This window comes from Aeromonas sp. R5-3 (genome assembly GCF_040908225.1).
Lineage (GTDB): Bacteria > Pseudomonadota > Gammaproteobacteria > Enterobacterales > Aeromonadaceae > Aeromonas > Aeromonas dhakensis.
Window position 1 is genome coordinate 55,911 of record NZ_JBFODH010000015.1, and the last position, 111,317, is coordinate 167,227.

Annotated in this window: 119 protein-coding genes, 1 other RNA gene and 1 riboswitch (1 of these 121 only partly in view); of the genes, 37 read left to right on the top strand and 83 right to left on the bottom strand. The window is 59.8% G+C overall.

Annotated elements, in window-relative coordinates; all coding sequences use genetic code 11:
- Positions 1-18 precede the first annotated feature (18 nt).
- The 4 genes from aceF to ampD form a co-directional block, all read right to left on the bottom strand.
- The gene (aceF, locus tag AB5Y95_RS06785) at positions 19-1,905 is read right to left on the bottom strand and encodes a pyruvate dehydrogenase complex dihydrolipoyllysine-residue acetyltransferase (protein WP_005305624.1); all 1,887 of its coding nucleotides are present in this window, start codon (positions 1,903-1,905) and stop codon (positions 19-21) included.
- A gap of 113 nt (positions 1,906-2,018) precedes the next feature.
- On the bottom strand, positions 2,019-4,679 hold the full coding sequence (aceE, locus tag AB5Y95_RS06790) for a pyruvate dehydrogenase (acetyl-transferring), homodimeric type (protein ID WP_017766424.1): 2,661 nt from the start codon (positions 4,677-4,679) through the stop codon (positions 2,019-2,021).
- Positions 4,680-4,758: 79 nt separating this feature from the next.
- Positions 4,759-5,523, bottom strand: coding sequence for a pyruvate dehydrogenase complex transcriptional repressor PdhR (gene pdhR / locus AB5Y95_RS06795; protein WP_005305630.1), 765 nt, complete (start codon positions 5,521-5,523; stop codon positions 4,759-4,761).
- A 275-nt stretch (positions 5,524-5,798) separates the two neighbouring features.
- Positions 5,799-6,371 carry a 1,6-anhydro-N-acetylmuramyl-L-alanine amidase AmpD gene (gene ampD, locus AB5Y95_RS06800; RefSeq protein ID WP_017784976.1) on the bottom strand — a complete coding sequence of 191 codons (573 nt, stop codon included), beginning with the start codon at positions 6,369-6,371 and terminating at the stop codon, positions 5,799-5,801.
- A gap of 123 nt (positions 6,372-6,494) precedes the next feature.
- Between ampD and AB5Y95_RS06805 the strand changes: the two genes are divergently transcribed.
- The 9 genes from AB5Y95_RS06805 (at position 6,495) to yacG (ending at position 14,143) form a co-directional block, all read left to right on the top strand.
- Positions 6,495-6,965: a TIGR02281 family clan AA aspartic protease gene (locus tag AB5Y95_RS06805; protein ID WP_010635963.1), complete on the top strand. Its 471-nt coding sequence runs from the start codon at positions 6,495-6,497 to the stop codon at positions 6,963-6,965.
- A gap of 4 nt (positions 6,966-6,969) precedes the next feature.
- On the top strand, positions 6,970-7,827 hold the full coding sequence (gene nadC, locus AB5Y95_RS06810; protein WP_274181719.1) for a carboxylating nicotinate-nucleotide diphosphorylase: 858 nt from the start codon (positions 6,970-6,972) through the stop codon (positions 7,825-7,827).
- Positions 7,828-8,148: 321 nt separating this feature from the next.
- Positions 8,149-8,583: a prepilin-type N-terminal cleavage/methylation domain-containing protein gene (locus AB5Y95_RS06815; protein WP_041203005.1), complete on the top strand. Its 435-nt coding sequence runs from the start codon at positions 8,149-8,151 to the stop codon at positions 8,581-8,583.
- A 3-nt stretch (positions 8,584-8,586) separates the two neighbouring features.
- Entirely contained in the window at positions 8,587-10,293 is a 1,707-nt protein-coding gene (gene tapB / locus AB5Y95_RS06820) for a PilB family type IVa pilus assembly ATPase TapB (protein ID WP_017766420.1), read from the top strand.
- 115 nt (positions 10,294-10,408) lie between these two features.
- On the top strand, positions 10,409-11,650 hold the full coding sequence (locus tag AB5Y95_RS06825; RefSeq protein ID WP_005305649.1) for a type II secretion system F family protein: 1,242 nt from the start codon (positions 10,409-10,411) through the stop codon (positions 11,648-11,650).
- 22 nt (positions 11,651-11,672) lie between these two features.
- Positions 11,673-12,545 carry an A24 family peptidase gene (locus AB5Y95_RS06830; protein WP_368160213.1) on the top strand — a complete coding sequence of 291 codons (873 nt, stop codon included), beginning with the start codon at positions 11,673-11,675 and terminating at the stop codon, positions 12,543-12,545.
- A 19-nt stretch (positions 12,546-12,564) separates the two neighbouring features.
- The gene (gene coaE / locus AB5Y95_RS06835; RefSeq protein WP_252603446.1) at positions 12,565-13,179 is read left to right on the top strand and encodes a dephospho-CoA kinase; all 615 of its coding nucleotides are present in this window, start codon (positions 12,565-12,567) and stop codon (positions 13,177-13,179) included.
- A 37-nt stretch (positions 13,180-13,216) separates the two neighbouring features.
- Complete coding sequence (gene zapD / locus AB5Y95_RS06840; protein ID WP_025202564.1) at positions 13,217-13,939, top strand: cell division protein ZapD; 723 nt, start codon at positions 13,217-13,219, stop codon at positions 13,937-13,939.
- Between the two features lie 9 nt (positions 13,940-13,948).
- Positions 13,949-14,143, top strand: a complete 195-nt coding sequence (yacG, locus tag AB5Y95_RS06845) for a DNA gyrase inhibitor YacG (RefSeq protein ID WP_005305661.1) — start codon at positions 13,949-13,951, stop codon at positions 14,141-14,143.
- Positions 14,144-14,203: 60 nt separating this feature from the next.
- Here yacG and mutT read toward each other — a convergent pair whose 3' ends face one another.
- The 20 genes from mutT to AB5Y95_RS06945 form a co-directional block, all read right to left on the bottom strand.
- Positions 14,204-14,617 (bottom strand): 8-oxo-dGTP diphosphatase MutT, encoded by a 414-nt coding sequence (mutT, locus tag AB5Y95_RS06850; protein WP_005305665.1) that lies wholly within the window; start codon positions 14,615-14,617, stop codon positions 14,204-14,206.
- 8 nt (positions 14,618-14,625) lie between these two features.
- Complete coding sequence (locus tag AB5Y95_RS06855; protein ID WP_368160217.1) at positions 14,626-15,804, bottom strand: tetratricopeptide repeat protein; 1,179 nt, start codon at positions 15,802-15,804, stop codon at positions 14,626-14,628.
- 69 nt (positions 15,805-15,873) lie between these two features.
- Positions 15,874-18,591, bottom strand: coding sequence for a preprotein translocase subunit SecA (gene secA, locus AB5Y95_RS06860; protein ID WP_010635954.1), 2,718 nt, complete (start codon positions 18,589-18,591; stop codon positions 15,874-15,876).
- A 59-nt stretch (positions 18,592-18,650) separates the two neighbouring features.
- Positions 18,651-19,556, bottom strand: coding sequence for a M23 family metallopeptidase (locus tag AB5Y95_RS06865; protein ID WP_005305673.1), 906 nt, complete (start codon positions 19,554-19,556; stop codon positions 18,651-18,653).
- A gap of 140 nt (positions 19,557-19,696) precedes the next feature.
- A complete protein-coding gene (gene lpxC, locus AB5Y95_RS06870) occupies positions 19,697-20,620 on the bottom strand; it encodes a UDP-3-O-acyl-N-acetylglucosamine deacetylase (RefSeq protein ID WP_011707578.1) in 924 nt (307 codons plus the stop codon).
- Between the two features lie 101 nt (positions 20,621-20,721).
- Positions 20,722-21,873 (bottom strand): cell division protein FtsZ, encoded by a 1,152-nt coding sequence (gene ftsZ / locus AB5Y95_RS06875; protein ID WP_005305686.1) that lies wholly within the window; start codon positions 21,871-21,873, stop codon positions 20,722-20,724.
- Between the two features lie 40 nt (positions 21,874-21,913).
- On the bottom strand, positions 21,914-23,173 hold the full coding sequence (gene ftsA, locus AB5Y95_RS06880; protein ID WP_005305690.1) for a cell division protein FtsA: 1,260 nt from the start codon (positions 23,171-23,173) through the stop codon (positions 21,914-21,916).
- Positions 23,154-23,906, bottom strand: a complete 753-nt coding sequence (locus AB5Y95_RS06885) for a cell division protein FtsQ/DivIB (RefSeq protein ID WP_244364977.1) — start codon at positions 23,904-23,906, stop codon at positions 23,154-23,156. Before AB5Y95_RS06885 ends, ftsA begins: the two co-directional genes overlap by 20 nt.
- 97 nt (positions 23,907-24,003) lie before the next feature.
- Positions 24,004-25,458, bottom strand: coding sequence for a UDP-N-acetylmuramate--L-alanine ligase (gene murC, locus AB5Y95_RS06890; RefSeq protein ID WP_368160220.1), 1,455 nt, complete (start codon positions 25,456-25,458; stop codon positions 24,004-24,006).
- 2 nt (positions 25,459-25,460) lie between these two features.
- Positions 25,461-26,540: an undecaprenyldiphospho-muramoylpentapeptide beta-N-acetylglucosaminyltransferase gene (gene murG / locus AB5Y95_RS06895; protein WP_010635949.1), complete on the bottom strand. Its 1,080-nt coding sequence runs from the start codon at positions 26,538-26,540 to the stop codon at positions 25,461-25,463.
- A complete protein-coding gene (ftsW, locus tag AB5Y95_RS06900) occupies positions 26,540-27,721 on the bottom strand; it encodes a cell division protein FtsW (protein ID WP_005305703.1) in 1,182 nt (393 codons plus the stop codon). The genes murG and ftsW overlap by 1 nt, the downstream gene beginning before the upstream one ends.
- Positions 27,718-29,001, bottom strand: coding sequence for a UDP-N-acetylmuramoyl-L-alanine--D-glutamate ligase (gene murD, locus AB5Y95_RS06905; protein ID WP_368160223.1), 1,284 nt, complete (start codon positions 28,999-29,001; stop codon positions 27,718-27,720). Before murD ends, ftsW begins: the two co-directional genes overlap by 4 nt.
- A 3-nt stretch (positions 29,002-29,004) precedes the next feature.
- Positions 29,005-30,087 (bottom strand): phospho-N-acetylmuramoyl-pentapeptide-transferase, encoded by a 1,083-nt coding sequence (gene mraY, locus AB5Y95_RS06910; RefSeq protein WP_005305710.1) that lies wholly within the window; start codon positions 30,085-30,087, stop codon positions 29,005-29,007.
- Entirely contained in the window at positions 30,081-31,436 is a 1,356-nt protein-coding gene (gene murF, locus AB5Y95_RS06915; protein WP_368160225.1) for a UDP-N-acetylmuramoyl-tripeptide--D-alanyl-D-alanine ligase, read from the bottom strand. The genes mraY and murF overlap by 7 nt, the downstream gene beginning before the upstream one ends.
- Positions 31,433-32,917 (bottom strand): UDP-N-acetylmuramoyl-L-alanyl-D-glutamate--2,6-diaminopimelate ligase, encoded by a 1,485-nt coding sequence (gene murE / locus AB5Y95_RS06920; RefSeq protein ID WP_054543582.1) that lies wholly within the window; start codon positions 32,915-32,917, stop codon positions 31,433-31,435. The genes murF and murE overlap by 4 nt, the downstream gene beginning before the upstream one ends.
- Positions 32,898-34,652, bottom strand: a complete 1,755-nt coding sequence (locus AB5Y95_RS06925; protein ID WP_005305719.1) for a peptidoglycan glycosyltransferase FtsI — start codon at positions 34,650-34,652, stop codon at positions 32,898-32,900. The genes murE and AB5Y95_RS06925 overlap by 20 nt, the downstream gene beginning before the upstream one ends.
- Positions 34,649-34,963 carry a cell division protein FtsL gene (gene ftsL / locus AB5Y95_RS06930; RefSeq protein WP_005305726.1) on the bottom strand — a complete coding sequence of 105 codons (315 nt, stop codon included), beginning with the start codon at positions 34,961-34,963 and terminating at the stop codon, positions 34,649-34,651. The genes AB5Y95_RS06925 and ftsL overlap by 4 nt, the downstream gene beginning before the upstream one ends.
- A 3-nt stretch (positions 34,964-34,966) precedes the next feature.
- Positions 34,967-35,905 carry a 16S rRNA (cytosine(1402)-N(4))-methyltransferase RsmH gene (gene rsmH, locus AB5Y95_RS06935; protein WP_019839161.1) on the bottom strand — a complete coding sequence of 313 codons (939 nt, stop codon included), beginning with the start codon at positions 35,903-35,905 and terminating at the stop codon, positions 34,967-34,969.
- Positions 35,906-36,364: a division/cell wall cluster transcriptional repressor MraZ gene (mraZ, locus tag AB5Y95_RS06940; RefSeq protein WP_005305730.1), complete on the bottom strand. Its 459-nt coding sequence runs from the start codon at positions 36,362-36,364 to the stop codon at positions 35,906-35,908.
- Between the two features lie 239 nt (positions 36,365-36,603).
- The gene (locus AB5Y95_RS06945; RefSeq protein ID WP_005305733.1) at positions 36,604-36,900 is read right to left on the bottom strand and encodes a hypothetical protein; all 297 of its coding nucleotides are present in this window, start codon (positions 36,898-36,900) and stop codon (positions 36,604-36,606) included.
- Positions 36,901-37,157: 257 nt separating this feature from the next.
- Here AB5Y95_RS06945 and AB5Y95_RS06950 point away from each other — a divergent pair, with 257 nt between their 5' ends.
- A complete protein-coding gene (locus AB5Y95_RS06950; protein WP_368160229.1) occupies positions 37,158-38,012 on the top strand; it encodes a lytic transglycosylase domain-containing protein in 855 nt (284 codons plus the stop codon).
- Positions 38,013-38,392: 380 nt separating this feature from the next.
- On the opposite strand, the gene lafU is transcribed toward AB5Y95_RS06950, so the two are convergent.
- The 23 genes from lafU to lfgB all read right to left on the bottom strand — a co-directional run bounded on the left by lafU (position 38,393) and on the right by lfgB (position 57,275).
- Positions 38,393-39,340: a lateral flagellar motor protein LafU gene (lafU, locus tag AB5Y95_RS06955; protein WP_017784960.1), complete on the bottom strand. Its 948-nt coding sequence runs from the start codon at positions 39,338-39,340 to the stop codon at positions 38,393-38,395.
- Positions 39,340-40,197, bottom strand: a complete 858-nt coding sequence (lafT, locus tag AB5Y95_RS06960) for a lateral flagellar motor stator protein LafT (RefSeq protein ID WP_005305741.1) — start codon at positions 40,195-40,197, stop codon at positions 39,340-39,342. The genes lafU and lafT overlap by 1 nt, the downstream gene beginning before the upstream one ends.
- Before the next feature lie 47 nt (positions 40,198-40,244).
- On the bottom strand, positions 40,245-40,958 hold the full coding sequence (gene lafS, locus AB5Y95_RS06965) for a lateral flagellar system RNA polymerase sigma factor LafS (RefSeq protein ID WP_244364964.1): 714 nt from the start codon (positions 40,956-40,958) through the stop codon (positions 40,245-40,247).
- 7 nt (positions 40,959-40,965) lie between these two features.
- Positions 40,966-41,424 carry a lateral flagellar basal body-associated protein LafF gene (lafF, locus tag AB5Y95_RS06970; protein WP_368160233.1) on the bottom strand — a complete coding sequence of 153 codons (459 nt, stop codon included), beginning with the start codon at positions 41,422-41,424 and terminating at the stop codon, positions 40,966-40,968.
- Positions 41,425-41,460: 36 nt separating this feature from the next.
- Positions 41,461-42,543: a lateral flagellar hook-length control protein LafE gene (lafE, locus tag AB5Y95_RS06975; protein WP_368160236.1), complete on the bottom strand. Its 1,083-nt coding sequence runs from the start codon at positions 42,541-42,543 to the stop codon at positions 41,461-41,463.
- Positions 42,540-42,893: a LafX gene (locus tag AB5Y95_RS06980; protein WP_244364957.1), complete on the bottom strand. Its 354-nt coding sequence runs from the start codon at positions 42,891-42,893 to the stop codon at positions 42,540-42,542. Before AB5Y95_RS06980 ends, lafE begins: the two co-directional genes overlap by 4 nt.
- Before the next feature lie 108 nt (positions 42,894-43,001).
- Entirely contained in the window at positions 43,002-43,394 is a 393-nt protein-coding gene (lafC, locus tag AB5Y95_RS06985; protein WP_244364956.1) for a lateral flagellar export chaperone LafC, read from the bottom strand.
- A gap of 54 nt (positions 43,395-43,448) precedes the next feature.
- Positions 43,449-44,732 carry a lateral flagellar capping protein LafB gene (gene lafB, locus AB5Y95_RS06990; RefSeq protein WP_368160239.1) on the bottom strand — a complete coding sequence of 428 codons (1,284 nt, stop codon included), beginning with the start codon at positions 44,730-44,732 and terminating at the stop codon, positions 43,449-43,451.
- Between the two features lie 119 nt (positions 44,733-44,851).
- Positions 44,852-45,691 (bottom strand): lateral flagellin LafA, encoded by an 840-nt coding sequence (gene lafA, locus AB5Y95_RS06995; RefSeq protein ID WP_244364951.1) that lies wholly within the window; start codon positions 45,689-45,691, stop codon positions 44,852-44,854.
- Between the two features lie 188 nt (positions 45,692-45,879).
- On the bottom strand, positions 45,880-46,155 hold the full coding sequence (locus AB5Y95_RS07000) for a hypothetical protein (protein ID WP_244364949.1): 276 nt from the start codon (positions 46,153-46,155) through the stop codon (positions 45,880-45,882).
- Positions 46,152-47,438, bottom strand: a complete 1,287-nt coding sequence (locus AB5Y95_RS07005; RefSeq protein WP_244364947.1) for a motility associated factor glycosyltransferase family protein — start codon at positions 47,436-47,438, stop codon at positions 46,152-46,154. The genes AB5Y95_RS07000 and AB5Y95_RS07005 overlap by 4 nt, the downstream gene beginning before the upstream one ends.
- Before the next feature lie 49 nt (positions 47,439-47,487).
- Complete coding sequence (locus AB5Y95_RS07010) at positions 47,488-48,489, bottom strand: hypothetical protein (protein WP_244364945.1); 1,002 nt, start codon at positions 48,487-48,489, stop codon at positions 47,488-47,490.
- 21 nt (positions 48,490-48,510) lie between these two features.
- Positions 48,511-49,410: a lateral flagellar hook-associated protein LfgL gene (gene lfgL / locus AB5Y95_RS07015; RefSeq protein WP_039213947.1), complete on the bottom strand. Its 900-nt coding sequence runs from the start codon at positions 49,408-49,410 to the stop codon at positions 48,511-48,513.
- A gap of 10 nt (positions 49,411-49,420) precedes the next feature.
- Entirely contained in the window at positions 49,421-50,740 is a 1,320-nt protein-coding gene (gene lfgK / locus AB5Y95_RS07020; protein WP_244364943.1) for a lateral flagellar hook-associated protein LfgK, read from the bottom strand.
- Positions 50,740-51,138, bottom strand: a complete 399-nt coding sequence (locus AB5Y95_RS07025; RefSeq protein ID WP_244364942.1) for a rod-binding protein — start codon at positions 51,136-51,138, stop codon at positions 50,740-50,742. Before AB5Y95_RS07025 ends, lfgK begins: the two co-directional genes overlap by 1 nt.
- Positions 51,139-51,146: 8 nt before the next feature.
- On the bottom strand, positions 51,147-52,253 hold the full coding sequence (fgIL, locus tag AB5Y95_RS07030; protein WP_244364983.1) for a lateral flagellar basal body P-ring FlgIL: 1,107 nt from the start codon (positions 52,251-52,253) through the stop codon (positions 51,147-51,149).
- 8 nt (positions 52,254-52,261) lie between these two features.
- Positions 52,262-52,933 carry a flagellar basal body L-ring protein FlgH gene (flgH, locus tag AB5Y95_RS07035; RefSeq protein WP_005305787.1) on the bottom strand — a complete coding sequence of 224 codons (672 nt, stop codon included), beginning with the start codon at positions 52,931-52,933 and terminating at the stop codon, positions 52,262-52,264.
- Entirely contained in the window at positions 52,933-53,718 is a 786-nt protein-coding gene (gene lfgG / locus AB5Y95_RS07040; RefSeq protein ID WP_005305789.1) for a lateral flagellar basal-body rod protein LfgG, read from the bottom strand. The genes flgH and lfgG overlap by 1 nt, the downstream gene beginning before the upstream one ends.
- An 83-nt stretch (positions 53,719-53,801) precedes the next feature.
- Complete coding sequence (lfgF, locus tag AB5Y95_RS07045) at positions 53,802-54,536, bottom strand: lateral flagellar basal-body rod protein LfgF (RefSeq protein ID WP_005305793.1); 735 nt, start codon at positions 54,534-54,536, stop codon at positions 53,802-53,804.
- Positions 54,537-54,546: 10 nt separating this feature from the next.
- Positions 54,547-55,740 carry a lateral flagellar hook protein FlgEL gene (flgEL, locus tag AB5Y95_RS07050; protein WP_005305795.1) on the bottom strand — a complete coding sequence of 398 codons (1,194 nt, stop codon included), beginning with the start codon at positions 55,738-55,740 and terminating at the stop codon, positions 54,547-54,549.
- Between the two features lie 18 nt (positions 55,741-55,758).
- On the bottom strand, positions 55,759-56,454 hold the full coding sequence (locus AB5Y95_RS07055) for a flagellar hook assembly protein FlgD (protein WP_244364940.1): 696 nt from the start codon (positions 56,452-56,454) through the stop codon (positions 55,759-55,761).
- A 3-nt stretch (positions 56,455-56,457) separates the two neighbouring features.
- Positions 56,458-56,883, bottom strand: a complete 426-nt coding sequence (gene flgCL / locus AB5Y95_RS07060; protein ID WP_099359790.1) for a lateral flagellar basal body rod protein FlgCL — start codon at positions 56,881-56,883, stop codon at positions 56,458-56,460.
- Between the two features lie 2 nt (positions 56,884-56,885).
- On the bottom strand, positions 56,886-57,275 hold the full coding sequence (lfgB, locus tag AB5Y95_RS07065) for a lateral flagellar basal body rod protein LfgB (protein ID WP_244364939.1): 390 nt from the start codon (positions 57,273-57,275) through the stop codon (positions 56,886-56,888).
- A gap of 51 nt (positions 57,276-57,326) precedes the next feature.
- On the opposite strand from lfgB, the gene lfgA reads away from it, so the two are divergent.
- From lfgA to lfgN, 3 genes are all read left to right on the top strand, one after another.
- Complete coding sequence (lfgA, locus tag AB5Y95_RS07070) at positions 57,327-58,127, top strand: lateral flagellar basal body P-ring formation protein LfgA (protein WP_244364938.1); 801 nt, start codon at positions 57,327-57,329, stop codon at positions 58,125-58,127.
- 76 nt (positions 58,128-58,203) lie between these two features.
- The gene (flgM, locus tag AB5Y95_RS07075; protein ID WP_017788254.1) at positions 58,204-58,479 is read left to right on the top strand and encodes a flagellar biosynthesis anti-sigma factor FlgM; all 276 of its coding nucleotides are present in this window, start codon (positions 58,204-58,206) and stop codon (positions 58,477-58,479) included.
- Complete coding sequence (lfgN, locus tag AB5Y95_RS07080) at positions 58,476-58,919, top strand: lateral flagellar protein LfgN (protein ID WP_244364937.1); 444 nt, start codon at positions 58,476-58,478, stop codon at positions 58,917-58,919. Before flgM ends, lfgN begins: the two co-directional genes overlap by 4 nt.
- Before the next feature lie 3 nt (positions 58,920-58,922).
- Here lfgN and lfiJ read toward each other — a convergent pair whose 3' ends face one another.
- The 16 genes from lfiJ to rsmI all read right to left on the bottom strand — a co-directional run bounded on the left by lfiJ (position 58,923) and on the right by rsmI (position 74,056).
- Positions 58,923-59,339 carry a lateral flagellar protein LfiJ gene (gene lfiJ, locus AB5Y95_RS07085; protein ID WP_029304689.1) on the bottom strand — a complete coding sequence of 139 codons (417 nt, stop codon included), beginning with the start codon at positions 59,337-59,339 and terminating at the stop codon, positions 58,923-58,925.
- Between the two features lie 9 nt (positions 59,340-59,348).
- Complete coding sequence (lfiI, locus tag AB5Y95_RS07090) at positions 59,349-60,680, bottom strand: lateral flagellar FliI-like assembly ATPase LfiI (protein WP_368160251.1); 1,332 nt, start codon at positions 60,678-60,680, stop codon at positions 59,349-59,351.
- The gene (gene lfiH, locus AB5Y95_RS07095) at positions 60,673-61,365 is read right to left on the bottom strand and encodes a lateral flagellar assembly protein FliH (RefSeq protein ID WP_017788256.1); all 693 of its coding nucleotides are present in this window, start codon (positions 61,363-61,365) and stop codon (positions 60,673-60,675) included. The genes lfiI and lfiH overlap by 8 nt, the downstream gene beginning before the upstream one ends.
- A 12-nt stretch (positions 61,366-61,377) precedes the next feature.
- Positions 61,378-62,406, bottom strand: a complete 1,029-nt coding sequence (fliGL, locus tag AB5Y95_RS07100) for a lateral flagellar motor switch protein FliGL (protein WP_139430595.1) — start codon at positions 62,404-62,406, stop codon at positions 61,378-61,380.
- Positions 62,393-64,135, bottom strand: a complete 1,743-nt coding sequence (gene fliFL / locus AB5Y95_RS07105; protein ID WP_368160288.1) for a lateral flagellar M-ring protein FliFL — start codon at positions 64,133-64,135, stop codon at positions 62,393-62,395. Before fliFL ends, fliGL begins: the two co-directional genes overlap by 14 nt.
- A gap of 17 nt (positions 64,136-64,152) precedes the next feature.
- On the bottom strand, positions 64,153-64,479 hold the full coding sequence (gene lfiE, locus AB5Y95_RS07110) for a lateral flagellar hook-basal body complex protein LfiE (protein ID WP_017409393.1): 327 nt from the start codon (positions 64,477-64,479) through the stop codon (positions 64,153-64,155).
- Between the two features lie 12 nt (positions 64,480-64,491).
- Positions 64,492-65,868 (bottom strand): lateral flagellar response regulator transcription factor LafK, encoded by a 1,377-nt coding sequence (gene lafK, locus AB5Y95_RS07115; protein WP_123247307.1) that lies wholly within the window; start codon positions 65,866-65,868, stop codon positions 64,492-64,494.
- A gap of 137 nt (positions 65,869-66,005) precedes the next feature.
- Positions 66,006-66,093, bottom strand: a riboswitch (cyclic di-GMP riboswitch).
- A gap of 195 nt (positions 66,094-66,288) precedes the next feature.
- Positions 66,289-68,364 carry a lateral flagellar biosynthesis protein LfhA gene (lfhA, locus tag AB5Y95_RS07120; RefSeq protein WP_005305840.1) on the bottom strand — a complete coding sequence of 692 codons (2,076 nt, stop codon included), beginning with the start codon at positions 68,362-68,364 and terminating at the stop codon, positions 66,289-66,291.
- A 3-nt stretch (positions 68,365-68,367) separates the two neighbouring features.
- Positions 68,368-69,504: a flagellar biosynthesis protein FlhB gene (flhB, locus tag AB5Y95_RS07125; protein ID WP_005305844.1), complete on the bottom strand. Its 1,137-nt coding sequence runs from the start codon at positions 69,502-69,504 to the stop codon at positions 68,368-68,370.
- Positions 69,501-70,283 (bottom strand): lateral flagellar biosynthetic protein LfiR, encoded by a 783-nt coding sequence (lfiR, locus tag AB5Y95_RS07130; RefSeq protein WP_005305847.1) that lies wholly within the window; start codon positions 70,281-70,283, stop codon positions 69,501-69,503. Before lfiR ends, flhB begins: the two co-directional genes overlap by 4 nt.
- Positions 70,280-70,549, bottom strand: coding sequence for a lateral flagellar biosynthetic protein LfiQ (lfiQ, locus tag AB5Y95_RS07135; RefSeq protein WP_005305849.1), 270 nt, complete (start codon positions 70,547-70,549; stop codon positions 70,280-70,282). Before lfiQ ends, lfiR begins: the two co-directional genes overlap by 4 nt.
- 1 nt (position 70,550) lies before the next feature.
- The gene (gene fliP / locus AB5Y95_RS07140; RefSeq protein ID WP_005305852.1) at positions 70,551-71,285 is read right to left on the bottom strand and encodes a flagellar type III secretion system pore protein FliP; all 735 of its coding nucleotides are present in this window, start codon (positions 71,283-71,285) and stop codon (positions 70,551-70,553) included.
- On the bottom strand, positions 71,285-71,662 hold the full coding sequence (lfiN, locus tag AB5Y95_RS07145) for a lateral flagellar motor switch protein LfiN (protein ID WP_244364933.1): 378 nt from the start codon (positions 71,660-71,662) through the stop codon (positions 71,285-71,287). Before lfiN ends, fliP begins: the two co-directional genes overlap by 1 nt.
- Positions 71,663-71,669: 7 nt before the next feature.
- The gene (lfiM, locus tag AB5Y95_RS07150) at positions 71,670-72,545 is read right to left on the bottom strand and encodes a lateral flagellar motor switch protein LfiM (protein WP_192897008.1); all 876 of its coding nucleotides are present in this window, start codon (positions 72,543-72,545) and stop codon (positions 71,670-71,672) included.
- Positions 72,546-72,773: 228 nt separating this feature from the next.
- Positions 72,774-73,160: RNase P RNA component class A (gene rnpB, locus AB5Y95_RS07155), an RNA gene on the bottom strand.
- A 62-nt stretch (positions 73,161-73,222) separates the two neighbouring features.
- Positions 73,223-74,056 (bottom strand): 16S rRNA (cytidine(1402)-2'-O)-methyltransferase, encoded by an 834-nt coding sequence (rsmI, locus tag AB5Y95_RS07160; RefSeq protein WP_368160259.1) that lies wholly within the window; start codon positions 74,054-74,056, stop codon positions 73,223-73,225.
- A 79-nt stretch (positions 74,057-74,135) separates the two neighbouring features.
- Between rsmI and AB5Y95_RS07165 the strand changes: the two genes are divergently transcribed.
- From AB5Y95_RS07165 to dolP, 4 genes are read left to right on the top strand one after another with little or no spacing between them, the layout of a single operon-like run.
- Positions 74,136-76,043: a penicillin-binding protein activator gene (locus tag AB5Y95_RS07165; RefSeq protein WP_368160262.1), complete on the top strand. Its 1,908-nt coding sequence runs from the start codon at positions 74,136-74,138 to the stop codon at positions 76,041-76,043.
- On the top strand, positions 75,964-76,356 hold the full coding sequence (locus tag AB5Y95_RS07170) for a YraN family protein (protein WP_080629143.1): 393 nt from the start codon (positions 75,964-75,966) through the stop codon (positions 76,354-76,356). The genes AB5Y95_RS07165 and AB5Y95_RS07170 overlap by 80 nt, the downstream gene beginning before the upstream one ends.
- Before the next feature lie 9 nt (positions 76,357-76,365).
- Complete coding sequence (locus AB5Y95_RS07175; protein ID WP_005305871.1) at positions 76,366-76,956, top strand: SIS domain-containing protein; 591 nt, start codon at positions 76,366-76,368, stop codon at positions 76,954-76,956.
- Positions 76,957-76,960: 4 nt separating this feature from the next.
- Positions 76,961-77,539, top strand: coding sequence for a division/outer membrane stress-associated lipid-binding lipoprotein (dolP, locus tag AB5Y95_RS07180; protein ID WP_005305875.1), 579 nt, complete (start codon positions 76,961-76,963; stop codon positions 77,537-77,539).
- A 45-nt stretch (positions 77,540-77,584) separates the two neighbouring features.
- On the opposite strand, the gene AB5Y95_RS07185 is transcribed toward dolP, so the two are convergent.
- The 8 genes from AB5Y95_RS07185 to zapE form a co-directional block, all read right to left on the bottom strand.
- Positions 77,585-78,010 carry a ClpXP protease specificity-enhancing factor gene (locus AB5Y95_RS07185; protein WP_005305878.1) on the bottom strand — a complete coding sequence of 142 codons (426 nt, stop codon included), beginning with the start codon at positions 78,008-78,010 and terminating at the stop codon, positions 77,585-77,587.
- On the bottom strand, positions 78,007-78,636 hold the full coding sequence (sspA, locus tag AB5Y95_RS07190) for a stringent starvation protein SspA (RefSeq protein ID WP_010635939.1): 630 nt from the start codon (positions 78,634-78,636) through the stop codon (positions 78,007-78,009). The genes AB5Y95_RS07185 and sspA overlap by 4 nt, the downstream gene beginning before the upstream one ends.
- Positions 78,637-78,723: 87 nt before the next feature.
- Positions 78,724-79,458 (bottom strand): cytochrome c1, encoded by a 735-nt coding sequence (locus AB5Y95_RS07195; protein ID WP_010635938.1) that lies wholly within the window; start codon positions 79,456-79,458, stop codon positions 78,724-78,726.
- Entirely contained in the window at positions 79,455-80,672 is a 1,218-nt protein-coding gene (locus tag AB5Y95_RS07200) for a cytochrome bc complex cytochrome b subunit (protein WP_005305888.1), read from the bottom strand. Before AB5Y95_RS07200 ends, AB5Y95_RS07195 begins: the two co-directional genes overlap by 4 nt.
- A 2-nt stretch (positions 80,673-80,674) precedes the next feature.
- Positions 80,675-81,265: a ubiquinol-cytochrome c reductase iron-sulfur subunit gene (gene petA, locus AB5Y95_RS07205; protein WP_005305890.1), complete on the bottom strand. Its 591-nt coding sequence runs from the start codon at positions 81,263-81,265 to the stop codon at positions 80,675-80,677.
- A gap of 295 nt (positions 81,266-81,560) precedes the next feature.
- Positions 81,561-81,953, bottom strand: coding sequence for a 30S ribosomal protein S9 (rpsI, locus tag AB5Y95_RS07210; protein ID WP_005305893.1), 393 nt, complete (start codon positions 81,951-81,953; stop codon positions 81,561-81,563).
- Between the two features lie 15 nt (positions 81,954-81,968).
- Positions 81,969-82,397, bottom strand: a complete 429-nt coding sequence (rplM, locus tag AB5Y95_RS07215; RefSeq protein ID WP_005305895.1) for a 50S ribosomal protein L13 — start codon at positions 82,395-82,397, stop codon at positions 81,969-81,971.
- A 266-nt stretch (positions 82,398-82,663) separates the two neighbouring features.
- On the bottom strand, positions 82,664-83,758 hold the full coding sequence (gene zapE / locus AB5Y95_RS07220) for a cell division protein ZapE (RefSeq protein ID WP_017766407.1): 1,095 nt from the start codon (positions 83,756-83,758) through the stop codon (positions 82,664-82,666).
- A 140-nt stretch (positions 83,759-83,898) separates the two neighbouring features.
- On the opposite strand from zapE, the gene AB5Y95_RS07225 reads away from it, so the two are divergent.
- The 12 genes from AB5Y95_RS07225 to AB5Y95_RS07280 all read left to right on the top strand — a co-directional run bounded on the left by AB5Y95_RS07225 (position 83,899) and on the right by AB5Y95_RS07280 (position 94,766).
- The gene (locus AB5Y95_RS07225; RefSeq protein ID WP_005305902.1) at positions 83,899-84,279 is read left to right on the top strand and encodes a YhcB family protein; all 381 of its coding nucleotides are present in this window, start codon (positions 83,899-83,901) and stop codon (positions 84,277-84,279) included.
- A gap of 81 nt (positions 84,280-84,360) precedes the next feature.
- Positions 84,361-85,722 carry a Do family serine endopeptidase gene (locus AB5Y95_RS07230; protein WP_005305907.1) on the top strand — a complete coding sequence of 454 codons (1,362 nt, stop codon included), beginning with the start codon at positions 84,361-84,363 and terminating at the stop codon, positions 85,720-85,722.
- A gap of 89 nt (positions 85,723-85,811) precedes the next feature.
- Complete coding sequence (gene degS, locus AB5Y95_RS07235) at positions 85,812-86,933, top strand: outer membrane-stress sensor serine endopeptidase DegS (protein WP_017779755.1); 1,122 nt, start codon at positions 85,812-85,814, stop codon at positions 86,931-86,933.
- A gap of 299 nt (positions 86,934-87,232) precedes the next feature.
- Positions 87,233-87,595, top strand: a complete 363-nt coding sequence (locus tag AB5Y95_RS07240) for a PRD domain-containing protein (RefSeq protein WP_021466144.1) — start codon at positions 87,233-87,235, stop codon at positions 87,593-87,595.
- Complete coding sequence (locus AB5Y95_RS07245; protein ID WP_010635935.1) at positions 87,596-87,961, top strand: SFCGS family glycine-rich protein; 366 nt, start codon at positions 87,596-87,598, stop codon at positions 87,959-87,961.
- Positions 87,961-88,257: a DUF4312 family protein gene (locus tag AB5Y95_RS07250; RefSeq protein WP_005305919.1), complete on the top strand. Its 297-nt coding sequence runs from the start codon at positions 87,961-87,963 to the stop codon at positions 88,255-88,257. Before AB5Y95_RS07245 ends, AB5Y95_RS07250 begins: the two co-directional genes overlap by 1 nt.
- Positions 88,258-88,297: 40 nt before the next feature.
- Positions 88,298-89,074, top strand: coding sequence for a DUF4311 domain-containing protein (locus tag AB5Y95_RS07255; protein WP_005305923.1), 777 nt, complete (start codon positions 88,298-88,300; stop codon positions 89,072-89,074).
- Between the two features lie 11 nt (positions 89,075-89,085).
- A complete protein-coding gene (locus AB5Y95_RS07260; RefSeq protein WP_017766404.1) occupies positions 89,086-89,736 on the top strand; it encodes a DUF4310 family protein in 651 nt (216 codons plus the stop codon).
- A gap of 42 nt (positions 89,737-89,778) precedes the next feature.
- Positions 89,779-90,918 carry an amidohydrolase/deacetylase family metallohydrolase gene (locus AB5Y95_RS07265; protein WP_368160272.1) on the top strand — a complete coding sequence of 380 codons (1,140 nt, stop codon included), beginning with the start codon at positions 89,779-89,781 and terminating at the stop codon, positions 90,916-90,918.
- Positions 90,902-92,017: a DgaE family pyridoxal phosphate-dependent ammonia lyase gene (locus tag AB5Y95_RS07270; protein ID WP_323992664.1), complete on the top strand. Its 1,116-nt coding sequence runs from the start codon at positions 90,902-90,904 to the stop codon at positions 92,015-92,017. Before AB5Y95_RS07265 ends, AB5Y95_RS07270 begins: the two co-directional genes overlap by 17 nt.
- Positions 92,017-92,757, top strand: a complete 741-nt coding sequence (locus AB5Y95_RS07275) for a KDGP aldolase family protein (protein ID WP_323992662.1) — start codon at positions 92,017-92,019, stop codon at positions 92,755-92,757. The genes AB5Y95_RS07270 and AB5Y95_RS07275 overlap by 1 nt, the downstream gene beginning before the upstream one ends.
- A 104-nt stretch (positions 92,758-92,861) precedes the next feature.
- The gene (locus AB5Y95_RS07280; RefSeq protein WP_017766400.1) at positions 92,862-94,766 is read left to right on the top strand and encodes a transcription antiterminator; all 1,905 of its coding nucleotides are present in this window, start codon (positions 92,862-92,864) and stop codon (positions 94,764-94,766) included.
- Positions 94,767-94,781: 15 nt separating this feature from the next.
- On the opposite strand, the gene npr is transcribed toward AB5Y95_RS07280, so the two are convergent.
- From npr to AB5Y95_RS07330, 10 genes are all read right to left on the bottom strand, one after another.
- Entirely contained in the window at positions 94,782-95,054 is a 273-nt protein-coding gene (gene npr, locus AB5Y95_RS07285; protein WP_005305943.1) for a PTS phosphocarrier protein NPr, read from the bottom strand.
- Positions 95,055-95,074: 20 nt separating this feature from the next.
- Positions 95,075-95,941, bottom strand: a complete 867-nt coding sequence (gene rapZ / locus AB5Y95_RS07290) for an RNase adapter RapZ (RefSeq protein ID WP_005305946.1) — start codon at positions 95,939-95,941, stop codon at positions 95,075-95,077.
- Between the two features lie 42 nt (positions 95,942-95,983).
- Entirely contained in the window at positions 95,984-96,430 is a 447-nt protein-coding gene (gene ptsN, locus AB5Y95_RS07295; protein ID WP_005305951.1) for a PTS IIA-like nitrogen regulatory protein PtsN, read from the bottom strand.
- A 2-nt stretch (positions 96,431-96,432) separates the two neighbouring features.
- Positions 96,433-96,720, bottom strand: coding sequence for a ribosome hibernation promoting factor (hpf, locus tag AB5Y95_RS07300; protein ID WP_005305957.1), 288 nt, complete (start codon positions 96,718-96,720; stop codon positions 96,433-96,435).
- Positions 96,721-96,741: 21 nt separating this feature from the next.
- Positions 96,742-98,181 (bottom strand): RNA polymerase factor sigma-54, encoded by a 1,440-nt coding sequence (locus AB5Y95_RS07305; RefSeq protein ID WP_010635929.1) that lies wholly within the window; start codon positions 98,179-98,181, stop codon positions 96,742-96,744.
- 65 nt (positions 98,182-98,246) lie between these two features.
- Positions 98,247-98,972: an LPS export ABC transporter ATP-binding protein gene (gene lptB, locus AB5Y95_RS07310; RefSeq protein WP_368160277.1), complete on the bottom strand. Its 726-nt coding sequence runs from the start codon at positions 98,970-98,972 to the stop codon at positions 98,247-98,249.
- 3 nt (positions 98,973-98,975) lie between these two features.
- The gene (gene lptA, locus AB5Y95_RS07315) at positions 98,976-99,503 is read right to left on the bottom strand and encodes a lipopolysaccharide transport periplasmic protein LptA (RefSeq protein ID WP_010635928.1); all 528 of its coding nucleotides are present in this window, start codon (positions 99,501-99,503) and stop codon (positions 98,976-98,978) included.
- Positions 99,490-100,050, bottom strand: coding sequence for an LPS export ABC transporter periplasmic protein LptC (lptC, locus tag AB5Y95_RS07320; RefSeq protein ID WP_268009775.1), 561 nt, complete (start codon positions 100,048-100,050; stop codon positions 99,490-99,492). The genes lptA and lptC overlap by 14 nt, the downstream gene beginning before the upstream one ends.
- The gene (gene kdsC / locus AB5Y95_RS07325; protein ID WP_017766397.1) at positions 100,047-100,601 is read right to left on the bottom strand and encodes a 3-deoxy-manno-octulosonate-8-phosphatase KdsC; all 555 of its coding nucleotides are present in this window, start codon (positions 100,599-100,601) and stop codon (positions 100,047-100,049) included. The genes lptC and kdsC overlap by 4 nt, the downstream gene beginning before the upstream one ends.
- Positions 100,601-101,596 carry a KpsF/GutQ family sugar-phosphate isomerase gene (locus AB5Y95_RS07330; protein WP_024943091.1) on the bottom strand — a complete coding sequence of 332 codons (996 nt, stop codon included), beginning with the start codon at positions 101,594-101,596 and terminating at the stop codon, positions 100,601-100,603. Before AB5Y95_RS07330 ends, kdsC begins: the two co-directional genes overlap by 1 nt.
- Before the next feature lie 207 nt (positions 101,597-101,803).
- Here AB5Y95_RS07330 and mlaF point away from each other — a divergent pair, with 207 nt between their 5' ends.
- From mlaF to murA, 7 genes are read left to right on the top strand one after another with little or no spacing between them, the layout of a single operon-like run.
- Complete coding sequence (mlaF, locus tag AB5Y95_RS07335) at positions 101,804-102,604, top strand: phospholipid ABC transporter ATP-binding protein MlaF (RefSeq protein ID WP_005305979.1); 801 nt, start codon at positions 101,804-101,806, stop codon at positions 102,602-102,604.
- On the top strand, positions 102,604-103,383 hold the full coding sequence (gene mlaE / locus AB5Y95_RS07340; RefSeq protein WP_005305981.1) for a lipid asymmetry maintenance ABC transporter permease subunit MlaE: 780 nt from the start codon (positions 102,604-102,606) through the stop codon (positions 103,381-103,383). The genes mlaF and mlaE overlap by 1 nt, the downstream gene beginning before the upstream one ends.
- 7 nt (positions 103,384-103,390) lie before the next feature.
- Positions 103,391-103,882 carry an outer membrane lipid asymmetry maintenance protein MlaD gene (gene mlaD, locus AB5Y95_RS07345; RefSeq protein ID WP_368160281.1) on the top strand — a complete coding sequence of 164 codons (492 nt, stop codon included), beginning with the start codon at positions 103,391-103,393 and terminating at the stop codon, positions 103,880-103,882.
- Positions 103,883-103,891: 9 nt separating this feature from the next.
- Positions 103,892-104,524: a phospholipid-binding protein MlaC gene (gene mlaC / locus AB5Y95_RS07350; protein WP_017409367.1), complete on the top strand. Its 633-nt coding sequence runs from the start codon at positions 103,892-103,894 to the stop codon at positions 104,522-104,524.
- Positions 104,521-104,793, top strand: a complete 273-nt coding sequence (locus AB5Y95_RS07355) for a lipid asymmetry maintenance protein MlaB (RefSeq protein WP_005305991.1) — start codon at positions 104,521-104,523, stop codon at positions 104,791-104,793. The genes mlaC and AB5Y95_RS07355 overlap by 4 nt, the downstream gene beginning before the upstream one ends.
- Complete coding sequence (ibaG, locus tag AB5Y95_RS07360; RefSeq protein WP_005306001.1) at positions 104,793-105,050, top strand: BolA family iron metabolism protein IbaG; 258 nt, start codon at positions 104,793-104,795, stop codon at positions 105,048-105,050. The genes AB5Y95_RS07355 and ibaG overlap by 1 nt, the downstream gene beginning before the upstream one ends.
- Positions 105,051-105,067: 17 nt before the next feature.
- On the top strand, positions 105,068-106,324 hold the full coding sequence (gene murA, locus AB5Y95_RS07365) for a UDP-N-acetylglucosamine 1-carboxyvinyltransferase (protein WP_010635923.1): 1,257 nt from the start codon (positions 105,068-105,070) through the stop codon (positions 106,322-106,324).
- Positions 106,325-106,410: 86 nt separating this feature from the next.
- Here the strand turns inward: murA and pmbA are convergent, their stop codons facing one another.
- Positions 106,411-107,754, bottom strand: coding sequence for a metalloprotease PmbA (gene pmbA / locus AB5Y95_RS07370; protein WP_139725712.1), 1,344 nt, complete (start codon positions 107,752-107,754; stop codon positions 106,411-106,413).
- Between the two features lie 113 nt (positions 107,755-107,867).
- Here pmbA and yjgA point away from each other — a divergent pair, with 113 nt between their 5' ends.
- Positions 107,868-108,392, top strand: a complete 525-nt coding sequence (gene yjgA, locus AB5Y95_RS07375; protein WP_010635921.1) for a ribosome biogenesis factor YjgA — start codon at positions 107,868-107,870, stop codon at positions 108,390-108,392.
- A gap of 85 nt (positions 108,393-108,477) precedes the next feature.
- Here yjgA and AB5Y95_RS07380 read toward each other — a convergent pair whose 3' ends face one another.
- Positions 108,478-111,317 carry the 3' portion of a transglycosylase domain-containing protein gene (locus AB5Y95_RS07380; protein ID WP_368160284.1) on the bottom strand. It continues 244 nt past the right edge of the window, so only the last 2,840 of its 3,084 coding nucleotides appear in the window; its start codon lies off the right edge, out of view; its stop codon occupies positions 108,478-108,480.

The following is a 111,317-nucleotide window of genomic DNA, read 5'->3' on the forward strand; positions in this document are numbered from 1 at the left end:
CTGGGCCCGCCCTCTCACTTACAGGACCAGTCGACGGATGTCGGACAGCACGCCGTTCATGGTGGTGATGAAGCGGGCTCCATCGGCACCATCGATGACGCGGTGGTCGTAGCTCAGGGCCAGCGGCAGCATCAGGCGTGGCGCGAACTCTTTGCCGTTCCACTTCGGCTTCATCTCGGACTTGGAGACGCCCAGGATGGCCACTTCCGGCGCGTTGACGATCGGGGTAAAGCTGGTACCACCGATGCCACCCAGGCTGGAGATGGTGAAGCAACCGCCCTGCATGTCGGCAGCGGTCAGCTTGCCGGCACGGGCCTTCTTGGAGATCTCGGCCAGATCGCGAGACAGTTCCATGATGCCCTTCTTGTTGACATCGCGCACCACAGGCACAACCAGACCGTTGGGGGTATCCACCGCCACACCGATGTGGATGTACTTCTTCATGATCAGCTTGCTGCCATCTTCGGACAGGGAGCTGCAGAAGCGCGGGTGAGCTTCCAGCGCCTTGGCGGCGGCTTTCAGGATGAACACCAGCGGGGTGATCTTCACGTCTGCCTTCTGCTTCTCGAGCATCGCGTTCTGCTCTTTGCGGAACGCTTCCAGCTCGGTGGTATCGGCTTCGTCGAACTGGGTGACATGGGGGATCATGACCCAGTTGCGGTGCAGGTTCGGACCGGAGATCTTCTGGATGCGGGTCAGATCAACCTCTTCCACATCACCGAACTTGCTGAAATCGACCTTCGGCCACGCCAGCACACTCATGCCGTTACCGTTGCCAGTGCCTTGACCTGCAGCCGGAGCGGACTCGGCGCGCTTGACCGCATCCTTCACGTAGGCCTGCACGTCTTCTTTGACGATGCGACCCTTGCGACCGGAGGCTTTCACCTTGGCCAGGTTGACACCAAACTCGCGAGCCAGACGGCGTACCGCCGGAGAGGCGTGTACGTAGGCATCGTTGGCAACGAAGTCGGAGGCGGCAGCAGCCTGGGCAACCGGAGCAGGAGCAGCGGCAGCAACAGGTGCAGCGGCAGGAGCCGGAGCCGCCACGGCAGCCGGAGCGGCACCAGCCACTTCGAATACCATGATCAGGGAACCGGTGGAGACCTTGTCACCCGCCTTCACCTTGATCTCCTTGACCACACCGGCGAACGGCGCAGGCACTTCCATGGAGGCCTTGTCACCTTCCACGGCGATCAGGGACTGGTCGGCTTCAACCTTGTCACCCACGGCGACCATGATCTCGGTAACTTCGACTTCGTCGCCACCGATATCCGGTACATTGACCTCTTTGGCAGCAGCGGCAACCGGGGCAGCAGCCACGGGAGCGGCAGCCTGGGCTGGTGCAGCAGCAACGGCAGGAGCGGCGCCAGCCACTTCGAACACCATCACCAGAGAACCGGTAGAGACCTTGGCGCCAGCGGCAACCTTGATCTCGACCACGCGGCCCGCGAACGGTGCCGGCACTTCCATGGAGGCCTTGTCACCCTCCACGGCGATGATGGACTGGTCGGCTTCAACCATGTCGCCCACGGCAACCATGATCTCGGTCACGTCCACTTCGTCGTCACCGATGTCCGGCACGTGCACGTCTTTGCGAGCGGCAGCAGCAGGAGCAGCGGCCGGTGCGGCTGCAACCGGTGCAGCGGCCTGGGCCGGCGCCGGTGCGGCAGCACCCTCGGCTTCGAAGATCATGATCTGGGAACCGGTGGCAACCTTGTCGCCCACCTTGATCAGGATCTCTTTGACGATACCGGCCGACGGGGCCGGGACTTCCATGGAGGCCTTGTCGCCTTCTACCGCGATGATGGACTGATCGAGTTCGACCTTGTCACCCACGGCCACCATGATCTCGGTGACTTCAACTTCATCGGCGCCGATATCCGGCACCATAATCTGTTTGGACATTGTGCTTTATCCTCTTGCGTGCATCCGCGTGACCGACTGCTGTCACGCGTCTCTCGCGTTAACCTTTGCAAGGTCGTGCCGGGCAGCGAGTCCCGGCACGACACTTGATCCTCTTACGCGTACAGCGGGTTGACCTTGTCGGCATCGATGCCGTACTTGGCGATGGCCTCGGCCACAACCTGCTTGTCTACCTCGCCGCGCTTGGCCAGTTCGGTCAGGGCAGCAACCACTACGTAGAACTCGTTCACTTCGAAGTGACGACGCAGGTTGGCACGGCTGTCGGAACGGCCGTAACCGTCGGTACCCAGCACGCGGTAGTTTTCGGTCGGCACGAAGGCACGCACCTGATCGGCGAAGGACTTCATGTAGTCGGTCGCGGCGATAGTGGCTTCGCTGCCCAGTACCTGAGCGATGTAGGGAACACGAGCCTCGGCAGTCGGGTGCAGCATGTTCCAGCGATCCGCGTCCTGACCGTCACGAGCCAGCTCGTTGAAGGAGGTGACGCTGAACACGTCGGAACCGATGCCGTATTCGTTGGCCAGGATCTGGGCGGCGGTGCGCACGTGACCCAGGATGGAGCCACAACCCAGCAGCTGTACCTTGGCCTTGGTGCCGGCCACGGTTTCCAGCTTGTAGATACCCTTGCGGATGCCTTCCTCGGCGCCTTCCGGCATGGCCGGCATGGCGTAGTTCTCGTTCAGAGTGGTGATGTAGTAGAACACGTTCTCCGGGTTCTCACCGTACATGCGACGCAGACCGTCCTGTACGATCACCGCTACTTCATAGGCGTAGGACGGGTCGTAGGAGACGCAGTTCGGGATGGTGTTGGCCAGGATGTGGCTGTGACCATCTTCGTGCTGCAGACCTTCGCCGTTCAGGGTAGTACGACCGGAGGTCGCACCCAGCAGGAAGCCACGGGCTTGCTGGTCACCGGCTGCCCACGCCATGTCGCCGATCCGCTGGAAGCCGAACATGGAGTAGTAGATGTAGAACGGGATCATCGGGCAGTCGTTGGTGCTGTAAGAGGTCGCAGCAGCCAGCCAGGAGGACATGGCGCCCAGCTCGTTGATACCGTCTTGCAGAACCTGACCCTGCTTGTCTTCCTTGTAGTAGGAGACGATGTCGCGGTCTTGCGGGGTGTACTGCTGACCGTGCGGGCTGTAGATACCGATCTGGCGGAACAGGCCTTCCATACCGAAGGTACGGGCTTCGTCAGCCAGGATCGGCACGATGCGCTTGCCGATGGACTTGTCTTTCAGCATCACGTTCAGGGAACGCACGAACGCCATGGTGGTGGAGATTTCACGCGCCTGTTCACCCAGCAGCGGACCGAAGGCATCCAGCGCCGGGATTTCCAGCTTGGTGGTGCTCTCGCGCAGACGGGTCGGAACATAACCCTTCAGCGCGGCACGACGGGCGTGCAGGTACTTGTGCTCTTCGGTACCCTCTTCGATCTTCAGGTACGGCAGGTTTTCCAGTTGCTCGTCGGTCACCGGCAGGTTGAAACGATCGCGCAGGTGACGCACTGAGCCCAGATCCATCTTCTTGACCTGGTGAGCGATGTTCTTGCCTTCGGCCGCTTCGCCCATGCCATAGCCCTTGATGGTCTTGGCCAGGATCACGGTCGGCTTGCCCTTGGTCTGTGCAGCCTTGGAGAAGGCGGCAAACAGTTTGCGAGGATCGTGACCACCGCGGTTCAGGGCGAAGATCTCCTCGTCAGTCATGTCTTTGACCAGCGCGGCGGTTTCCGGGTAACGGTTGAAGAAGTGCTCACGCACGTAGCCGCCATCGCGGGACTTCATGGTCTGGTAGTCACCATCCACGGTCTCGTTCATCAGCTGGATCAGCTTGCCGGAAGTGTCTTTCTTCAGCAGCTCATCCCACTTGCGACCCCAGATAACCTTGGTGACGTCCCAGCCGGCGCCGGCGAACAGGCCTTCCAGCTCGTTGATGACCTTGCCGTTGCCGACAACCGGGCCATCCAGACGCTGCAGGTTGCAGTTGACCACGAACACCAGGTTGTCGAGCTTTTCACGCACGGCAACGGTCAGGGCGCCCTTGGCTTCCGGCTCGTCCATCTCGCCGTCACCCAGGAAGGCGTAAACGGTCTGCTCGGAGCAATCCTTGATGCCACGGTCGGTCAGGTACTTCAGGAAGCGGGCCTGATAGATGGCGGCGATGGGGCCCAGACCCATGGAGACGGTCGGGAACTGCCAGAATTCCGGCATCAGTTTCGGGTGCGGGTAGGAAGGGATACCCTTGCCATCCACTTCCTGACGGAAGTTGTCCAGCTGCTCTTCGGTCAGGCGACCTTCTGCAAATGCACGGGCGTAGATGCCCGGGGAGATGTGACCCTGGAAGTAAACCAGGTCGCCACCGTCCTTCTCGTTGCGGGCACGGAAGAAGTGGTTGTAGCAGACTTCGTAGATGGTCGCGGAAGAGGCGAAGGAAGACATGTGACCACCCAGGTCCAGGTCTTTCTTGGAGGCGCGCAACACGATCATCATGGCGTTCCAGCGGATGATGGCGCGAATGCGGCGCTCCATCTCCAGGTCGCCCGGGTAAGCCGGCTCGTCGCTGGACGGGATGGTGTTGATGTAGTCGCGATTTGCCTTGGCAGCCACGTCCACACCGCTTGCGCGGGCTTTCTCGGCCAACTGTTCAAGGATGAACTGAGCGCGTTGCGGACCCTCTTCACGCAGCAGGGATTCCAGAGAGGCAAGCCACTCCAGCGTTTCTATCGGGTCCACATCGTTCTTCAGGATATCAGACATGGCTGGTTCCTATTATGTTGTGATTGCACGGCATTGCACGGCGAAGGGCGCAAGCATTCGACAATAAAGCCTTGTGGGATTAGTTTTCCTGCTGACGGATCCGACGCATGGATCGCTGGATCCGGCTGTCTTCCCTCTGCATATCCAACAAGGTGTCCTCGATAAAGGCCAGGTGCTCATGACAAGCTGCCCTGGCCCGCTCCGGAGCCCCCGACAGGATAGCCTCGATCAGATGCGCGCGATGGCGACGGATCTTGGCGACCACTCCCGGACGGCGATTCAGAATTTCGTTATTGCGTAAAATGTTCTGCTCAAGCATGGGGCCCATGGCCCGCAGCAGATGCAGCAGCACCACGTTGTGGGACGCCTCGGCCACCGCCAGATAGAACTGGGTGACGGCAGCGGATTCGGCTACCAGCGAGCCTTGCTGGCCAGCCTCCTCGATGGCGGACTGCACCTGACGGATCCGTTCGAAATCGGCTTCCGTTCCCCGCAATGCAGCATAGTAGGCACAGATGCCTTCCAGCGCATGGCGAAACTCCAGCAGGTCGTACTGGGCTTCCGGGTGGGTGCTGAGCAGCTCGAACAGGGGATCGGCGATCCCTTTGCTCAAGGCATTCTGTACGTAAGTGCCGCCGCCCTGACGACGATACAAGAGTCCTCTTGCCTCGAGGCGCTGGATGGCTTCGCGCAGCGAAGGGCGCGAAACCTGAAACTGGATAGCCAGTTCCCGCTCGGGCGGCAACTTCTGGCCCGGCTGCAAACTGCCTTCCAGAATCATCTGTTCCAGCTCGGCGACAATGGCGTCGGCCAACTTGGGTTGAGTAATCTTGAGATAGGGCATGAGGCTGCTTTGTTAAATTGGTATTACCAATTTCATGAATGGGGCGAAAATTAGCAGAGGGCATGGGAAAAGTCCACCCAAAAGATGATCTGAATCAAGAATCAACCTTGCCACTTAAGGGGTAAATAGAGAGATTTATGATTTGCCTCATAGAAATTGGTCAGACCAATATTTTTGACATGGCTCACAGGCAACATTTGATCAACAGCGAATAAAAATGGCCTGCCATAGAGGCAAGCCATTGTTTTAAAAACACAAACTTATTTTTAGAATATTTACTTAAAGTTGAGTGCCTGGCGATATCGCTGCCATTCGAAACTCTCACCCGGATCCGTCTTGCGCCCCGGCGCTATGTCGCAATGGCCGACGATGCGATCCGCCGTGATGGCGGGATAATGACTCGACAAGGTTCGACTGAGCCCAACTAATACCTCATACTGTGCATCCGTGTAGGGCAGTTCGTCTGTCCCCTCCAGCTCGATGCCGATGGAGAAGTCGTTGCACGCCTCCCTCCCCTGCCAGCTCGACACTCCGGCATGCCAGGCCCTGGCACCAAACGGCACATACTGCACCAGTTCACCATCGCGCCGGATCAAACAGTGGGCCGAGACCCGCAGCTGATGGATGTCGGCAAAGTAGGGGTGAGCCGCGGGATCAAGCCGCCCCAGAAAAAGGTCATCGATGAAGGGTCCGCCGAACTCGCCTGGCGGCAGGCTGATGCCATGCACCACCAGCAGAGAGATGTCGCTCGGGCTGGCCCGCTCGTTGTGGTGGGGAGAGGGCACCTTGCGAGCCTCTCGGCACCAGCCGGCGGCGTCGATGGAAAACGTGAGGTCAGGATGGGTCATCGGCTACTCGATACGAGTTGAGGGGAAAAGCGCGATCCGGGCCGGCATCTTGTCACCAAGCCGCTGAATCAGTGGAAAATTGTGTGTTAGGCTGGGTCATCTTGGGCTCGATGTGGATGAGGTATGCAGCAAACGGCGCGCTGGTTCTGGCTACTGGCCTGGCTCTCTTTGATGGGCCTGCTGACCCTCTACTTCCACTCCCGCACCCAACCGAGCGTCACCGCCAGCGGCGAACTCCTGCTGAGGGCCGACCAGAGCGGCCACTATCGACTGGAGGGTGCCATCAACGGCCAGCCGGTGCAACTGCTGCTCGATACCGGCGCAACGCGCATCACAGTGCCGCAACGGGTCGCCGAGCGGCTCGGCCTGACCGCCCACGGCAGCAGCCAGGTGAATACGGCAGCCGGGTTTATCCGGGTCGGCAACGGCACCATCGAAACGCTGGCGATGGGACCATTGACCTTGTACGATCTGGCCATCTTTATCAACCCGGCGGCGGCTGGCGACGAGGTGCTGGTAGGCATGAATGCCCTCGGCCGGCTGGAGCTGGTTCAAAAGGAGCGGCAGTTGCTGCTCAGACCTTTGCAGGAATAAAGGCATGCTACAACAGGACATCCGTCGCGCCGTGCGCGCCGCACTACTCGAAGATTTGGGCGACGCCCTCACCGCGCTGGACCAACCGGATGCCAGCGCCGATATCACGGCCCAGCTGATCCCGGCGGATCGCATCTCGACGGCCCGCGTCATCACCCGCGAAGCCGGTGTCTTCTGCGGCCAACCCTGGGTAGACGAGGTATTCACCCAGCTTGGCGGCGATGTGCAGGTGGAGTGGCTGGTGCAGGATGGTGAAGTGCTCACCCCCAATCAGGAGCTGTTTCGTCTGCACGGCCCGGCTCGCACCCTGCTGACCGGCGAGCGCAATGCGCTGAACTTCGTGCAGACCCTCTCCGGCGTCGCCACCCTCACCGCCCGCTACGTGGCCGAGCTGGCAGGCACAGATTGCCGCCTGCTTGACACCCGCAAGACCCTGCCAGGCCTTCGCAGCGCCCAGAAGTACGCGGTCACCTGCGGCGGCGGCAAGAACCACCGCATCGGCCTCTATGACGCCTATCTCATCAAGGAGAACCATATTCTCGCCTGTGGTGGCATAGTGCAGGCCATTGCCGAGGCTCGCCGGCTCAACCCGGGCAAACCGGTGGAAGTCGAGGTCGAATCCCTGGCCGAACTGGCACAGGCGCTGACAGCCCAGGCAGACATAGTAATGCTGGACAACTTCGACGTGCCCATGATGCGCGAGGCCGTTACACTCAATCAGGGGCGGGCCAAGCTGGAAGTGTCCGGCAACGTCACGCTGGACACCCTGGCCGAATATGCGGCTACCGGTGTCGACTTCATCTCGGTCGGTGCCCTGACCAAACATGTGCGGGCCCTGGACCTCTCGATGCGTTTTATCTAGCCGAAGGGCGTTCACCATGCCCCGTCGGGCCGGTGACATATAACAAGATGAAGGACTTGCAAAAGGCGCCATGGGCGCCTTTTCTTTAAGGCAGGATCCCTCGGCAAAGGAGTGTGAGATGGACCCATCCCCGCCAGCTACAAAGAGTCGATAGGGGCTCTTTATCCATGATTTATATCAAATTTTTCGCAAATGACAGAAAGATTGTTAACAAAGACCCCGACCTCTGTTGCCAAGTCGGACAGCTCGGATAAGATACTGACGTGTGGATAGTTTTCCACCGGCACTTCCCAGGAACCAAGGACAAAAAGGATATTTGAAATGAAGAAACAATCAGGCTTTACCCTTATCGAATTGATGATCGTGGTCGCGATCGTCGCCATCTTGGCCGCCATTGCGCTGCCGGCATATCAGACATACACCAAAAAAGCGAAATTTACTGAAGTGGTCGCTGCAACTGGTGCGGCTAAGACCGCAATAGAAGTTTGTAGCCAAGCAGGCAGCGCACCTGCAGCCTGCGTCACTGCGGCAACAACAGCAGTAAGTGGTAGTGTTGGCACGGCGATCGTAGACAAGGTTGAGGTGCAAGCAACTAACTCAACCCAAGGCTCCGCCGTATATGAAGTAAAAGCCACAGGTTTAGCCCCAGTAGCAGAAACCTATTACATAATCGGCACAGAAGATGCAGGTAGAGTGAAATGGGAAGCTAACCCCAGTGGATCCGTTGGTTCGTGTGTCGCTGCAGGTATCTGCTAATAGATGACCTCTAGCCCCAATAGCGGCCTGGCGTTAAGTCTGGCCGCTTCTTCCCTGCTCAGTGAGTCCGACTCACAGCGCTATCTGAGCCAGGCCAAGGCGCAGCGCAAACCTTTTGTGACCTTTCTGATCGAGAACGAGATCCTCGACAGCAAGGCGCTGGCCGACTTCTGCGAGCTGGAGTATGGGGTACCTCTGCTGGATCTTGCCGCCTTCGACCTGGCCGAGATCCCGCAGAAGTACCTCAATCAGAAGCTGATTGAGAAACACCATGTACTGCCCATCTACACCCAGGGCCACACCCTCTATATCGCCATGTCCGACCCGACCAATGTGTCGGCACTGGAGGATTTTGGTTTCAGCTTCGGGCTGCACACCGAGGCCTTGCTGGTCGAGGAGAACAAGCTGACCGCCGCCATCAGCAAGCTGATGGAGAACGATCAGGACGCCCTCGGCATGGAGGACATCGACGAATCCGAGATCTCCGAGCTGGAGGTGTCTGACGAGGGGTCACGACTCGACGAGAGCGTCAACACGGCGGACGATGACGCCCCCATCGTCAAATACATCAACAAGATCATGATGGATGCCATCAAGCGCGGTGCATCCGACCTCCACTTCGAACCCTACGAGACCAAATACCGTATTCGCTTTCGGATAGACGGGATCCTGCATGAGGTAGCGACGCCACCGGTCAATCTGGCCAACCGCTTCTCTGCCCGCCTCAAGGTGATGGCGCGCCTGGACATCGCCGAACGGCGGCTGCCCCAGGATGGCCGCATCAAATTGAAGATGTCGCGCAACAAGTCGATGGACATGCGGGTCAACACACTGCCCACCATGTGGGGCGAGAAGATCGTTATCCGTCTGCTCGACTCTTCCGCTGCGCGCCTCAATATCGAACAGCTCGGCTTTGACGATCGGCAGAAGGCACAATATCTGCGCGCGCTCTCGAAGCCTCAGGGCATGATCCTGGTGACCGGCCCGACCGGTTCGGGCAAGACGGTGTCGCTCTACACCGGCCTGAACATTCTCAACACCACAGAAGTGAATATTTCAACCGCCGAAGACCCGGTGGAGATCAACCTGCCTGGGGTCAATCAGGTACAGGTCAACCCCAAGGCCGGGCTGACCTTCGCCAGTGCCCTGCGCTCCTTCCTGCGCCAGGATCCCGACGTAGTGATGGTCGGGGAAATACGGGATCTTGAAACCGCCGAGATCGCCATCAAGGCGGCACAAACCGGCCACCTGGTGCTCTCCACATTGCACACCAACTCGGCGGCCGAAACACTGACCCGGATGATGAACATGGGGGTGCCCGCCTTCAACATCGCCTCCTCGGTTACCCTGATCATGGCCCAGCGACTGGCACGCAAGCTGTGTGACCACTGCAAGGCCCCCGAAGTGGTGCCGGAGGCTGAACTGTTGGAGTTGGGGTTCACCCAACAGCAGCTGGCAGCAGGCTTGCGGCTGTTCAAGCCGGTTGGTTGCAAGGAGTGTTCGGGCGGCTACAAGGGGCGGGTCGGCATCTACGAAATCCTGTTGATGTCCGAAAATATTGCAAAATTGATCATGCAGGGAGCCAACTCCATGCAAATTGCGGCCATTGCCCAGAAGGAGGGCATGCGCACCTTGCGGACCTCCGGTCTTGAGAAGGCCCGGCTGGGGGTGACCAGCCTGGCCGAGATAAACCGGGTAACAACCAACTGACAGAGTCTATCGCTCAGCCGATTCATCCAGGTGCCGCCGGCCCTGGCGATTTCCATCAGGCCGAGGCGGCTTGTCTTAGCGACGAGCAAGCCGGGCCCCATTGCAGGACGCAGTGATGGCAACGCTAACCCAGAAACAGAATGCCCCCAAGAAAGTCTTCGCCTTTCGCTGGAGCGGGGTGAACCGCAAGGGCCAGAAGGTCTCCGGCGAGCTGCAGGCCGACAGCATCAACACGGTCAAGGCCGAGCTGCGCAAGCAGGGCGTCAACGTCACCAAGGTGAGCAAGAAGAGCCAGGGGCTCTTCTCCAAGGGCGGCGCCAAGATAAAGCCGATGGATATTGCCGTCGTCTCCCGTCAGATCACCACCATGCTGTCGGCCGGCGTACCTCTGGTCCAGAGCCTGCAGATCATCGCCCGCAGCCACGAGAAGGCGGCCATGCGCGAGCTGATGGGCCAGATAGCCGCCGATGTGGAGACCGGTACCCCCATGTCCGAGGCGCTGCGCCGCCATCCCCGCCACTTCGATGATCTCTATTGCGACCTGGTCGAGGCGGGCGAGCAGTCCGGCGCCCTAGAAACCATCTACGACCGCATCGCGACTTATCGCGAAAAGTCCGAAGCGCTCAAATCCAAGATCAAGAAGGCCATGTTCTACCCCACCATGGTCATCCTGGTGGCCATTGTCGTCACCTCCATTCTGCTGCTGTTCGTCATTCCGCAGTTTGAGGACATCTTCAAGAGCTTCGGCGCCGAACTGCCCGCCTTTACCCAGTTCGTCATCGGCATCTCCCGCTTCATGCAGAACTGGTGGTATATGATCTTTGGCGGGGTTGCACTCGCCATCTTCCTCTACGTGCGAGCCTGGCGTGCCTCGCAGAAAGTCAGAGACAACACCGACAAGTTCATTCTGACCATCCCGGTGGTCGGCATGATATTGCACAAGGCTGCCATGGCCCGCTTCGCCCGTACCCTCTCCACCACCTTTTCCGCCGGTATCCCGCTGGTGGATGCCCTGATCTCCGCCGCAGGCGCCTCCGGCAACTATGTCTATCGCACCGCCGTCATGGCCATTCGCAACGAGGTGGTGGCCGGCATGCAGATCAACGTGGCCATGCGCACCGTCGATCTCTTCCCCGACATGGTGATCCAGATGGTGATGATTGGCGAGGAGTCAGGCGCCATCGATGATATGCTCTCCAAGGTCGCCACCATCTTCGAACAGGAGGTGGACGATCTAGTCGACGGCCTCACCAGCCTGCTGGAACCTCTCATCATGGTGGTGCTGGGGGTACTGGTCGGCGGCATGGTGGTCGCCATGTACCTGCCCATCTTCAAACTGGGGTCGGTCATCCACTGACCCCCAACCAATCCGGAACCCGATGTTGCTGATCACTGACGTTTTTCACAGCCTGCCCTGGCTCTATTCTTCGCTGGTATTCCTCTTCTCTCTGATGATCGGCAGTTTTCTCAACGTGGTGATCCATCGCCTGCCCATCATGCTGGAACGGGAGTGGCAGGCCGAATACCTCAGCTATTTCACCCCAGAGACACAACTGCAGCAGGAGGAACGCTACAACCTGATGGTGCCGCGTTCCGCCTGCCCCCATTGCGGCCACGCCATCACGGCCATGGAGAATATCCCCCTGCTCAGCTGGCTCTGGCTCAAGGGTCGCTGCCGTGAATGTCAGGCCCCCATCTCGGCCCGTTATCCGCTGGTGGAGCTGCTGACAGCCCTGCTCTCGCTGGTCGTCGCCGCAACATTCCCACCGGGCTGGGCTTTGCTGGCCGCCCTGCTGCTCACCTGGGTGCTGGTGGCGCTCACTTTCATCGATCTGGACAAGATGCTGCTGCCGGATCAGCTGACCCTGCCATTGCTGTGGGGCGGCCTGCTGTTCAATCTGGCAGGGGGATTCGTTCCTCTGGCCGATGCGGTGATCGGTGCCATGGCCGGCTATCTGGTGCTCTGGAGTCTCTACTGGGCCTTCAAGCTGCTGACCGGCAAGGAAGGGATGGGCTACGGCGACTTCAAGCTGCTGGCAGCGCTGGGGGCCTGGCTCGGCTGGCAGGCCCTGCCCATCGTGTTACTGCTCTCCTCCCTGGTCGGCGCCATCATAGGGATAAGTCTCATCCTGCTGCGCAACCATCATCAGGGCAAACCCATCCCCTTCGGGCCCTACCTGGCCATCGCCGGCTGGATCGCGCTGCTGTGGGGCGATACCATCACCCGCTGGTATCTCACGACGTTTCTCTGATCAAAGGCAGCACTGACCCATGTATGTAGTCGCAATTACCGGCGGGATTGGCAGCGGCAAGACCACGGTTGCCAATCAGTTTGCCGAGCTGGGCATCGAGGTGGTGGATGCGGACATCATCGCCCGCGAGGTAGTGGAACCCGGTACCCCGGCCCTGGCGGCCATCGCCACCCATTTTGGCGCAGACGTCATCGCCCCGGATGGCCGGCTCGATCGCCGCCAGCTGCGTGAGCGGGTCTTCACTGACCCGCAGGCCAAGGACTGGCTCAACGCCCTGCTCCATCCCCTCATTCGCAGCGAGATGCAGCGCCAGTGCGCGGCCGCGCGCTCCCCCTATTGCCTGCTGGTGGTGCCCCTGCTGGTGGAAAACCGGCTCACCGCACTGGCCAACCGGGTACTGGTGATCGACGTGGACGAAGCGACCCAGATTGAGCGTACCTGTCGCCGGGACGGCGTGACCCGGGAGCAGGCCCAAGCCATCCTGGCCGCCCAGGCGAGCCGGACCGAGCGGCTGGCGGCAGCCGACGATGTGCTGGACAACCAGAACGGCACGCCCGAGGCAATAAAGAGCCGAATTTTCGCGCTGCACGAGACATATCTGGCATTTGCCTCTCAACAAGCCCGCCAACTGTGAGTACACTAGGCCGGTTTATGGCTGGCCAGGATTAGGCATGATTTACGATTTTCCCCTCAATGAAAAAAGCCGGACCTATCTTCGTCTGGAGTCCCTGTTTTCCCAGATCCGCGACAATCTGGAGAGCGACCAGCCCTGGGCACACATCGCCTTTTTCAAGGGCCTGTTCGACCTGCAGGAGTTGCTGGAGCGCGGTGACCTGCGCGCCGATCTCATCAAGGATCTGGAGCGCCTCAGCCAGCGCCTGAGCCACTGGGCCAGCCTGCCAGACGTCGACTTGGAGCAGATCAACCTGATGCAGCAGGAGAGCACCCAGCTCTCCCGCAACTTGCTGAGTGCACCGCGTCCCGGTGCCCGCTTGAAAGAAGATCGCCTGCTTGGCTCCATCCGCCAACGCTTCTCCATTCCGGGCGGGTTGTGCGCCTTCGACGTACCGCAACTGCACCACTGGCTGGCCACCCCGGCCATCGCCCGTCATCAGCAGATGCAGCTGTGGCTGAGCGACATCAACCTGTTGATGAACGCCATCTCCCTGCTGCTGCGCCTGTGGCGTGAATCCGGCAACTTCAGCGAACAGGTGGCCGTCAACGGCTTCTTCCAGGATACCGCCGAGAGTGCCGAGCTGATCCGCATTCGCCTGAGCGGTACCCAGCAGTGCTACCCGACCCTGAGCGGCCACAAGAACCGGTTTGCCCTGCGCTTTTTGCCCACTGCGGAGCAGCAGATCGGTGACGTGTCCTTCCAGCTGGCCTGCTGCTAAGGAGCATCCATGGTGACCAAGGTAAAGTGCCCGACCTGCCAGACCGAGCTGGAATGGGGCCCGCAGAGCCCGTTTCGCCCGTTCTGCAGCAAGCGCTGCCAGCTGATCGATCTCGGCGAGTGGGCCGACGAGGAGAAGCGGATCCCGGGGGAAATAGACCCGGAGCTGCTGCCCTACCCCGAAGAGGGGGAGCAGTGGCAGTAAGCCAGCAAGCAAAAAGGGCCGATACGGCCCTTTTTATTTTGGTATGCACTGCGGCTCATATCAGCCCTGTGCGGCCAGCGATGCCTGCAGGCGCGTCACGATCGGGCCATTGGCGTCGGGGAAGTGATACTCATGCAGCGAGGCCAGCGGCACCCAGCGACACTCCTGCCCCTCCTTGCCAAACGGCTCACCGCTGAAGCGGGTCACCTTCCAGATATCCAGCAGTACCTGCTTGTCCGGGTAGTCGTGATGCAGCTCCATGAAGGGAGCGCAATCCTGTACCCGGATCCCGATCTCTTCCCACAGCTCCCTGTCCAGCGCGGTGAGCAGATCCTCTCCGGCCTCCACCTTGCCGCCGGGGAATTCCCAGCGATCCCCCTGATGACGATCGGCGGAGCGTCTGGCGATGAAGATATCGCCCCGTTCGTTCTCGATGACGCCGACCGCCACCCAGATCCGTTTCTTCTGTTCCATCATTGTCCTCAGCGTAAACATGGCAAACGGGCAATCCAGGGCGCCAGCCGGCGGGCCTGTGTTTCCCCTTGTGCCGTAAAGATATCCTGCCCCACATGCTCGCTCCCGTCCGGGGCGGGCAGCGGCCAGGGGATGGCGCCAGACGGCGTGAAGCAGCGGTCATGCACCAGACAGCTCGACGAGAGATAACCCCAGAGCCGGTCGCGCAAAAACCACTGGTCGATATTCGGCGTCTCCATGACGTCCGGCTGATAGGCTTCGAGCAGGGGCGCCAGTGGCGGCAACACACCGGCCACTCCACCCCACATACCCGCCAGCACCAGATCGGTATGACTCCACCAATCGCGCATGATATGAAACCAGCGCGTCGATGCAAGCCACTCCTGTACCGCCAGCCGCTCGCGTACACCCGGTACCGAATCCACATCCCGCACCAGAAAGCGTCCCACCCGCGGATCGTTGGCTACCTGAAAACGCCAGCAGAGGCGCCGACGCAAAGATTGACCGGCGGGTTGCAGCAACAGCTCGGCCCCCAGTTCGCGCAGCGCAGCGAGCAGCTCGGCGGGCACGCTCTCATCCACGTAGAAACGTACCCGCCAACCCGGATAGAGATAGGCGGCCGCCAGCACATTGTCGATGGCGCCCCGCAGGTAACGAGGGGCACTGCCCCACAGCGAGAAGGCGATGACATCCGGTTTGTCTGCCGCCAGCCAGGCCGACGGTGCGACTGCCGGCAGAGTCCAGTCTGACGGCGCCTTGTCGCTCACCCGAGCCTTTAGCTCCAGCGAGCGGGTTCCCGCCACGGCAGCCTCGGCGTGGCGCTCCAGCTTGGCCAGCGAGGCGCAGAGAGCATCCAGCGCATGGAAGTCGTCGGGGAGACGCTGCAACAGGGCCTGCAGCCGCGCCACCGCCTGTTCGTATTGACCGGACCGTGACAGACAAGAGCAGAGGTTGCGCAGCACCTCGTTGTTGCTAGGTTCGGCCTTGTGAGCCATCTCCAGTACTTGGGCCGCCGACGCCGGGTCACCGCACAAAAAGAGGTAATAGGCAAACTGCAGCTGCAGAGCCACCGGCTTGACCGCGCTGCCGTTGAGCCTCGCCAGCAGTTGCTGGATGGCAACCTGACGCTGGCCGGCCAGCCAGCTGGTGTGGGCCGCGGCATCCCAGCCCGTCGGCATCTTGCTCATGACGCTTCTCCTCGCTTGCCAGAAATGAATGCACCGCCCGGAGGCGGTGCATTCATGGTCATGGCGCTATCAGGTCAACTGACCGTGGCAGTGCTTGTATTTCTTGCCGGAGCCGCAGGGGCAGGGATCGTTGCGCCCCACCTTCTGCTCGTCCCGCACGAAGGTGACCGGGCCCGCTTCGGCCTGCTCTTCATCGGCCAGCTGGTTGTCGGCCGTCGCGTGGGTGTAGGTACGGGGAGCGGCTTCGGCCTGCTGGCGCTGCTGCTCTTCCATTGCCTCCACGTCGCGCTCCTGCACCTGTACCCGGCTCAGTATGCTGACCACGTCGCGCTTGAGGGTCTCCAGCATCTGGGTGAACAGATCGAAGGACTCGCGCTTGTACTCCTGCTTGGGGTTCTTCTGGGCGTAACCGCGCAGATGGATGCCCTGACGCAGGTGATCCATGGCCGCCAGATGCTCTTTCCACAGGCCGTCCAGGGTCTGCAACATGACCGCCTTCTCGAAGTTGCGCAGCACCTCTTTACCAACCAGCTCTTCCTTGTGGGCATAGAGCTTGGTGGCTTCATCCAGGATGCGCTCGCGCAGCTTCTCTTCATACAGCTTGTCGTCTTCCGCCAGCCACTGCTGCAGCGGCAGATCGAGGGCGAAATCAGACTTCAGGCGGGCTTCCAGACCCGGCACGTCCCACATCTCTTCCAGAGACTGGGGCGGGATGTACTCGTCGATGATGGCGCCGTAGACGTCATCACGGATGACGTGGATGGTCTCGGAGATGTCGCTGGTGTCCAGCAGCTCGTTGCGCTGCTCGTAGACCACCTTGCGCTGGTCGTTGGCCACGTCGTCAAACTCCAGCAGGCTCTTGCGGATGTCGAAGTTGCGACCTTCCACCTTGCGCTGGGCGTTCTCGATGGCCTTGGTCACCCAGGGGTGCTCGATGGCTTCGCCCTCTTCCATGCCCAGCTTCTTCATCATGCCGGTCACGCGATCGGAGGCGAAGATCCGCATCAGGGTATCTTCCATGGAGAGGTAGAAGCGGGAGGAGCCCGGGTCCCCCTGACGACCGGAACGGCCGCGCAGCTGGTTGTCGATACGACGGGACTCGTGACGCTCGGTACCGATAATGTGCAGACCACCGGCGGCCAGCACCGCATCGTGACGCACCTGCCAGGCGGCCTTCAGCTCGGCGATCTGCTCTTCGCTCGGGTTCTCCAGCTGGGCGATTTCCGCTTGCCAGTTGCCACCCAGCACTATGTCGGTACCACGACCGGCCATGTTGGTGGCGATGGTGACGGCGCCGGTCTGACCGGCCTGGGCGACGATCTCAGCTTCCATGGCGTGGAACTTGGCGTTCAGCACCTTGTGCGGGATCTTCTCCTTGGTCAGGATGCCGGAGAGCAGCTCGGAGTTCTCGATGGAGACGGTACCGACCAGCACCGGCTGGCCACGCTCGACGCAGCCGCGAATGTCTTCGATGATGGCGGCATACTTCTCGTTGGCGGTCAGGTAGACCAGATCGCCCATGTCCTTGCGCACCATCGGCTTGTTGGTCGGGATAACCACGGTATCCAGGCCATAAATCTGCTGGAATTCAAAGGCTTCGGTATCGGCTGTACCCGTCATGCCCGCCAGCTTGTCGTACAGACGGAAGTAGTTCTGGAAGGTGATGGAGGCCAGCGTCTGGTTCTCGTTCTGGATTTTCACCCCTTCCTTCGCCTCGACCGCCTGATGCAGACCGTCGGACCAGCGACGACCCGGCATGGTACGGCCGGTATGCTCGTCGACGATGACGATCTCGTCCTTCTGGACTATGTAGTCGACGTTGCGCTCAAACAGGGTGTGGGCACGCAGGCCGGCGTTGACGTGGTGCAGCAGGCTGATGTTGGTGGCGGAGAACAAGGAGTCATCCTCGGCCAGCAGCCCCTCTTTCTTGAGCAGCTCTTCCACGAAGATCTGGCCGTTCTCGGTCAGCAATGCCTGACGGTTCTTCTCGTCCACCGTGTAGTGGCCGTCGCCGGTGTACTCTTCAGAGTCTTCCTTGTCCTGCTTGACCAGCAGCGGGATCAGCTTGTTGACGCGGATGTAGAGCTCGGAGCTGTCTTCGGCTGGGCCGGAGATGATGAGCGGGGTACGAGCTTCATCGATGAGCACCGAGTCCACCTCATCCACCAGCGCGTAGTTGAGCGGACGCTGCACGCGCTGCTCGGGCGAGAACGCCATGTTGTCGCGCAGGTAGTCAAAACCGAATTCGTTGTTGGTACCGTAGGTGATGTCGGCGGCGTAGGCGTCGCGCTTCTGGGACGCATCCATGCCGGGCACGTTGCAGTCGACGGTCATGCCGAGGAAGGCGAACAGCGGGCGGTTCGCCTCGGCGTCACGCTTGGCCAGATAGTCGTTCACCGTCACCACGTGCACGCCGCGGCCGCTCAGGGCATTCAGGTAGGCCGGCAGGGTGGCGGTGAGGGTCTTACCTTCACCCGTTTTCATTTCGGCGATGCGGTTGGAGTTCAGCACCATGCCGCCTATCAGCTGCACGTCGAAATGACGCATGCCGAACACCCGACGGGAGGCTTCACGCACGGTGGCAAAGGCCTCCGGCAGCAGCTGCTCCAGCGTCTCACCCTGCTCCAGACGCTGACGATACTCGGCCGTCTTGGCCTGCAGCTGTGCATCGGACAGAGCTTCGAACTGCGGCTCCATCGCGTTGATCTGTTTTACAATTTTACGCAAAGCCTTGAGCGTTCTGTCGTTCCGGCTGCCGATAATCTTGGTAAGCAGTGTGCTAATCATGGGTACCAACTATTTCTGGTTATATAAGCGTTCCGTCACTGGAACCTGGAGAAAAAAACCTAACCCCGTCTGGCATTGAGAAAACGCGCGGGGTCCACCTGACGACCATCTTTCAACACTTCGTAATGCAAATGGACCCCGGTCGCGCGACCGGTGCGTCCCATCAAGGCAATTTTCTGGCCCTCATCGACCAGGGTGCCCACTTCGACCAGCAACTTGGAGTTGTGGGCATAGCGGGTCACCAGACCATTGCCGTGGTTGATCTCCACCATGTTGCCAAATTCCGGATGACGGCCCGCCCAGCTTACAACGCCCGGGCCCGTTGCCAGGATGGGGGTGCCGGGCTTGCCACGGAAATCTACCCCTTTGTGCATCTTGGCACGACCATTGAACGGATCGACCCGGCCACCGAAGCCAGAGGAGACCCAAACTCGCTCCTGCTTGACCGGAGTCCCGGAGATGAAACCGGCATCGGTTATATGGTGATTCATGATGAAAGATTCAAGTACCGACAGCTGCTCTTCACGACTGCTGAGCTGTTGGCTGAGATGCTTCATGGAGTCCTGCAGCTCGTTGAGGCTGACTTCCAGATCCGCATCATAGGAGGGACCGCCCATGGGGGGCAGCTCCTTGAAATTGAACTCCTCGGGGTCGAGGTCGGCTTTTTCGGTCAGCCGCTCTCCGAGTGCATTGAGTCGACCCAGCTGCCCCTGCATGGTGCCCACCTGGGCGGCCAGCATGGCAAGCTGTTCGCGGGCTTCGTCAGCCCCTTGCGTGGATTTTTGCTGTTCGGCCATGGCCAGCGCCACTTCCAGCGCGTCCATCTTTTGCTGCCAGCTCTGCCAGAGCCAGCCGCCCCCTAAGGCCAATACAGTGAAGAGGATACCGCCGACCCAGGCCAGACGTTGTTTGGGCAAGTGCAACCTGCGTCGCTGCTTACCGTGGAGGATCAGGGTAATGCTCATAGAAATCAGTCTGCTCGGTCAGGTGTGGCCATGGGCCGACACGGAAAATAAAACCGGGAGATAATCGGTATTACAGAATGGAGTAAACAAATGACGGAACGTCGGTGCGGAGAGAGGACCGACGTTCCGTTGCACGGCTATCAGGCCAGAACCAGACCGTTATCGTAGTAAGCGATAGGCGCTTTGTCGCCCTCACCCTCGAAGGTCACCAGTTCCCAGGCCTCCTGCTTGGCCAGCAAGGCACGCAGCAGTTTGTTGTTCAGGGCATGGCCGGTCTTGTAGGCACGGAATTCGCCAATGATGCTGCGATTGCACATGTACAGATCGCCAATCGCATCCAGCATCTTGTGTTTGACGAATTCGTCTTCGTAGCGCAGACCATCTTCGTTCAACACCCTGTAGTCATCCAGCACCACAGCGTTTTCCAGGCTGCCGCCCAGCGCCAGGTTCTGGGAACGCAGGTACTCGATGTCACGCATGAAGCCGAAGGTACGGGCACGGCTGATCTCTTTCACGAAAGAGGCACCGGAGAAGTCCAGCACGCAACGCTGATTGCGTCCTTCAAATACCGGATGCTGGAAGTCGATCTCGAGATCCATCTTGAAGCCGTTGCGATAGGGGTGGAATTCCGCCCACTTGTCGCCGTCTTCAACACGGATGCTCTGCTTGATCCGCACAAACTGCTTGGGGGCATTCTGTTCACGGATACCAACTTCTTGCAGCAGGTAGATAAAGGGGTGCGCACTGCCGTCCATCACCGGGATCTCGGGCGCATCAACCTCGACATAGAGATTGTCGATGCCCATCCCGGCCAGTGCGGCAGAGAGGTGCTCAATGGTAGAGACACGGACACCGGCTTCGTTCACCAGAGCGGTACAAAGCACGGTATCACGCACCTGATCGGCATTGGCTGGCAGCTCTACCACAGGATTCAGATCGGTACGCAAGTAAACGATCCCTGTGTTAACAGGCGCCGGACGGAACGTCATTGTGACTTTCCGGCCCGAATGCAGGCCGACACCGGTGGCCTGGACACTCGTTTTCAAGGTTCTTTGTCTAATCATGGGCGTATCCGCTTAACAGCTCAAATTCCTGACCAGATGGTCGTGGGCAGGCCATCTTAGCACATTCCTTAAGCAACAAGCAAACCAGCGTCATTAGAGGCTTAGTCGGCTTGCTTGCGCAGGAACGCAGGAATATCGAGATAATCCGGTTCGCGACGAGCTTGCGGCTCGGCGTTCACCACCTTGGCCGGCGCCTCTTCCATCACGCGAGACTGCAGGGCTTCGCTGATCAGGGGCTGACGAGCCGGACGTTCCTGGACCATGTTGTTCTTCACCAAGGTGATGTCCGGCTTGCGCTCGGCACCGATACCGGTAGCAACCACGGTCACGCGCAGTTCATCGTGCATTTCCGGGTCGATTACGGTACCCACCACCACGGTGGCGTTCTCGGAGGCGAAGGCCTTGACCGCGTTACCCACGGTTTCGAACTCTTCGATGGTCATGTCCATGCCGGCAGTGATGTTGACCAGGATGCCGCGGGCACCGGCCAGATCCACGTCTTCCAGCAGCGGGCTGGAGATGGCCTTCTCGGCCGCTTCTTCGGCACGGTCATCACCGGAGGCGGAACCGGTACCCATCATGGCGGTACCCATCTCGCGCATCACGGTACGTACGTCCGCGAAGTCGACGTTGATCAGACCCGGACGGGTGATCAGCTCGGCAATGCCCTGTACCGCACCCAGCAGCACATCGTTGGCCGCCTTGAAGGCGTCCAGCAGGGAGATGCCACGACCCAGCACCTTCAGCAACTTGTCGTTGGGGATGGTGATCAGGGAGTCGACGTTCTTGGACAACTCTTCGATACCGTGAGCGGCAAAGCCCATCCGTTTTTTCCCTTCGAAGGAGAACGGCTTGGTTACGACAGCAACTGTCAGGATACCCATCTCGCGGGCCACTTCGGCCACGATCGGGGCAGCACCGGTACCGGTACCGCCACCCATGCCGGCGGCGATGAACACCATGTCGGAGCCGGTCAGCAGCTCGCGCAGTGCTTCCCGATCTTCCATGGCCGCGTCACGACCCACTTCCGGGTTGGCCCCGGCACCCAGACCCTTGGTGATGCCACCGCCGATCTGCAGGGTTGTGTTGGCACTGGAGTTGCGCAGCGCCTGGGCGTCGGTGTTGACGGTAATGAACTCGACACCTTCGATGTTTTGACGAACCATGTGTTCGACCGCGTTGCCGCCGCCACCACCCACACCAATCACTTTGATGACGGCTTCGTCAGTGTGGCTATCCATAAATTCAAACATGTTGTCTCTCCGCTTTATTTGCCTGACTCAGCAAAATCTTTTAGAACTCGCCACGCAACCAGTTGCTGACCCGTTTGACCAGCCCACCTACGCTTGCCTTGGCGGCATATTCCTTGCTACTGCCGGTGGATTGATGGGTGCGGCCATACTGCAGCAACCCGACCGCGGTCGAGTACACAGGCGCCTGCACGTAATCACTCAATCCCCGGATATTCATGGGCTCCCCTACCCGGACCTGGCTCTGGAAGATCTGCTCTGCGCACTCCACAATGCCTTCGATCTGGGCAGCGCCGCCGGTCAAGACCACACCGGCTGCAAGCTGATGCTTGACCCCCTGCGCTTTCAATTCGCTTTGTACCCGCACCAGCTCATCATTCACCATGGAGAGCAACTCGGTGTAACGGGGCTCGATCACTTCAGCCAGTGTCTGCCGCTGCAGGCTGCGCGCCGGACGACCGCCGACACTGGGTACTTCAATATTGTCTTCCTTGCTGACCAGCCGGCCCAGGGCGCAGCCGTAGCGCACTTTGATCGCCTCCGCATCCAGCGGCGGAGTGCCGAAGGCGTAGGCGATGTCGCTGGTCACCGTGCTGCCGGCGTACGGGATCACCTTGGTGTGACGCAGGGCACCGCCGGTAAACAGCGACATGTCCATGGTGCCACCACCGATGTCCACCACGCAGACACCCAGCTCCTTCTCGTCTTCGGTCAGCACGGCGTAGCTGGACGCCAGCGCGGAGAAGATCAGCTGATCCACCCGCAGACCCACCTTCTCAACGCACTTCTCGATGTTGCGAGCCATGTCGTTGTGGCAGGTGATCAGGTGCACCTTGGCGGCCATCCGCACGCCGGACAGACCGACCGGGTTCTTGATCCCTTCCTGGTAGTCGATGGCGAACTCCTGAGGCAGCACGTGCAGCACCCGTAGCTCATCGGACAACCGAACCGACTTGGCGGTGTGGATGACGTTGTCCACGTCTTCCTGAGTCACCTCTTCATCGGAGATGGGCACCATGCCGGTTTCGTTACGGCAGTCGATGTGCTTGCCGGAAAGCCCCAGATAGACGGAGCTGATCTGGCAGTCGGCCATCATCTCGGCCTCTTCCACCGCACGGCGCAGGGACTTGACCACGGAATCGAGATCGTTGACCCCGCCCTTGTCCATGCCACGAGAGGCGTGACTGCCCATGCCGATGACATTGAGCTCACCGTCTGGCAGCACTTCGCCAACCAGAACCGCCACCTTGGTTGTGCCGATATCCAGTCCGACAATCAGATTTCTATCTGCGGTTTTGGTCATTCACTTTCTCTTCGTTCTTCTTCCAGCCAACTGCCATCCCGGTGTCGTATCGAAGATCCACGTAAGCAACCCGCTCACGGGGCTCGATGACCGGAAAGGCATCGATAAACCGCTGCAGTCGAAGCGCGATATCCGAGCGCCCCAAAAACAGCTGAATGTTGCCATCCAGGGTCAGTTCCCAGGCATGGCGAGGGGTCAGATTCACCCCCAGCAGCTTGTATCCTCTGGCCGCCAGCTGCGCCTCGTACTGACGGCTGGCCTCCAGCACCTTGACGGCCTGATCTTCTGGCCCGGACAGCTGCATCAGGGGGGTCTTCACCCTGTCCGGCGCACTGAACACCTCACCCTTGGTGTTGACGAAGCGGTTGCCATTCCAGCGTGCCGCCACCGCCTGTTCGGTGAGATAGACCTTGATCTTGTTGGGCCACTTCTTGCGTACCGAGACCTGGGCCACCCAAGGCAAGGCGTTCAACCGCGCCTGCAATTCGTTCACATCCAACTCGAAAAAGTTGCGCAGTTCGGCGCCATCCATTACGGCGCTGCGCAGTTCATCGGTTTGCAAATACTGGTGTTGCCCCTGCAGCAACAGCTCGCTCATGGGCAACCGATTGGCATCCGTCAGCCAATCTTTAACATCCAGCGCGGTCTGGTAGAGGCCCCACATGACCAGGAGGAAAAATCCCACCCCGGCGATGAAGCCTCCCTTGGTGCGCCCTTGTGCCCTTGCCTCCACCCGATCGATCCCCGTTTAACGCGCCATGCCGGCCCTTTGCAGGCCGGTTCGCCATTATATAGGCCCCGGCTTGGCGGTCAAAATACTCATTGGGCCCTCAGGCGCCGGATTTCATGCTCTCGATGCTCAATTTCATCTCGCCGAGACGCCGTGCCAGCGCCCCGACGTTCCCTGCCCCCTGGGTCAGCACCAGATCGCCCTCGCCGATCAGGCCGGCCAGTACCGCCGGCACATCGTCCGGCGTCGCGACAAAGATGGGTTCCAGACTGCCGCGGGAGCGGATGGAGCGGCACAGGGCGCGGCCATCGGCGCCCGGAATAGGCTCTTCACCGGCGGCATAGACCTCCAGCATCACCAGCACGTCCACCTTGGAGAGCACGTCCGCGAAGTCTTCATAGAGATCTCGGGTACGGGTGTAGCGGTGCGGCTGGAACACCATCACCAGTCGCTTCTCGGGCCAGCCGGCGCGAGCGGCGTTGATGGTGACCTTGACCTCGCTCGGGTGGTGACCGTAGTCGTCCACCAGCATGGCCTTGCCGCGGCCGGTCTCGAACTCGCCATATTGCTGGAAGCGGCGACCCACCCCTTCAAACTTGGCCAGCGCCCGGATGATGGCATCATCGCCGATCCCGTCCTCGGTGGCGACCGCAATCGCCGCCGCGGCATTGAGGGCGTTGTGGATGCCGGGCAGATTGAGGGTTACCTCCAGCTCGCCGGCATCCTTGCGACGGACCCGGAAACGGCTGCGGTTGCTGGTCTGCACGAAGTCCAGCACCTGCACGTCGGCATCATCACTCAGGCCATAGGTGATGGTGGGACGCGCGATCTCCGGCAGCATGCCGCGGATCACAGGGTCATCCACGCACACCACGGCCAGCCCGTAGAACGGCAGATTGTGCAAAAAGTCGATGAAGGTGGCCTTCAGCTTGGAGAAGTCGCCACCATAGGTGTCCATGTGATCCGCTTCAATGTTGGTCACGATGGAGACCATCGGCTGCAGATGCAGGAAGGAGGCGTCGCTCTCGTCCGCTTCGGCAATCAGATAGCGGCTGCTGCCCAGGCGGGCATTGGTGCCGGCGCTATTGAGCAGGCCACCGATTACGAAGGTCGGATCCCGGTCCGCTTCGGCATAGATGCTCGCCACCAGACTGGTGGTGGTGGTCTTGCCGTGGGTGCCGGCGATGGCGATACCATGGCGGAAACGCATCAGCTCGGCCAGCATCTCGGCGCGGCGCACCACAGGAATGCGCAGCTCGCGGGCAGCCAGCAGCTCGGGGTTGTCCTGCTTGATGGCGGTAGAGACCACCACCACGCTCGCCTCGTTCACGTGCTCGGCACTGTGGCCCACGAAGATGTGGGCACCGAGGGACTCGAGCCGTTCGGTTACCGCATTGCGGGCCAGATCCGAGCCGGTCACCTGATACCCTTCGTTGGCAAGGACTTCAGCGATACCGCCCATCCCGGCCCCACCGATGCCGATGAAGTGAATGCGACGCACCCGGCGCATTTCAGGGATAACGGTACGCAGTTTTGCCAGTTCAACCTTGGTCATAATCATCTCTCGCTCTGCCCGGTCGCCAGGCGTTTGCACTCATCGGCGACCCGCTCGGCGGCATCGATGATGGCGACGCGACGGGCGGCCTGGGCCATGTTCAATAGGGTTTCCCTGCGCCCGGCAAGCCAGGAGAGACGCGCAGCCAGCGAGGCCGTGGTCAGCTCGGATTGGGGCAGGAATTCAGCCGCACCGCCGTCGACCAGAGTCAGGGCGTTGCGGGTCTGGTGATCATCCACCGCGTGGGGCAGCGGCACAAAAATGGCGGCAACCCCGGCGGCGGCGACTTCGGAGACGGTCAGCGCCCCGGCCCGGCACACCACCAGGTCTGCCCAGGCATAGGCACCGGCCATGTCCTTGATAAATTCACTTACCTCGGCCGCAACGCCCTGCTTGGCGTAGGCCTCGGCCACGGCATCGCGATTGCCCTTGCCGCACTGGTGACGCACCTCGATGGGCACACCGGCCGCCGCCACTGCCGGCGGCACCTGCTCGTTGAGCACCCGGGCCCCCAGGCTGCCACCGACGATCAGCAGCCGCAGCGGCTCTGCACTGCTGCGCAGTTGCGGATCCGGCAGGGCCACCACTTCGGGGCGCACCGGGTTGCCCACCACGGCGGTGCGACGGCTCGGCGCAAAGGCGCCCGGGAAGGCCATCAGCACCCGCTTGGCGAGGCGAGCCAGCAGCTTGTTGGTCATGCCGGCCGCGGCATTCTGCTCATGCAGCAGCAACGGGATGCCGGACAGCCAGGCGGCCACGCCACCCGGACCGGAGGCAAAACCGCCCATGCCGAGCACCACGTCGGGGCGAATGGTTTTGAGCACCCGGCGCGCCTGCAGCACGGATTTTACGATGCGATAGGGGGCCGCCAGCAGCCGCTTGATGCCATTGCCACGCACCCCCTGGATATCGATGAAGGAGATGGGATAACCATGGGCAGGCACCAGCTCCGCCTCCATCCGGTCGGCGGTGCCGAGCCAGTGAATGGTCCAGCCCTGGGCCTTGAGGCGATCGGCCACGGCCAAACCGGGGAACACGTGGCCCCCGGTACCGCCTGCCATCACCAACAGCGTCTTGCTCACTAAACCTCCCGCACGCGCGCCTGGGCACTGGCCTGACGCAACTCGAAATCGATACGAATCAACATGCTCACCGCCACCATCATGATGATGAGGCTCGAACCACCATAACTGACCAGCGGCAGGGTCAGACCCTTGGTCGGCATCATGCCGCTGGCGGCGCCGACGTTGACGAAGGTCTGGAAGCTGAACCAGATGCCGATGCCGATGGCCAGATAGCCTTCATACAGCCGCTCCGCCACCAGCGCCTGGTGACCCAGCTTGAGCGCCTTGACCGAGAGCGCGAAGATGAGGAAGAGCGCGCCCAGCACGCCCACATACCCCAGCTCTTCACCCAAGATCGCAAACACGAAGTCGGTGTGCGCCTCCGGCAGGTACTCCATCTTCTGGATGGAGTTGCCCAGCCCCTCGCCAAACCAGCTGCCACGACCGAAGGCCATCAGCGACTGGGTCAGCTGGTAGCCGCTGCCAAATGGATCGGCCCAGGGGTCGAGGAAGGAGGTGACCCGCCGCATCCGGTAGGGCTCGGCGATGATCAGGGTCACTACCGCGCTCACCCCCACCAGGATGAGGCCGATGAACTGTACCAGGCGGGCGCCGGCCAGAAACAGCATGCCCAGCGACGTCACGAACATCACCACCACAGAACCCAGGTCAGGCTGTGCCAGCAGCAGGATGGCCACCACGAACAGCACCGCCATCGGCTTCATGAAGCCGATGAAGCGCTCGCGCACCTCGCTCTGGCGGCGTACCAGGTAGCCGGCCAGATAGACAAACAATGCCAGCTTGCCAAACTCGGCCGGCTGCAGGTTGAAGGGGCCGAGCGGCAACCAGCGCACCGAGCCGTTGACGCTGCGCCCCACCAGCAGCACCAGCACCAGCATGACGATGGCCAGCAGCAGCATGGGGCCGTTGTAGTGTTGCCAGCGGGCCATGGGTACCTGCAGTACGAACCAGGAGACCCCGAGCGCCATCAGCAAGAACAGGCCATGGCGCTTCACGAACATGAAGGGATCGTTGTTGATGGCGATCCCCTCTGGGATCGAGGCAGAGGCCACGATCACCAGACCCACCGCCATCAGCGCCAGCGCCAGCACCACCAGCTGCCGGTCGTAAAGACCGGCAGGGCGTGCCGGCAACAACCAGCGCTGCAGGAAGCCCGCTACTGCGCGCAGGGCGTTCATAAGGCCATCACCAGCTCGGTGAAACGATCACCGCGCGCTTCGAAAGACTTGAACTGGTCCAGGCTGGCGCAGGCGGGTGCCAGCAGCACCCAGTCGCCTGGCCTGGCATCGGCAGCCGCCTTGGCGACCGCGGCATCGAGATCGGCAACCCGCTCGGTCTGCTCACCCAGCGCCAGCAGCACCTCGGCATCCTGGCCGAAACAGTACATGTGATCGATCTGGCTGCCGAGCAGCGCCTGCACCGGGCCGAAATCCTGCCCCTTGCCCTGACCGCCAGCCAGCAGCAGCAGACGGCCTTTCACCGATTCACGCACCCCGGCCACGGCGGCCAGGGTAGCCCCCACGTTGGTGGCCTTGGAGTCGTTGATCCAGCGCACCCCGTTCACCTCGCGCACGAAGCGGGCGCGGTGCGGCAACCCCTCGAAGCGGCGCAGCACGGCGAGCTGGGGCTCTCGCGGAATGCCCACCGCATCGCACAGAGCCATGGCGGCCAGGGCGTTGGCCTGGTTGTGGGCACCGACGATCTTCATCTCGTCCACCGCCAGCAACGGCTCGCCGTGCAGGGTCAACCACTGGCGACCCTCCAACTCACAACGGCCGTAACCGTTGCAGTCGAGACCGAAGCTCTGCCACACCTGACCCACATCGGGCAGGGTCTGGGCATCGTCACGATTGACCAGAATGTGCTGGGAGTGCTGATGGATCTCCATCTTGGCGGCGCGGTAGTCGGCCATGCCCTGATAGCGATCCATATGATCTTCACTGAGGTTCAACACCACGGAAGCGGCGGCGCGCAGGCTGTGGGTGGTCTCCAGCTGGAAGCTGGAGAGCTCCAGCACGCAGAGATCCATCGGCTGCTTGAGCTGCTCAAGCGCCGGCGTGCCGATGTTGCCACCAACGCCCACCTTGAGGCCGGCTTCGGCGATCATCTCGCCCACCAGGGTAGTCACAGTGCTCTTGCCGTTGGAGCCGGTGATGGCGATGACCGGCACTTCGGTATCGCGCACGAACAGTTCGATGTCACCGACGATCTGCACCCCGCACTCGGCGGCGGCTTTCAGCTCGGGGGTGGCCAAGGCGATGCCTGGGCTCGCCACTATCATGTGCGCCTGCTTGAGGCGCTCGCCGTCCAGCCCGTGAATGAGCTCCACCTCGGGTGGCAGCTGATCCTTGCCGGGCGGGTTGGCGCGGGTGTCCATCACCAGCGGCGTGACGCCACGGCCGAGGAAGTAGTCGACGCAGGAGAGTCCGGTTTTGCCGAGTCCGATGATGATGACCATGGCTTACCTCACCTTCAGGGTGGCAAGGCCGAGCAGCACCAGCATGAGGGTGATGATCCAGAAGCGCACGATGACGCGCGGCTCCGGCCAGCCCTTCTTCTCATAGTGGTGATGGATCGGCGCCATACGGAAGATGCGCACGCCGCGCAGCTTGTAGGACCCCACCTGCAGGATCACGGAGACGGTCTCCATCACGAAGACCCCGCCCATGATCACCAGCAGGAACTCCTGGCGTACCAGCACGGCGATGGTGCCGAGCGCGCCGCCCAGCGCCAGGGAACCCACGTCCCCCATGAAGACCTGGGCCGGATAGGTGTTGAACCAGAGGAACCCCAGACCGGCGCCGACGATGGCGGTACAGACGATCACCAGCTCGGAGGTATAGGGCACGTAGGGAATGTGCAGGTAGCTGGCGAAGTTGACGTTGCCGGTCGCCCAGGCGATGAAGGCGAAGCCCCCCGCCACCATCACGGTCGGCATGATGGCCAGACCGTCGAGGCCGTCGGTCAGGTTAACCGCGTTGGAGGTGCCGACGATGACGAAATAGGTCAGTACGATGAACATCAGACCGAGCTGCGGCATCACGTCCTTGAGGAAGGGCACCACCAGCTGGGTCTGACCGTCGTGGGTAGCCGTGGCGTAGAGGAACACAGCCACCCCCAGCGCAACGGCGGATTGCCAGAAGTACTTCCAGCGGGCGATCAGGCCATCGGTGTTCTTGCGCACCACCTTGAGGTAGTCATCGGCGAAGCCGATGGCGCCGTAGGCACCCAGCACGAACAGCACCAGCCAGACATACGGGTTGTCGAGACGGCACCAGAGCAGCACTGAGATGAAGATGGCGGCGATGATCATCAGGCCGCCCATGGTCGGGGTGCCTTTCTTGCTCAGGTGTGACTCGGGGCCGTCATTGCGGATCACCTGGCCGAATTTGAGGATCTGCAGGCGGCGGATGAGGCGCGGCCCCATCCAGAGCGCCACCACCAGACCGGTGATGATCGACAGGATGGCGCGAAACGTCAGGTAGGAGAAGACGTTGAAGAAGGTGAAGTGCGGGGTGAGCAGTTCCGCCAGCCAGACTAGCATGTGGCCGACTCCTGATGGTCTTTGACCATCTCGACGAGATCTTCCATGCGGGAGCCGCGGGCACCCTTGACCAGAATCGAAATTTCTTGATGTGTTTTTATCATTTGTGCAAGCACTTCAAACAACGACGCCTTGTTATCGAAATGTCGGCCAGCCGCGGCATCTGCGGTGTGGCGACTCTGTTCTCCTACGGTCAGCACGGCATCCAGACCGCGCTCACGGGCGTGGCGACCGACTCGGGCGTGCTGCTCGGCGGACTCCTCACCCAACTCCTTCATGTCACCGAACACCAGCACCTTGTAGCCGTTCATGGCAGTCAAGGTATCGATACCCGCCAGCACGGACTCCACGCTGGCGTTGTAGGTGTCGTCCACCAAGGTGAGACCACCCCAGCGCTGGACGCAGAAGCGCCCCTTGACCGGCGCCATCTGCTCGAGCCCGGCCTTGACCGAGGCGAGCGAAGCGCCGAGCGCCAGCGTGCCAGCGGCAGCGGCCAGCGCGTTGGCCACATTGTGGCGGCCCGGAATGGCCAGGGTCAGGCTCACTTCGCCCTGCGGGGTCACCATGACGAACTCGGCACAGCCCTGCTGATTGATCACCACGTCTCTGGCGTGGAACGGCTGACGCTGATCCTCGATGGAGAAGGCGCAGTGAATGCCGCGGGCCTGCCATTTGGGCCAGAACTCGTTGTCGGCGTTGACGATGGCGGTGCCACCTTCACCCAGCCCCTCAAAAATCTCGCTCTTGGCGTGGAACACCCCTTCCAGCGAGCCGAAGCCCTCCAGATGAGCGGCCGCCACGTTGTTGATGATGGCGGCATCGGGTCTGGCCAGCGAGGTGGTCCAGGCGATCTCGCCCGGGTGGTTGGCCCCCAGCTCCATCACCGCGAACTGGTGTTGCGGCTCGAGGCGCAGCAGGGTGAGCGGCACTCCCACCTCGTTGTTGAAGTTGCCGGCGGTGGCCAGCACTTCCCCTTCCTGGCGCAGAATGGCAGTCGCCATCTCCTTCACCGTGGTCTTGCCGCAGCTGCCGGTGATGGCCAGCACTTTCGGGTTGATGCGCTCGCGCACCAGCCGACCGAGGCGGCCCAGTCCCTTGAGGGTATCGGCCACCACCAGCTGGGGGATCGCCAGCGGCAGTTCACGCTCCACCAGCAGGGCGGAGGCGCCGGCAGCCACGGCCTGGTCGCAGAAATCGTGGGCATCGAAACGCTCGCCGCGCAGCGCCACGAACAGCGCGCCGGCACCCAGGGTACGGGTGTCGGTACTGACAGCCGTGATCGCTTCGTCTTCACCAATCAGACGGGCATCGAGTACCTGCGCCAGCTCGGCAAGCCTGAGGGTCATCATGCGAATGACTCCAATAATGTGTGCAAGGCGGCCGCGACGGTTTCCCGGTCGCTGTAGTGCCGCTTGTCGGTTCCAATGATCTGATAATCCTCGTGGCCTTTACCGGCCACCAGGATGATGTCCTGTTTGTTTGCCTGGCTCAGCGCCAGCTGGATCGCCTTGACTCTGTCGTGCTCGATCTGCACGGCGCCAGGATCGCGAAGACCCGCCACCATGTCGGCCATGATCCGGGCCGGCTCCTCGGTACGGGGGTTGTCGTCGGTCAGGATCACGCGATCCGCATGCAGCTCGGCCATGGCGGCCATCATGGGACGCTTGCCGCGATCCCTGTCGCCGCCACATCCCACCAGGCACCAGAGCCGTCCTTCACAGTGCACCCGCAGGGCCTGCAGCGCCTTCTCCAGCGCATCCGGCGTGTGGGCATAGTCGACCACGGCGAGCGGCGCCTTGCCGCCACCGAAACACTCCATGCGACCGGTCACCGGCTGCAGTTGCGGCGCAGTGGCCAGCAACTCGTCGAAGTCATAGCCGAGCACCAGCATGGCGCCCATCGCGGCCAGCACATTGCTGACGTTGAAGCGCCCGAGCAAGGGGGCGGATAATACACCATTCCCCCAACTGGAGTTAATCTGCGTGCGAAAACCTTGCTGGTGGAAATGGGGGTCTTGCGCCGTCAGCTGTCGCCCCGGGTGATTAGCCACCGGGCCGTGCACGCTGAACGCCACCGCGGTCGGATAAGCGGCCAGCCACTGGCGACCCAGGCGGTCATCGGCATTGAGCACGGCGCAGGGTTCGTCCACCAGTTTCAGCAGCTCTTCCTTGGCGGCGCCATAGGCTTCCATGGTGCCGTGATAGTCCAGGTGATCCCGGCTCAGGTTGGTGAACACGGCGGCAGCAAACGGCAGGGCCGCCACGCGATGCTGCACCAGACCGTGGCTAGAAACCTCCATCGCCACCAGATCCGCCCCCTGCGCCTGCAGGGCGGCCAGATTGGCTTGTACCTGCAGCGCGCTGCCGGTGGTGTTCTCAGCTTCGATAAGATCGCCGAACAGGCCGTTGCCGATCGTGCCCATCACCCCGGCCTTGCCCCCCAGCAGGGTTCGCCAGTTGGCGACCAGCAGTGCAGTGGTGCTCTTGCCGTTGGTGCCTGTGATACCCACCAGCGCCAGCTTGCTGGCCGGCTGGTCGTAGAAATAGCCGGCCAGCTCGGAGAGGCGGGCCGGTAGATTGGGCACGCCGATGCAGGGCACGGCCAGCGTTGGTGCCACGAATTCCCCGTCCTCTTCAAACAGTACGGCGGTCGCTCCCTGAGCCACCGCCTGTTCGATAAACCGTCTGCCATCCACCTGATGCCCGCGAATCGCCACGAAGAGACAACCGGGCCCGACACGCCGACTGTCCAGCTGGATGTCGGTGAGTGCGAGCGCCGGGGCAGTAATGCCAAAGGGGCGCATCAGCTGATCAAGTGCGCGGGACAACATTGGAAGCCTCCGTACGGGCAAGTTTGGTAGGTACCGCTGGCGGCACCGCGTCGGGACGAATATTGAAGAGTTGCAGCACCCCGCCCATGGCCTCGGCAAACGGCGGGGTCGCCACGGCGCCACCGTAGTAGGCATCGCCCTTGGGCTCGTTGATCACCACCACCATGACGAAGCGCGGGTTGCTGGCCGGGGCGAAGCCGGCGAACCAGGCCATGTAATCCTTGCCGTAGCCGCCGGCTACGGCGACCTTGGCAGTACCACTCTTGCCGCCGACCCGGTAGCCCGGGATCTTGGCTTTCGGAATGGCGTTGTCGACCACGTACTCCAGCGCCTGCAGCATGGCGGTGGCGTTGTTGTGGTCGATGACCTGCTCCCCCTTGGGCGGCTCGCTCACCTTGACGATGGAGATGGGCACCCGCTTGCCCTTGTTGGCCAGGGTGGCGTAGGCAGAAGCCAGCTGCAGCGGGGTCACCCGCAGGCCATAGCCGAACGACAGGGTGGCCCGTTCGATATCGGACCAGCGCCGACGTTGAGGCAGCATGCCGCTGCTCTCGCCCATCAGGCCGCTGCCGGTATCCATCCCGAAGCCCACCATGCTGAGGGTGTTGATCATCTCCTGGGCCGGCATCCGCAGAGCGATACGCGACATGCCGATGTTGGAGGAGTAGCGCAGGATGTCGTACAGGTTGGTCGCCTTGTGAATACTCACGTCGCGGATCTGCTTGGCCCCGATGAACAGGGGTCCACCCTGGATGGTGTCCTTCCAGCTGGTGACGCCGGCCTGCAGGGCACTCAACAGGATCAGGGGTTTGACGGTGGAGCCCGGTTCATAGGTGTCGGTCACCACCCGGTTGCGCACCCGGAAACTCTGGTACTGACCGCGATTGTTGGGGTTGTAGGAGGGGGTGTTGACCATGGCGAGCACCTCGCCGGTCTTCACGTCCAGCATCACCATGGAGCCGGAGGTCGCCTTGTTCTCGTCGGTGGCCCGCTTGAGTGCCCGGTAGGCCAGCGCCTGTACCCGCTGATCGATGCTCAGCTGCAGATCGTTGGCGTTCTTGCCCTCTTTCACCAGCCCGAGCCGCTCGATGACCCGACCCTGCCGGTCCTTGCGCACCCGCATCTCGCCTGGGGTCGCGGTCAGCCATTCGTCATAGCTGCGCTCGATCCCCTCGATGCCATGCCCATCGATGTTGGTCACCCCTACCAGATGGGCGCTGATCTCGCCGGTCGGATAGAAACGGCGCGACTCCGGACGCAGGTAGATGCCGCCCAGCTTGAGCCCCTTGATGTACTCGGACACCGCCGGCGTCACCTGCCGCTGCAGGTAGACGAAGCGCTTGCTCGGGTTGGAGATACGGTGCTTGAGGGTGTTGATGTCGAGCTTGAGCACGGCGGAGAGCGCCATCCAGGCGCGTTCGTTGTGGATGGCACCGGATTCATGCACCGTCTTGGGATCGGCCCACACCGCTTCGACCGGTACCGACACCGCCAGCTGTTCACCGTTGCGATCGGTGATCATGCCACGCACCGCCTGGGTGGAGGTAGTGCGCAGCGAGCGCATGTCCCCCTCCTGACGCAGCCTGTCCGGGTCGATCACCTGGATCCAGGCCAGCCGCAGGATCAAGCCGGCAAACGCAATGCCGATGAAAAACACCAGCGTGCGAAAGCGCCACGGATAGAGTGACGGGGCTTTGACCTTGGGTTGGGCCTTGGCGGATGCCTTGCGTTTCATGGTTGTGTAATTACCTTCTCGGTGGTCACCAGCGGGCGAGCCATCTGCAACTTGTCCATGGCCAGACTCGCGACCCGGGAATGCTCTGCCAGCGTGCCCTGCTCCAGCAGCAGGTGGCGCCACTCGATGTTGAGCCTGTCCTCCTCCGCCATCAGGTCATTCTGCTTGGCGGTGAGGCCGCGAGTCATGTTGGTCACCAGGATCACCGCAAAGGCGGTGATCAGCACGGCGATGGCCAGCACCACCTGCAGCTTGTGCCGCCAGAGATCGCCGAGGATCTCTCTGGCCAGATGAACACGCACCTCGCTCATGGCTTACTCCGCCAGCCGCTGGGCCACCCGCAGCACCGAGCTGCGTGACCGGCTGTTTTCGTTGACTTCATGCTCGGAAGGCTTGAGCGCCTTGCCGACCGATTTCAGTTTGCGACCGCCGGCCAGCTGGGCCTCGGTCAGCGGAATGCCGTGCGGCACTTCCGGGCCTTTCTCGTGCTTGCGGATGAAGTGCTTCACCAGCCGATCTTCCAGCGAATGGAAGCTGATGACGGAGAGGCGGCCGTGGGGGGCCAGCACTTCCAGGGCCCCGTTGAGTGCGGTCTCGATCTCGTCCAGTTCGCTGTTGATATAGATGCGGATGGCCTGGAAGCTGCGGGTGGCAGCGTGCTTGCCCTTTTCCTTGCTCGGATTGACCCGGGCGATCATCTCCGCCAGCTGGCGGGTGCGAACATAGGGCTCGGTGACCCGGTCATGCACGATGGCGCGGGCAATCTTCTTGGCAAAGCGCTCCTCACCGAAGGTCTTCAGTACCCAGGCGATGTCGTCCACATCGGCCCTGGCCAGCCATTCGGCGGCGCTCTGACCGGAAGTGGGATCCATCCGCATGTCGAGCGGACCGTCCTTCATGAAGCTGAAACCGCGCTCGGCATCGTCCAGCTGGGGGGAAGAAACCCCCAGATCCAGCAGGAAACCGTCGACCTTGCCCAGCAGGCCGCGCTCACTCAGGTAGGTGGTGATGCCGGAAAACGGGCCGTGCACGATCTCGAAACGCGGATCCTGGATCTTGGCGGCTTCGGCAATGGCCTGGGGATCCCGATCGATGGCGATCAGACGGCCATTGGGGCCCAGCTGCTGCAGGATAAGGCGCGAGTGACCGCCCCGGCCAAACGTACCGTCGACGTAGATGCCGTCCGGCTTGATGGCCAGCCCTTCGACGGCTTCGTGCAGCAGCACTGTGATGTGTTCAGCGGCTTGGGTCATTTATAAAGAGAAATCCTGTAGTCGTGGCGAGCTTGCCCAGTCATCCTCGGGCAGGCCCTGAATGTCGTCATTGACCTGTTGTTGCCAGCGGGCTTCATCCCACAGCTCAAATTTGTTGAGCTGGCCCACCAGCATGATTTTCTTGTCCAGCCCCGCGTGGCTGCGCAGTGGCTGGCTGAGCAGCAGACGGCCATTGCCGTCCAGCTCGCATTCGGTCGCATGCCCGAGCAACAACCGCTGCAGGCGGCGTTCAAGGGGATTCATGCTGGAGAGGGTCTTGAGCTTGCGCTCGATCTCTTCCCATTCGTTCAGGGGGTAAAGCAGCAGACAGGGGTGAGCAATATCGATGGTGCAGACCAGCTGGCCCTCGCTCTCGTCGCGCAGCCAATCACGGTACTTGGTCGGAATCGCCAATCGCCCCTTGCTGTCCAGGCTGATGGCATGCGCACCACGCAACAAATTGCAGTCCCTGAAAATGAGTTAAAGGGGCAAACCGCCCGATAAAAACCACTTTGATCCACTTTTCCCCACCTTGAAGTTTAAGGACGTGCTGAGGGCTTTTCAAGCGAGGATCTCGGGCATGGGGAACATATTGACGCAGCATTTTCGCAGCGAGGATTAAATGAGTTGATTTTCCACAACTTATTTACGAGAAGGCACTATTGATTAATTAACGGCCAGTATGAAGACCACTCTAATCAGGGGGAAATAATGAAGCGATAGAGTACCACGGTACACAGGATGATGCTGACCCCAACCACGGGGTAGATGATATAACCGTCACCAGCCCGGCGAGCTCGCAGGCATACCAACTGGCAAAGCAGAAGATTGTAGATAATCAGCAGGAAGGTCAGCAGGATATTGACGCCAAATGCCAGTTCCCCGGCATGCATGACATAAAGCCCCATCAATACAAAATTGGCGAGAATCAAATACAGTAGAAACTTCTGGAGTGCCTTGCCCGCTTTTGGGGTCTTTTTTACTCGTGCTATCATGCTTATCACGTCCTGGATTCCACATGAACAGTCGACAAAAATTATCGAAAACTGTTGAGATACATCATGTTTTTATTCTCTAATGCTATTTGCCTCCCCCTCATATCATGAGTCGCTCTCTCGGTTGGCTAGTTAGCGTTCTATTACTGACCTCTCCCTATTGTTATTCTTATCATAACTATCACTGGCAGGCTGGTTTTCCTACCCCAATTCAGGGAAAAGGAGCCGAACTGGTCACTCAGCAAACACAGTTTCTGTTGAAGCAACGCGATCACCTGCAAAGACGACTGACACAGTCCCAGCCCATGATCCGCTGGGTTGCAGATCAGGTCAGCGCTCGCAAGTTGCCTCGTATGCTGGCCTTTTTACCACTGATAGAGAGCAGTTATCGGCTAGATGTGATATCGGCAGCAGGCGCTGCTGGCCCCTGGCAACTGATGCCCGATACAGCTGTACGCTTCTCCATTCCTATGCAACCGGGCTTTGATGGGCGCTATTCGCTACCGCTTGCTACCGATGCGGCTCTCTCCTATCTCGGCTGGCTTCATCAGTTTTTCGGGCAGGACTGGCTGCTGGCACTTGCAGCCTATAACGCAGGAGAAGGGAGAGTCTTGAAAGCGGTACTCGATGCAGGCACCCGAAATATATGGGAGCTGCAACTGCCTATGGAAACACGCCTGTATGTGGCGCGCTTTATTGCCTTGGCCCAGTTGCTTGACCGGTCGGAACAGCACCAGATCACCCTGCCCCCCTGGCAAGCAGGGGAAAATATTCAGGTTGCCACACCCCCTGGCAGTTGTTCCTTGTTGCAATGGGCCATGGCAAAGGGGGTCGCGATGAATGAAGCAAGCCGCTGGAATCCGGCATGGCAGCTTCCCGATGCCCCCGGGGTCACCAACTGTCCCATCGTCTACAGCCGGGGAGGACCTCCTGCACCGACACGCCAAAACAGCAAGCAGGTGTTTTACAAGGCAGTGTCGCTGGAAGGTTTGCACGACCCTCTGTTGTTGCAGGCAGCAAGAGGGCTGGATATGAGCAAGGGTTCGGTCAGGCTGGAGGTGTTGCAGGATCCGCTGGGATTGGAGACGAAACGCCCGCCTCTGGTACCATGAAACAGTGTCGCCAGTGACTCAATACCGGTGATAAATCGACTGACTCGGGCTCCGACCAGCGGGCACCATAAAAACTCAGATACTGTCCGATGGGGCGACGATGGGTGATGTGGCAATCCAGCACAATTCGTGGCGAGAGCGATAAGGCAACTATTTCGGGCAAGACAAAACGGGCCGGCGCAAGAAAGCCTACCCCACCGGGACCAATGTCCTTGATCACGGCTCTGCCGATACTCTTGTCAAACAACAAACCCGATACCAGCAGCCTTGCTGCAATACCGCAGCTCTGTGACTCCAGGGGCGTAGTGCCATCATGTAGATACCAGCGGGGTAGCTTGCGCCGGGGATCATTGAATTCGGTCGATATTGATGGCTCTGCTTCAAGGTTGTCCATGAGACGTTTCATCCTTGGCCTGTTTCACGGCCGCTTGCGTTTGTGTACTGAACAACTGTTCCAGATTTTTTTCTGCCTGACTGGTCATGATCAGCAGCTCGATTCGACGGTTCTGGCTGCCCCGAGGATCGGCGGTGTTTTCCAGCATGGTATCCGACATGGCAACCACCTGTCCCACTCGTTCCGGAGGCATGCCACCCGCCAGCAAGACACGTCTAGCCATCATGGCTCGATCCGAGGAGAGCTCCCAGTTGCTGTAGTTGTCCCCGGCAAAGGGGGTGCTGTCGGTATGGCCCGAGATCATGATGCGGTTTTCAACCCGTTGAAAAATCGGTGCCAATGCCATCAGCATGTGCCGGAAGAAAGGGCTGATACGGGCACTACCCCGGCTGTACATCTCCCGATCGTCATCATCACGGATCAGGATCCGCAGGCCCTGCGGTACCAGCTGCAACTCCAGATTATTTTTAGCCTGCATCTGCTCGGCCAGAGAACCAATGAAGCCGGCCAGCTGCTTCATCTGGGCTTCCCCTTCAATCTTGCCGGCCAGCAGGCTCTCATACCCACCACTGGCGCCATCAGAAAAGATGCTGCGATCTCGCTGCATATGTCTCGGCATGCGCTGCCCCTGCTCCACAAATTTCGGGCTTAGCTCCTCCAGTACAGAAGGGTTGCCACCCAGATCTACCGGATAGGGGCTATTGCTGATGTCGAACGGGTTGGCCTCACTGTCCATGATGCTGTAATCACGCAAGCGGCTGGCGACGACTTCTCGCTCCTCCTGGCTGGAGACAGCCAGGATCCATAGCACCATGAAAAATGCCATCATCGCCAAAGTAAAATCGGCAAAGGCGACTTTCCAGGCCCCTCCTCCTTTGGGGCCGCTGCTGCGCCGCTGCTGGCGCTTGATGATGATCTGTTCGTGATTGCGCATTACATGGCCCTGTTCGTTACCCAGTCTTCCAGTTCAAGGAAACTGGGCTTCACGTCAGGCTCCAGCATCTTGCGACCTGAATCGACGGAAATCAGCGGCGTCTTGCCACGTAGCTGGGCAATCAGGATGGATTTGATGCACATCAGCAGCCCGATCCGGCGCTTGACCATCTCTTCCATGGCATTGCTGATGGGCTCCAGCAGGCAGTAACAGAGGAAGATACCGATAAAGGTGCCAACCAATGCGGCAGCAACATGCACTCCGATATTGCTCAGAGGCCCATCCAACTGCTGCATGGTGATAATGATCCCCATCACGGCCGCCAGGATACCAAACCCGGGGCAGGCTTCTCCGGTCTTGTGCAAAGCATGTGCCGGCTTGAGCATGTCTTCCTCGATCGCCATGATCTCCTGCTCCAGCACGGTATCCAGTTCATGCGGGGTGATCTTGCCCATGCCCAGCAAACGCAAGTTGTCGATGATGAAACCCAGTAACTGCGGATCTTCCGAAATCTGTGGATACATCAGGAAGACCGAACTCTGCTGCGGGTTCTCGATATGCTCGTCCAGTGCCTTCATGCCCTTGTTGCGGGTCTCTTCCAGCAATTGATGCATCAGTGTCAGCAACTCGCGATAAACCTCCTTCTCCTCCTTGTTGGATTTGAAGCATTGTTTCATCTGCCGCCACATCTCGTGCATCACCTCCTTCGAATTACCCAGGAACATGGAGCCTGCCGCGGCCCCAATGATGATGATCAACTCGGCTGGTTGCCACAAAGCAACGGGGTTGCCGCCCGCCATCATGAAACCGCCCAGCACACAAATGAAAATAACGCCAAGGCCTATCTGTTTTTGCATGAATGCTCCCGCAGAATTCAATGAGCCTCACCACTAGTGGTGAGGCGTTAGTATATGGAGTCGACCAAACGTTGCTTAAGCTGTAAAACACACTGCTTGTGCAACTGACAAACCCGAGATTCAGTCAACCCCAGCACCAGGGCAATCTCTTTCATGTTCAGTTCTTGCTGATAGTAGAGGGAGAGCAGCAGCTGCTCGCGCTTGTCCAGCGAGGTCAGCACCTTGCTGATGGTCATCGCCATGTCGACATCATCGGATTCCGTGGTCGGAGCCTTGCCACCATTTTCCAGCCACTCTTCCAGACTCTGCAGGGCTTCGGCCTGACTGGCATAAGCCAGTTGGCGCACTTCTTCAATGGTGCACCCCAATGCGGTGGCCAGTTCCAGTTCCGACGGAGGACGTCCAAGCCGGTTGTGTAACTCTCGCTGAGTTTGATTGTGGCTATGCACCTGCTGACGCAACTGACGGGGGCGCCAATCCAGGCGACGCAGTTCATCCAGCATGGCCCCACGGATCCGCTTGAAGGCGTAGCTTTCGAACTGGGCATCCGGCTCACTGTCGTAACGACGCCAAGCTTCCAGCAGACCCATCATGCCCACCTGTTCCATGTCTTCCTGGTCGAAGCAGGCGGAAACCTGACTGCGCAAATGGCTGGCAGCCCGTTTAACCAGTGGCAGATAACGGGTCAGAATGGCCTGTTCGCCCGTACGGGGGGGAGAGGAGACAAATTCTTGCGGGCTATCCCAGTCGATATCCATCATGAAGTCGCTACTGAACCAAGACCTTGGTAATCAACACCTCATCCAGATAGGTCTTGTAGCCATAGCTCTGCAGCGTGGTGACCAGCTTGCCCAACAAAGAGCTTTGCAATGCAGTGATGTTCTGAAGCTCCTTTTTGACATCTTCATGGGTGCGGTGACTGAAATATTGCACCATCGCATTGCGGATCAGTGGCGTCAGTTCATTGAGCGAGTTGAGCTGAGCCGGATTGTGGGTCACCAATGCCAGCTCAAGCACGAGATAATGGGATTCCACACCACCTTCCAGACTAATGACAAAGCGCTCCATCGGTTTGAACAGCGGGGTAGTACTGAGCTCGGGTTTTGGCTCAGCCAATCCCAGCCACACGGCAACCAGATCTCGCTTCAGATAGGCCCCATAAGCCAGCACAGCCAACAGGCACAGTGCCATCACGCCCATCATCAACCACTTAACGACTCGCAGCATAATATGAAATCACTCTCGTTATTGCCGGATAAAAAATCAAACCAGGGTATTCAGCCAGTCTCGTCCATTGCCATCGCTTGGCTCGAACTCTTCCTGCCACTGCCGTCGTCCAGCCATGATCTGCTGTTGTTGCCATTTATCCTGCTGCTCTCTCTCACCACCCTGGCCCACGTTGACTTCAACTCCCCCGGTATGATGGGGAGACAGGCTCATCCGCAGGCGCTCCATCGACTGGATCAGTGCTTCACGCACCGCAGGATTGGTTGCGTTGAGCTGGATATTGAGACGATCCCCCTCCAAACGCACGGTCAATTCGAGCCGACCCAGTTCGGGGGGATCAAGCCGGATATGGGCCTGCTTGACCTGCTGATTGACCTGCAACTCAACCTTGTCTTTCAACACATCGAGCAATTGTTGTCCCCATTGAACGGGGTTGTCAGCCAACTTGACGGGGGCCCATTGATATTCTGCCGGTTTGGGTGCCACCGCAGTCGCCAGATTGCTGAACACACCTTTCAAGTCTGCAACGGTGGATTCAGGTTCACCGGCACCGTCAACCGCAAGCTGGGGCTGCACGCTGGCCATAACCTTGTCTCGCAGCACCGGTTCCATTAACGCTGTAGCAATCTGAGCGCCCATACGGCTGGAAATATCCGTGCTGGATACAAGCATTCTATTTTCATGTTGAGAACCTACAGCCTCCCCAACTACTCGGTTGTAGTCAGAACGACCATAGGATGACAGGGCTCGCAATACTGCCGAGGCGGCTGATGAGCCGTCTTGTCGGACCGCCCCCTCCCTGTCATCAGTCGTCACGACTACCGGCTGGGCCTGGCGTAGCATCGACAGTCGCGAAACATCATCGGACAAAAGGAAAACGGGGGGCAGGTTGTTAAAAGAATCCAACTGTTCGGCAGCATCATCTCGCGGCTCATCAGTCACACTCGGATCTTTTTCATCGATAGTTTCAGTTGGCAAAGGTATTGCCACCAGCTCTTCCATGAATGGCAGGTCCAGCGGTTGGTATGTGTCACCTTGACCATCATGCTGCCGGGAAAGACGACTGAATCCAGCGGAATCAAGCGCAGCCACGCCATCAAGGCCGGGGAATTGAATCATGCCCATTCCTGAACCTCGCCATAAGCTTGCAACCCTTCCCGCTTCTGGGACAGCGCCTGCCATTCCCGTTTACGCAAGGCCGTTTCTTGCTGACAGAGCAGCAGAGCCTCCTGCTGCCAGGATCGCACCTGATCCCTGGCAGGTTGCATGGCGTCCCATAATTCTGGCTGCCCCAGCATATGCTGGATGAACTGGGACAATCGACTATCAGCCAAACGAACTGCATCCCACTGACCGGCTCGGGCCTGCTGCAATATCAGGCGTCCCAACCCCAGCAGCTGGCGCTGGCGGGTCTCATGCTCTGCAGTAAGTTGCTTAGTTCCGGTTACCGACATGGTGATGGCCCCCAATTAAAATGACCTTGCCAGCAAGCAAGGAGCAGGCCAGCTGAGAAATTCAGGAATTTATGAGAATGGCCAGGGATCAGGCCGGGAAAAGAAGGAAGCATCACTTCCGCATTAGCGAGGATGACGCGCCATTGCTTCCCAACCTTCCTTCAGTTCCAGCAGGATACGACACACTTCGGCGAACCCAGCCACATCGTTTGACACACTGATTTCAAACAGGCGCTGACCACAGTAGTCGTAGAGACGATGCAGGTTGACAGCAAGCTCCCCGCCCTTCTCCATATCCAATGCACTGTCCAGCCCACCCAGGATCTGCAGGCATTTGTTGATCGCTTGCCCTTTGCGCTCAAACTGCTTGGCCAGAATATGCCCTTCCGCGCGGGCCATTTCATCGAGCAGCCCATCCATCAACATCAGCACCAGCTGATGTGGGTCCGCACTCGCCGCCTTGGCCTGGGTAGCGGCGAATTGGTAGGCATCGTAGCCGTCTTGATCTTCAAACATGTACAACTCGCTTGTTCTGGATAAGATGCAGCAGACAGCAGGAAGCGTGCCGGTTTAGAGAGCACCCATGGTCTGCAACATTTGATTCATAGTGCTGAATTGATTGAGATAGCGCTTATACGCGGAGTCCATACGGCGATCCAGCGCATCCATACGTTCTTTGATGCGTTTCTCGCTCGCCTCAAGACCCGTCTTGCGACCCTTGAGTGCGCCATCACGCTTGGTATAAGGATCGAGTGAATCACTCATGCGCTTGAGCAGGCCATCATCCCCCAGCAACGCCTTGCCAAGCAGCTCTGGGTCCTTGTCCAATGCCTTGTTGAAATCGGTCTCGCTGAAGGAGAGCTTGCCGGCCTTGTCAGTCTTGATACCGAGACTGCTGAGGCTCAGGCCATTGGGCAGGTCGCGCACACTATTGGAGAGCATGCTCTTGAGGCTGCGTACCCCGCTGTCGGAAGAGAGAGCACCGGGAGCCTTGGGATCGCTGGACGTCATCTTGGCCAGCTCATCGACCAACTCGTTATAACTCTCAACAAACTTTTTGAGCGAGCCGGTCACTGCCTCCTTGTCTTGCTCAATGTTGACCAGCAAGGGGGCATCACCGCTCTTCTGGGCCTTGGTCAGCTGCAGTGTCAGACCATCGACCACGTTTTCGATCTTGTTGCTGGCGGAGGTGATGGTCAACGGGTTGTCCCCCCCCATCCGCAACCTGGCATCCTGGGCTTTGGTAATGTCCATTTTGCCGCTTATCGCGGCCCCAAGCGAATTGGTCGCATCTCCGCTGTAGTTGACAGAGATGGCATTCTCCAGCCCGCTGTCCTTGCTGGTCAGCACCATGTTGACTTTGCCGTCGGTGCGGACCAACGTCGCCTTGACGCCGGGATTGTCCTTGGCATCGTTGATTTTGGAGACCAGATCCTTGACGGTTGACCCTGCTGGCAAGGTGGCCAGATCGATGTCGATAGTCTTTCCCTTGACGGTGAGCGAGAAGACTCCATCCGCAGGCAGGGGGGACGTTTCACTATCCAGACTGAAACCAACCTGATGGGACTGGGCCAGCTGCTCCACAAAGAAGTTGTATTGTCCCGAGCTGGCCTTGCCGTTGCTCGTCACCGTCATGACCCCGTCCTGGGACATGGTTGCCTTCTGTGCCTGTAAATTGGACGCCTTGTTGAGATCCTTGAGCATGGTCTGGAAGGTCGATAGCTTGGTATTGAGAGTGCTGAGCGCACTCTGCTGACCCTTGATGCCATCCATCTGCTTCTTCAGCAACGCGTCCATATTTTTTCGCTCAATAGCGACTAGCTGCATCGCCGTAGCGGCCGGATCTATTTGCATCTTAATCCCTCTTCATTTCACTCAACTGGCATGCCTGTTGGAAAAAACCGCCTCGACTCTTTCCAACCGACACCCCTTGTCAGACAAAGGCCGCCCCACAGGAGCGGCCATGCAATCCATTAACGCAGCAGACCAGTTACCATGCCGGTCATCTGGTTGGAGTTGGACAGAACGGACATGCCGGCCTGCATCAACATCTGGTTCTTGGTCATGTTGGTGCTTTCCTGAGCGAAGTCGGCATCCATGATACGGCCGTTCGCCATGTCGGTGTTCTCTTTCATGTTGGAAAGGTTGTTGACGGTGTGCTCCAGACGGTTGATGTTGGCACCGAAAGTGGAGCGAGCTTCACCGATCTTCTCCAGCATGCCGTCCATAGCAGTGATCTGGGCAGTCGCATTGGTGGAGCTCAGAGTCACGGCGGCGGCGCTGGTGATGGCAGTGTTGACCGCTTTCACTTGGGTGGATGCATTCAAGTCCAGCTTCTCGGTAGCGCTGGCACCAATCTGGAAGGAAACCGCACCGGTCTCGAATTTACCAGAGGATTTCAGCAAGGCAGTGCCGCCGAAAGTGGTGTTGTCACGGATGTTGCCCAGCTCTTTACCCAGCTCCTTGAATTCGGCGTCCATTGCGGCGATGTCTTTGTCGCTGTTGGTACCGTTGGCTGCCTGGGTAGCCAGATCTTTCATACGCTGGGTGATGTTGGTCATCTCGTCCATGGCGCCTTCAGCGGTCTGGATCATGGAGATGGCATCCTGAGCGTTGCGCATACCCACTTTTTGACCGTTGGACTGGGCCTGCAGACGGGTGGCGATTTGCAGACCGGCAGCATCGTCGGCAGCGGAGTTGATACGCAGACCGGTACCCAGACGCTGCATGGCGGTACCCAGCATCTTGTTGGTGGAGTTCAGCTGGTTCTGGGTGGTCATGGAAGCAAAGTTGGTATGAATGGACAAGCCCATGGTTATTTCCTCGATTTAGGCGCTGCACTGCAGCTTGTTAGGTAGACAAAATAGAAGGACGACCACGGGTTGGAAAAAATTGAACAAAAGAGAGGGATTTTTCTTTTTATGCCTAAGAAGGGCATGCTCAGCGGAAAAACATCGGGGCTGACAAAGTGCCAGCCCCGTAGGAATAATCGCAGTGACGATCAGCGCAAGGCACGATCAATATCATCCAGCAAGACCGGAAGTTCGAACTCCAGGTAGTCAGACAGTCCAACCCAATCATGACGTTCCTGACATTGCAGCAACTGCCTTGCCAGAAGCAGCAACGATGATTGCAGCTCAACCGGTAGATTCGTCATCAGCGGCGTCAGCAATTGCAGCATCCGTCCACATTCGAAGCAGGCCTCTTCATCCTTCCCCTCACGCAACAAGGCTGCCAGTGCATCTGTCCCAACCTTGAAACTGGCCACATCGATCATCCCGCAAACTCCTCATGGTAACTGGTACCCAGAATACGGGCCCCATCTCGGCTACTATTCATGAAATTCACCTCGGGATGGCGTTGAATATAAACTTCCAAGCCATTCAGATAGATGCAGAAGCTGAGTAGAGTTTTCACCGGTTGACCATGCCCATTGGGTACTGTTCTGCGACCATAGCGGGCATCACTACCCAGTTCACCATCCTGCCATCCGGTGTGAGTCCGGCCTTCAGGAAAGGAGAAATCGGCCCCAAACAGCGTAATGTTGTGGGCCCCCATCCTGACCGCCAGGTCTGTGGCAGGGTGAATAACGCTACCCCCGGTAAAGAGGGATGCCCGCCGCAATTTCTTCTGCAGGCCGGCATAGGTGTCCAACATCTCATAAGCGCCATAACGTGGGCCTTGCCATTGTGACACCACCTTGTTGTCCACCATGGGGATATAGACAAGAGCAATATGGGAAGAGTGCTGAGGATCCAGGATACCAAGGTGAATATGCCGATCTATGGTCACTACAATATCGGGTTTGATTCCTTGGGCCATCAGAGGGCGTAGAGCCGTGTCGACACAGATGAAAAGAGGACGCTCAGGTCGCTCATAAACCGCTTTCAATGCACTCAGATGATGAGCCAGCGTCGGTCCTGTAGCCACTACATAAGCATCCCGCCCTTTGGCTGTGCCAAATAACTGCGCCACATCGGCATCTTCGCGCAATAGGTCCAGATTGCCAGCCAGGCGCTCCGATACCCAGTCCTGCCCGAATTGTTCATTGATTGCCTTAAGCCGACTCTGGATAAGGACTCTATCCCTGATCTTGGCGGCAGATTCATCCGCCAATTCCAATTCCGAACTGAGGAAAAGGAAAGGGGACATGACCAGCTCATTTTCTTGAGCAAGCAACAGGTTCACCCTGGGGTCAGAAAGCCAGTCCAACTGTTCCGTCAAATGCAAGACCAGAGCAAAGATCGAGGCATTCATGATCTTCACATTCAGCCGGCGCAGACGCTTACGCCTCAGTAGTACCCGCGGTACGTCGCCAAGGCCGGTCCCATAGAGGGTCAGCTCCGGAGCCTTTGCCGAAGACATGGCCACAATCCGTTCGGCCTCCTGCATCCTGTCATGACGACTGGTCAGTTGAATGCCGTTGATGGCCAGGGTGGAGCTGAGCCCTTCTACCAGTTCGGCAGGCACACGGTTGACGTCCTGTGCTTGCAGGCACGCTAAAACGGCAGGCCAGCGACGGGCAATGAGCTCTGCGTGCTGGGGGAAGTAGTCGATCATGTGGGTAATGTCACTTGCAGAAGAGGAATGGGAAAAGAGAAGAAAGTATTCAGGTCAGCAACGCGACCACATTCTGGCGGGAGACATTTGCCTGTGCCAGCAAGCCAGCCATGGTGCCCATGAAGCCACCCTCCTTGAGTTGCTGGCTGAGCTTGCCCTGCAACAGCTCAAGCTCTTCCTGCTTGAGGTTCTGACTGCGCGCCTTGACCCGATCAAGCTGCTTGACCATGCGTTGGCGAAACTGTTTCAACTCACGGACAGATTGCTCAATCTCACCCAACAGGCGTTTCAAACGCTGCTGTTCCTGCTTGAGCTCCCCCTTGTCGATGCCCTCCCCCAGCTGGGTCAACTGCCCAGGTTTGGGTTTGAACTGCACCGGAACAGGATTGCCGGCCGGAATACGGATCCCCTCGCCGCTGAGCAGAACCGGTTCATCCAGTTTGCGTCGATGCAGCTCGGGTACGGTCAGTTCCAGCTTGCCCAGTTCGTTCAAGCGAGCCTGGATGTGCTCTTTGCGCAGAGCCCGATCCAGCCGGGTAACCACCTCCGCCTCATTAGCGCCAGCAGGCAGCATCACTTCAACGGCGCTGCTAGTCTGCGGGAAGGAAAAAACCAGGCGTTCTGCACTCGCTTTGGGACTCAACAGGTCGAGCCGCTCCGAGCCATAACTTACCCGGCTCTCCCCTGCTGACGCCAGCATGCGAGGCTTCAACTCTGTGGTCAGCGGAGCCTGGGGCTGGGTCAGCTTCTCTTCCAGCAACTTGAGGCGTGATACCAGATCACCGCTCGCGGCACGATTTTGGCCAAGCTGCTGCTCGAGACGTTTCAATTCACCCCAGACCTGACTCAGCGCTTGTTCTCCCCCCTGCGCGTGGGCGATCCGCTGCTGCGCCGTACCGATCAGGGCCCAGCGGTCCAGCCGGACAATATTGGGATGGCGCTCCGTTTTGCTGGTTGGCTGGGACGCACTCTGAGCAGTCACACGCCCGCGCAGTCTGGGTTGGGCTGGCGTTTCGGCCACGCCGCCCAAACGGGTTTGTTGAATCTGCATCATGGCTCCCTGAAGCTGAACTTATGGCATGTAATTGAACAGGCTCAGCCCATTGACCTTGGCAAAGGCCTGCTGCTGAACTTGCAGAGCCATCAGCACATGGGCCTGCTGGGTGACGGCACTGGCATAGTCGAGGGACTCTATCTGATTACTCACTTCCTTGCTATAGGTCCCCTTCTCGGCATGCCCTTCATCCACCTGATCGAGCAGATTGATGCGGGCACCAATGGTGCTGACCATCTGGCTGATATCATCCTGCAGTGTCTTGCTCCGACCCAGCATGTCACGGGCTTGGTCGGCTGCATCCGGCGCACCATTTTCCAGGGCATCCACCACGGCATCGAGTTGCTTGAAGAAGTCACCATTCTGGATGAACAGCTGATCCGCCGTCTGATTGAGCCCAACGGTCACCCCCTTAGCGATGCTGACCTCGCGGATCAAGGCATCCCCCTGATACTGATAGTCGCCGGTCGGGGTTTTGACGATGGCAGTCTTGCCAACTTGGCTGCCCGCAAAGAGGCTGGAGCCACTCTCATTTCTGGCATTGGCCAGATCGAGCAACCCATCTTTGATTACGGCCGTCTCACTGGCGACCGCCCGGCGATCGTCCTCTGACAATGAGCCCGTAGCAGCTGTCTGAGTCAGCTCGCGCAGCCGCATCAGCATGTTGGTCATGGTTTCCAGCTGCTGTTCTCCTTGGGAGAGCTGACTCTTGGCATTGGCAATGTTCTTCTGATACTGCTCCATGGCCACCTGCTCTTTCTTCAGACCGAGCAGACGCACACTCCCTACCGGGTCATCCGAGGGTTGCAGAATGCGCTTGTTGGTGGAGATCTGACGATCGAGGCGGGCATATTCACCAAAACCATGCTGCAGGTTGTCGAGCATGCTGAGTTGAATCTGGTTGGTACTGATGCGCATGATCACTCCGTTAGAACATGTTCAGGATGGAGGTAAAAAGTTGCTCTGAAGTGCTGATCACCTTGGCGTTGGCCTGATACGCCTTGGTGTAGGCCATGATCTTGACCCCTTCCTCATCCGTGTTGACCCCGCTGACGCTGCTCAGCTTGGTGGCCAGCTGTTTCTCCATATTGGCATCCGCCGTCATAGTGGCCTTGGCCTGGCCACTTTGTACCGCCATCCGGCCAAGCAAGGCGCTGTAGGCATCATATTGATCATCCTTGATGGTCAACAGATCCTGCAGATTGCGGTTGTCACCACTGCCGCCGCCGGCCTTGGCAAAGGCGAGATCATCGCCAGTGAAGCCATCTGCAATCTTCAGAGTGCCGGACGGGTTGAGGGGATCGTAGGTGAAGAGCGGCTTGCCCGGATTACCATGCAAGTCGACACCGCCACCCTGCTTGGCATTGAAATCATCCGCCAGTTTTTTCGCGATCTGGTTGAGTTCGTCGCGCAGCGGACGCAGAACTGTCGTCCGATATTCCATGACCCCCGCCAGGCTGCCGCCATGCAGCTTGGGAATATCGAATGATTGTGGACCGAAGCTGAGACTGAGCTTGTCGCCCGCCAGTGAGAGTGTACTGCTGCTGCCGGCCAGCACCAGCGGCTGACCCTGAGGCAGACTCAGTGAGAACGAACCGTCACTTTGCCGGTTGACCCGGACTTCCATGAAGGTCGACAGTTCACGTACGATCTGCTCGCGACTGTCTTCCAGTACCGAGGTATTGACGCCCTTGGAGGCCTGCTCGCTGATCTGGATGTTCAGCTCGGCAACCTGCTTGAGATAACTGTTGACCTGAGAAACGGTGCTGTTGAGCTGATCATCGATCTGCTTCTCCTGGGTCAGCATGCTTTCGTTCAATTGGCCAAAGCGGTTGGCCAGCGCCCCCGCCGAGCTGACGATCTGGCTGCGCTGAGCCGGCGTTTCCGGGCTGTCGAGCGCTGCACTCAGAGAGGCAAAGAAACTGTCCAGCCCCTTGGCGATGTTCATCGACTCGCTGCCCAGCAGTTGTTCGGTGGTATTGATGTATTGATGGAAAGAGTAAGAGGCGCCGGTCGCAGAGCGGCTGCGCCAATGTTGGGAGACCAGATAGTCATCCGTGATCCTACGAACACCGGTTACCTCTACCCCCTGGCCATTATCCAACCGGCCAAAACCGGACAGGCTGCCCATCATGGCTTCCTGGCGGCTATAGCCGATGGTATTGACGTTGGCGATATTCTGGGCGGTGATATTTAACGCGATCTGGGCCGAGTTAAGTCCGCTAAAACCGATATTGAGCAGTGACATCAGTCAACTTTCCTCATTTTTGCCGAATTCAGAGGCTGAGTGAAGGCAGCCAGGGTCTGCTGTTCTGAAGCGACCACCGACTCGGCATTCTTTAATGTCGGCGCCAATTGGCTGACCATCTGCTCTTTCAACCCGATGCCGCCACGCTTGACCATACTCATCGCCAGCTGGCTGTCATACATGTCGCGATAGAGCTCCTGGTCCTTGATGAGCTTGTCATCCTCATCCTGCATCGCATCGGAGGCTGAGCGCATGTGCTTGAGTACGGTTTGCAGAAAGCTCACTTCAAATTGGCCGGCGGCCGCATCCAGTGCGGCACGCTGATCCGGGTTGCTCTTTATCTGCTGCAGTTCGTTGAGATCCTGATAAAACCCAGGTTCCGTGGTTATTCTGGTCATAGAGATCCTTAGATGACCACCAGCTCTCCCTCGAGGGCTCCAGCCTCATCGAGTGCTTGTAGGATGGCCATGACATCATCGGGGGTTGCCCCGAGCGAGTTGACTGCCTTGACGATCACCTCCAGTGAGGTGCCATCCGGCCAGACAAACATATTGTTTCGTTCGCGATCCACCTGGATTTTCGAGTTGGGGGTCGTGGTGGTCTGCCCATTGGAGAAGGCATTGGGCTGACTGACTGTCTGGCTCTCGCCAATAGTCACCGTCAAACTACCATGACTGACCGCTGCTTTGTGAACCTTGACTCCTTGGCCCATAACCACGGTTCCAGTCCGGCTGTTGAAAACGACTCGAGGCCGCACCTTGCCCATGTCGACCTGAATGTCCTGCAGCAGCGCCATGAACGAGATCCGTTGGCTCTCGTCCTTGGGTGCCGCCACCTGGATCCGCCCCGCACTGACCGCTCTGGCAACCGGCCCCAGCTGACGGTTGATCTCCCGCTCCACATTGCGGGCGGTCTTGAAATTGGGCTGGTGCAGATTGAGCGTCACTTCAGGCTTTTCCGCAAAGTTGCTGGCCACTTCGCGCTCTATGATGGCGCCGTTGGGAATGATCCCTGCGGTCGGCACGTTGATGGTCACCGACGAGCCAGACTGCCCCTCGGCCTTGACCCCAGCCACCACCAGATTCCCTTGGGCAACAGCATACACCTCACCATCGATGCCGCGCAGTGGCGTCAACAACAGCGAACCGCCGCGCAGGCTCTTGGCATCTCCGATAGAGGTGACAGTCACATCCACCATCTGTCCCTTGCCAGCCAAAGCAGGCAGGTTTGCTTGAACCGAGACGGCAGCAACGTTCTTGAGTTTTGGATCGATGTCATCCGGCAGCTGAACCCCAAACTGCTTGAGCATGTTGGCCATCGACTGGCCAGTGAACTTGACCTGGCTCTTGTCACCCGTGCCGGACAAGCCCACCACCAGTCCGTAGCCAACCAGCTGGTTGGCCCGCATCCCCTGTACATCGGCAATATCCAGCAAGGCCCGCTTGGCCGGTGCCGCGGCATTGGCCCACCAGGGCAGGCAGAGGCAAAGCAGGGCGATAAACCATCTGTTCATGTAAGACCTCAAAAGGGCGCGAAGGCGGAACTGAAGAAACGGCTCAGCCATCCCATCTGGTTGCTGTCAGCCAGAGCACCACGCCCGGCGTAGGTAATACGGGCATCGGCGATGCGCTGGGACGAGATTCGGTTGCTCTGATCGATATCCTCAACCCGCACCATGCCGCCCAACCGGATGTACTCATCGCCCTGGTTGAGGCGGATCCACTTCTCGCCGCGGATCCCCAGCACCCCGTTCGGCATTACCTCGGCCACCGTCACCGTGATCGAGCCCGCCAGGGTATTCTGCTGGCTGGAAGTCGCCCCGCCATCAAAGTCCCGATCTGCGCTAAGAGAAGCCCCCCAGTCAGAGCGCACCTTGCCGCCGATACTCGGGGCCGGCACGTTCATGCTGCTGTTCTTGCTCATGCTGGTGTTGGCTTTTTTGCTCGACTGGGTACGCTCTTCCAATACAACGGTGAGGATGTCGCCGATACGGTAAGCTCTGCGATCCTGAAACAGGGTCATCATGTAATCACCGCGATAAAGACTACCATCCTCCCCCTTGGCCGAGGCCGATAGCATGGGGCGTGAAGGCGCCCATTTCTCATCACCCGGTTCGGGAGCCTTCAGTTCATAGGTGGCGCAGCCCCCCAATAACAGGACTGCCCACAGATAACGCAACATCGTCTTCATCATCACAGCGCTTGAGTGACGAACTTGAGCATCTGGTCAGCCGATGAGACAACCTTGGCATTCATCTCATAAGCCCGCTGGGTGGTGATCATGTCGACCATTTCTTCCACCACGTTGACGTTGGAGCTCTCCAGGGTGAACTGCTTGATGGCCCCCATCGCCTCTTCACCGGGTACTCCCTCAATCGCTTCACCGGAAGCACCGGTCGCTCGATAGAGGTTGCCACCGAGCGCTTCCAAGCCGGCAGGGTTGGCAAAGTTGGTCAAGGTTATGCGGCCCAGCTCCACATTTTCCTGTTGGCCCGGCAGGGTCGCACTCACGGTTCCGTCGGTGCCGATGGACACCTTGGTCGCATTGTCCGGGATCTGGATCTGCGGCAGCATGGGCAAACCATCGGAATTGACCAGCAGGCCTTCGGCGTTGCGATGCCACTGACCATTGCGGGTATAGGCGGTCTCGCCGTCAGGGCGTTCCACCCCGAAGAAACCGGCCCCCACAACTGCCATGTCCAGTTCCTGGTTGGTGTTCTGGAACTGACCGGGAGTGAACACTTTCTGGGTACCGACCACACGAACACCGTTGCCCATCTGGATGCCGATGGGAGACAGGTTCTGTTGATCCTGCTGGGCCCCGGGCTGGCGTTGTACCTGATAGAACAGATCTTCAAAAGCAACTCGATCGCGCTTAAACCCGACCGTGTTGACGTTAGCCAAGTTGTTGGAAATGCTGGCCATCTTGGCATCTTGCGCCGACAGACCTGTTTTACTTACCCAAAGTGCCGCGTGCATCTTCGTCTCTCCACCTGATTCATGGGGGCGTCAACGCCCCCGCAATGCGAATTGGCCCTGGCGGGCGGCAAGCCCGCCATTCATCAACCCTGGCCAGAAATCAGCCGGGCACCTTGCCGGGCCTGATCGTCCGCCGTTTTCATCAATTTGACCTGCAGCTCGAAGTTGCGGGTCAGCGACATGCTGCTGATCAGCTCGTCGACTGCATTCACGTTCGCCCCTTCCAGAAAGCCGGACGCCAGTACCACCTGCTCGCTGGCCTCGGCATCCCCACCCTGGCGTAACCGGAAGAGACCATCCGACCCCTTGACCAGTTCGGCTGGGTCCGGGTTCACCAGCTTGAGACGCCCTACATCCAGCCGGGCACCGCCGCCGGGCGGTGTGATGCTGAGCGAACCGTCCTTGCCAAAACTCAGATCCCGATAGGCAGGAAGTACCATTTCCCCGCCTTCCCCCAGTACCGGACGACCATTGAGCGTGAGCAGACCATCGGCATCGCTCTCCAGATTGCCAGCTCGGGTATAGGCCTCTTTGCCATCGGCGGTCTGGACCGTGATAAAGCCTTCACCGCGGATCGCCACATCCAGCTTGCGGCCCGTCTGCATAAGGGCTCCCGCCTTGAAGTCTGTACCAGCCAGCTCCTCGCGGGCCATTACCCGGCTTGGATAGCCATCACCGGCCAAGGCATAAGCAGATACACGCTCGAAATCGGCCCGAAAGCCGGCCGTGTTGACGTTGGCCAGGTTGTTTGCCCGGATTTGCTGGGCCATCAGGGTATGCTGTGCCCCCGACATGGCGGTATAGATAAGCTTTTCCACGCATCAAGCCTTAGAAGGAGTTGAAGAGAACCTGGGTCATCTTGTCAGCGGAGCTGATGGTCTTGGCGTTGGCCTGATAGTTGCGCTGGGAAGTCATCAGGCTCACCAGCTCCCCGGTCAGATCCACGTTGGACCCCTCATAAGCCCCTGCGGTCAATGACCCCATGGTCCCCGTGCCGGGGGCACCCAATACCGGCTGGCCAGAGCTGAACGACTGCTGCCAGGTGGTATTGTTGGTTTGCAGCAGACCGTTGGGGTTGGTGAAGTTCGCCATCACCACCTGGCCTTGCAACAGGCTCTGGCCGTTGGTAAAGGTGGCATAGACACCACCATCGGCATCCACCCGCACCCCGGTCAGATCGCCGGCGGTATACCCATTTGACTGGTTGCGCGTGGCGTTGAAATCGGAGGCGTACTGGCTGACACGGGCGATATCGACCTGCAGGGAGATCTTTTCGGCACCGGGCGGGGTCAGGTCCAGGACCGGGGAGGTCGTCGGAGACTTCAGGGTACCGTTGGTGTTGAACTCCAGCGTCACAGGGGTGCCTGTCTTGGTGCCATTGAAGGCATAGTTGACCTGCCAGGTGTTGTCGGCCGTCTTGACGAAATACTGGGTGACTGTGTGCTCAACCCCCAGCGAGTCATACACCTTGCTGGACTGGGAATAGCTGAAGCTGGCCGACTTGTCAGGATCGAACGGATGGGCCGTCTGGTCGATCACACCAGCATCGGCCTTGAGGTTGGCAACGAACTCCAGCTTGTCGGACGGTTTGGCAGGCAGGCTGCCGGCCTTGACCTGAATGTCCCCCACCACACCGGACTGCAGTTCGCCCGCATCATTGGTGGTGTAACCTTGCAGCCGGGTACCGCTGGCGGTGGTCAGGTAATTGTTGGGATCTCGCTGGAACATGCCTGCCCGGGTATAAGAGGTCTGGCCGTTGCTGTCCTTGAGCACAAAGAAGCCGCTGCCCGAGATCGCCAGATCCAGCCCACGGCCGGTACGGGTCACGTCACCATTGCGGTCAAAATTCTGGGAAACGTTGTTCATCTCTACACCACCAGCCTGACCACCGCCATAAATGGCGGCAAACTCGGCACGGCTGGACTTGAAGCCGGCCGTGCTGGCGTTGGCCACGTTGTTGCTGATGACACTCAATTCCTGGTTTACGGCGCGCAGGCCGCTCAATCCGATACTGAAAGACACAGTTTCGCTCCTATCTGATTACGCCGATTTGCCAAACTGGATGGCACTGAAGAGAGGCACATCGCCCACTCCGGCCACCTGTAACATAATTTCGCCTGTACCAGGCAGGGTGACCCGCTCTACGGTGCTGGCCACATAATTCTTGGTCGTGGTCGCCACACCTTGGAGCGAGGCTTTGACCTCGAAGCTGTATTCACCGGCAGGCAAAGGGGGCAGTTCATAATCAAGGCCACCGGCCTTGCTCTCACCCCAGTTTTTGGTCGCAACCAGGGTGCCGTGCATGTCATACACCTTGAGTTCAACCTGATCGGCGGCACCGGCCAGTTCCACCTGCCCCCGGATCGCTTTTTCGTCGCTCTTGGTCAGTGTCTTGCTCGGAACCATCACTTCCTTGTCGATCAGGTCAGTGCTCTGCAGTACCTGCTGGGTATCCATCATGTTGATGGACTTCTGCTGCAAGACCTTCAGGCTTTCCACCCCTTCTACCATGCTGAACTGTGCCAGCTGGGTAACATACTGGGCACCATCCAGGGGGTTGGTGGGATCCTGGTTCTGGATCTGGGCAACCATCATCTGCAGGAATTCGTTACGCAACTGCATACCGCTCTGGGCATTCTGGCCGGCAGCCGTGTTATTGGGGGCTATTTCCGGTGTCGTGTTGCGCTGGCTGGTGCTGCGGGCCGTATCCAGACTGCTTACCTGAGGCAGACTCATGGCTTACACTCCCTGACCCAGACGCAACAGACCCTGCTGCATGCTGTTGATACGGTTGATCACCTCGACGGAGGTTTCAAAACCACGGGAGGCACTCATCATGTCGGCCATCTCCTCCACTGCATTGACGTTGGAGTAGTAGACAAAGCCATCCTTGTCGGCCAGGGGGTTGGTGGGCTCAAGACGCTTCTCGACCTGACGATCCGATTGCACTATGCCGGCAATCTGCACCTGGGCCGACCCCAGCGACTCGGCATCCTGCACCCGCTGATAGAGGGTGGAGAACACAGGCTTGATGGCACGGAAGGCAGCCTCCTCACTGCCCGCGGCACTGTCCACGTTCGCCAGGTTGGAGGCAACTGTGTCCAGACGAACGGTTTGTGCTCGCATTGCACTACCGGCAATGTCATAGATGCGATTGAACGACATGATCAGCGGCCCTCGATCGCCTTGGCGATCCCGGTAATTTTCATATTCAGAAAGGTGAGACTGGTCTGGAAATCAGTGGCATTGTTGGCAAACTTGCTCTGCTCGACGCTGAGTTCGGCGGTATTGCCATCCATCGATACCTGATAGGGAATGCGATAGAGAGGATGCTGCATGTCATTGGCCATGCTTCCCTGCGCAATGGCGGCACTCTCGTCTCCCACTGCAACTTGCTGCGCGACACGCCCCAGAATCGTCTTATAATCGACATCCCGGGCCAGATAACCTGGGGTATCTACATTGGCCAGGTTGCCTGCCAGGATACGCGCCCGATCCGCCCGCACATCGAGGGCATAAGGGTGTACACCCAAAGCGCTGTCAAATGAGATACTCATGCTTCATCCTTCTATGAATCAGTCAGACCGGTGCACTCTTTATCAAGACTCATGCCAACCATGAAGAACCTTTATTTCCGCTGGTTACAGCGTCAACAGTGGCTGATAACACGGATAAAAGGGGAAGCACGGTTTCCCGTATGGAAGCGAAGCAACCTGCTGACCCTGTGCCTGCTGTCATGGCCACTGCTGGCCGAGTCGACCGCCCTGACCCGGCAGCTCGAAGCGCTGTTGCAGGAAGATGCCAGCCAGGCCCTGCATGCCTATCTGCAGCAGCAGGGCTGGCCTACGCCCGAAGCGGAATATCAGGTCTGGATCTCCCCGGCAGTCACCCATCTGCCCGACTGTTCGCAGCCTATCCGCCTGCAGGCCGGCGGTCAGTATCGTCAGCCCTGGGGACGGCGACCCTATCTGGCAGAGTGCGTCGACCCGGCCTGGCAGATCAGGGCCAGGGTTGAGGTGACACTGATGCTGCCGGTCTGGGTGACGGCTCAGGAGATGCCTAGAGGCCATGTCATCCGACCTGGCGATCTGATCGAAAAATCGCTTGAGGTCAGCCGGTTGCAACGTGGCTTTGTGCCCACCTCAGAGTCTCTGGTGGGCAGCAAGAGCAACCGCAACCTGCGAATGGGTCAGCTGATCGGCGAATTGGATTTGCAGAAAGCCTGGGCCATACGAGAAGGTGAAGGTGTGTTGATCCGGGCTGGCCAGGATGGATTTTCCGCCACGACGCGAGGACGGGCACTGGCCAACGGGGCCATCGGCGACGGAATTCGAGTGAAAAATCTGAGTTCGGGCAAGGAAATCCAGGCCTGGGTGATCGACAAGGGGGAAGTTGAAACCCGTTTTTAATTCAAAGCACGTGTTTGATTTAAGTTACATCGACCTTGGGTCGCTTGTCATAGATAGACCATCAGGAATTGACGTTATGAAGATCACACGCACCGACCCGCTCTATGTTCAGGCCCAGCTGCAACGCAAGCAGGAAGCGCCATCCACGCCGTCGCAGCCACGCGCCAGCCAGGCTGATGCCCAGATCAGCACCACGGCCCAGTTCGTGAATCAGGCGAGGGGCGAGCTGGCTACGACTTCCGACGTGGACATGGACAAGGTCAACCGGATCCGACAGGCCATCAGCGAGGGCAAGCTCGAACTCGACATGGATGCACTGGGTCAGGCCATTCTGGACATGCATCGTCGATGAGCATGGACGCCAAGCAGAGGGTCAAAGAGCTGATCCTGGGCATTCAGCAAGACGGCACCCGCTATGTCGCCCTGCAACAACTGCTGCTGCGTCAGCACAGTCTGCTGGCCGCTCACGACGTCGACGCACTGGCTGAACATAATCAGCAACAAACACAGCTGATGATGCAGGTGCAGCAACAGGCGCAACAACGCTGTCAGCATCTGCTGGCGCTGGGATTGAAGCCTGATGAAAAAGGGATGGCGGCACTCATCGAAAAACTGCCCGCCAACCTGCAGCACAAGGTTGCCAAACAGTGGCTGAAGCTGGAACAGCTGTTGCAGCAATGTCTGCGTCAGAACGAGCTCAACGGCCGCTTGCTGGCCGGCCAGATAGAAACCATCAATACGCTGCTGGGTCAGGAACCCGCTTATGGGCAGCAGGAACGCTTTCCGGATTAATCCCTACTCCCCTTTCATCATGCGATGTCGCAGACTGGCCAGCTCATCCAGCTGGCGCTGATCGCGCGACTCCAGTTGCCGCTGCTGTGCCTGTTCACGTTTATCCAACAGCAGTTCCAACCCTTTGACCCGACCAAACTGTTTGAGCACCTCTCCCTCGTGTCGCTCCAGATCGAGTCTGGCCAGAGCAGACTGCTGCATTTGATGGGCCAGCAGTTGCCGCAGCTGACCATCCATCTGATGCTTGTTCTGCCACAACAGAGGGTGAAAAGTTGCCGAACCACAGTGCAATGAGCCAATGACCTCCTGCAACCGCAATGCCCGCTGCTCTTCCCGCATGGCATCTTCCCGCAGTCGTTGGCGCTCCTTGCCCATGTTTTCCAGCGCATCCTGCTGCAAACCAAGATAAGACTTCAGCACGGTAGCCCCTTATTGCCTTCCGAGCACTTGTCGGAGCCCGGCGGTGACCTGAGCGAGGGGAGTCTCTTCGTGGATGCCTTGCTGCAGGAAGGCGGCAATAGCTGGATAACGCTGCACGGCTTCATCCATCTGGGGATCGGCGCCCGGCTGATAACCACCTAGCGGCAGCAATTCACGCACCTGCTGATAACGGCCCCACAGTTGGCGCAGCGTGACGGCCAGTTGCTGCCACTCGGCAGGCACCACTTGCGGCATTACCCGGCTGACCGAGGCACCAATGTCGATGGCAGGATAGTGACCTTCCTCCGCCAGTCTGCGGGTCAACACTATGTGACCATCCAGAATGGCGCGGGCCGAGTCCACCACAGGATCCTGCTGATCATCCCCCTCCGCCAGCACCGTATAGAAGGCGCTCAGAGAGCCATCCGGGTGCGTACCATTACCGGCTCGCTCCACCAACTGGGTTAGCATGCTGAATACCGAGGGGGGATAACCTCGAGTCGCGGGCGGTTCTCCTATTGCCAGGGCTATTTCACGCTGGGCCTGGGCATAGCGGGTCAGGGAGTCCATCAACAGCAACACATCCTGACCCTGCTCACGAAAGTACTCGGCGATACGGTGGCACAGCTGAGCCGCCCGCAGCCGCATCAGCGGTGACTGGTCTGCTGGCGCCGCTATCACCACGGCGCGAGCCAGCCCCTCCGCCCCCAGGCTGTGCTCAATGAACTCGCGTACCTCCCGTCCCCGCTCACCAATCAGGCCGACGACGACTATCTGGGCGGTGGTATTACGGGTCATCATGCCGAGCAACATACTCTTGCCGACCCCTGAGCCCGCAAACAGGCCCAGCCGCTGTCCCTTGCCGACGGTCAGCAGGCCATTGATGGCGCGGATACCGACATCCAGCGGCTCGCGAACAGGTGTACGCAGCAAGGGGTTCGGAGGGGAAGAGAACAGCGCCACATGCTCCCCCTCATCACGCAGCGGCCGGCCATCCAGTGGCTGCAGCAGACCATCTACGATTCGACCCAGCAGGTGCTCACCGACCCGAATCGTCTCTTCCCCGTCGATGGGCAGCACCCGGGCACCGGCATAGAGACCACCCATCGGTTGCAACGGCATCAGATAGGAGACATCACGGTTGAAGCCCACCACTTCAGCCAGCAATGGCGTGCCTGTCGCAGTATCGACCCGGCAACGCTGACCCATCACCAGCTGGCAGCCCACTACCTCCAGCGTCAACCCTGTTACCCTCACCAGCCGACCATAGCGGCGAAAGCCGGGGACATCGTCAAAGCTGTCTAGCGCCGATGTGAGCGCCTGTTGCAGGGCTTCATGCATCCTGGGGCAGTTCCAGTGTGCTGTTGAGCTGCTCCATACAGGCGGCAAGACGCTCGCTCGTGTTGACCTCTATGACCGCCGCTCGGGTCTCCAGGCGTGCATCGCCTATGCCCAGTGCCGGGTCCACCTGCAATGGCCACCCCTCGCAGCGAGTCACCCCCTGCTCTGCCAGTCGCTGCCGATCCCCTTCGCTGAGATAGATCACCAGCTCTTCCGAGGTGGCAGGCAGGCTCGCCAATGCCTGTTCTACCTGTTTGAGTACCTGTTGCGGATTGAGCGTAAATTCGGCCTGGATCACCCGCTTTGCCACCTGGGCAACCAGCTGGGCAACCAGTTCCTTCTGTTCCTGCATTCGACTGCGGGTCAGGGACTCCCACTGCGCCTGCAATTTGGCAAACGGCACCATGGCCTGATCGAAAGAGGCTCGCCCTTCCGCCAGCCCCTGGGCAAACCCGCGAGTTTGCCCTTGTTGCAGCCCCTTCGCTTCCCCCTCCACCAGACCGCTGGTCAGGCCCTGCTGGTACCCAGACTGATAGCCTTCGTCGTGACCTTGTTCCAGCCCCTGCTGATAACCGAATTCGAATTGTTCCTGCTGGCTCTGTGCCTCTTCTCCACTCTGTCCCAACGACGGGAAACGGTAGAGACGGGTGGCTCCCGCCGCCAACTTGCGCACACTGTGGTTCATGGACGCCTCCTGTTAATTGACGGTGGGTTCTTCGAATAGCTGGAATTCGACTTCGCCCTGCTCCACCAATTCGCGAACCAGCTGCATCACCTCTTCGCGGGCCTGTTCGACCTTGCGCAAGGAGACGCTGCCCTGTCCCTGGATTTGGGCTTCCAGCGCCTGCGCCATCCGCTTCGGCATGGCGCCCAGCACCACCTTGCGGAAGCTGGCCTCGGTATTTTTCAGTGCCAGCGCCAGCAGATCGCTTGGCAGCTCCTGCACAAGACGCTGCAGTGTTTCGTCGGTCTGACGGCGCAACGACATGAAATCGAACATGTTTTTCTCGATTTCCAGCGCCATGTCGCCATCGTGTTCGCGCAGCAGAGAGAGCATTTGCTCCTTGTCACCCTGATAGCGGTTCAGAATATCCGCCACCTGGCGCACCCCGTTGACCTTGGCTCCTGACTGATCGGCAACATAAGCCAGACAACGGTCCAGGGTCAGACGCAGTTCTCCCAGCACGTGTTCGCTGACACTGTTGAGACTGGCGACACGAACCAGCAGATCGTCGTGCACCGAACCCGGCAGAGCATCCAGCACGGCGGATGCCGTCTGCGGGGGCAGGAAGGCCAGCAACACGGCCTGCATCTGCGGATGTTCATTGCGGAAGAAACGGGCAAGCACCTCGGCGGGCACCCACTGCAAACGCTGGATGTCCTGGCTCATCACGTCGCCATAAAGGCTGTCTAGCAGACTGCGGGAGAGGCGCTGACCCAGCGCCAGATCCAGCGTCTGTTCCAGATACTCGCGTGAGGCGCTACCGATGCCACTCTGCTCACGGTACTGGTTGAAGAACTGTTGCAGCGTCCACTTGGCCTCCATCGAACTGACCCCCGACAGGCCAGCCATCTTGGAGATAAGTCGTTGCACCTCATCACGGGACAACTTTTGCATCACCTTGGCGGCGGCCTCGGTCCCCATGCTCAGCAGCAGAATCGCGGCCTTCTCCAGGTTGTCGATGTCGATATCGACGGCGTTTTGGTTCAGGTTAACGTTGTTCATTGCCACTCACCCATGATTTGACCACTTCCGCGACTCGCGCCGTGTCTTTTTCCACCAGCAGTTGCAGGTGTTTGAGCTGTACTTCTAGTTCGGAGCCAGGCTCTGGCAAAGCCTCCAGATCCAGCGAGGAGAACTGCGGTTCCATCTGGTTGTCAGAGCGGATCAAACCATTGCCCATCGCGGGGGCAGTCAGAGCGGCATCATCATCCCGGCGCATGGAAAGACCCACTGTCGGTTCCAGCTGCTCATCCTGTTCCTCGGTCGCGGTTTCCTCAGGCAACTGCTGGGTACGCACCAGATGTTTGACCAGCGGTCTGATGCCGAAGAACACCAGTGTAAGGCCAAGCAGGCCGCCCACCAGATAACGCAGAGAGTCCTGCCAGTACGGGGTTTCCCACCAGCTCGACTCGGGCGGGGCGATCGGCACGGCACCGGTAAAATCGAATACCTGCAGGCTGATCTGATCGCCACGGGTATCGTCAAACCCCACCGAACGTTCCACCATCTGCCGGATCTGCTCCAACTGCTGCTCATTCCAGCCGCCCTTGGGGGCACTCTGCTGGTTCAGCAAAATGGAGACGTTCATCTTCTCCAAACGACCCTGCTGGTAACGGGTATGCACTATGGTGCGGCTGTTTTCGTACTGCTTGTTGACCTCTTGGCGCTCGGTGCGAGAATCGTTCTTCTGGGCTTCTGCACTGGCAGCACCCTGATTCTGAGCCGGCTGCTCGCTCTTGGGGGTCGTTTCGGGCGGGCGATTGGACAAGGCACCGGGGATCCCCAATGCCAGTGCATCGATGGTTTTATCCGACTTGCTGGACTCCTTGGTGACCACGCCCTGTGGATCCAGCTGTTGCTGGGTCTCCTCTACCGCATTGAAGTTCACGTCGGCGGCAATCTGTACCCTGAAGTTACCCGTGCCCAGCATGGGATAGAGCATGTCGCTGGCACGCTGGCGGATGTACTGTTCAAGCTTTCGCACATACTCCATCTGCTGCACGCTCTGCTTGCCAAACCCAGCCTTGTCCCCCAACTCTGCGCTGAGCAACTGACCAGCCTGATCCACTATGGTTACCGCCCCCGGCTTCATGCCGGATATGCTGCCAGCAACCAGGTTGGCGATCGCTTCAACCTGCCCCGGCTCCATGGCCTGGCCAGGCTGCAGGTCCAGCATGACGGACGCACTGGGCTTCTCTTCATCTCGTCCGACGAACAGCGTCCGCTTGGGGATCGCCAGATGCACCCGGGCACTGCGCACCGCATCCAGTGAAATGATGGTTCTCGCCAGTTCCCCTTCCAGCGCATGCCGGTAACGGGCTCCCTCCATGAACTCGCTGGTCCCCAGGCCCGTCACATTGTCCAGCCCTTCCAGACCGGCGGGCATGGCGGCCCTCACCCCTCTGGCCGCCAGCGCCATGCGCACATGGGCCAGCTGATTTTCCGGCACCAGGATCTGGCCGGAGCTCTTCTCCAGCCTGAATGGGACCTGCTCTTTTTCCAACATCTCCATGATGTTGGCGGTGTCATACAACTCCTGCTTGCCGTACAAGGGCACGTAGTTCTTGCTGGAAGTCCACAGGATCACCACGATGGTTCCCGCCACGATGGCGGCAAGCAACGCTATGGTCAGGATGGATTTGTTGTCGCGGGACAGACTGCGCCAGTTGCGCAAGCCCTCCTGGACGCGTGTTCTGAAGGAATCCGAAGCCCCTTGCGGGGACGTTACCAGTTCAGTCATCACTTACCTCAGAGTGGCATACGCATAATGTCGTCGAAACCGGTCATCAGCTTGTTCCTTACCTGCATGAGGGCAGAAAAACTGAGTCCCGCTTTCTGGCTGGCGACCATGGCACCAACCAGATCGTCGCTTTGACCCGCATCCACGGCAGTCATCAGCCGTGAGGCGATATTTTGCTGCTCATTGACCCGGCCAACGACGTCGCGCATGGCATCACCGAATGATACGTTCGAGACATCATTCGATTCGATAACAGGGGTTTGGCTGGCGACTCGCTGCATCTCCTGCATCTGCTGCAAGAGCGTCACCTGTGATGACATCATTTCAATCTTCACTCGGTTTATCCCTTAGTTTTGAAGCTGCTGCTCAATGTCTATGCCCTGCTCACGCATGGCCGCCAGCTTGTATCTCAGTGCCCGGGTCGTCATCCCAAGGGCTTCAGCTGTGCGGGTCCGATGGCCGCGAAAGCGGCGCAAGGTCTCTAGTACAAATTGAAATTCTGCGTAGCGGCGGGTCTCACTCAGCCCTTCCGGGGCGGAAAGCACTTCCGGCAACACATCGTCGGATTCAATGGTGTAACTGGGCAGCATCAAATCGACGGCCTGAATATGCAATCCGCGAGCCATGATTAATGAACGTTGTATGACATTGTCCAACTCCCGGACATTGCCGGGCCAACTGTATGTCAGCAGTTGCTTGCGGGCATTTTCACTGAGGCGATAGCCCTGCTGAGAGGCATGCAGTTCAATGAAGTACTCCGCCAACGGCAGAATGTCGTCGGGACGCTCCCGCAGCGCGGGCCAGTTCATGGGCAGCACATCCAGACGGTAGAACAGATCTTCCCGGAACTGACCAGCGACAACGAGAGTACGCAGATCCTTGTTGCTGGCGGCAATGATCCGTACATCCAAAGCGATGGTCTGGTGACTGCCAAGCCGTTCGACCTCCCGTTCCTGCAAGACCCGCAGCAGTTTGGCCTGCAGCGGTAACGGCAATTCAGAGATCTCATCGAGCAGCAGAGTCCCCCCCTGAGCCTGCTCGAATTTGCCGGCCTGGGCTCCCGTTGCGCCGGTGAACGCCCCCTTGTTGTGGCCAAACAGGATGGACTCGAGCATGGATTCAGGAATGGCGGCACAGTTGATGGCAACGAATGGTCGGCCAGCCCGGCTGGACATGTCGTGGATGTAGCGGGCCAGTCGTTCCTTGCCAGTACCGGACTCCCCACCGATGAGGATGGTGGCGGATGTCTTGGCTGCACGACGCGCCAGTTGCAGCACTTGCAGGCTCATGGCAGAGACCGCGATGAGATTCGGAATGGACTGGCGCAGACGCAGCGCCCCCTTTACCGCATCCACCATCTGCCGACCACCGAAAGGCTTGATGATGTAGTCGATAGCCCCCGCCCGCATGGCTTCTGCAGCAAGATAGGCCTGATGTTCATTGACCAGAACCATGCAATCGATACCACTGAAGTCATGCACCAATTGCGGGCCTGCCTCTGTCATGACATCCATATCAAGCAGGATCAGGTCAACTGAATTATCCGCGAGAATTACTTTTGACTTTTTAATCGAGTCAACGCAGGAGATGTTATAGCCTTGCGCTAACAATATTTCCGCAATATCGTTTCCATTTGATAACGAAGTGCCAATCAATAACAAATGAGGGACACTCTCAATACCGATTGGCCTTGAGTTTTTCTTGTTAGATAAATCCGAAAGCATAAGAACCCGAACCCGTGATTGTGGACAAACCAATCAACAGAACTGATGTGTCAAAAATAAAAGCGCACCACGCCCAAAAAGCGCCGAAAAAGCGTCTTCAAGTGGGTTATTGATGGTATCAAGGCGGTAACAATGGCCTTGGTAACCCCGCTATCATTAGCATTCCTGCTATTAGACCGGAGGCTTTGCGTCCTGACTTTTCAGTTCAGTTTGCCTTTATCATGCGACTGCCCGTATTGGGACAAGACAGCTCAACTTATTGACGAAGAGCTGCATAGCACATGTGAATTGTTATATTTGTTATTAATCTTCAACGTCGTTGCGTCAAAAACAGTCACATCATAGCGGCTTCTAATGACAATTCAAGTAGATATGCGGAATATCATCTTCCCGTCACTTCATTAACATGGCAATTCTGCTTCAGCCTAATGTACCAATAACTTCCACCCGTAAATCTTCCGGGATTTCATTATAAGAGAGCACTTTGAGACCTTTCGAAAATGAGCGGGCATACCGTGCCATCAGGGGACGCAGTTGCGGCATCACCACCAACACGGGGGCATGCCCCTGCTGTTGCAGCTGTTCCTTCACCAGCGGCATGTTTTGCTGCAACTGGGCCAGAAGCTGAGGGTCGACAGGGAAGCTGTCCAGCTGGATCTTCCCCTGTTGCTGTGACTGGTTCATGGCCGCCAGCAGGGTTTGCTCCAGACGGTCATCCAGTGTAAACGTCGCCAGCACATCCCGACTGCCGATCGCCTGCCTCACAATCTGGCGCTTGAGCGCGCAGCGCACATCCGATGCCAGCAAGACAGGATCCTTGGTCAGCTCGCTCGCATCCAGCAGGGTGGTGGCTATGGTCCGGATATCGGTCAGGCTGACCTGCTCCTTGAGCAGTTGACGAAAAACTCGCAACTGCTGCATCTGGGTCAACGCCAGGTTTAGCTCTTCCGACAGACGGGGAGACTGGCTGGCCAGATACTGTCCCAACTTGCCGACTTCATCGTGACCAAACAGGTTATCCAGTTGCTCCCGCAGCAGCTTGCTGGCATGCGTTGCGATAACGGTCGCCGAGTCCACCACCGAGTAACCCAAATTCAGCGCCTTGGCCTTGTTCTCCGGCGAAATCCAGACAGCACTCATCCCATAGGCTGGATCCTGGGTCAATTCTCCATCCAGGGCCCCATAAGTTTCACCACTGCTGATCGCCATCAGTCTCTGGCAATCAACATTGCCGCTCGCCAACCCCACACCTGACAGCTTGATCCGATATTGATCCGGCTGCAGTTGCAGGTTGTCGCGTACCCGGATTTCCGGCAACAGGAAGCCATACTGCTCGGAAAGCGTCTTGCGAATACCCCGCACCCGCGCCAACAACTCAGCCCCCTTGTCTGCTTCAGCCAAAGGGACCAATCGGTAGCCAAGCTCGATGGCAACGGTATCCACGGGTGGCAGATCCTGCCACTCAAGGCCCTGCGGCTCCGGTTGCACCATCTGACGCGTCAGCTCATGTGCTGCCTCCAGGTCGGGCTGACTCACCTGCCGCTTGCTCACGCTCCAGCCTGCCCAGGCCAATACGGCCGCAAAGCTGAGGAATGCCACCATAGGCATACCGGGTACCAGGCCCAGGATCAGCATGATGGCAGCCGCCGTGTAGATTACCCGCGGCGATGCCAGGATCTGTTGACCCACCTGATCCGACATCTCCCCTTCGTCGCTGACCCGGGTCACGATGATGGCCGCAGCCGTGGACATCAGCAGGGAAGGGATCTGGGCAACAAGACCATCACCGATAGTGAGCAGTGCATAGCTCTGGAACGCTTCCGAAACCGGCAGAGAATGCTGGAAAATGCCGATGGCCAGACCGCCCACCAGATTGATGATGAGAACCAGCAAACCGGCGATGGCATCACCGCGTACGAATTTGGACGCACCGTCCATGGCGCCGTAGAAGTCGGCTTCCCTGGCGATTTCGTCCCGTCTTGCCCTTGCCTGATGCTGATCCATGGTGCCGGCATTGAGATCGGCATCGATCGCCATTTGTTTGCCCGGCATGGCATCCAGGGTGAAACGGGCCGATACCTCGGAGATCCGCTCCCCCCCCTTGGTGATCACCACGAAGTTGATGATCATCAGGATCACGAACACCACCAGACCGACGACATAGTTGCCACCGATCACCACCTCACCGAAGGCCTGGATGACCTTGCCCGCCGCCTCGTGCCCTTCATGACCATGCAGCAACACTACCCGGGTCGAGGCTACGTTGAGCGACAATCGCATCAAGGTCGCAACCAGCAGGACGGTCGGGAAGACGGAAAAATCGAGTGGCCGACGAGCCGACACGGAGACCAGCAGAACCAGCACGGCCAACACAATGTTGAACGTAAACAGGGTATCCAGCAGCCAACCCGGCAGAGGCAGGATCATCATGGCCAGAATGGCCAGGAGCATCATGGGTATCGCGGTATAGGATTGGGTCAATACACGCCAGTTCACAACTTACCTCTCAGGTTGACGTAACTCGGGCGGCACATACAGGGGAGCAAGGGGAGTGGGTTTCTTCCCCTTGCCTGCTGCATAGGCCCGCAACTGCAATACATGGTTCAGCACATAGGCGACCGCGGTATAAAGGCCCGCCGGGACCTCCTGATCCACCCGTGTAGAGTAATAAATGGCCCGGGTCAGCTCCGGCAGGCTCATGATCATCTTGTCGTGCTGTTTTGCGACCTGGCGGATCCGCTCCGCCATACCGTCGACCCCTTTGGCAATCACATAAGGGGCATTGGCACGCGCCGGATCATACTTGATGGCCACCGCATAGTGGGTCGGGTTGACGATGATGACATCCGCCTGCGGCACACGCTGTTCAATCCGCGCCCTGGCTAGCATTCCCTGAACCTGACGGATCTTGGCCTTTATCTCGGGCCGGCCTTCACTATTCTTGTGTTCATCCTTGACCTCCTGCTTGGTCATGCGCAGCTGCTTGTTCAACGACCAGCGCTGATAGGGTACGTCCAGCACGGCTATCAGCATCTGCACGGAACCAAGCAAAATGAATGCCTGCGAAAGAATGCGCAGCGCCTGCTCCATCGCAGCCTGGGGAGGCATACGGTTCATCATCATCAGCAAGGGCCACTGGTGCTGCAACATCAGGGCCAGCGTCGAACCAATCAGCAGGATCTTGAGTACCGACTTCAGCAGCTCCATCATGCTGTGAGACGAGAACATCCGTTTGAGCCCTTTGAGCGGATTGATTTTTTCCGCACTGGGCAATAGTTTCTTCCAGGTCAGCACCATGCCCCCCGGAACAATACTGAGCAGCACCAGCAGCAGGGCGAGAAAACCGAACAGGGGCAGCAGTACCCACAACATGCTGAGCAGGGATTCAGCCGTCCAGTGGATCATCATCTGAGGCTCCCGGGCCCCCTGCCAGTCGAAACGCTGGGGACGTTTCATCAACTCGGCAAAGAAGTTGCCGAAGCTTGGCACCATCCATTGCATGGCGAGCCCCCCCAGCAACAGCAGTCCGGCCGAACTCAGCTCCTTTGAGCGCGCAATTTGCCCCTCTTCCCGTGCCTTGCGCAGTTTCTGGGAGGAGGCCTCTTCGGTCTTGTCCTGAGCGCTGTTCTGACTCATGAGGGTGTCAATGCCTTGAGCTGTTCCAGTACATAGGTCACCAGATCAAGGTAACGAGCCGGCACGCCGCTGATGGAAATGGCCATGGTCAGCAGGCCCAGCAGCAGCGTCATGGGAAAGCCCAGCGAGAAGATATTCAGGGAAGGGGCGGTTCTGTTCATCACCCCGAAGGTAAGGTTGACCATCAACATGGCAACCACGGCTGGCAGAGTCAGGATCAGGGCTGCTCCGATACTCCAGCCAAACAGACCGATGACGCCTTTCATGTCCAGCAGGTCGAGCGAAGAGCCGGGCGGCCAGCTCCGCAGACTCTGCACCAGCACATCCAGCGTGACCAGATGGCCGTTCAGGCCGAGAAACAGCAATGAGCAGAAGATAAGCATCAGCTGGCTAACGATGGGGGCCGTATCTCCATTGCTGGGATCATTCATCACTGCCATCGCCAGACCCATCTGCATGGAGAGGATCTGACCGGCCATGGTCATGATCATAAACAGCATCTGGACACAAAGTCCGAACAGCAACCCGAACAGCAGTTGCTCTATGGTCAGCACTAGTGCGCCCGTGCTGAACGGGTCGACCACTGGCATGCCCTTGAGCATGGGTGCCAGCAGCAGGCTGATGATGAAGGCAAAAAGCAGACGGACCTGGGGTGGTAACCGACCATCACCGAAGATAGGCATCACCCAGAAGGCGGTAGCGATCCGGATAAACGGCCACCACCACTGCCCCAACCAGGCCGTCAGGTCGGCTGCGCTGAGGGACAGCAGAGAATTCATCCGATTAGTCCGGGTATCTTCAAAAACAGATCGTGGAACAGGGTAGTGATTTGGGAGAGCAGCCAGTTTCCGGTAAAAATGAGCGTCATCAGAGTCACCAGAAAACGGGGCAAAAAGCTGAGGGTCTGCTCCTGGATCTGCGTGGCGGCCTGGAACACACTGACAATGAGACCGATGATGAGGCCCGGAACAATCAGCACCGACACCATCACTACGACCAGGTTGACGGCACCGCCAACCAGCGCAACGCTCTGTTCCGGCGTCATGTCAGCCTCCCCCACCAAAGCTGGCAGCCAGCGTACCGACAGTCATCGACCAGCCATCCACCAGCACGAACACCATCAGTTTGAATGGCAACGAAATGATCAGAGGGGACAACATCATCATCCCCATGGCCATCAGAACGCTGGCCACCACCAGATCGATCACCAGAAAAGGGATAAACAACATGAAGCCAATCTGAAATGCCGTATTCAGCTCGCTCAGCACAAACGCCGGCAACAATACACCAAACGGGACGTCGGCTTTGCTGAGGGTGGTGGGCTCACCGGAAATCCGCAGCATCTGCTCCAGATCCGGCTCCCGAGTCTGAGCCAGCATAAAGTGGCGCAACGGTTTTTCGGCGCGCGCCAGCCCTTCCGACAAGGTGATTTCATTCTGGTCGTAGGGAACAAACGCGTTCTGATACATGTCGGTCCATACCGGGCGCATGATCACCAGCGTCAGGATCAGGCTGATGCCGATCAGAACCCTATTGGGAGGACTCTGCTGCAGTCCCATCGCCTGCCGCAAGATCGCCAACACTATGATGATCCTGGTAAAGCTGGTCATCATCAACAACAGCGTCGGCAACAACCCCAACAGGGTCATGAAGAAGAGGATCTGCAACTTGATGTTGTAGTCCTCTCCTCCTTCAGCCCCCGGCATCACCGAGAACAACGTCATATCCGCCCCCCAACTGGGCAGCGAAAACAACAGCAGGACAAGCAGCAACCGGCGCATCAGTCGTCCATGCCACACAGCAGATTGGTGTCGATCACATCCACCAGGCGCAAGCCATATTTGCCATTGACCACGACAACTTCGCCTTTGGCCAGCAGCCGGCCGTTGACCCGAACATCCAGCGGCTCGCCTGCCAGTTTGTCCAGCTCAATCACAGCCCCCTCTTCCACTCGCATCAGATCGCCCAGAGGCACTTCGGTACTGGCTACCTCGAGGGTTACCTTGACCGGGATTTGGCGGAAGAAGGAGAGATCCCGCTGCTTGCTGCTACTGGTCGGAGCCATATAGTCGGCTGCGCTGGGCATGCTGATATCGTCACTAAACAATTGATCCAGTCCATCCAGATCCAGCGGGTCATTCATATTGTGCTCGTTCATGATGTGATTATTCCTCTACAACAGTCGCGACCTGATACACCAGGCTGCCTTTATGTTCAGCGACTCGTCCGCTAAAGCAGGGACGATTACCAATCAGGGCCGGAACGACTTCCGGCAGATCCAGCGAGAGCACATCGCCCACCTTGAGGCACTCCAGATCCGCCAGGGTCATGGACATCTGCCCCATTACCACACGCAGACGCACCGGAACATGCGTCAACACCTGCTCAAGCGCGCCATCCTGCAGCTCATGTCCGGCCGAGAGGCCAGAGTTCTCGGTCGGCGGCACCAGCCAGAGCTGCCAGCCATGTGCAAAACTGCCGACCGTGAGGCTGGCTTCAGACATCCATAGCCGTGATTGCGGCAATGCATCCCTGGTAATGAGAGTCAGCTGCCAGCCAAGATCACCCAATCCGAGACATGAGGACCAGATATCGACCTGGTATTGACAAAGACGCAGCATCAGACGCTGCTCGGTATCGGTCAGCCCTTTACCATGGGAGGGAGCCTCGCTCTGGTCGCGCAAGGCACCACCGAAAAAGAGCACGGCCAGGCGATATATAACGGCAGGAGAAATGGAGAAATAGGCGACCCGTTGTACGTCGAGCACACTGCGCGCTTCCACCCACAGCAGACCATCGTCTTGCACGGGCGAGGCCACAGTCGTGAACTCTTGATAACTCAGCTCGCAGTCGGCGCTATTGAATAACTGCGCCATGCAGCCTGCCGCTTGTAGAGAAAAGGTACCCAGCTGAGCGTTGATCTGCTTGAGCCGCTCCTGGTCAGCCCGTTCGACGCCAAGCAAGTCATAATGAGGAAGAGTTTTGCCCCGCTGTGCACAGAGCAACCGGGAAGGTGTGAGCATTACGCCGCTTGATGACATTCAAAATCCACCTTAGCCATTTTTATCTCGCCTTACAGCCACAGAGACATCCATCAGGCCAGCCATGTGATCGGTACAAATAACCCAGCCGACTTATAGCGACCAGAATGGGCGAGAACTTTATTACAAAACCCTAAAAGGCGCCACGAGCCAGTCTGGCAACCCCATAATAAAAATCCCGGCACCTGAAGGTGCCGGGATTGGTTGGTATTTGCATACCTTGAATTGGGTCGGAGTCGGCCTGTAAGCCGGGTTCTGTACCGGGTTGCCCCGGGTAGCAATCATTCCTCTAGGCCAGCAATCGCTCGCTGGCTCAAGCAACCTACCCGCCCCCAACGCGGGCCGCGCCAATAGGGGCCTATTTGGTCTTGCTTCGGGTGGAGTTTACCGTGCCACGAACTGTTGCCAGTCGCGCGGTGCGCTCTTACCGCACCCTTTCACCCTTACCTGATCCCTTGCGGGCCATCGGCGGTCTGCTCTCTGTTGCACTGGTCGTAGGCTCGCGCCCCCCAGGCGTTACCTGGCACCCTGCCCTGTGAAGCCCGGACTTTCCTCCCCTCCGCCCGTCTGTCCCGAGGGACACAACGACGAAGCAGCGATTGCCCAGCCAACTCCGAGGCGCGGATTATAGCCTCGTGATGCCGGCGGGGTAAACCGGCAATTCCCGTTTACGGCAATTAATAGTGCTCGAGGCCGTACTTGTAGAGGGCATTCTTCTTCACGCCGTGGATCTCGGCGGTCAGCGCCGCCGCTTTTTTCAGCGGCAGCTCGGCCACCAGCAGCCCCAGAGTGCGGATCGCCTCAACCGGCAAGGCCTCTTCGTCCTTGCTCGCCCCCGCCACCACCAGCACGATCTCGCCGCGGCAGCGGTTTTCATCTTCGCCAAGCCAGGTCAGCATCTCGGAGGCAGGCAGACCATGGATCGACTCGAAGGTCTTGGTCAGCTCGCGGCAGACCACCACCTGGCGCTCACCCAGAATGCGGGCGATCGCTTCCACCGTCTCCTGCACCCGGCGCGGCGATTCATAGAACACCAGCGAGCGGGTGTCCTCAATCACGGCCTGCAGGCGATCGTCGCGCCCCTTGGCTTTGGCCGGCAGAAACCCCTCGAAGGCAAACCGGTCGGTAGGCAACCCGGCGGCGGAGAGCGCCGTGATGGCGGCGCAGGGACCGGGCAGCGGCACTACCTTGACCCCGGCTTCGCGACAACGGGTGACCAAGTGATAACCGGGGTCGCTGATGAGCGGCGTGCCCGCGTCGGAGACCAGAGCCACGCTCTTGCCCTCCTTGATACGGCCGATCAGCACGTCGGCTTTCTGCTGTTCGTTGTGATCATGCAGCGCAAAGGTCGGCACCGAGATCTGGTAGTGGCTGAGCAGGATGCCGGTATGGCGGGTATCCTCGGCGGCCACCAAGTCGACGCTGCGCAGCACATCCAGTGCTCGCTGGGTGATGTCGGCCAGATTGCCGATCGGAGTGGGGACTATATACAGGGTTGGAATGTCACTCATGGGAGCTCCGAGTGTCCCGACAATTGTGTCGCCATATTGGCCCGTTTACACTATGGAGAATTTCAACACTGGTCGGGGAATGAACTTGAACCGGGTTATAAAGCAGCTAAGTGTATCACGACTCTTCGGCATCCTACTCGCGGCAGTCCTGCTCGCCGCCTGTGCGTCGGAGCCCAATCAACCCGCTGGCCAGTCCGGCATGCCGTCGGCCTTCTCGGATCTCACCAAGAATGCCCAGTGGTATCTGGCCCAGGTGGACCCGGCTAAACCAGCCGAAGCCTTCACCTGGCAGGTGATGGCGGCGCGCAGCTATCTGGCGCTCGGTCAGGCCAAGCCGGCCGCGGCCCTGTTCCAGCAATTGCAGAAGCAGGCGCAGAGCGCCGAGCAGAAGGCCCAACTGCAACTGCTGCAGGCTCACCTGCTGCTCGCCCAGGGCAACGCCAACCAAGCGCTGATCCTGCTGGAAGGCAAGCCCGATGTGGTGCTGGATGCTGATACCCAGAAGGACTGGTACCGCCAGCGCGTGGTGCTGCAACTCGACATCAACAACAAGTTTGGTGCCGCCAAGTCGCTGATCCTGCTGGAGCCCTACCTGGCCCAGAATGAGCTGGCCACCAATCATCAGCAGATCTGGTCCCTGCTCAAGAGCATGACCCCTTCTACCCTGCAGGCGCTGGAAGAGGCACCGGCTCCCGATGTCACCACCGGCTGGCTGCGGCTGGCGGCGCTGGTGAATGAATTCGGTGCCCAGCCCAATCAGCTGGCTCGCCAGCTGGCCGGCTGGAAACAGGCCTTCCCGAACCACCCGGCCCAGAAAGACATGCCGGCCGGACTCGGTGATCTTGCCACCAGTAACATCAATGCCCTGCAGCAGATCGCCGTCTTCCTGCCGCTGTCCGGCAACCTGGAACCGCAGGGTGCGGCAATCCGCAACGGCATGCTGATGTCTTACAAGGAAAATCAGAGCCAGTTCACCCTGAACTTCTACGATACCCAGACCAAGTCGACGGCGGATCTCTACAAGCAGGCCATTCAGGAAGGGGCCAACATGATCATCGGCCCGCTGCTCAAAGACAGGGTCGAGGAGTTGCTCAAGTCCAATCCGACCGTGCCGGTACTGGCGCTCAACGAGCTGGACAAACCGATCGTCAACGACACCACCTATTACTTCTCCCTCTCAGCCGCCGCCGATGCAACGCAGGCCGCTCAGTACCTCTATGGCCAGGGTTATCGCAAACCGCTGCTCATCGCGGCACAGGGACGGATCGGTTACAGCAGCATCAAGGCGTTTGAACAGGCTTGGGCGACCGTAAGCCAGGACAAACCGGTCGTTGCCACTTTCGGTGCCCGCAACGAAGTTCAGGGTATGGTCAAGAATGCGTTGAGCGGCCGCTCCACCGCCCGGGCTGGCGAAGTGGTTCAGCTCTCCGCTGCCGCCCCGCGCAGCATCGACGTGGTCTATGTGGTCGCCAACAGCCTGGAGACCCGGATGATCAAGCCCTACGTCGACATCTCGGTCAATCCGATGGGCAGCCTGCCGATCTACAGCAGCTCGCGCAGCTACGACAGCGCCACCACCGAGGTGGCCTCCGAGCTCAACGGCATGCACATCTCCGACATGCCGCTGCTGCTTGGCGGTTACGAGAAGCAGCGCGAGCAGATCGCCCTGCTCTGGCCGCAGACCCAGGGCGACCTGCTGCGTCTGTTTGCGCTGGGCTATGACGCCGTCAGCCTGGCGGAGAACCTGCAGCAAATGCGCAAGGTCAACGCCATGCAGCAGCCCGGCATGAGCGGTCAACTGAGTGTGGATGCTGGCGGCAACATAGTGCGGGTACTGGACTGGGCCACCTACCAGAACGGCAAGCTGGCCAGTGACAGCGCCATGCCCCAGCTCGAGGGAGTCCCCCATGAAGGTACTTCTGGCACGGATGCGCCGGCAGTTACAGAACCTGTTCCCGTCACCAACGAGCAAGGGACAGCACTTTGAGCAGGTAGCGGAGCGCTGGTTGCAGGCCCGCGGCCTGCAACCCGTGACCCGCAACTATCGCTGCCGGGGCGGCGAGATCGATCTCATCATGCGCCAGGGGGAGACCCTGGTGTTCGTCGAGGTTCGCTATCGTGCCCAGGCTAGCCACGGCGGCGCCGCCAGCTCCGTCACCCGACGCAAACAGCACAAGATCGTGCTGGCGGCACGCCACTATTTCAAGCAACATGCCATCAACGAGGCCAATCAGGCCTGCCGATTCGATGTGATCGCGTTCGAAGGCGACCAGCCGGACTGGATCCAGAACGCATTTTAAGAGGACCCCATGACTGACCGCATCAAAGAAAACTACACCGAGAGCATCCAGACCAAGATAGCCGCCGCCGAGGCGCTGCCGGATGCCATCCATACTGCAGCCCAGATGCTGACCATCTGTCTGCTCAATGGCCACAAGGTGATGGCATGCGGCAATGGTCCCTCCGCAGCACTGGCCCAGCTGTTCATCTCTGAACTGGTCAACTGCTACGAAACCGAGCGCCCCTCCCTGCCCGGCATGGCGCTGACCCCGGACATGGCAACCATCAGTGCCATCGCCACCGACCACGGCTTTGAAGAGGTGTACGCCAAGCAGATCCGTGCACTCGGTCAGCCCGGCGACATCCTGGTGGTCATCACCACTACGGGTAACAGCCGCAGCCTGATCAAGGCCGCCGAGGCCGCCCTCTCCCGCGACATGACCATAGTGGTGCTGGGGGGCGGTGATGGCGGTGAGATCGCCGGTCTGCTCGGTCCCAACGATGTGGAGATCCGGGTGCCGTCTGCCCGTCGCCCCCGCATTCTGGAAGTGAACCTGTTGACCCTGCACTGCCTGTGTGATCTCATCGACCAGACTCTTTTCCCGCAACAGGAAGATTGAAACCATGAAGAAGCAAACGCTCCTGCTCGGCCTGCTGGCCGGCACCCTGCTGCTGCAAGGTTGTGCGGCCGTGGTGGTCGGTGGTGCCGCCGGTACTGCCAAGGCTTCCGGCGATCGCCGCACCCTGGGCGCCCAATGGGACGATCAGGCCATCGAACTGAAAGCGGCCAACCTGCTGGCCGACAACAAGCCGCTGAGCGCGGCCAGCAAAATCAGCGTCTACAGCAACAACGGCCGGGTACTGCTGGTCGGTCAGACACCTTCTGACGCTTACAAACTCGAGGCTGGCAAGATAGTGGCCCGTATCGAGGGGGTGCGCCACGTCTACAACGAGCTACGCCTCGGCCAGCCGGTCAGCATAGGGGTACGCAGCAACGACACCTGGATCACCTCCAAGGTGCGGGCTGACATGCTGGGCGCCAAGAACTTCGACAGCGCCAAGGTCAAGGTGGTCACCGAGAATGGCGAGGTGTTCCTGATCGGCCTGGTGACCCGTCAGGAGGGGGATCAGGCCGTCGAGATCGCCCGCCACGTCAGCGGTGTGAAGCGCGTGATCAAGGCCTTCGAGTTTGCCCAGAACTGACCCTGTTGATCGCCATAAAAAAACGCAGCCAATTGGCTGCGTTTTTTATTTGATGACCTTCAGGGTAGGACGGCCGCTCGGGCGCGGCGGTTCCGGCTCCGGCTCCACCGGCGCTTCGGCCTGCTCCAGCCAGAGATCATAGCCAGGCTCGGGCGGGAACATGGTGCCCACGCCATTTTCCCGGGCATGAATGGCCAGCACGGCCGCCATCGGGATGTAGACCTGCTGGGAAACTCCACCAAAACGGGCGCTGAAGCTGATGGCATCATTGTCCATGTGGAACTGCCCAACCGCACGAGGTGCGATGTTCAGCACTATCTGCCCATCCTGGACGAACTGCATCGGCACCATCACATGGGGGATGTTGACGTTGACCACCAGGTGAGGGGTCAAGTCATTGTCCAGCAACCAGTCAAAGAACGCCCGCAACAGATACGGGCGACTGGGCGTCATCGTCGGTTCCATGCTCATACGCCAGCGCGGATCTCGCGCTCGGCTTCGGTCAGGGAAGCCTGGAAGGATTCACGTTCGAACAGACGAACCATGTAGGCCTTCAGCTCTTTGGCACCACGACCGGTGAAGTCAATGCCCAGACTCGGCAGACGCCACAGCAGCGGGGCCATGTAGCAGTCGACCAGACCGAACTCTTCGCTCATGAAATAGGGCATCTCACCGAAGATGGGGGCGATGGCCAGCAGGTTGTCCCGCAGCTCGGCACGCGCCGCATCCACGTCGGTACCCGCCATGATCTTGTCGGCCAGGGAGTACCAGTCCAGCTCGATGCGATGCATCATCAGACGGCTGTTGCCGCGCGCCACCGGGTATACCGGCATCAGGGGCGGGTGCGGGAAACGCTCGTCCAGATATTCCATGATGATGCGCGAGGTATAGAGAGCCAGCTCCCGATCAACCAGGGTCGGTACAGTGTTGTACGGGTTCAGCTCGGCCAGCTCATCCGGCAGGTTGGCAGGGTCTACCTGGCAAATATCTACGCTAACACCCTTCTCCGCCAGGACAATGCGCACCTGATGGCTGAACATGTCGTTGGCACCGGAAAACAGCGTCATTACCGAACGCTTATTGGCAGCTACAGCCATTGAACCCTCCCGTCATTAAAAAGCAGAAACGGCAATGAAGCATCTTGGACTTCATTGCCGTGCATTATATTACCCGGATCTGGTCGCTTAGTGAACGTCGCGCCAGAATTCCTTCTTCAACAGCACAGTGAAGATGAAGAAGATCACGATGAAACCCAGCACCCAGAAGCCCATGCGTTCGCGCTCCTGTTGTACCGGTTCAGCCGAGTAGACCAAGAAGTTTACCAGATCCAGCACCGTCTGATCATACTCTTCGTTATTCATTTCACCGTTGCCGTCAGATTTGATGCTGACAACCTGCTGAACGTCGACACCATCGACCTGGTGGGTCGCAAACTCGGCGCGGGGCGTCCCCTGCAGCGGCTCCAGCACGTGAGGCATGCCCACGGACGGGAACACGGCGTTGTTCACCCCGAATGGACGGGTCTCGTCCACGTAGAAGGAACGCAGATAGGTGTAGATCCAGTCCGCGCCACGTACCCGGGCGACCAGCGTCAGATCGGGGGGAGGTGCACCGAACCACTTGGCGGCATCCTTGTCCGGCACCGAGTTTTCCATCAGATCACCGATCTTGGCGCCATTGACGATCAGGTTGGCCGCCATCAGGTCTTCCGGGATGCCAATGTCTGCTGCTACCCGGTTGTAACGCTGGTACTGGGTGCTGTGACAGCCAAAGCAGTAGTTCATGAAGGTGGCGGCACCACGCTGCAGCGACGCCTTGTCGTTCAGATCATAGTGAGCCTTGTCCAGATGCACGGCCCCGGTGTTGGCAAACACCAGTGACGGCAGCAGGGTCAGCACTGCAAATATTATTTTTTTCATTTGAATGTCACCCTTTCCGGCAGCGGCTTGGTGCTTTCATTCTTGCTGTAGAAGAACAACAAGACGAAGAACCCGAAATAACCCAGGGTACAGATCTGGGCGATCAGCGTCAGGGTCGGGGTCGAGGGCAGTACGCCGAGCACCCCGAGAATGATGAAGCAAACCACGAACTGGGCGATGTTCAGCTTGTGCAGGGTGCTGCGATAACGCACCGAACGCACCTTGCAGCGATCCAGCCAGGGCAGCAGGAACAGCACCACGATGGAGAGGCCCATCATGATGACGCCCAGCAGCTTGTCCGGTACCGCCCGCAGAATGGCGTAGAAGGGGGTGAAGTACCAGACGGGGGCGATGTGAGCCGGGGTCTTCAGGCCGTTGGCCACTTCAAAGTTCGGCTTCTCGAGGAAGTAACCCCACATGTCCGGCTTGAAGAAGATGATGGCGCAGAAGAAGAACAGGAAACCGGCTACGCCAATCATGTCCTTGACGGTGAAATAGGGGTGGAATGCCACCGCATCCAGCGGCCAGCCGTTCTCATCCTTGTGCTTCTTGATGTCGATGCCGTCCGGGTTGTTCGAACCCACTTCGTGCAGCGCCAGGATGTGCATGGCAACCAGCATCACCAGCACCAGCGGCAGGGCGATGACGTGCAGCGCGAAGAAGCGGTTGAGGGTAGCGCCGGAGATGACGTAGTCACCCCGGATCCACAGGGTCAGATCGTCGCCGATGACCGGAATGGCACCGAACAGCGAGATGATGACCTGCGCGCCCCAGAAAGACATCTGCCCCCACGGCAGCAGGTAGCCCATGAAGGCTTCCGCCATCAGGCAGAGGAAGATCAGCATGCCGAAGATCCACAGCAGCTCGCGCGGCTTCTGGTAGGAGCCGTAGATCATGCCGCGGAACATGTGCAGGTAGACCACGATGAAGAAGGCGGACGCGCCGGTGGAGTGCATATATCGCAGCAGCCAGCCGTAATCCACATCCCGCATGATGTACTCGACGGAGGCGAAGGCACCTTCGGCGGAGGGGTTGTAGTTCATGGTCAGCCAGATGCCCGTGATGATCTGGTTGACCAGCACCAGCATGGCGAGCGAGCCGAAGAAGTACCAGAAGTTCAGGTTCTTGGGCGCCGGATACTTGGCCATGTGGTCGTTGTACATGGCGGTGAGCGGAAAGCGATAGTCAATCCAGCCCATCAGTTTGGCAAACATGGTCAGGCCTCCTTGCCATCGGCACCGACCAGGATGGTGGTGTCGCTAAGATATTGGTACGGCGGAATGACCAGGTTCAAGGGCGCAGGCACCCCCTGGAACACTCGACCAGCCATGTCGAACTTGGAGCCATGGCACGGGCAGAAGAAACCGGAAGTCACCCCCTGCACCTGTTCGCCGAAGTTGTCCGGCAGGTAGGAGGGAGAGCAGCCCAGGTGGGTACAGATACCGACGGCCACGAAGATCTCCGGCTTGATGGATCTGTAGCCATTGTGGGCATAGTCGGGTTGTTGGGGCTCGTCAGAAGCCGGGTCGCGCAGCTTGTCGTCATGCGCGGCCAGGGCATCCAGCGTCTGTTTGGTGCGTTTCACCACCCAGACTGGCTTGCCTCGCCACTCAACACGGATGAGCTGGCCTGGTTCCAACTTACTGATATCCACTTCGACCGGAGCGCCCGCCGCTTTGGCTTTGGCACTCGGGTTCCATGACTTAATAAACGGCACTGCGGTAAAAGCAGCTCCTACCCCACCAACGGCGACCGTTGACCAGGTAAGAAATCTGCGGCGACCGGTATCAACTGGCGCATTGCTCATCCAAAAACTCTCCCATGTGGACTCCGCACATTCTTATTGTGTCCCTGTTCCCCTTTCTTCCGTGACAACAGCGGCGGAAGCGGAGTTACAATTGTCACAGAAAAACCGAGGGAATTTTAAAGAAAAGATAACAACTTGACAAGAAAGAGAAGCGAAGGTCAAAAACAATAAATACACAATTTTTTGTCTTTTGTGACGTGGTGTTAGCAATGCGGTTCGTAATATTACCAATAAAAAAAGCCTGGCACGTGGCCAGGCTTTTTTGACACTCGCGAGAGTGCGTACAAAAAGCGAATTAACGCTTGGAGTACTGCGGACGCTTACGAGCTTTGTGCAGACCGACTTTCTTACGCTCAACCTTACGGGCATCACGAGTAACAAAGCCAGCTTTACGCAGTTCGGAACGCAGGGTTTCATCGTACTGCATCAGAGCACGAGTGATACCGTGACGGATCGCACCAGCTTGACCGGAGATGCCGCCACCGTTAACGGTGATGAACAGATCCAGTTTCTCGGTCATCTCAACCAGTTCCAGCGGCTGACGAACTACCATGCGGGCAGTCGGGCGGCCGAAGTACTGCTCCAGGGAGCGCTGGTTGATTACGATTTTACCGCTACCCGCTTTGATGAATACGCGAGCAGTGGAGCTTTTGCGACGGCCAGTACCGTAGTATTGATTTTCTGCCATGTTGCCAGTTCCCGATTAGATATCCAGTACTTGAGGTTGCTGAGCAGCATGAGCGTGCTCGGCGCCTGCGTAAACTTTCAGTTTACGGAACATGGCACGGCCCAGCGGACCCTTCGGCAGCATGCCTTTGACGGCAGCTTCGATTACCATTTCCGGTTTACGCTGAATCAGCTTGTCGAAGCTGATGGACTTGATACCACCCGGGAAACCGGAGTGAGCGTGGTACATTTTGTCGGTAGATTTCTTACCGGTTACGTGTACCTTCTCGGCGTTTACAACGATGATGTAATCACCGGTGTCAACGTGCGGAGTGTACTCAGCTTTGTGCTTACCACGCAGACGAGCAGCGATCTCGGTTGCGATACGACCCAGAGTTTTACCTTCTGCGTCCACAATGTACCAGTCACGTTTTACGGTTTCTGGCTTGGCAACGAAAGTTTTCATTAAGTTAAACCCAATTACCTGTTACAGACCCAATTGCTTATGGGGGCTCTCCCACAAACAACAAACGATGGCCTACCTGTACCCCTTCGAATACAAGTAAAGCTTAAAGTGTTGCTGTCTTATCGACAGCTGTAACGTGGGCCGGGCGATTATAAGTGAAGTTGCCTTAAATATCACCTGCTAATTTCACTGCCATGAAGCTAGCAAATGTCGCCCGGCCCTACCTGCCGCAGATGCCCATCCGACTGGCAGGCGCGGTATTGTGACTAAGGAAGGTGCACTCTGGCAAGGTATTCGTGCGATTGCATTTCCTGAAGCCGTGAAAGACAACGTTGGAATTCGAAATCCAGCAGCCCGTGACCATAGAGTTCCTGCATGGGCACCGCCGCCGACATGATGAGCTTGACGTGCCGCTCATAGAACTCGTCCACCATGGCGATGAAGCGGCGTGCCGCGTCATCCGTGCCTGCCCCCATGGGCTGCACATTGGCCAGCAGGACGGTGTGAAACAGCCGCGCCAGCTCGATATAGTCGCTCTGGGAACGGGGTGTGCAGCAAAGTTGCTCGAACTCCATATAGAGCACACCTTCCCCCATCCCCAGCGACGCCAGCTGACGGTGATTGATCTCGACCTGGCCCGCCAGGGCCTGTTGCAGCCCGGTTAATTGTTGAAAATAGAGCTCGAGATTGGATTTTGCCTGCCGATCCAGCGGGAAGTGATATATCTCCGCCTGCTCCAGCGTGCGCAGGCGATAATCGGTACCGCCATCCACGTTAAGTATCTCGCAATGACGCTCTATGAGGGCAATGGCCGGTAGAAAACGGGCACGTTGCAAACCATTTCGATACAAATCCTGCGGCGGTATGTTCGAGGTCGCTACCAGCACGACCCCATGGCCGAACAGCTCCTGGAACAGGGTCCCCAGCAGCATGGCATCGGTAATGTCGGAGACGAAAAATTCGTCGAAGCAGATGACGTCGGTCTCGTCGGCCAGCTTGCGGGCGATCAGTTTGAGCGGATCGGCCTGACCGGTCAGTCCCTTGAGCTCATCGTGCACCCGGTGCATGAAACGGTGGAAGTGGATACGCAGTTTGCGCTCCCCGGGCAGGCTGTCGAAAAAAGTATCCATCAGCCAGGTCTTGCCTCTGCCCACGCCACCCCACATATATAACCCCAGGATGGGCGTACGGGGCTTCGGCTTTTGCAGCCAGCCCAGCAGACCGCGGGATCTGGTCGGAGTCGGGGTTTGGCACAAATCCTGATAGAGTCGCTCCAGACGGGCCACGGCCATCGCCTGAGCGGGGTCGGCCACGAAGCCGGGGCGCTGCAAATCCTGCTGGTATTTTTGCTGCGGGGTCATCCTGTCGATTGCCTTCAAGTCCCTGAATGAAGGACAAAATGGTATCACGCCCTCGGGGTGCACGGTATAGTGCCATCAAGGCGTAGCGGCCGTTCAGGCCGCATTAACATACATTGGTTTAGCTGTAACAAGGAGCATCTATGAGTCTGTTAAACGGGATCCTGCTGGCTGTCGCCGCCTTGATTATCGGTATCATCATCGGTCGCTTCACAGTGCGCAGCCGGGATGCCGGCCGTCTGGAACAAGAACTGAAGAAGGCTCACAAGGAACTGGAAAGCTACCAGGGTCAGATCAATACCCACTTCGCCGACAGTGCCGCCCTGATGGAGCAGTTGGCCGAGCAATACCAGACCCTTTATCGCCATATGGCGGAGCAAAGCAAATTCCTGGCCAAGGCCCAGGAGCCGCTGTTCCGTGAAACCCTGCTCGACGAGAGCAGCGATGTCCCGGCCAATGAAGAACCGGGTGTACCGCCCCGTGACTATGCAGGGGCCTCCGGTCTGCTCAAGCAGTCCAGTTAGTTCCCCGCGGAACTAATTGCGCTGTATCGTGGTCAGACCTTCACGATTGCATTGCAACTTTTTCTGGGAGCTGTTTTTCATATGCGTAAACCTCTTTCTGTGCTCAGTGTGTTAGCCCTCAGTGTCGGTATCGCCATGTCTGCGGCCCCCGTGCAGGCTGCACTGCCCTCCCTTTTGGCGAACAATCAGGAGATGCCGAGCCTGGCGCCGGTACTCGAACAAGTCACCCCTGCCGTGGTCAACATTTCCGTCTCCGGCAAGAAGATCACCCGCCAGCGTCTGCCGGAACAGTTCCGTTTCTTCTTCGGTCCCAACATGCCTGACGAACAGGTGAGCGAGCAGCCCTTCCAGGCGCTCGGGTCCGGCGTCATCATCGACGCCAAGAAGGGCTACGTGATCACCAATGCCCACGTGGTGCACGAGGCGGACGAGATCAAGGTCAACCTGAAAGATGGCCGTGAATACGCCGCCAAGAAGATCGGCGAAGACAAGCAGTCCGACATCGCTCTGCTGCAAATCAAGGCCGAGGATCTGGTACAGATCAAATTCGCCGACTCTGACGAGCTGCGGGTCGGTGACTATGCGCTGGCCATCGGCAACCCGTTCGGTCTCGGCCAGACCGTCACCTCCGGCATCGTCAGTGCGCTCGGTCGCAGCGGCCTCAACATCGAGAACCTGGAAAACTTCATCCAGACCGATGCGGCCATCAACTCGGGCAACTCGGGTGGCGCCCTGCTCAACCTGCGTGGCGAGCTGATCGGCATCAACACCGCCATCCTGGGCCCCAACGGTGGCAACATCGGCATCGGCTTTGCCATTCCGTCCAACATGGTGCGCGACCTGTCCGAACAGATCGTGAAATACGGTGAAGTCCGTCGCGGCCAGCTGGGCATCATAGGAACCGAGCTCACCTCCGAAGTGGCCAAGACTTTCGGCTACAACAAGAAGGACGGTGCCTTCGTCAACCAGGTCATGCCTGACTCTGCCGCCGCCAAGGCCGGCATCAAGCCGGGTGACATCATCGTCAGCATCGATGGCAAGGCCATTCGCTCCTTCGGCGAACTGCGGGCCAAGATTGCCACCATGGGGGCCGACAAGCAGGTCGCCCTCGGCCTGATCCGCGATGGCAAGGAGCAAACCGTCAAGGTCACCCTGAAGAAGGCGGATGACAGTGAAATCCTGGCCAGCGCACTGCACCCGGCACTGGAAGGGGCCAAGCTGAGTACCACCAGCGAGCCGGTGAGCGGCGTGGCCGTCTCCGAGATCGATCCGCGCTCCCCTGCCGCCGCCTCCGGTCTGCAGAAGGGCGACGTCATCATCGGCGTCAACCGCCTGCGCATCAACTCGCTGGAAGAGCTGAGCAAGGCACTGAAGAACAAGCCGGATGTGCTGGCCCTCAACATCCAGCGCGGCGACTCTTCGCTCTACCTGGTAATTCGTTAATCTCCTCTCACCCGCGGCGCCTGCCGCGGGTGATTTTTATCCACCGATAGTGTTATTCTCTGCCCGCTCTATGTACGGATGAGAATGACATGAAAATCCCCCCTATAGTCAGTTACTTGGGCAAGTCTGTCGGCTTCGGTCTCACCGTGGCGGCGCTACTGTTGCTGCTGTTTCCCAATTTTCGGGGCGGGGCCCAACTGCCCGGCCTCATCACCAATGCCCGTGAACTGAGCTTCTCCTACGCGGCGCACCGCGCCGGCCCTGCCGTCGTCAACATCTATACCCGCAGCTTCGCCCGCAATCAGGGCAACCAGACCGAACTCAGGCCGCAGGGGCTGGGCTCCGGCGTCATCATGAACCAGCGCGGCCACGTGCTGACCAACTATCACGTCATCGCCGATGCGGACCAGATCATAGTCGCGCTGCAGGACGGACGGGTGTTCAGCGCCGAACTGGTCGGCACCGACCAGCTCACCGACCTGGCGGTGCTCTACATCGAGTCGGACAACCTGCCGGTGATCCCGCAGGATCCGGAGCGGCTGCCCGACGTGGGCGACGTGGTGCTCGCCATCGGCAACCCCTACAACGTCGGCCAGACCATCACCCAGGGCATCATCAGCGCCACCGGCCGCATCGGCCTATCCAGCATGGGGCCGGACAGCAACGGCCGGCAGGATCTGCTGCAGACCGACGCCGCCATCAACGAGGGCAACTCGGGGGGCGCCCTGGTCAATGCCCGCGGCGATCTGGTGGGCATCAACACCGCCGCCTACCATCTCAACGGCAATCAGGAGAGCTACGGCATCAGCTTCGCCATTCCCTACAAGCTGGCCAAGCGCATCATGGACGAGCTGATCGCCAACGGCCGGGTGATACGCGGCTACCTCGGCATCTCCAGCGTCGAGATCAATCCCATCGTCGCACGCATGATGAATCTGGGTGACCTTCGCGGCCTGGTGGTGGAGAGCCTGGATCCCAACGGGCCGGCCACCAAGGGCGGACTGCGACGGGGCGACGTACTGCTCAAGATCAATGGCGAGGCCATCAGCGGCGTGCGGGCCGCCATGGACAAGATCGTCGAGAGCCGGCCCGGCACCAAACTCACCATCTCGGTGATCCGCGACGGCAAACCGCTGGAGGTGGAGGTCACCATCGAAGAGGATCTGCGCTACCAGAACCGGGCCAGCGCGAGCGCGGCTACCGCCAGCTGACATCCCCATGGTCGGGGCGAGGAATTGCCCCCTTCTCCTCCCTTCTCCACTCCCGGCCGTGAGGCGACTCACAGTTTCAGCCAAGGGCCAGCAGCCCCTCATCCAATGCCAAGTGCGCCCCTGATCACACAAAACAGGCGCCAATGAGCACTCTTTTCCGCTTGATGCCGCAAAAGCGGCTTCAATTGGCCAGCTGACACGCGAATTTCCGCTTCGAATTGGAAAAACGGTGCCTCCTCTCCCGAACATGACCGGCTTAGGGTAACGCTATCCCTTCTGCCAGCCTTGGAGAGCAGACATTGCACACAGAGACCCATGACCAGCCCCTGACACCGGACAGCCCGGCCCTGCTGCGCCAAACCGACCAGATCCTGGCTCGCATCCATATCCTGCTGGCCGAACAGGGCATCCGTCCCAACGAGGTACAGCAGCAGATGCTGGCCTCTCACGTCAAAGCCATGGTGTGGCGCTCCCACAGTGGCGAGCCGCTGCCGGAAGTCGACCTCAGCCTGTTCGAGGAGATCTCCCCCCTCTCCCTGCGTCTGGCCGAACAGGTCGTCAGCTGGTTGGAGCGGCTCGCCTATGAAGAGGCACACCTCTTGTCCGTCCATTTCGAAGTAGCCAAAGAAAACGAACTCAGTTCAGTCAAAGGAGAAAGCTAAATGACAGCCATCAAACTCGTGATCGGTGATCGCCTCGGCAAGGGCCAGAAAGTGGGTGCAGGCGCGGAAGCTGCCGGTGCCAGCGTGACCGTCATCCCCGGCATGGCCGCCGACATGAAGCTCGGCGACGTGATGAACAAGGAGCAGGCGGATCTCGGCATCTCCTTCTGCGGCAGCGGCGGTGCCGGCGCCATCACGGCCCAAACCAAGTACGGCTACAAGTGCCGTTACGGCATGCGATCCATCGAGGAGGGCGTGACCGCCATCAACGAGGGGTGCGTGGTGCTCGGCTTCGGCTTCATGGACAAGGAAGAACTGGGCCAGAAGCTGGTCGAGGCGTTTGCCAAGAAACACGGACACGCATGATGAAAGAGGACTTCACCACCCGGGTCACCGTCAACGGCAAGGGCGCGACCCGTCAGCAGGCGTTCGCCGCCGCCCTCAGCCAGGTGCAATCCACGCTGCTCAAGGACAACCCGCGGGTGCTGCTGCGCATCGAACCGGTCGAGGTCGAGGTGATCGAGGCCGAGGAGTCAGTCCGGGTGGAGAAGTTCCTGTTCTTCTTCCTGCCGCGCCAACGCCACGAATACCGGGTTCGGCTCGCCATCACGGTCAGGGTCACCAGCCTGGACACCGACAAGGTGACCTTTACCCGGGTGTGACGCCGCCCGCGGCAACACCGCCACAAGAAGGATACATGGGATGTTTCTAATCATATTTATCAAGTCACTCATCATTGGCGGCCTGGTTGGCGTCGGGGTGGGGGCCGGCGCGGCACGAATGTTCCACGCCCCGACCGTGCAGGGGATGGGCGCCTTCCGTACCCTGGGCGAGCTCAACTCCTGCGAAGGGGATCCCGCCTCCCACTTCTCGTTTGGTCTTGGCTTCTTCTTCAACGCCTGGGCCTCCACGGTCGCAGCCGGCGCCTTCACCCAGGACGTGGATCACCGCATCCTGCCGAACTGGGGTGCGGCAGCCCTGATGATCAAGAACCGGGATCTCGCCACCACCCTGCATGACCCGAAGAAGATGGCCATCGCCTGCGGCATCATAGGTGCCATCGTGGTCGCCTTCCTCAACAGCACCGCCGCCGCCGTACCGGCCGCCCTGCAGGTCACCGCGGTCAAGGTACTGGTGCCGGCCGCCAACCTGCTGGTCAACACCGTCATGCCGGTGATCTTCTGGCTGGCCGCCATCGAGGCGGGCAAGAAGTCCGGCTTCTGGGCCACCATCTTCGGCGGTCTGGCCCAGCTCATCATGGGCAACGCGGTACCGGGTCTGGTGCTCGGCATCCTGATCGGCAAGGGGGTGGAAGAGAGCGGCTGGAACCACGTCACCAAGGTGATGATGGCGGCCATCGTCCTGCTGTTCGTGCTGAGCGGCTTCTTCCGCGGCTTCGACATGAAACTCATCGAGTCCTTCCATCTGGGCATTCCCCTGTGGCTGGAAAACGTCCATAACCTGCTGAGCGGCAAATAAGGGGTCACGCCATGGATGAGAAACTGAAAAACAACTTCTGGTATGCCGACTGGTCCTTCCCCATCTTCGTCGGCCTGCTCTCGGCCGGGGTCTTTGCCGGTACCCACATGTTCTACCTGTACGGGGTCGGCGCCTTCAACGAGGTGGCCTTCGTCGCCATGCTCAAGGCCGGCATGGACACCGGCGCCTACGGCGCGGTGGCGGCCTTCGGCGCCAGCTTCCTGTTCGCCCGCATCATCGAGGGCTCCCTGGTGGGGATCCTGGACATCGGCGGTGCCATCCAGACCGGGGTGGGCCTCGGCGTGCCCGCCCTGCTGCTGGGGGCCGGCATCATCTATCCGGTGGAGAACTTCCCCGCTTCGCTGGTGACCGGCATGGTGATTGGTCTGGCCATCGGCTACGTGATCATCCTGGCGCGCAAGTTCACCATCAACCAGAGCAACTCCACCTACGGGGCGGATGTGATGATGGGGGCTGGCAACAGCTCGGGCCGCTTCCTCGGCCCCCTCATCATCCTATCCGCCATGGGTGCCTCGATCCCCATCGGCATCGGCTCCCTGCTGGGTGCGCTGCTGTTCTACGTGTGGGGCAAGCCCATCACCGGCGGTGCCATCCTGGGGGCCATGCTGCTGGGTACTTTCTTCCCGGTTGCGCTTGCATAACCATCCGCCGCCCTGCGGGGCGGCACGCTAGAGGCCATCAACATGTACGACATCATCATCAGAGCGGGGCGCCAGGGAGATGGCCAGCTCGTCGATATCGCCATCCAGCAGGGCAAAATCGCCGCCCTTGGCACCCTGCCGGAGACGGCCATGGCGCAGCAGACCCTGGATCTCGGCGGCCGGGTGCATGTGAGCGCCGGCTGGATCGACGGCCACACCCACTGCTACCCCGCTTCCCCCCTCTATCACGATGAGCCGGACAAGGTGGGCGTGGAGTCCGGCGTCACCACCGTCATCGACGCCGGCAGCACCGGGGCCGACGACGTGGACGACTTCCAGCGTCTCGCCACTGGCTGCAAGACCCGGGTGCATGCCCTGCTCAACATCTCCCGTATCGGCCTGCTGCGCCAGAACGAGCTGGCCGACAGCCGGGACCTCGACATGGATCTCGCCTCGGCGGCCATTGCCCGCCACCCCGGCTTCATCGTCGGCATCAAGGCGCGGATGAGCGGCAGCGTGGTGGGTGAGAACGGCCTGCAGCCGCTGCGCATGGCCAAGGCACTGCAACAGGCCCACGGCCGGCTGCCGCTGATGGTACACGTGGGCAACACGCCGCCGGATCTGGACGAGATCGTCGCCCTGCTGGGGGATGGCGATCTGCTGACCCACTGCTTCAACGGCAAGCCCAACCGCATCCTGACCCCGGCCGGCGAGCTGCGCCAGGCGGTGCGTGAGGCGATGCAGCGGGGCCTCTTGCTCGACATCGGCCACGGCGGCGCCAGCTTCAGCTTCGAGGTGGCGGAATTGGCCATTGCCCAGGGGATCCTGCCCCGCACCATCAGCTCCGATATCTACTGCAAGAACCGCATCAAGGGGCCTGTCTACAGCCTGGCCCACGTGATGTCGAAGTTTCTCGCCATCGGCATGACCCTGGAGCAGGTGCTGGCCTGCGTCACCCACCATGCCGCCGATGCCCTGCGCCTGTCCGGCAAGGGGCGACTCGAGGTGGGCGCCGATGCTGACCTGACCCTGTTCGAGGTGATGAACGGCCCCACCCTCTTTACCGATACCGAAGCCGGCGCCCGCAATGGCGATCGGCAGTTGCTGCCCCTCGCCGCCCTGGTCGGTGGTGAACTGGTTCTGACTCACTATGGGAAATCACACCATGCCTTCTGTGTATGAGAAATATCAGCTCAAACCGGTGATCAACGCCTCCGGGCGCATGACCATTCTCGGCGTCTCCACCCCCGAACAGGAGGTGGTCGATGCGGTCAACTTCGGCCTCGGCCACTACTTCGAGGTGAAGGATCTGGTCAACAAGACCGGCGCCTACCTGGCCGGCTTGCTGGATGTGGAAGATGCGGTGGTGGTCTCCTGCGCCAGCGCCGGCATCGCCCAGTCGGTGGCCGCGGTGATCGTGCGCGGCGACCCCTACCGCCTCGAGCAGTTGCACGCCCATGCCCACAGTGTGCCGAGCGAAATCGTGTTGCCCAAGGGACACAACGTCAACTTCGGCGCCCCGGTCGGCACCATGGTCAACCTGGGGGGCGGCAAGGTGGTGGAGGCAGGCTACGCCAACGAGTGCTCTGCCGCCCAGCTGGCCGCCGCCATCAATCCCAATACCGCCGCCATCCTCTACATCAAGTCCCACCACTGCGTGCAAAAGAGCATTCTGTCGGTGGCCGAGGCAGCCGAGGTGGCCAAGGCCCACGGGCTCCCGCTCATCGTCGATGCCGCGGCCGAGGAGGATCTGCGTCTCTACTACAACCAGGGGGCGGATCTGGTCATCTACAGCGGCGCCAAGGCCATCGAAGGGCCAACCAGCGGCCTGGTGCTTGGCAAGCGCCAGTACGTGGAGTGGGTCAAACAGCAGGCCAACGGCATCGGCCGTGCCATGAAGGTGGGCAAAGAGGGGATCCTCGGCCTCACCCACGCCATCGAGCGCTACCTGGCCAAAGAGAAGGAGAGCGGCGCCGCCATGGTCACCAAGATGACCCCCTTCATCGAGCGCCTCAACCAGTTGCCCGGCGTCAGCGCCAAGGTGGTGTGGGACAGCGCGGGGCGCGACATCGCCCGCACCGATATCGCCTTCGACCACCAGCAGATCGGCATGACCACAATGCAGGTCGTCGCCCGTCTGCAACAGGGTACGCCGGCCATCTACTGCCGCGGCTACAAGGCCAACGAGGGGCACATCGAGATCGACGTGCGCAGCGTCACCCTGCCCCAGCTCGACCAGATCCATGCCGCCATTGCCCACCTCGTTCAGGAGAACAACTGATGTCTCTTACCCCCAATTACTACCGCGATCGGGTCTGCCTCAACGTGCTGGCCGGCTCCCGACAGAATGCCGTCGACATTTATGAAGCCGCCGAGGGTCACGTGCTGGTCGGCGTGCTCTCCAAAAACTACCCGGATGTGCCCTCCGCAGTGGCCGACATGCAGGCCTACGCCAAGCTAATCGACAATGCCCTCTCCATCGGGCTGGGGGCCGGCGATCCGCGCCAGTCCGCCATGGTGGCCGAGCTGGCTCGCCAGCTGCAGCCCCAGCACGTCAACCAGGTGTTCACCGGGGTCGGCGCCAGCCGGGCGCTGCTCGGCCAATCGCAAACGCTGGTGAATGGGCTGATCTCCCCTACCGGTACGCCGGGCATGGTGAAGATCTCCACAGGCCCGCTCAGCGCCGGGCAGCCGGACGGGATTATCCCCATCGATACCGCCATCGCCCTGCTCAAGGACATGGGTGGCAGCTCGGTCAAGTTCTTCCCCATGGGCGGGCTGACCTGCCGCGCCGAGTATCAGGCGGTGGCCGAGGCCTGTTCCCGCCACGGCTTCTGGCTGGAGCCCACCGGCGGCATCGATCTCGACAACTTCGAGGAGATAGTGCGAATTGCGCTGGATGCCGGGGTCGAGAAGGTGATCCCCCACATCTACAGCTCCATCATCGACAGCGCAAGCGGTCAGACCCGTCCCGAGGACGTGCGGACCCTGCTGGCCACGGTGAAGCGGCTGCTGGCCTGACAGCCCTCAGGCACCGGTCCGATCACTGGCCGGTGCCTGGCTTGTCATTGACTCGCTTGTTAACATCGATTTTCTATTCCGCGACAGGAGTCCGATCCCCCCTCATGACCAAGCTGCCCCACCCCAGACTCCAGCAACTGCTCACCCTGCTCCACGCCGAACCGCTGCCGCAGGAGGAGCTGGCCCGCCGCCTTAACGTCTCCACCCGCACCGTGCGCACCGACGTGGCGACCCTCAACGAGATCATCGCCACCCGGGGCGCCCACCTGATCCACCAGCGCGGCAGCGGCTATCAGCTCAAGATCTACAATCAGGAGCTGTTCGCGGCGCTGCTGGCGGCCCAGGAGCAGGAGAGCGGGTTGCCTCGCACCAGCCGTGAGCGAGTGCTGCACCTGCAGATCCTGTTGTTGACGGCGGAGCAGGGCATCAAGCTCGACGAGCTGGCGGACACCTGGTATCTGAGCCGGGCGGCACTGCAGGGGGACATGGCGGAGGTGCGGGATCGGCTCGCCCACTTCGACCTCGCCATCGACAGCAAACCCAGGCAGGGGATGCGGATCCAGGGGGGAGAGACGGCCATCCGCGCCTGCCTCACCCAGCTGCTCTATCAGGAGCTGCTGCACAGCAACCCACTGCAGAGCCTGCTGCCCAACCTCTGTCCCAGCAAGACGCTGGAGGTAGTGGGCAATCACATCCACGAGCAACTCGGCCGCCACCAGCTGCGTCTGGCCGACGAGAGTCTGCAGCAGCTCGCCATCTACTGCGCCGTCGCCCTGCTGCGCCAGGCCGCGGGCCACGAGCTGCGCCAATTCACCAGCGAGGATCTCACGGCGCCGCTGCTGGCGGTCGCCCACGACATCTATGGCGAGCTGCCGACCCTGACCCCGCCGGGGGAGGAGGAGATAGCCTGCCTCGCCATTCAGATCCAGGCCCGCCTCACCGCCGATTCCCCCCAGCTCAGCCCGGCCATGGCGGCCGAGAGCGAACAACTGGTGGAGCATCTGCTGGCCTACATCCACCAGCACTACCCCTATGACCTGCGCGGCGACCTGCAACTGCGGGCCGACCTGCAGACCCATATCAGTGCCATGCTGCTGCGGGTCAAATACCAGATTGGCAGCCACAATCCGCTGGCAGACCATATCAAGCAGTATTACCCCCTCGCCTACGACATCACGCTGGCGGCCATTTCAGAGTGGATCAAGCAGACCCCTTACCGGCTGACCCACCACGAGATAGGCTATCTGGTAATCCATATCGGGGTCGGACTGGAGCGTCACTACGACATCGGTTACACCCGCCGCCCCCAGGCGCTGCTGTTGTGCGATGCGGGCAACGCCACCTTCCGGGTGCTGGAGGCCCGCATCAAGCGGGAATATCCCCAGCTGCAGTTGACCACGCTGGAGTCGGTGCGGGATTACGAAGGGCTGGCGCGAGTCGAGCAGGATTTCGTGATCAGCACCGTCAAGGTGAGCGACAAGAACGTGCCCGTGGTGCAGGTCGCTCCCTTCCCGACCCAGTACCAGCTGGAGCAGCTCGGCAAGCTGGTGCTGGTCGATCGCACCCGCCCTTACCTGCTCGACAAGTACTTCGATGCCGACCACTTCATGGTGGTCAGCGAACCGCTCAGCCAGGGAGCGCTGTTTGATCGCATCTGCAGCCAGCTGGAGGCGGAGGATCTGGTGGAGAGCGGCTTTCGGGGATCCTTGCAGGAGCGGGAGCGGATCGTCTCCACCCTGCTGGGGGACGGCATCGCCCTGCCCCACTCCCTCGGCCTGCTGGCGCGCCGCACCCTGGTCTATACCGTGCTGGCCCCGCAGGGGATCGACTGGGGCAACGGCGAGAGCGCAACCCTCGTCTTCGTGCTGGCCATCGCCAAGGCCGACTATGAGGAGGCGATGGGGCTCTACGACCTGTTCCTGGCCTTGATGAACGAAAAAGCCAGCAGAAATCTGCTGGCTTGTCGGGACTTTGCCGCCTTCAAGGCGCTGGCACGCAGCGCACCTTGAGCATGAAGGGGCCGATTACTCCTCGTTGAAGCCCGAAGTGAACAGCGCCACCACGGCGGCCAGGGCCTCCACTTCCTCGGGCCCCTCCACCTGAACTTCCACCTGCTTGCCCTGGGCGGAGTCCAGCATCAGCAGGCCGATCACGCTGTCCGCGTCGGCCTCGACCCCCTCTTCGTTGCGCAGCAACACGTGGGCATCGAACCCCTGCACCAGCTCGAACAACATCATGGCTGGTCTGGCATGCATGCCCAGTTTGTTTTTCACTTCCACCGAGGCTGAGACGGTCATCTGATCTTCCTATTGGTCCATCAAAATTGCGGCGCACTCTTGTCGAGGGTGCGATGGCGGATCTGGACGTTCTTGCCCAGCAGGCGAAAGGCGCCGGCCAGCTGCTCGGCAATGAATACCGATCTGTGCTGACCACCGGTACAGCCAATGCCGACAGTCACATAGCTGCGATTGTTGCGCTCCAGGTGGGGCAACCAGGTCGCCAGCATGTTCTCGATCTGCAGGATGAACTGCATCACATCGGGCTGGCTGGAGAGGTAGCGGGCCACCGGCTCATCCTTGCCGGTGAACGGCTTGAGCTCGGGGATCCAGTGCGGATTGGGCAGGAAGCGGGCGTCGAACACGAAGTCGGCATCCTTGGGGATACCGTACTTGAAGCCGAACGACTCGAACACCAGCACCAGCTCGTTCTCCTTCTTGCCGAGCACCCGGGTCTTGATGAGCTCGCTCAGGTCGTGAATGCTGAGGTTGGTGGTGTCGATGCGCAGGTCGGCCGTCGAGGAGAGCGGTGCCAGCAGGTGGGTCTCTTCCCGGATCGCCTCGTCGAGCGACAGCTTGTTGCGCGACAGGGGGTGCAGCCGGCGGCTCTCGCCGTAGCGCTTGAGCAGGGTGGAGTTTTCCGCATCGAAGAAGAAACTCGTGAACTCCACACGCCCCTCGTTGCGTACCTGAGCCAGCAGGGTTTCCAGCTTGTCGGAACTCGCCGGCAGGTTGCGCACGTCGATGCTGACCGCCAGCTTGTCATACTGGCTCTCGACCGAGACGATCAACTGGGGCAGCAGGTTGACCGGCAGGTTATCCACGCAGTAATAACCAAGATCCTCCAGCACACGCAGGGCAACTGTCTTGCCCGAGCCGGAGCGCCCACTCACCACTATTAATTGCATCTTGTTCCCTCACCGCTTGGCGTCATTGCAAGGGCCTGCATCTCAGGCCGATGTCATGATCTGATAGAGTTCTTCATCGCTGGTTGCCTGGCGCAACTGGCGGCATACCGCCTTGTCGCCCAGTTTGGATGCCATCAGGGAAAGGGTCTTGAGGTGCTGCTTGCACTCGCTTTCCGGCACCAGCAGGGCAAACAGCAGGTCAACCGGTTGATTGTCGATGGAATCGAAGGGGATAGGCTCTGCGAAGGTCATCAGGATCGCGGTCGGCGGAAACTCGTCGCCGATCCGGCCGTGGGGAATGGCGATACCGGCTCCGATCCCGGTACTGCCCATCTTTTCTCGCGCCAGCAGGCACTCGAAGAGCACCTGACGAGAGGTCCCCAGGCGCTCAGCGGCTAACTCGCTGATGATCTCCAGGGCGCGTTTCTTGCTGGTACAAGGGACCGCACTTTTGGTGCAGTCCCGACTCAGTATGTGTTCAAGTTGCATGGTTATTTTTGGTTTAACTTATCTTTGTGCTTGATGATCTGCCGATCCAGCTTGTCCAGCAGGGTATCAATCGCCGCATACATGTCAGCATGCTGCGAGTTGGCGAACACCTCACCCCCGCTGACATGCAGCTTGGCTTCGGCGATCTGGTTCAGTTTTTCTACGCTCAACACCACATGAACATTGTTGATGTGGTCAAAGTGACGCTCGAGTTTGGCAAATTTGTTGTTCACATAATCACGCAGAGCTTCGGTGATCTCGACATGGTGTCCGGTCAGGTTGATTTGCATAACGTCTTCCTTTTGTTTTGCCTAAACCAGGCGTTTGCGCTGATTGGATGGCGGGATCAACAAGGATTCACGGTACTTTGCGATCGTGCGTCTCGCCACCATAATACCCTGTTCGGCCAGCAAATCCGCGATCTTGCTATCACTTAGCGGCTTGGCGGGATTCTCCGCCGTGACCAGCTTCTTGATGAGCGCGCGAATTGCGGTCGATGAGCACTCTCCTCCTCCCTCGGTGTTTACATGGCTGGAGAAAAAAAACTTCAGTTCGAAGATGCCGCGCGGCGTGTGCATGTACTTCTGGGTAGTCACCCGCGAGATGGTCGACTCGTGCATCTCCACCGCTTCGGCGATGTCGTTGAGCACCATGGGTTTCATGGCCTCTTCACCGTATTCGAAGAAGCCCTGCTGCTGCTCGACGATGCAGCTGGCCACCTTGAGCAGGGTGTCGTTGCGACTCTCCAGACTCTTGATGAACCACTTGGCTTCCTGCAGGTGGGAGCGGATGAACTGGGTATCCTGACTGGTGCGAGCCTGTCTGGCCATGGCGGCATAGGTCTCGTTGACCCGGATGCGCGGGGCCGAGTCAGGGTTGAGCTCGACCACCCACTTGTTGCCCTTCTTGACCACGGAAACATCCGGGATCACGTACTGGGATTCGCTCTGGATGACGCCGTTGCCGGGCCGCGGCTCCAGCTGCTGGATGAGATCCAGCACCTCCTTGAGGTCGTTCTCCTTCAGCTTGGTCTTGCGGGCCAAGGTGCGGTAATCGCGGTTGCCGAGCAGATCCATGTGCTCAAGGATCACCTCCCTGGCTTCGTTGAGCCAGGGCAGATCAGGTGAGTACTGGCCCAGCTGGATCAGCAGGCACTCCTGCACCGAGCGGGCGGCGATACCGACCGGATCGAAATGTTGCACCCGCTTGAGCACGGCCTCCACTTCATCGAGCTCCACCTCGACATCCTCGCTGCTCACCGCCGCCTGAATATCCTCAAGCGACACCGTCAGATAACCGGATTCGTCGATGGCATCTATGATGGCGAGGGCGATGGCGGCATCCACGTCGCTGAACGGGGTCAAGCGCATCTGCCACAACAGGTAGTCCTGCAGGTTCTCGGTGGTCTCACCCTGATAGATGCTGTCTTCCCCGTCATGGATGGGGCCTGCGCTCTGAGCCGTGCCTGCCGAATAGACCTCTTCCCAGGTGGTATCCACCGGCAGTTCGTCCGGCATCTGGTCCTGGGCCATGGCATCGCTGGAATCGAGCTGGCTGACGTCCACCTGGTCGACCGGGCTGGTCTCCTGAACGTCGTTTTCCTCTTGCTCCAGCAAGGGGTTGTTGTCGAGCGCTTGCTGAATTTCCTGCTGGAGTTCCAGAGTGGAGAGCTGGAGCAGACGAATCGCTTGTTGTAATTGCGGCGTCATGGTCAGGGACTGACCGAGACGCAACTGTAATGTCGGCTTCATCTACGTCGGGATATCCTTATGGTCAGCGAGGCAGTCGTCACAGGAAATGAAGAGATGCCCCCTTACTATAGACTGAATTGATCGCCCAAATAGACGCGCTTGACCTGCTCATCGGCGAGTATTTCCGCCGGTGCACCTTCGGCAATCATCTTGCCGTGGCTGACGATATAGGCCTTCTCACATACGTCCAGAGTCTCTCTGACGTTGTGGTCGGTGATCAAGACGCCCAGGCCTCTATCTTTGAGGTGCTGGATGATCTTCTTGATGTCTATCACAGAAATGGGGTCTACCCCGGCAAAAGGTTCATCCAGCAGGATAAAACGCGGCTCCGCCGCCAGCGCACGGGCGATCTCGACCCGGCGTCGCTCGCCGCCTGACAGGCTCTGGCCCAGGCTGTCGCGGATATGGGTGATGTTGAACTCTTCCAGCAGTTGCTGAACCTTGTCCTCCCGCTCCTCGCTGCTCAATCCCTTGCGGGTCTGCATGACCCCCATCAGGTTGTCGAACACCGACAGGCGCCGGAAGATGGAGGCCTCCTGCGGCAGATAGCCGATGCCGTTGCGGGCGCGAATATGCATGGGTTGCAGGCTGATGTCCTGATCATCGATGGTGATGAGACCGGCATCGCTCTGCACCAGCCCCACGATCATGTAGAAGGAGGTGGTCTTGCCGGCACCGTTCGGGCCGAGCAGGCCGACGATCTGACCGGTGCCCACTTCCAGACTCACATCGCTGACCACCATACGGCGCTTGTAGCTCTTCTGCAGGCCGGCTGCTTTCAACACTGCCATGGCTTATTTTCCCTGCTTCTTCTGATCGGCCGGCTTGTCGAAACTCTCGACCTGATCCGGCAGGAACACCGTCTTGACCCGCTGGTTCGGGGTCTTGCTCTCGGCAACCATCTTCTGTTTGACGATGTCGTAGCGAATGAGATCGCCATTGACCTGGCTGTCTTCCTGCTTGAGCTGACCATCGCCGGTAATGGTCACCAGCCGGTTCTTCAGCTCATAGCGGATGCTGTTGCCGTGGGCATTGACCGGCTTGCCGTTGTCCAGGATCTGGAAGAAGGTGGCTGGCTTACCATAGGCCGTCATCACCTCGGCCCCCTTCTCGCCGGAGCGGATCACCACCACCTTGTCGGCCTTGATCTTGATGGAACCCTGGGTGATGGTCACATCCTGCTCGAAGGTGATGCGATTGTCCTGCAGCTCGGCCACTTGCTTGACCGCGTCCACATAGACCTTCTCGGCAAAGTCGGACTCTTTGGCGCTCACGGTGCCGCACAGCAGCAGGGCCGCGAGGGCCAGATTAGCGTTTTTCATTGAAATAGATGGCATGGCCCTGATCCAGTAATTCGAAATATTTGCGTTCCAGATGACCCTTCAGGCCAACGCCCTCGGTCTGGAAGTCCTTACCCACTATGCTGACCTGCTGATTGCTTCTCACGTTCTGGGTCACCAGATCCAGCTCCAGATAGGGGGTATCCAGTGTGGAGATGAAGGAGGTGGGCAGCAGACCGTCCAGATGCACCTTGTCCCGCAGGATCACGTTGTCATCGGTGTTGAGCACCCCGGTCTCGGCGGTGACCTTCCACTCGGCTTCACCCTGCTTGTCGAACATGTAGACCACCGGCTTGTCGAAGGTGGCCTGTTCCAGGATCTGGTAATACTCCGCGTAGCGGGACTCCAGTCGCTCAGTGCGCAACCCCTCGGCATTGAAGCGGGTCGTCACCAGATTCTTGGCGGTGAAGTCCGGCTGATAATTTTCCACCTTGGTGGTCGGCTCCGGCGCCAGCTCGATATCGCCGAGCTGCCAGGCCGCCAGCGCCACCAGAAACAGCAGGGCGAACAACAGGGTCTGTCTGCTCATACCGAGGCCTCTGGCTGATAATCACCCAGCCCCTGGGCCTGCAGGATGAGATCGCACACCTCGCGCACCGCCCCCACACCGCCGGCCAGCCGGGTCACCATGTCGGCGCGCGCTAGCACCAGCGGATGGGCGTCGGCCACGGCAATGCCGAGGCCGCAGGCCTGCATCACCGGCAGATCGATGGTGTCATCTCCCATATAGGCTGCTTGCGATGCATCCAGTCCCAGCTTGGCCAGCAGCGCCTCGAAGTGGGGCAGCTTCTGATCCGCCCCCTGCACCAGGTGCTGCACCCCCAGGCTCTTCATCCGATCGCTGACGATGCGGGAGTTGCGCCCGGTGATGATGGCAATCTCGATGCCGGCATTGAGCAGCGCCCGCATACCGGCGCCGTCGCGAGTGCAGAAGGTTTTCAGCTCTTCGCCGTCATTTCCCATGTAGATGAGGCCGTTGGAGAGCACCCCGTCCACATCGCACACCAGCAGGCGGATCTGCGCCGCCTGATCAAACTGGCTGCGCGTCACCGGACCATAGAGGGTCGGTACGTTTTGCATCAAATTACTCCGGCTTTCAGCAGGTCGTGCATGTTGAAGGCCCCCAGCGGGCGCTTGTCGCCATCCACGACCAGTAATCCGTTGATCTTTCTGGTTTCCATCAGCTTGACGGCCTCGGCCGCCATCATCTCTGGTCCCACGGTAACACAGTTCACCGTCATGACGCGGCTGATCGGGGTGTGATGGATATCCACCTGCAGATCCAGAATGCGGCGCAGGTCGCCATCGGTGAACAGGCCGGCCAGCACGCCGTTGCTATCAACCACCGCCGTCATACCGAGTCCCTTCCGGCTCACTTCCAGCAGTGCCTGGCTGATGGTGGCATCTATCCCCACCTGGGGCAACAGCTCGCCGCTGTGCATCAGATCGCCGACTCGCAGCAGCAAGCGCTTGCCGAGCGACCCGCCCGGGTGAGAGAGAGCAAAATCGTCGGCGGTAAAACCGCGGGCTTCCAGCAGGGCCACCGCCAGCGCATCGCCCATCACCAGGGTCGCTGTGGTACTGGAGGTCGGCGCTAGCCCCAGCGGGCAGGCTTCCTTCTCCACCTTGATGCACAGGTGCACGTTGGCTTCTTTTGCCATGGTGGAGGCCGGGTTGCCGGTCATGCAGATGAGCGGAATGCCGCGGCGCTTGAGTACTGGCAGCAGGGCCAGGATCTCGTCGCTCTCACCGGAGTTGGAGATGGCGATGATGAGATCGCCGCCGGAGATCATCCCCAGATCGCCGTGGCTGGCCTCACCCGGATGGAGGAAGAAGGCGGGAGTGCCGGTGCTGGCCAGGGTCGCAGCTATCTTGCTTCCGACATGACCTGACTTACCCATGCCGGTGACCACTATCTTGCCACTGCAACGCAGTATCATCTCGCACGCCTGATCGAAGGCATCGTTCAGGTACTGGTAGAGTCCATCAATCGCTTGTTTCTCAATGTCCAGCACGGTACGGGCGCTGCGACGAAAATCGAACAGTTCAGACACTTTTTCAGACTTTACAGACATAAAGGCACAGCTCCGGGCTGAAATTTGCTGCGGGATTATAAAAAAGTCTGTCGAGATAAGCGAATCGGATACTTCTTGGGCGTAAAAGAGAGACAATTGGTTACAAAAAACTGTCGCGCGTCTGGATGGGCAGACTGTTCAATAGTTGTTCCTTGCTGTTGCTTAGACCTAGACTAGCCCATAAAATTCGCTCTTCATTTACACCGGATGGACAATTGTTTGAACGATGACCTGATCACCATCTCCGACCTGACCTTCAGTCACGGAGATCGGCTGTTATACGACGGGATAAACCTGACCATTCCCCGTGGCAAGGTCACTGCGGTCATGGGCCCCAGCGGCATCGGCAAGACCACCTTGCTGCGGTTGATCGGCGGCCAGCTCAAGCCCGAGTCCGGTCATATCCTGTTTGACGGGGAAGATATCCCCACCCTCTCCCGCTCGCGCCTGTACGAAGTGCGCAAGCGGATGAGCATGCTGTTTCAGAGCGGCGCCCTGTTTACCGGCATGACGGTATACGACAACGTGGCCTTCCCGCTGCGCGAGCACTCCGGCTTGCCCGAAGAGCTGATCCACACCATCGTCATGATGAAGCTGCAGGCGGTGGGTCTGCGCGGCGCAGCAAAGCTGATGCCCTCCGAGCTCTCCGGCGGCATGGCCAGACGCGCGGCGCTGGCCCGTTCCATCGCGCTGGATCCGGACCTCATCATGTATGACGAGCCATTCGTCGGCCAGGATCCCATCACCATGGCGGTGCTGGTGAAGCTCATCAAGGATATGAACGATGCACTCGGTATCACCTCCGTCATCGTCACCCACGACGTGAAGGAGGTGCTGAGCATCGCCGACTACGCCTATATCATCGCCAACCGCAAGGTGGTGGCGCACGGTACGCCGGCCCAGCTGCGCGAGGAGCACAATCCCGAGGTCGAGCAGTTCCTGAAGGGACTGCCCGACGGTCCTGTTCCGTTTCATTTTCCGGCAGGCGAGCTGCTACAGGATCTCTGATGTTGACAAGCCAGGTAAGCAAACTGGGGCGAAGCGGGGTGCGATTCATCAGCGCCATCGGCCGCGCCACCATCATGTTGTTTCACGCGTTGGCGGGCAAACCCGCGCCGCGCAAGCACTTTCCGCTGCTGGTACAGCAGCTCTATGTGGTCGGGGTGCAGTCGGTCGCCATCATTCTGGTGTCGGGCCTGTTCATCGGCATGGTGCTCTCGCTGCAGGGCTACAACGTCCTGAAGGACTTTGGTGCCGAGCAGAGCCTGGGCCCGCTGGTCTCCCTCTCCCTGCTGCGGGAGCTGGGTCCGGTAGTGACCGCCCTGCTGTTTGCAGGTCGTGCGGGCTCCGCCCTCACCGCCGAGATCGGTCTGATGAAGGCCACCGAGCAGCTTTCGAGCCTCGAGATGATGGCGGTAGATCCGCTGCGTCGGGTGGTGGCGCCGCGCTTCTGGGCCGGGGTCATCAGCATGCCGCTGCTGGCCTTCATGTTCAGCCTGATTGGCATCTTCGGCGGCAAGCTGGTCGGGGTGGACTGGCTGGGGGTCGATGAGGGGGGCTTCTGGTCCGCCATGCAGGCCTCCGTCGACTGGCAGGATGACATCATGCAGGGCGCCATCAAGAGCCTGATCTTCGCCCTGGTGGTCACCTGGATTGCGCTCTTTAACGGTTATGATGCCAAGCCGACATCGGCCGGGATCAGTCAGGCCACAACCCGCACCGTGGTCCACTCCTCCCTGGCCGTGCTCGGCCTGGATTTTATACTCACCGCAGTCATGTTTGGATAAGGTAAAGATGAAGTTCAGCAAAGTAGAATTCCTGGTTGGCACCTTCATGCTGGCCGGCATCGGTGCCATTCTGGCATTGGCACTACAAGTGGCCGGTTTGAGTTTCAAACCGGAAGGAGAAACCTATACCCTGCGCGCCCATTTCGATAATATCGGCGGCCTGAAAGTACGCTCTCCGGTCAAGGTGGGCGGCGTGGTGGTCGGTCGGGTCAGCGACATCAGCCTGGACGCCAAGAGCCAGGTTCCGGTCGTCTCCCTGCAGATGCAGAAGAGCGCCGGCGAGTTCTCCGAGACCAGCACCCTCTCCATCCTGACCTCAGGCCTGCTGGGTGAGCAGTACATCGGCCTGGTACCCGGTTTTACCGATGAGGAGATGGGCACCAGCATGCTCAAGGATGGCGACATTATTGAAGACACCAAATCCGCCATTGTGCTGGAAGACCTGATTGGCAAGTTCCTCTACAGCCAGTCTTCCGACACCAAGTCAGACAGCAAGTAAGGAGTAACCATGTTCAAGAAGATCGCCCTGTTGCTGGGCCTGATGACCAGCATGCTGTTTTCCCTGACCGCACAAGCCACCGATGCCACCGACCCCTATGCTCTGGTGGATCAGGCGGCCAAGCAGACCTTCGCCCGCCTGAAGGCAGATCAGGCCCAGGTGAAGAGCAATCCGGATCACCTGCGGGTGATCATCCGCGAAGAGCTGCTGCCCTACGTGGACAACCGCTTCGCCGCCTACAAGGTGCTCGGCAACCAGATCAAGCAGACCACCCCGGCCCAGCGTGACGCCTTCGTCGAGGTGTTCACCGAGTACATGGTGAGCTCCTACGCCGACGCCCTGGCTCATTTCGACAAGCAGACCGTCAAGGTCGAGCCGGGCAAGGCCGCTGGTGACAGCAACATCACCGCCGTCAACGTCAGCGTGAAAGAGGCCGGCAAGCCGGACATCTTCCTCGAGTTCAAGCTGCGCAAGAACAACAAGACCGGCGAATGGAAAGCCTTCGACATGGTCGCCGAGGGGATCAGCCTGCTCTCTGCCAAACAGAACGAGCTGGGTGGCCTCATTCGCCAGAACGGCATCGATGCGGTGATCGCCCAGCTGCGCGCCCACAATGCCAAGCCGCTGGTGCTCAAGTCATGAGACTGAGCGGCGAGCTGCAGGCGGCTCAGGTGATTGAGCTGTGGCAACGGCGGGCTGACTGGTGGCAGGAGGACCTGCTCGAGCTCGGCGACGTGACCACGCTGGATTCCGCCGGGCTGGCCCTGCTGGTCAAATGGGCCAAAGCCGCTCTGGCACGAGGCGCCACACCGCAACTGGTGGGCGCCTCCGCTGATTTCTATACCCTGGCCAACCTCTACGGGGTGGCCGGATTGTTTCAATCAACCCCGCTCACAACTGAGGACGCATAATGCAAGTCTCTGAAATTGAAGCGATACTCCTCGAGGCTCTGCCATTGTCCGAAGTCCATGTCAAAGGGGATGGCAGTCACTACCAAGTGATCGCCGTCGGTGACATGTTTGACGGCATGAGCCGGGTCAAGAAGCAGCAGGCCATCTATGCCCCGCTGATGGACAAGATCGCCAGCAACGCCATTCACGCACTCTCCATCAAGGCCTTTACCGATGCCGAGTGGAAACGCGAACGTAAATTTCTACTGCCCTCCTGATTTGGTATCAAACGTAAATGGACAAATTCAAGATCGATGGTCGTTGTACTCTCAACGGCGAAGTGACCATCTCTGGCGCCAAGAACGCCGCTCTGCCGATCCTGTTCGCCACCCTGCTGTGTGACGAGGAGATCCACCTCTCCAACGTACCGCGTCTGAAAGACGTGGGGACCACCATCAAGCTGCTGGAGATGCTGGGCGCCACCACCAAGGTGAACGGCAACGTGACCGTACTGACCGGGGCCGTGAACAACCACGTCGCCCCCTACGAGCTGGTGAAGACCATGCGCGCCTCCATCCTGGCGCTGGGCCCGCTGGCCGCCCGTTTTGGCGCGGCTGACGTCTCCCTGCCCGGCGGCTGCGCCATCGGAGCCCGTCCGGTCAACCTGCACGTGCACGGTCTGGAGCTGATGGGCGCCAAGATCGTCATCGAAGAGGGTTACATCAAGGCCCGCGTCGACGGTCGCCTGAAGGGTGCCCACATCCTGATGGACATGGTCTCCGTCACCGGCACCGAAAACCTGATGATGGCCGCCACCCTGGCTGACGGCCGTACCGTGATCGAAAACGCTGCGCGCGAGCCGGAAGTGGTCGATCTGGCCAACTTCCTCAACGCGCTGGGCGCCAAGATCCAGGGCGCTGGCACCGACACCCTGATCATCGACGGTGTCGAGCGTCTGCACGGTGGCAGTTACAGCGTCCAGCCTGACCGTATCGAAACCGGTACCTTCCTGGTGGGCGCCGCGGTCACCGGCGGCAAGATCACCTGCCGCAAGACCGACCCGACCCTGCTGGAAGCGGTTCTGGTCAAGCTGGAAGAAGCTGGCGCCCTGATTGAGAAGGGTGAAGACTGGATCACCCTCGACATGACCGGTCGCACCCTCAAACCGGTCACCATCAAGACCGCTCCCTACCCGGCCTTCCCGACCGACATGCAGGCCCAGTTCACCGTGCTGAACGCGGTGGCCAAGGGCACCGGCATGGTCACCGAGACCATCTTCGAGAACCGCTTCATGCACGTGCCCGAGCTGGTACGGATGGGCGCCGACATCGAACTGCAGGGCAACGTGGCCATCTGCCGCGACACCGAGCAGCTCAAGGGTGCCCAGGTGATGGCAACCGACCTGCGCGCCTCCGCCAGTCTGGTGCTGGCCGGCTTCGTGGCCGAAGGCTCCACCATAGTCGATCGCATCTACCACATCGACCGTGGCTACGAAGACATCGAGCAGAAGCTGCAAGGCCTCGGCGGCCGCATCGAGCGCATCAAGGGCTGATTGCTGCCCCTGAGCAAAGCCGATACAAAAAGGCCCCTCGCACAGCGAGGGGCCTTTTTCATGGCTGCAATCCGCTGATGCCGGGATCAGTGGCCGGCCAGCTTCATGTTCTCGACCAGCACAGAGCCTGTCTTGAGGCTGGAGCGCTCATCTTCGTCGCTGCCCACCGCCACGATATGGCTGAACATCTCGGCCAGATTGCCGGCGATGGTGATCTCCTCGACCGGATAGGCTATCTCGCCGTTCTCCACCCAGAAACCGGCGGCGCCGCGGGAGTAGTCGCCATTGACGATGTTGACCCCCTGCCCCATCAGCTCGGTCACCAGCAGGCCGGTGCCCATCTCCTTGAGCATGCCATTGAAATCCTGACCTGTGCTGGAGACCTGCCAGTTGTGGATGCCGCCGGCGTGGCCTGTGCTGGTCAGCCCCAGCTTGCGGGCGGAGTAGGAGGTAAGCAGCCAGCTCATCAGCTCGCCATTGCGCACTATGTCCATGTCGCGGGTAAGCACCCCTTCCCCATCGAACGGGGTACTGGCGAGCCCCCCCAGCAGGTGGGGGAACTCCTGGATGGTGAGCCATTCGGGCAGGATCTGCTTGCCCAGCTTCTCCAGCAGGAAGCTCGACTTGCGGTAGAGGTTGCCGCCGCTGATGGCCATCACCAGATGGCCCCAGAGCCCGGCCGCGGTATCGGGATGGAACAGGACGGGTGCATGGCGGGTGGCGATCTTGCGGGCACCGAGGCGGGAGACGGTGCGCTCCACCGCCTCATCGGCAATGCGCTGCGGGCTCCAGAGCCCCTCCAGGGTACGGCTGGAGGAGTAGCCGTAATCGCGCTGCATGTCGCCATCCTGCTCGCCGATCAGCACGCAGCTCAGGGAGTTGCGCGAGGCGGCATAGCCTTTGACGAAGCCGTGACTGTTGCCATAGACCTTGATGCCGAGGTGGCTGGAGAAACCGGCACCGTCGGAGTGCTTGATGCGGGCATCGCGCCCCAACGCCAACCGTTCGCACTCGGTGGCCAGCTCGATGCCATATTGGGGATCCAGCGCGACCGGGTGGCACAGCTGCAGATCCGGGGCGTTCCAGGCCAGCAGATCTGCATCTGCCAGACCGGCGCACTCGTCAGGGGAGGTATGGCGGGCAATCTCCATGGCCGCTTCCACGGCGGCGCGAATGGCCGACGGGCTCAGATCCGTGGTGGACGAGGAGCCCTTGCAGCCATCGCGATAGACGGCGATGCCGAGCGCGCCATCCTTGTTGAATTCGATGCTTTCCAGTTCACAACCGCGGGTGTTGACCGACAGCCCGGTCTGTTTGCTGATGGAGACTTCGGCCAGCGAGGCGCCCAGCCCCTTGGCGATATCCAGGGCCTCGGCAACCACGGCCTCGAGATGGGCTTGATCCTGGCGGATTTGGTCTTGCTGATCCATAACTCACATCTGTATGAAGGAAGGAAAGGGGCTAAGCATATCAGACCCCTGCGCCCAGCGGGAGAAGCTGGTAACATATCCGCCAAACGTGAATGACAGGAATCAAGAGACCGATGAGTCAATATCAAGACGACAACGAGTGGGAAGACTGGGGCCCCAGCAAGAGCCAGCTCAAGCGTGATGCCGAGGCGCTGCAGAAGATGGGGGAAGAGATCGTCTCCCTCAGCCACAGCGAACTGGAGAAGATCCCGCTGGATGAAGAGCTGGCCGAAGCGGTCGAACTGGGCCGCAAGCTCAAGCCGAAGAAGGACGAGTCTTTCCGCCGCCACCTGCAGTTCATCGGCCGGTTGATGCGCAGCCGCGATGTGGAGCCCATCGTCGAGGCGCTCTCCATCATCAAGAATCGCCACTCCACCGTCAACGCCCGCCTGCACCGGCTGGAACAGTGGCGCGAGCGGCTGATCAACGAAGGCGACAGCGCCCTCAACGAGCTGATGTCCCAGTTCCACGAGCTGGACCGCCAGAAGCTGCGCCAGCTGATCCGCACCGCAAACAAGGAGCGGGAGCTGAACAAGCCGCCGGTGGCCTATCGCGAGATGTACCAGTATCTGCGCGGCGAGATAGAAGATTTGCTGTAAGTGATGACTCACCTTCGCCGCCAGGTGGCGGTCAGCATAAAATGAAACGGGGCCTATACGGCCCCGTTTTTCATGGCGTGATGCGTCAGTTACCTGCTACGCACTGGGTGTGGGTTTCCGGTTGCAGATAGGGCATCAGCAGCGGAGCCATCCCCTTGAGCACCTGTACCGGCAGGGCCGAGGTGAAGCGGAACTTGTCGGACTGGCTGCCGGGCACATAGGCCGTCAGGGTGCCGAAGTGATCATCCCCGATGTAGAAGACGAAGGTGGCGGTCCGGTTGCGGGCCAGCGAGCTGGTCACGTTGCCGTAGCGGCCCACCGTCTCGATCCGGTTGTCACCGGTCCCCGTCTTGCCTCCCATCTGCAGCACTGTGCCGTCCGGCAGGGCGAAGGCACCGGCGATGCGCCTGGCGGTGCCCCCTTCCACCACCTTCGACAACGCGTTGCGCAGGGCGGTGGCCACTTCGACCGGCAATACCCGGGTCCCCTCGGTCTGCGCCGGCGTGAACTCTGTCTCGAACGGCGTGCCCTTGGCAAACGAGAGGTGCTCGATACGCAGGGTCGGCGCGCGGATGCCGCCATTCTGGATGATCCCCATCAGCTCGGCCAACGCGGCAGGACGGTCGCCCGAGCTGCCCAGCGCGGTCGCCAGCGACGGCACCAGGTGATCGAACGGATAGCCCAGTCTGGCCCAGCGCTGATGGATATCGAGGAAGGCCTCGACCTCCAGCATGGTGCGGATCCGGCTGTCGCGGGCGCTGCGGTGCCGGGTCTTGAATAGCCAGCTGTAGACCTCCTGCCGCTCGTCCCGGCTCGCCTCGACGGCATCGGCGAAGGTCGCCTTGTCAAACTCCTTGAGATAGGAGAGCAGCCACAGCTCCAGCGGGTGTACCCGGGCGATATAGCCCTGATCCGGCAGCGAATACTTGCCAGGACCATAGCTGGTGTAGAGCTGTTCGATGCGCCGCTCGCTCAGTTTCTCCCGCGGCAGGCGCTTGGCCAGGAAGGCCGCGAAGGTCTCCTGCGAGGCATCCGGCATCAGGTAGCGGTGTACGGCGGCAAGGCGCACCGCGCTGGGCTTGAGACCATCCAGGAAGGTGTCGAGCTGCTCCTCTGGAGTCTTGCCACGGTATTTGCGCCAGAAGCGCAGCAGATAGGTCTGTCCCTCCTTGTCTGCAAACTTGGCCAGATATTCGGTGCGGCGCGGATCCTTGTCATCCTTGAGCAACTGGGCGCGGTTGCCCTCCCGATAGAGGCTGTAGCGAACGATATCGCGCATCAAGCGTACGAACGGCAGGTTGATGGACTCACGCAGGGCATCGCGAATGGCCAGAATGCGGCCGTTGTCTTCGCGCCGGAAGTTGTTGAAGGTGTGCATGCCGCCACCGGTGAAGAACCCTTCGTTCGGGCTGGCGGAATACTTGCGATCCAGCGCAGCCTCCAGCATCAGGGGCAGGCTCTTGTCCTTGGCAGTCATCAGGTAAGAGACGGCCCAGCGGCTGATGTTGTCCTGATCCGACACCTCAATCTTGCGCAGGCTCTCGGCCGACATGCCGGCATAACTGTCGTGCAGCTCGGAGACGATCTCCAGATAGGTGGTCAGCACCCGCAGCTTGGCGGTAGAGCCCAACTCCAGCTTGCTGCCCTCGTTGATGTCGAACGGCTGATCCGTGTTGTCGGTCTGCACCCGCACCTTGAAGCCCTGCGGCGATTTCTCGAACAGGGTGAAGCTGTACTTCACATCCCCTGTCTTCTCCGGCGAGAGCAGGCGCTCACCAAACAGGCCGACCTGAGCGGCAAACGTCGGATCAGCCAACTGTTGCAGGTAATGGGAAACCTCGTTTTGCAGCGGCATGTTGAGGCTGGTGTCGGCCGTCAGATCGAGCCGGTCCAGATCGTAGAGCTGCACCCCGAGCTGACGGCTGAGACGGGTACGGGCAACCTGCAACCCCTTGTTGTTGTTGACCTTGGTCACCGCGGGGGACTGCAGGAAATCACGGAAGGTGATCTTGGCCTTCAGCGCAGCCTCCATCAGCGGCGGCGTGATCATCCCTTCCTGCACGAACAAACGCAGATAGCTGTCGGTCAGAGTGGCCAGAGCCTCTCGTCCCTGAGCCAGGTAATAGGAGGGGCGGCGATGGGCAATCATCAACGAGACTACCTGACGCAGTGCCAGCCCCTGCTCCGCCAGCGAGGCATCCTGGTTGCGAGCGGGATCCAGCAGCCGGTTCACCTCGTCAACATTGGCACCGAACCAGACCCAGAGGCCATCACCCAGACCGTGCACCTCGCCATAACCGGGGGCCGCCGAGAGTGGCACCGAGTTGAGATAGGCCCAGGCAACCAGCTTGCGCGCCTCCAGGGTCTCCGGCCCAAGCCGGTAAGCCCGTACGCTGGCGGACGCCATCTGGCGGATCTTCTCGGTGGGGGAGAGCGTCAGGCCATCCGGCGAGTGGCGATACTTCTCGACCTGGGTCGCCAGGGTACTGCCGCCAGCCGACTGATCCTGCATATCGAGCGCCTTGCCCACCTGGGACATGGCCGCCTTGGCAAAACGGGGCCAGTCCACGGCCGGGTTGGCCAGCGGATGTTCATTGCTGAGCAGATCGCGGTTCTCGATGAACAGCAGCGACTGGATTACCAGCGGCGGGATGGAGGCAAAGTCCGGATAATAGTGGGTCGGATACTTGAACTGATAGAAGGGTTCCGCCCGGCAATCATGCAGGGTCAGGCCGGCCTGGACCTTCTCGGTATAGGGGACGAAGAAGCCGCGGCTGGCGTAGTCATACAAGGCATCGGAGAAATGCACCTGCTCGCTGACCTGATAGCCGCGCTGCAGCAGACGCTCCTGCATCATGGGCAGCAGCACATAACCCAGCCGCTTGTCGAAAGGGCCATCCTCGGGGAAGGCAATCTGCTTGCTGA

What these genes read in the sequence shown, in the direction of transcription:
- murF (WP_368160225.1), bottom strand. Translation starts at nt 31,436, where the DNA reads ATGATGACCCTCAGGCTTGCCGAGCTGGCGCAGGTACTCGATGCCCGT.
- AB5Y95_RS07280 (WP_017766400.1), top strand. Translation starts at nt 92,862, where the DNA reads ATGACCAAGCTGCCCCACCCCAGACTCCAGCAACTGCTCACCCTGCTC.
- fliGL (WP_139430595.1), bottom strand. Translation starts at nt 62,406, where the DNA reads ATGAACAACGTTAACCTGAACCAAAACGCCGTCGATATCGACATCGAC.
- lafE (WP_368160236.1), bottom strand. Translation starts at nt 42,543, where the DNA reads ATGATTCAATTCCCCGGCCTTGATGGCGTGGCTGCGCTTGATTCCGCT.
- kdsC (WP_017766397.1), bottom strand. Translation starts at nt 100,601, where the DNA reads ATGCAAAACGTACCGACCCTCTATGGTCCGGTGACGCGCAGCCAGTTT.
- AB5Y95_RS07275 (WP_323992662.1), top strand. Translation starts at nt 92,017, where the DNA reads ATGTCTCTTACCCCCAATTACTACCGCGATCGGGTCTGCCTCAACGTG.
- murD (WP_368160223.1), bottom strand. Translation starts at nt 29,001, where the DNA reads ATGGTCATCATCATCGGACTCGGCAAAACCGGACTCTCCTGCGTCGAC.
- lafA (WP_244364951.1), bottom strand. Translation starts at nt 45,691, where the DNA reads ATGGGCTTGTCCATTCATACCAACTTTGCTTCCATGACCACCCAGAAC.
- secA (WP_010635954.1), bottom strand. Translation starts at nt 18,591, where the DNA reads ATGATTAGCACACTGCTTACCAAGATTATCGGCAGCCGGAACGACAGA.
- AB5Y95_RS07225 (WP_005305902.1), top strand. Translation starts at nt 83,899, where the DNA reads ATGAGTCTGTTAAACGGGATCCTGCTGGCTGTCGCCGCCTTGATTATC.
- AB5Y95_RS07265 (WP_368160272.1), top strand. Translation starts at nt 89,779, where the DNA reads ATGTACGACATCATCATCAGAGCGGGGCGCCAGGGAGATGGCCAGCTC.
- AB5Y95_RS07185 (WP_005305878.1), bottom strand. Translation starts at nt 78,010, where the DNA reads ATGAGCATGGAACCGACGATGACGCCCAGTCGCCCGTATCTGTTGCGG.
- sspA (WP_010635939.1), bottom strand. Translation starts at nt 78,636, where the DNA reads ATGGCTGTAGCTGCCAATAAGCGTTCGGTAATGACGCTGTTTTCCGGT.
- AB5Y95_RS06855 (WP_368160217.1), bottom strand. Translation starts at nt 15,804, where the DNA reads ATGAGCAAGATGCCGACGGGCTGGGATGCCGCGGCCCACACCAGCTGG.
- lfgN (WP_244364937.1), top strand. Translation starts at nt 58,476, where the DNA reads ATGAGCATGGACGCCAAGCAGAGGGTCAAAGAGCTGATCCTGGGCATT.
- AB5Y95_RS07255 (WP_005305923.1), top strand. Translation starts at nt 88,298, where the DNA reads ATGTTTCTAATCATATTTATCAAGTCACTCATCATTGGCGGCCTGGTT.
- flhB (WP_005305844.1), bottom strand. Translation starts at nt 69,504, where the DNA reads ATGAGTCAGAACAGCGCTCAGGACAAGACCGAAGAGGCCTCCTCCCAG.
- lafS (WP_244364964.1), bottom strand. Translation starts at nt 40,958, where the DNA reads ATGATGGATATCGACTGGGATAGCCCGCAAGAATTTGTCTCCTCTCCC.
- AB5Y95_RS07010 (WP_244364945.1), bottom strand. Translation starts at nt 48,489, where the DNA reads ATGCAGATTCAACAAACCCGTTTGGGCGGCGTGGCCGAAACGCCAGCC.
- petA (WP_005305890.1), bottom strand. Translation starts at nt 81,265, where the DNA reads ATGAGCAATGCGCCAGTTGATACCGGTCGCCGCAGATTTCTTACCTGG.
- aceF (WP_005305624.1), bottom strand. Translation starts at nt 1,905, where the DNA reads ATGTCCAAACAGATTATGGTGCCGGATATCGGCGCCGATGAAGTTGAA.
- lfiI (WP_368160251.1), bottom strand. Translation starts at nt 60,680, where the DNA reads ATGCATGAAGCCCTGCAACAGGCGCTCACATCGGCGCTAGACAGCTTT.
- AB5Y95_RS07055 (WP_244364940.1), bottom strand. Translation starts at nt 56,454, where the DNA reads ATGAGTCTGCCTCAGGTAAGCAGTCTGGATACGGCCCGCAGCACCAGC.
- zapE (WP_017766407.1), bottom strand. Translation starts at nt 83,758, where the DNA reads ATGACCCCGCAGCAAAAATACCAGCAGGATTTGCAGCGCCCCGGCTTC.
- flgCL (WP_099359790.1), bottom strand. Translation starts at nt 56,883, where the DNA reads ATGTCGTTCAATCGCATCTATGACATTGCCGGTAGTGCAATGCGAGCA.
- rapZ (WP_005305946.1), bottom strand. Translation starts at nt 95,941, where the DNA reads ATGCAATTAATAGTGGTGAGTGGGCGCTCCGGCTCGGGCAAGACAGTT.
- lptB (WP_368160277.1), bottom strand. Translation starts at nt 98,972, where the DNA reads ATGGCAGTGTTGAAAGCAGCCGGCCTGCAGAAGAGCTACAAGCGCCGT.
- mlaD (WP_368160281.1), top strand. Translation starts at nt 103,391, where the DNA reads ATGAAGTTCAGCAAAGTAGAATTCCTGGTTGGCACCTTCATGCTGGCC.
- ftsL (WP_005305726.1), bottom strand. Translation starts at nt 34,963, where the DNA reads ATGAGCGAGGTGCGTGTTCATCTGGCCAGAGAGATCCTCGGCGATCTC.
- fliP (WP_005305852.1), bottom strand. Translation starts at nt 71,285, where the DNA reads ATGCGCCGGTTGCTGCTTGTCCTGCTGTTGTTTTCGCTGCCCAGTTGG.
- coaE (WP_252603446.1), top strand. Translation starts at nt 12,565, where the DNA reads ATGTATGTAGTCGCAATTACCGGCGGGATTGGCAGCGGCAAGACCACG.
- AB5Y95_RS07200 (WP_005305888.1), bottom strand. Translation starts at nt 80,672, where the DNA reads ATGTTTGCCAAACTGATGGGCTGGATTGACTATCGCTTTCCGCTCACC.
- mlaC (WP_017409367.1), top strand. Translation starts at nt 103,892, where the DNA reads ATGTTCAAGAAGATCGCCCTGTTGCTGGGCCTGATGACCAGCATGCTG.
- lfiM (WP_192897008.1), bottom strand. Translation starts at nt 72,545, where the DNA reads ATGTCATCAAGCGGCGTAATGCTCACACCTTCCCGGTTGCTCTGTGCA.
- ampD (WP_017784976.1), bottom strand. Translation starts at nt 6,371, where the DNA reads ATGACCCATCCTGACCTCACGTTTTCCATCGACGCCGCCGGCTGGTGC.
- lfgK (WP_244364943.1), bottom strand. Translation starts at nt 50,740, where the DNA reads ATGTCACTGCTCAATATCGGTTTTAGCGGACTTAACTCGGCCCAGATC.
- fgIL (WP_244364983.1), bottom strand. Translation starts at nt 52,253, where the DNA reads ATGAACAGATGGTTTATCGCCCTGCTTTGCCTCTGCCTGCCCTGGTGG.
- mlaF (WP_005305979.1), top strand. Translation starts at nt 101,804, where the DNA reads ATGGACAATTGTTTGAACGATGACCTGATCACCATCTCCGACCTGACC.
- rplM (WP_005305895.1), bottom strand. Translation starts at nt 82,397, where the DNA reads ATGAAAACTTTCGTTGCCAAGCCAGAAACCGTAAAACGTGACTGGTAC.
- AB5Y95_RS07025 (WP_244364942.1), bottom strand. Translation starts at nt 51,138, where the DNA reads ATGACCAGAATAACCACGGAACCTGGGTTTTATCAGGATCTCAACGAA.
- lfgL (WP_039213947.1), bottom strand. Translation starts at nt 49,410, where the DNA reads ATGCGCATCAGTACCAACCAGATTCAACTCAGCATGCTCGACAACCTG.
- murC (WP_368160220.1), bottom strand. Translation starts at nt 25,458, where the DNA reads ATGACCAAGGTTGAACTGGCAAAACTGCGTACCGTTATCCCTGAAATG.
- hpf (WP_005305957.1), bottom strand. Translation starts at nt 96,720, where the DNA reads ATGCAAATCAACCTGACCGGACACCATGTCGAGATCACCGAAGCTCTG.
- pmbA (WP_139725712.1), bottom strand. Translation starts at nt 107,754, where the DNA reads ATGGATCAGCAAGACCAAATCCGCCAGGATCAAGCCCATCTCGAGGCC.
- lafB (WP_368160239.1), bottom strand. Translation starts at nt 44,732, where the DNA reads ATGCAAATAGATCCGGCCGCTACGGCGATGCAGCTAGTCGCTATTGAG.
- dolP (WP_005305875.1), top strand. Translation starts at nt 76,961, where the DNA reads ATGAAGAAGCAAACGCTCCTGCTCGGCCTGCTGGCCGGCACCCTGCTG.
- AB5Y95_RS06815 (WP_041203005.1), top strand. Translation starts at nt 8,149, where the DNA reads ATGAAGAAACAATCAGGCTTTACCCTTATCGAATTGATGATCGTGGTC.
- AB5Y95_RS07270 (WP_323992664.1), top strand. Translation starts at nt 90,902, where the DNA reads ATGCCTTCTGTGTATGAGAAATATCAGCTCAAACCGGTGATCAACGCC.
- lfiR (WP_005305847.1), bottom strand. Translation starts at nt 70,283, where the DNA reads ATGAATTCTCTGCTGTCCCTCAGCGCAGCCGACCTGACGGCCTGGTTG.
- aceE (WP_017766424.1), bottom strand. Translation starts at nt 4,679, where the DNA reads ATGTCTGATATCCTGAAGAACGATGTGGACCCGATAGAAACGCTGGAG.
- degS (WP_017779755.1), top strand. Translation starts at nt 85,812, where the DNA reads ATGAAAATCCCCCCTATAGTCAGTTACTTGGGCAAGTCTGTCGGCTTC.
- AB5Y95_RS06825 (WP_005305649.1), top strand. Translation starts at nt 10,409, where the DNA reads ATGGCAACGCTAACCCAGAAACAGAATGCCCCCAAGAAAGTCTTCGCC.
- AB5Y95_RS07330 (WP_024943091.1), bottom strand. Translation starts at nt 101,596, where the DNA reads ATGTCTGTAAAGTCTGAAAAAGTGTCTGAACTGTTCGATTTTCGTCGC.
- AB5Y95_RS07195 (WP_010635938.1), bottom strand. Translation starts at nt 79,458, where the DNA reads ATGAAAAAAATAATATTTGCAGTGCTGACCCTGCTGCCGTCACTGGTG.
- lafU (WP_017784960.1), bottom strand. Translation starts at nt 39,340, where the DNA reads ATGCGCAATCACGAACAGATCATCATCAAGCGCCAGCAGCGGCGCAGC.
- lpxC (WP_011707578.1), bottom strand. Translation starts at nt 20,620, where the DNA reads ATGATTAGACAAAGAACCTTGAAAACGAGTGTCCAGGCCACCGGTGTC.
- AB5Y95_RS07005 (WP_244364947.1), bottom strand. Translation starts at nt 47,438, where the DNA reads ATGATCGACTACTTCCCCCAGCACGCAGAGCTCATTGCCCGTCGCTGG.
- pdhR (WP_005305630.1), bottom strand. Translation starts at nt 5,523, where the DNA reads ATGCCCTATCTCAAGATTACTCAACCCAAGTTGGCCGACGCCATTGTC.
- AB5Y95_RS07305 (WP_010635929.1), bottom strand. Translation starts at nt 98,181, where the DNA reads ATGAAGCCGACATTACAGTTGCGTCTCGGTCAGTCCCTGACCATGACG.
- flgH (WP_005305787.1), bottom strand. Translation starts at nt 52,933, where the DNA reads ATGATGAAGACGATGTTGCGTTATCTGTGGGCAGTCCTGTTATTGGGG.
- AB5Y95_RS06805 (WP_010635963.1), top strand. Translation starts at nt 6,495, where the DNA reads ATGCAGCAAACGGCGCGCTGGTTCTGGCTACTGGCCTGGCTCTCTTTG.
- lfiN (WP_244364933.1), bottom strand. Translation starts at nt 71,662, where the DNA reads ATGAACGAGCACAATATGAATGACCCGCTGGATCTGGATGGACTGGAT.
- AB5Y95_RS07170 (WP_080629143.1), top strand. Translation starts at nt 75,964, where the DNA reads ATGAAGGTACTTCTGGCACGGATGCGCCGGCAGTTACAGAACCTGTTC.
- ibaG (WP_005306001.1), top strand. Translation starts at nt 104,793, where the DNA reads ATGCAAGTCTCTGAAATTGAAGCGATACTCCTCGAGGCTCTGCCATTG.
- ftsW (WP_005305703.1), bottom strand. Translation starts at nt 27,721, where the DNA reads ATGAACGCCCTGCGCGCAGTAGCGGGCTTCCTGCAGCGCTGGTTGTTG.
- ptsN (WP_005305951.1), bottom strand. Translation starts at nt 96,430, where the DNA reads ATGCAACTTGAACACATACTGAGTCGGGACTGCACCAAAAGTGCGGTC.
- tapB (WP_017766420.1), top strand. Translation starts at nt 8,587, where the DNA reads ATGACCTCTAGCCCCAATAGCGGCCTGGCGTTAAGTCTGGCCGCTTCT.
- mutT (WP_005305665.1), bottom strand. Translation starts at nt 14,617, where the DNA reads ATGGAACAGAAGAAACGGATCTGGGTGGCGGTCGGCGTCATCGAGAAC.
- lafK (WP_123247307.1), bottom strand. Translation starts at nt 65,868, where the DNA reads ATGCTTTCGGATTTATCTAACAAGAAAAACTCAAGGCCAATCGGTATT.
- npr (WP_005305943.1), bottom strand. Translation starts at nt 95,054, where the DNA reads ATGACCGTCTCAGCCTCGGTGGAAGTGAAAAACAAACTGGGCATGCAT.
- AB5Y95_RS06830 (WP_368160213.1), top strand. Translation starts at nt 11,673, where the DNA reads ATGTTGCTGATCACTGACGTTTTTCACAGCCTGCCCTGGCTCTATTCT.
- lfgA (WP_244364938.1), top strand. Translation starts at nt 57,327, where the DNA reads ATGCCAACCATGAAGAACCTTTATTTCCGCTGGTTACAGCGTCAACAG.
- AB5Y95_RS06925 (WP_005305719.1), bottom strand. Translation starts at nt 34,652, where the DNA reads ATGAAACGCAAGGCATCCGCCAAGGCCCAACCCAAGGTCAAAGCCCCG.
- lafC (WP_244364956.1), bottom strand. Translation starts at nt 43,394, where the DNA reads ATGTTTGAAGATCAAGACGGCTACGATGCCTACCAATTCGCCGCTACC.
- murE (WP_054543582.1), bottom strand. Translation starts at nt 32,917, where the DNA reads ATGTTGTCCCGCGCACTTGATCAGCTGATGCGCCCCTTTGGCATTACT.
- yjgA (WP_010635921.1), top strand. Translation starts at nt 107,868, where the DNA reads ATGAGTCAATATCAAGACGACAACGAGTGGGAAGACTGGGGCCCCAGC.
- lafT (WP_005305741.1), bottom strand. Translation starts at nt 40,197, where the DNA reads ATGCAAAAACAGATAGGCCTTGGCGTTATTTTCATTTGTGTGCTGGGC.
- AB5Y95_RS07000 (WP_244364949.1), bottom strand. Translation starts at nt 46,155, where the DNA reads ATGATCGATGTGGCCAGTTTCAAGGTTGGGACAGATGCACTGGCAGCC.
- lfiQ (WP_005305849.1), bottom strand. Translation starts at nt 70,549, where the DNA reads ATGACGCCGGAACAGAGCGTTGCGCTGGTTGGCGGTGCCGTCAACCTG.
- yacG (WP_005305661.1), top strand. Translation starts at nt 13,949, where the DNA reads ATGGTGACCAAGGTAAAGTGCCCGACCTGCCAGACCGAGCTGGAATGG.
- lfiH (WP_017788256.1), bottom strand. Translation starts at nt 61,365, where the DNA reads ATGAACCACAGTGTGCGCAAGTTGGCGGCGGGAGCCACCCGTCTCTAC.
- mraY (WP_005305710.1), bottom strand. Translation starts at nt 30,087, where the DNA reads ATGCTAGTCTGGCTGGCGGAACTGCTCACCCCGCACTTCACCTTCTTC.
- AB5Y95_RS07250 (WP_005305919.1), top strand. Translation starts at nt 87,961, where the DNA reads ATGAAAGAGGACTTCACCACCCGGGTCACCGTCAACGGCAAGGGCGCG.
- ftsZ (WP_005305686.1), bottom strand. Translation starts at nt 21,873, where the DNA reads ATGTTTGAATTTATGGATAGCCACACTGACGAAGCCGTCATCAAAGTG.
- AB5Y95_RS07165 (WP_368160262.1), top strand. Translation starts at nt 74,136, where the DNA reads ATGAACTTGAACCGGGTTATAAAGCAGCTAAGTGTATCACGACTCTTC.
- AB5Y95_RS07175 (WP_005305871.1), top strand. Translation starts at nt 76,366, where the DNA reads ATGACTGACCGCATCAAAGAAAACTACACCGAGAGCATCCAGACCAAG.
- nadC (WP_274181719.1), top strand. Translation starts at nt 6,970, where the DNA reads ATGCTACAACAGGACATCCGTCGCGCCGTGCGCGCCGCACTACTCGAA.
- flgM (WP_017788254.1), top strand. Translation starts at nt 58,204, where the DNA reads ATGAAGATCACACGCACCGACCCGCTCTATGTTCAGGCCCAGCTGCAA.
- AB5Y95_RS07230 (WP_005305907.1), top strand. Translation starts at nt 84,361, where the DNA reads ATGCGTAAACCTCTTTCTGTGCTCAGTGTGTTAGCCCTCAGTGTCGGT.
- lptA (WP_010635928.1), bottom strand. Translation starts at nt 99,503, where the DNA reads ATGAAAAACGCTAATCTGGCCCTCGCGGCCCTGCTGCTGTGCGGCACC.
- AB5Y95_RS06945 (WP_005305733.1), bottom strand. Translation starts at nt 36,900, where the DNA reads ATGATAGCACGAGTAAAAAAGACCCCAAAAGCGGGCAAGGCACTCCAG.
- lfgB (WP_244364939.1), bottom strand. Translation starts at nt 57,275, where the DNA reads ATGAGTATCTCATTTGACAGCGCTTTGGGTGTACACCCTTATGCCCTC.
- rsmI (WP_368160259.1), bottom strand. Translation starts at nt 74,056, where the DNA reads ATGAGTGACATTCCAACCCTGTATATAGTCCCCACTCCGATCGGCAAT.
- lafF (WP_368160233.1), bottom strand. Translation starts at nt 41,424, where the DNA reads ATGCTGCGAGTCGTTAAGTGGTTGATGATGGGCGTGATGGCACTGTGC.
- AB5Y95_RS07260 (WP_017766404.1), top strand. Translation starts at nt 89,086, where the DNA reads ATGGATGAGAAACTGAAAAACAACTTCTGGTATGCCGACTGGTCCTTC.
- rsmH (WP_019839161.1), bottom strand. Translation starts at nt 35,905, where the DNA reads ATGACCCAAGCCGCTGAACACATCACAGTGCTGCTGCACGAAGCCGTC.
- mlaE (WP_005305981.1), top strand. Translation starts at nt 102,604, where the DNA reads ATGTTGACAAGCCAGGTAAGCAAACTGGGGCGAAGCGGGGTGCGATTC.
- lptC (WP_268009775.1), bottom strand. Translation starts at nt 100,050, where the DNA reads ATGAGCAGACAGACCCTGTTGTTCGCCCTGCTGTTTCTGGTGGCGCTG.
- AB5Y95_RS07245 (WP_010635935.1), top strand. Translation starts at nt 87,596, where the DNA reads ATGACAGCCATCAAACTCGTGATCGGTGATCGCCTCGGCAAGGGCCAG.
- ftsA (WP_005305690.1), bottom strand. Translation starts at nt 23,173, where the DNA reads ATGACCAAAACCGCAGATAGAAATCTGATTGTCGGACTGGATATCGGC.
- murA (WP_010635923.1), top strand. Translation starts at nt 105,068, where the DNA reads ATGGACAAATTCAAGATCGATGGTCGTTGTACTCTCAACGGCGAAGTG.
- AB5Y95_RS06865 (WP_005305673.1), bottom strand. Translation starts at nt 19,556, where the DNA reads ATGAGCATTACCCTGATCCTCCACGGTAAGCAGCGACGCAGGTTGCAC.
- zapD (WP_025202564.1), top strand. Translation starts at nt 13,217, where the DNA reads ATGATTTACGATTTTCCCCTCAATGAAAAAAGCCGGACCTATCTTCGT.
- lfgG (WP_005305789.1), bottom strand. Translation starts at nt 53,718, where the DNA reads ATGCACGCGGCACTTTGGGTAAGTAAAACAGGTCTGTCGGCGCAAGAT.
- rpsI (WP_005305893.1), bottom strand. Translation starts at nt 81,953, where the DNA reads ATGGCAGAAAATCAATACTACGGTACTGGCCGTCGCAAAAGCTCCACT.
- AB5Y95_RS07355 (WP_005305991.1), top strand. Translation starts at nt 104,521, where the DNA reads ATGAGACTGAGCGGCGAGCTGCAGGCGGCTCAGGTGATTGAGCTGTGG.